The sequence below is a fragment of the Actinomadura fulvescens genome (assembly GCF_039533225.1).
Lineage (GTDB): Bacteria > Actinomycetota > Actinomycetes > Streptosporangiales > Streptosporangiaceae > Spirillospora > Spirillospora fulvescens.
Genome location: NZ_BAAATD010000001.1, coordinates 1017064 through 1130456 on the forward strand (window position 1 = coordinate 1017064; position 113393 = coordinate 1130456).

General features: G+C 72.4%; 110 protein-coding genes (1 of these 110 running past the window's edge). 78 read left to right on the forward strand and 32 right to left on the reverse strand.

Going from position 1 to position 113393, the window contains the following annotated elements; all coding sequences use genetic code 11:
• Positions 1-43 precede the first annotated feature (43 nt).
• Positions 44-1333: a cytosine deaminase gene (codA, locus tag ABD333_RS04805; RefSeq protein ID WP_344538008.1), complete on the forward strand. Its 1290-nt coding sequence runs from the start codon at positions 44-46 to the stop codon at positions 1331-1333.
• A gap of 21 nt (positions 1334-1354) precedes the next feature.
• Here codA and ABD333_RS04810 read toward each other — a convergent pair whose 3' ends face one another.
• On the reverse strand, positions 1355-1936 hold the full coding sequence (locus ABD333_RS04810; RefSeq protein ID WP_344538009.1) for a TetR/AcrR family transcriptional regulator: 582 nt from the start codon (positions 1934-1936) through the stop codon (positions 1355-1357).
• Between the two features lie 87 nt (positions 1937-2023).
• Between ABD333_RS04810 and ABD333_RS04815 the strand changes: the two genes are divergently transcribed.
• The gene (locus tag ABD333_RS04815) at positions 2024-2665 is read left to right on the forward strand and encodes an NAD(P)-dependent oxidoreductase (RefSeq protein ID WP_344538011.1); all 642 of its coding nucleotides are present in this window, start codon (positions 2024-2026) and stop codon (positions 2663-2665) included.
• Positions 2666-2668: 3 nt separating this feature from the next.
• On the opposite strand, the gene ABD333_RS04820 is transcribed toward ABD333_RS04815, so the two are convergent.
• Positions 2669-3472, reverse strand: coding sequence for a carbon-nitrogen hydrolase family protein (locus ABD333_RS04820; protein ID WP_344538013.1), 804 nt, complete (start codon positions 3470-3472; stop codon positions 2669-2671).
• A gap of 142 nt (positions 3473-3614) precedes the next feature.
• Here ABD333_RS04820 and ABD333_RS04825 point away from each other — a divergent pair, with 142 nt between their 5' ends.
• The 19 genes from ABD333_RS04825 to ABD333_RS04915 all read left to right on the forward strand — a co-directional run bounded on the left by ABD333_RS04825 (position 3615) and on the right by ABD333_RS04915 (position 23056).
• Complete coding sequence (locus ABD333_RS04825) at positions 3615-4544, forward strand: ABC transporter ATP-binding protein (RefSeq protein WP_344538014.1); 930 nt, start codon at positions 3615-3617, stop codon at positions 4542-4544.
• On the forward strand, positions 4541-5344 hold the full coding sequence (locus ABD333_RS04830; RefSeq protein WP_344538016.1) for an ABC transporter permease: 804 nt from the start codon (positions 4541-4543) through the stop codon (positions 5342-5344). Before ABD333_RS04825 ends, ABD333_RS04830 begins: the two co-directional genes overlap by 4 nt.
• 63 nt (positions 5345-5407) lie before the next feature.
• Positions 5408-6637, forward strand: coding sequence for a sensor histidine kinase (locus ABD333_RS04835; RefSeq protein ID WP_344538017.1), 1230 nt, complete (start codon positions 5408-5410; stop codon positions 6635-6637).
• Positions 6634-7239 (forward strand): response regulator, encoded by a 606-nt coding sequence (locus ABD333_RS04840; RefSeq protein ID WP_344538019.1) that lies wholly within the window; start codon positions 6634-6636, stop codon positions 7237-7239. The genes ABD333_RS04835 and ABD333_RS04840 overlap by 4 nt, the downstream gene beginning before the upstream one ends.
• Positions 7240-7284: 45 nt before the next feature.
• Positions 7285-8448, forward strand: coding sequence for a pyridoxal phosphate-dependent aminotransferase (locus ABD333_RS04845; RefSeq protein ID WP_344538021.1), 1164 nt, complete (start codon positions 7285-7287; stop codon positions 8446-8448).
• Positions 8449-8537: 89 nt separating this feature from the next.
• Positions 8538-9086 carry an RNA polymerase sigma factor gene (locus tag ABD333_RS04850; protein WP_344538022.1) on the forward strand — a complete coding sequence of 183 codons (549 nt, stop codon included), beginning with the start codon at positions 8538-8540 and terminating at the stop codon, positions 9084-9086.
• A complete protein-coding gene (locus ABD333_RS04855; protein ID WP_344538023.1) occupies positions 9083-10240 on the forward strand; it encodes a CU044_5270 family protein in 1158 nt (385 codons plus the stop codon). Before ABD333_RS04850 ends, ABD333_RS04855 begins: the two co-directional genes overlap by 4 nt.
• A 99-nt stretch (positions 10241-10339) precedes the next feature.
• Positions 10340-11308: a carbamate kinase gene (locus ABD333_RS04860; RefSeq protein WP_344538025.1), complete on the forward strand. Its 969-nt coding sequence runs from the start codon at positions 10340-10342 to the stop codon at positions 11306-11308.
• A 6-nt stretch (positions 11309-11314) separates the two neighbouring features.
• Positions 11315-12421, forward strand: coding sequence for a barbiturase (bar, locus tag ABD333_RS04865; protein ID WP_344538026.1), 1107 nt, complete (start codon positions 11315-11317; stop codon positions 12419-12421).
• 70 nt (positions 12422-12491) lie between these two features.
• Positions 12492-13199, forward strand: coding sequence for an SseB family protein (locus tag ABD333_RS04870; protein ID WP_344538028.1), 708 nt, complete (start codon positions 12492-12494; stop codon positions 13197-13199).
• An 11-nt stretch (positions 13200-13210) separates the two neighbouring features.
• Positions 13211-13798, forward strand: coding sequence for a prepilin peptidase (locus tag ABD333_RS04875; protein ID WP_344538029.1), 588 nt, complete (start codon positions 13211-13213; stop codon positions 13796-13798).
• 44 nt (positions 13799-13842) lie between these two features.
• Positions 13843-14625 carry a phytanoyl-CoA dioxygenase family protein gene (locus tag ABD333_RS04880; RefSeq protein WP_344538031.1) on the forward strand — a complete coding sequence of 261 codons (783 nt, stop codon included), beginning with the start codon at positions 13843-13845 and terminating at the stop codon, positions 14623-14625.
• Positions 14626-14695: 70 nt separating this feature from the next.
• On the forward strand, positions 14696-17698 hold the full coding sequence (locus ABD333_RS04885) for a glycine--tRNA ligase (RefSeq protein WP_344538850.1): 3003 nt from the start codon (positions 14696-14698) through the stop codon (positions 17696-17698).
• 40 nt (positions 17699-17738) lie between these two features.
• Positions 17739-18233 carry a GNAT family N-acetyltransferase gene (locus ABD333_RS04890; RefSeq protein WP_344538033.1) on the forward strand — a complete coding sequence of 165 codons (495 nt, stop codon included), beginning with the start codon at positions 17739-17741 and terminating at the stop codon, positions 18231-18233.
• A gap of 86 nt (positions 18234-18319) precedes the next feature.
• Complete coding sequence (gene aroC / locus ABD333_RS04895; protein WP_344538035.1) at positions 18320-19501, forward strand: chorismate synthase; 1182 nt, start codon at positions 18320-18322, stop codon at positions 19499-19501.
• 13 nt (positions 19502-19514) lie between these two features.
• Positions 19515-20024: a shikimate kinase gene (locus ABD333_RS04900; protein ID WP_344538036.1), complete on the forward strand. Its 510-nt coding sequence runs from the start codon at positions 19515-19517 to the stop codon at positions 20022-20024.
• On the forward strand, positions 20021-21097 hold the full coding sequence (gene aroB / locus ABD333_RS04905; protein ID WP_344538037.1) for a 3-dehydroquinate synthase: 1077 nt from the start codon (positions 20021-20023) through the stop codon (positions 21095-21097). Before ABD333_RS04900 ends, aroB begins: the two co-directional genes overlap by 4 nt.
• Positions 21098-21224: 127 nt before the next feature.
• Positions 21225-21671 (forward strand): type II 3-dehydroquinate dehydratase, encoded by a 447-nt coding sequence (aroQ, locus tag ABD333_RS04910; protein WP_344538039.1) that lies wholly within the window; start codon positions 21225-21227, stop codon positions 21669-21671.
• 122 nt (positions 21672-21793) lie between these two features.
• Entirely contained in the window at positions 21794-23056 is a 1263-nt protein-coding gene (locus tag ABD333_RS04915) for an extracellular catalytic domain type 2 short-chain-length polyhydroxyalkanoate depolymerase (RefSeq protein WP_344538041.1), read from the forward strand.
• Between the two features lie 7 nt (positions 23057-23063).
• On the opposite strand, the gene ABD333_RS04920 is transcribed toward ABD333_RS04915, so the two are convergent.
• The gene (locus ABD333_RS04920) at positions 23064-23636 is read right to left on the reverse strand and encodes a TetR/AcrR family transcriptional regulator (protein WP_344538043.1); all 573 of its coding nucleotides are present in this window, start codon (positions 23634-23636) and stop codon (positions 23064-23066) included.
• A gap of 152 nt (positions 23637-23788) precedes the next feature.
• On the opposite strand from ABD333_RS04920, the gene ABD333_RS04925 reads away from it, so the two are divergent.
• Together ABD333_RS04925 and ABD333_RS04930 are read left to right on the forward strand one after the other, a co-directional pair.
• The gene (locus ABD333_RS04925; RefSeq protein ID WP_344538045.1) at positions 23789-24454 is read left to right on the forward strand and encodes an enoyl-CoA hydratase-related protein; all 666 of its coding nucleotides are present in this window, start codon (positions 23789-23791) and stop codon (positions 24452-24454) included.
• Between the two features lie 123 nt (positions 24455-24577).
• Positions 24578-25624, forward strand: a complete 1047-nt coding sequence (locus ABD333_RS04930) for an LLM class F420-dependent oxidoreductase (protein ID WP_344538047.1) — start codon at positions 24578-24580, stop codon at positions 25622-25624.
• Between the two features lie 65 nt (positions 25625-25689).
• Here the strand turns inward: ABD333_RS04930 and ABD333_RS04935 are convergent, their stop codons facing one another.
• Positions 25690-27168, reverse strand: coding sequence for a flavin monoamine oxidase family protein (locus tag ABD333_RS04935; protein WP_344538049.1), 1479 nt, complete (start codon positions 27166-27168; stop codon positions 25690-25692).
• A gap of 149 nt (positions 27169-27317) precedes the next feature.
• On the opposite strand from ABD333_RS04935, the gene ABD333_RS04940 reads away from it, so the two are divergent.
• From ABD333_RS04940 to ABD333_RS04965, 6 genes are all read left to right on the forward strand, one after another.
• Positions 27318-28397, forward strand: coding sequence for a M24 family metallopeptidase (locus ABD333_RS04940; protein ID WP_344538051.1), 1080 nt, complete (start codon positions 27318-27320; stop codon positions 28395-28397).
• A 34-nt stretch (positions 28398-28431) separates the two neighbouring features.
• Positions 28432-28989, forward strand: coding sequence for an elongation factor P (gene efp / locus ABD333_RS04945; protein ID WP_344538053.1), 558 nt, complete (start codon positions 28432-28434; stop codon positions 28987-28989).
• Position 28990: 1 nt separating this feature from the next.
• Positions 28991-29407: a transcription antitermination factor NusB gene (gene nusB / locus ABD333_RS04950; RefSeq protein ID WP_344538055.1), complete on the forward strand. Its 417-nt coding sequence runs from the start codon at positions 28991-28993 to the stop codon at positions 29405-29407.
• Between the two features lie 132 nt (positions 29408-29539).
• Positions 29540-30316, forward strand: coding sequence for a methyltransferase domain-containing protein (locus ABD333_RS04955; protein WP_344538852.1), 777 nt, complete (start codon positions 29540-29542; stop codon positions 30314-30316).
• The gene (locus tag ABD333_RS04960) at positions 30313-31578 is read left to right on the forward strand and encodes a DNA polymerase IV (protein WP_344538057.1); all 1266 of its coding nucleotides are present in this window, start codon (positions 30313-30315) and stop codon (positions 31576-31578) included. Before ABD333_RS04955 ends, ABD333_RS04960 begins: the two co-directional genes overlap by 4 nt.
• Positions 31579-31725: 147 nt before the next feature.
• The gene (locus tag ABD333_RS04965; RefSeq protein WP_344538059.1) at positions 31726-32112 is read left to right on the forward strand and encodes a DUF3040 domain-containing protein; all 387 of its coding nucleotides are present in this window, start codon (positions 31726-31728) and stop codon (positions 32110-32112) included.
• 243 nt (positions 32113-32355) lie between these two features.
• Here the strand turns inward: ABD333_RS04965 and ABD333_RS04970 are convergent, their stop codons facing one another.
• From ABD333_RS04970 to ABD333_RS04980, 3 genes are read right to left on the reverse strand one after another with little or no spacing between them, the layout of a single operon-like run.
• Positions 32356-34755, reverse strand: a complete 2400-nt coding sequence (locus tag ABD333_RS04970) for a transglutaminaseTgpA domain-containing protein (RefSeq protein ID WP_344538060.1) — start codon at positions 34753-34755, stop codon at positions 32356-32358.
• Positions 34752-36167, reverse strand: a complete 1416-nt coding sequence (locus ABD333_RS04975) for a DUF58 domain-containing protein (protein ID WP_344538062.1) — start codon at positions 36165-36167, stop codon at positions 34752-34754. Before ABD333_RS04975 ends, ABD333_RS04970 begins: the two co-directional genes overlap by 4 nt.
• A gap of 41 nt (positions 36168-36208) precedes the next feature.
• Positions 36209-37144 (reverse strand): AAA family ATPase, encoded by a 936-nt coding sequence (locus ABD333_RS04980; protein WP_344538854.1) that lies wholly within the window; start codon positions 37142-37144, stop codon positions 36209-36211.
• 480 nt (positions 37145-37624) lie between these two features.
• On the opposite strand from ABD333_RS04980, the gene mraZ reads away from it, so the two are divergent.
• The 19 genes from mraZ (at position 37625) to ABD333_RS05075 (ending at position 59352) form a co-directional block, all read left to right on the forward strand.
• A complete protein-coding gene (mraZ, locus tag ABD333_RS04985) occupies positions 37625-38056 on the forward strand; it encodes a division/cell wall cluster transcriptional repressor MraZ (protein WP_344538064.1) in 432 nt (143 codons plus the stop codon).
• 293 nt (positions 38057-38349) lie between these two features.
• Positions 38350-39327, forward strand: a complete 978-nt coding sequence (gene rsmH, locus ABD333_RS04990) for a 16S rRNA (cytosine(1402)-N(4))-methyltransferase RsmH (protein WP_344538066.1) — start codon at positions 38350-38352, stop codon at positions 39325-39327.
• Entirely contained in the window at positions 39324-40085 is a 762-nt protein-coding gene (gene ftsL / locus ABD333_RS04995; RefSeq protein ID WP_344538067.1) for a cell division protein FtsL, read from the forward strand. The genes rsmH and ftsL overlap by 4 nt, the downstream gene beginning before the upstream one ends.
• 25 nt (positions 40086-40110) lie before the next feature.
• Positions 40111-42267: a peptidoglycan D,D-transpeptidase FtsI family protein gene (locus tag ABD333_RS05000; protein WP_344538069.1), complete on the forward strand. Its 2157-nt coding sequence runs from the start codon at positions 40111-40113 to the stop codon at positions 42265-42267.
• A gap of 90 nt (positions 42268-42357) precedes the next feature.
• Positions 42358-43908: a UDP-N-acetylmuramoyl-L-alanyl-D-glutamate--2,6-diaminopimelate ligase gene (locus ABD333_RS05005; protein ID WP_344538071.1), complete on the forward strand. Its 1551-nt coding sequence runs from the start codon at positions 42358-42360 to the stop codon at positions 43906-43908.
• Positions 43905-45305: a UDP-N-acetylmuramoyl-tripeptide--D-alanyl-D-alanine ligase gene (locus tag ABD333_RS05010; protein WP_344538072.1), complete on the forward strand. Its 1401-nt coding sequence runs from the start codon at positions 43905-43907 to the stop codon at positions 45303-45305. Before ABD333_RS05005 ends, ABD333_RS05010 begins: the two co-directional genes overlap by 4 nt.
• On the forward strand, positions 45298-46359 hold the full coding sequence (mraY, locus tag ABD333_RS05015; RefSeq protein ID WP_344538074.1) for a phospho-N-acetylmuramoyl-pentapeptide-transferase: 1062 nt from the start codon (positions 45298-45300) through the stop codon (positions 46357-46359). The genes ABD333_RS05010 and mraY overlap by 8 nt, the downstream gene beginning before the upstream one ends.
• Entirely contained in the window at positions 46341-47732 is a 1392-nt protein-coding gene (gene murD / locus ABD333_RS05020; protein WP_344538076.1) for a UDP-N-acetylmuramoyl-L-alanine--D-glutamate ligase, read from the forward strand. The genes mraY and murD overlap by 19 nt, the downstream gene beginning before the upstream one ends.
• 5 nt (positions 47733-47737) lie before the next feature.
• On the forward strand, positions 47738-48994 hold the full coding sequence (ftsW, locus tag ABD333_RS05025; protein WP_344538078.1) for a putative lipid II flippase FtsW: 1257 nt from the start codon (positions 47738-47740) through the stop codon (positions 48992-48994).
• Positions 48995-49031: 37 nt separating this feature from the next.
• A complete protein-coding gene (murG, locus tag ABD333_RS05030; RefSeq protein ID WP_344538079.1) occupies positions 49032-50129 on the forward strand; it encodes an undecaprenyldiphospho-muramoylpentapeptide beta-N-acetylglucosaminyltransferase in 1098 nt (365 codons plus the stop codon).
• Between the two features lie 80 nt (positions 50130-50209).
• Entirely contained in the window at positions 50210-51643 is a 1434-nt protein-coding gene (murC, locus tag ABD333_RS05035; protein WP_344538856.1) for a UDP-N-acetylmuramate--L-alanine ligase, read from the forward strand.
• 27 nt (positions 51644-51670) lie between these two features.
• Entirely contained in the window at positions 51671-52420 is a 750-nt protein-coding gene (locus ABD333_RS05040; RefSeq protein ID WP_344538081.1) for a cell division protein FtsQ/DivIB, read from the forward strand.
• A 588-nt stretch (positions 52421-53008) separates the two neighbouring features.
• Entirely contained in the window at positions 53009-54448 is a 1440-nt protein-coding gene (ftsZ, locus tag ABD333_RS05045; RefSeq protein ID WP_344538082.1) for a cell division protein FtsZ, read from the forward strand.
• Entirely contained in the window at positions 54445-55197 is a 753-nt protein-coding gene (gene pgeF / locus ABD333_RS05050) for a peptidoglycan editing factor PgeF (protein ID WP_344538083.1), read from the forward strand. Before ftsZ ends, pgeF begins: the two co-directional genes overlap by 4 nt.
• Entirely contained in the window at positions 55190-55939 is a 750-nt protein-coding gene (locus tag ABD333_RS05055) for a YggS family pyridoxal phosphate-dependent enzyme (RefSeq protein WP_344538085.1), read from the forward strand. Before pgeF ends, ABD333_RS05055 begins: the two co-directional genes overlap by 8 nt.
• A 123-nt stretch (positions 55940-56062) precedes the next feature.
• Positions 56063-56608, forward strand: coding sequence for a cell division protein SepF (locus ABD333_RS05060; protein WP_344538086.1), 546 nt, complete (start codon positions 56063-56065; stop codon positions 56606-56608).
• A 21-nt stretch (positions 56609-56629) separates the two neighbouring features.
• Positions 56630-56914, forward strand: a complete 285-nt coding sequence (locus ABD333_RS05065; RefSeq protein WP_344538088.1) for a YggT family protein — start codon at positions 56630-56632, stop codon at positions 56912-56914.
• A 49-nt stretch (positions 56915-56963) separates the two neighbouring features.
• The gene (locus ABD333_RS05070; RefSeq protein WP_344538090.1) at positions 56964-57878 is read left to right on the forward strand and encodes a DivIVA domain-containing protein; all 915 of its coding nucleotides are present in this window, start codon (positions 56964-56966) and stop codon (positions 57876-57878) included.
• A gap of 163 nt (positions 57879-58041) precedes the next feature.
• A complete protein-coding gene (locus ABD333_RS05075) occupies positions 58042-59352 on the forward strand; it encodes a hypothetical protein (RefSeq protein WP_344538092.1) in 1311 nt (436 codons plus the stop codon).
• Positions 59353-59371: 19 nt separating this feature from the next.
• On the opposite strand, the gene ABD333_RS05080 is transcribed toward ABD333_RS05075, so the two are convergent.
• Together ABD333_RS05080 and ileS are read right to left on the reverse strand one after the other, a co-directional pair.
• Positions 59372-60097, reverse strand: a complete 726-nt coding sequence (locus ABD333_RS05080) for a DUF1707 SHOCT-like domain-containing protein (RefSeq protein WP_344538094.1) — start codon at positions 60095-60097, stop codon at positions 59372-59374.
• Positions 60098-60200: 103 nt separating this feature from the next.
• Positions 60201-63368, reverse strand: coding sequence for an isoleucine--tRNA ligase (gene ileS / locus ABD333_RS05085; RefSeq protein ID WP_344538095.1), 3168 nt, complete (start codon positions 63366-63368; stop codon positions 60201-60203).
• A gap of 863 nt (positions 63369-64231) precedes the next feature.
• Between ileS and ABD333_RS05090 the strand changes: the two genes are divergently transcribed.
• The 3 genes from ABD333_RS05090 to ABD333_RS05100 are packed head-to-tail and all read left to right on the forward strand — an operon-like array spanning position 64232 to position 66284.
• Positions 64232-64639, forward strand: coding sequence for a TraR/DksA family transcriptional regulator (locus tag ABD333_RS05090; protein ID WP_344538857.1), 408 nt, complete (start codon positions 64232-64234; stop codon positions 64637-64639).
• Positions 64612-65355 (forward strand): signal peptidase II, encoded by a 744-nt coding sequence (lspA, locus tag ABD333_RS05095; RefSeq protein ID WP_344538097.1) that lies wholly within the window; start codon positions 64612-64614, stop codon positions 65353-65355. The genes ABD333_RS05090 and lspA overlap by 28 nt, the downstream gene beginning before the upstream one ends.
• A complete protein-coding gene (locus tag ABD333_RS05100) occupies positions 65355-66284 on the forward strand; it encodes an RluA family pseudouridine synthase (protein WP_344538099.1) in 930 nt (309 codons plus the stop codon). The genes lspA and ABD333_RS05100 overlap by 1 nt, the downstream gene beginning before the upstream one ends.
• A 16-nt stretch (positions 66285-66300) precedes the next feature.
• Here the strand turns inward: ABD333_RS05100 and ABD333_RS05105 are convergent, their stop codons facing one another.
• The 3 genes from ABD333_RS05105 to ABD333_RS05115 form a co-directional block, all read right to left on the reverse strand.
• Positions 66301-66609 carry an AzlD domain-containing protein gene (locus ABD333_RS05105; RefSeq protein WP_344538101.1) on the reverse strand — a complete coding sequence of 103 codons (309 nt, stop codon included), beginning with the start codon at positions 66607-66609 and terminating at the stop codon, positions 66301-66303.
• Complete coding sequence (locus ABD333_RS05110) at positions 66606-67313, reverse strand: AzlC family ABC transporter permease (protein ID WP_344538103.1); 708 nt, start codon at positions 67311-67313, stop codon at positions 66606-66608. The genes ABD333_RS05105 and ABD333_RS05110 overlap by 4 nt, the downstream gene beginning before the upstream one ends.
• A gap of 71 nt (positions 67314-67384) precedes the next feature.
• The gene (locus ABD333_RS05115; RefSeq protein WP_344538104.1) at positions 67385-67699 is read right to left on the reverse strand and encodes a chorismate mutase; all 315 of its coding nucleotides are present in this window, start codon (positions 67697-67699) and stop codon (positions 67385-67387) included.
• A 301-nt stretch (positions 67700-68000) separates the two neighbouring features.
• Between ABD333_RS05115 and ABD333_RS05120 the strand changes: the two genes are divergently transcribed.
• Together ABD333_RS05120 and dnaE are read left to right on the forward strand one after the other, a co-directional pair.
• Complete coding sequence (locus ABD333_RS05120; protein WP_344538106.1) at positions 68001-68822, forward strand: AraC family transcriptional regulator; 822 nt, start codon at positions 68001-68003, stop codon at positions 68820-68822.
• A 267-nt stretch (positions 68823-69089) separates the two neighbouring features.
• On the forward strand, positions 69090-72623 hold the full coding sequence (gene dnaE, locus ABD333_RS05125; protein WP_344538108.1) for a DNA polymerase III subunit alpha: 3534 nt from the start codon (positions 69090-69092) through the stop codon (positions 72621-72623).
• 52 nt (positions 72624-72675) lie between these two features.
• Here dnaE and trpS read toward each other — a convergent pair whose 3' ends face one another.
• From trpS to ABD333_RS05145, 4 genes are all read right to left on the reverse strand, one after another.
• Positions 72676-73650 (reverse strand): tryptophan--tRNA ligase, encoded by a 975-nt coding sequence (gene trpS, locus ABD333_RS05130; protein ID WP_344538110.1) that lies wholly within the window; start codon positions 73648-73650, stop codon positions 72676-72678.
• Positions 73651-73863: 213 nt separating this feature from the next.
• The gene (locus tag ABD333_RS05135; RefSeq protein WP_344538112.1) at positions 73864-75081 is read right to left on the reverse strand and encodes an SGNH/GDSL hydrolase family protein; all 1218 of its coding nucleotides are present in this window, start codon (positions 75079-75081) and stop codon (positions 73864-73866) included.
• A gap of 71 nt (positions 75082-75152) precedes the next feature.
• Positions 75153-76046 carry an LLM class flavin-dependent oxidoreductase gene (locus ABD333_RS05140; RefSeq protein WP_344538113.1) on the reverse strand — a complete coding sequence of 298 codons (894 nt, stop codon included), beginning with the start codon at positions 76044-76046 and terminating at the stop codon, positions 75153-75155.
• 52 nt (positions 76047-76098) lie between these two features.
• Positions 76099-76797, reverse strand: coding sequence for a DUF6882 domain-containing protein (locus ABD333_RS05145; RefSeq protein ID WP_344538114.1), 699 nt, complete (start codon positions 76795-76797; stop codon positions 76099-76101).
• Between the two features lie 157 nt (positions 76798-76954).
• On the opposite strand from ABD333_RS05145, the gene ABD333_RS05150 reads away from it, so the two are divergent.
• Positions 76955-77557, forward strand: coding sequence for a hypothetical protein (locus tag ABD333_RS05150; protein WP_344538115.1), 603 nt, complete (start codon positions 76955-76957; stop codon positions 77555-77557).
• Here ABD333_RS05150 and ybaK read toward each other — a convergent pair.
• Both ybaK and ABD333_RS05160 read right to left on the reverse strand, forming a co-directional pair.
• On the reverse strand, positions 77441-77956 hold the full coding sequence (gene ybaK / locus ABD333_RS05155; RefSeq protein ID WP_344538117.1) for a Cys-tRNA(Pro) deacylase: 516 nt from the start codon (positions 77954-77956) through the stop codon (positions 77441-77443). The genes ABD333_RS05150 and ybaK overlap by 117 nt on opposite strands.
• A gap of 240 nt (positions 77957-78196) precedes the next feature.
• On the reverse strand, positions 78197-78859 hold the full coding sequence (locus tag ABD333_RS05160) for an LON peptidase substrate-binding domain-containing protein (protein ID WP_344538118.1): 663 nt from the start codon (positions 78857-78859) through the stop codon (positions 78197-78199).
• A gap of 241 nt (positions 78860-79100) precedes the next feature.
• On the opposite strand from ABD333_RS05160, the gene ABD333_RS05165 reads away from it, so the two are divergent.
• The 10 genes from ABD333_RS05165 (at position 79101) to ABD333_RS05210 (ending at position 86773) form a co-directional block, all read left to right on the forward strand.
• Positions 79101-79907 carry a PhzF family phenazine biosynthesis protein gene (locus tag ABD333_RS05165; RefSeq protein ID WP_344538119.1) on the forward strand — a complete coding sequence of 269 codons (807 nt, stop codon included), beginning with the start codon at positions 79101-79103 and terminating at the stop codon, positions 79905-79907.
• Between the two features lie 72 nt (positions 79908-79979).
• A complete protein-coding gene (hisD, locus tag ABD333_RS05170) occupies positions 79980-81305 on the forward strand; it encodes a histidinol dehydrogenase (RefSeq protein WP_344538121.1) in 1326 nt (441 codons plus the stop codon).
• Positions 81302-82390: a histidinol-phosphate transaminase gene (locus tag ABD333_RS05175; RefSeq protein ID WP_344538123.1), complete on the forward strand. Its 1089-nt coding sequence runs from the start codon at positions 81302-81304 to the stop codon at positions 82388-82390. The genes hisD and ABD333_RS05175 overlap by 4 nt, the downstream gene beginning before the upstream one ends.
• Positions 82387-82980 (forward strand): imidazoleglycerol-phosphate dehydratase HisB, encoded by a 594-nt coding sequence (hisB, locus tag ABD333_RS05180; protein ID WP_344538125.1) that lies wholly within the window; start codon positions 82387-82389, stop codon positions 82978-82980. The genes ABD333_RS05175 and hisB overlap by 4 nt, the downstream gene beginning before the upstream one ends.
• On the forward strand, positions 82977-83153 hold the full coding sequence (locus tag ABD333_RS05185) for a hypothetical protein (protein ID WP_344538126.1): 177 nt from the start codon (positions 82977-82979) through the stop codon (positions 83151-83153). Before hisB ends, ABD333_RS05185 begins: the two co-directional genes overlap by 4 nt.
• Positions 83150-83791 (forward strand): imidazole glycerol phosphate synthase subunit HisH, encoded by a 642-nt coding sequence (hisH, locus tag ABD333_RS05190; RefSeq protein WP_344538128.1) that lies wholly within the window; start codon positions 83150-83152, stop codon positions 83789-83791. The genes ABD333_RS05185 and hisH overlap by 4 nt, the downstream gene beginning before the upstream one ends.
• Positions 83788-84126 carry a hypothetical protein gene (locus ABD333_RS05195; protein WP_344538130.1) on the forward strand — a complete coding sequence of 113 codons (339 nt, stop codon included), beginning with the start codon at positions 83788-83790 and terminating at the stop codon, positions 84124-84126. Before hisH ends, ABD333_RS05195 begins: the two co-directional genes overlap by 4 nt.
• A gap of 25 nt (positions 84127-84151) precedes the next feature.
• Complete coding sequence (priA, locus tag ABD333_RS05200) at positions 84152-84877, forward strand: bifunctional 1-(5-phosphoribosyl)-5-((5-phosphoribosylamino)methylideneamino)imidazole-4-carboxamide isomerase/phosphoribosylanthranilate isomerase PriA (RefSeq protein ID WP_344538132.1); 726 nt, start codon at positions 84152-84154, stop codon at positions 84875-84877.
• Between the two features lie 234 nt (positions 84878-85111).
• Positions 85112-85882 carry an imidazole glycerol phosphate synthase subunit HisF gene (gene hisF, locus ABD333_RS05205; RefSeq protein ID WP_344538134.1) on the forward strand — a complete coding sequence of 257 codons (771 nt, stop codon included), beginning with the start codon at positions 85112-85114 and terminating at the stop codon, positions 85880-85882.
• Between the two features lie 33 nt (positions 85883-85915).
• Positions 85916-86773, forward strand: coding sequence for an ATP-grasp domain-containing protein (locus tag ABD333_RS05210; protein ID WP_344538136.1), 858 nt, complete (start codon positions 85916-85918; stop codon positions 86771-86773).
• Here ABD333_RS05210 and ABD333_RS05215 read toward each other — a convergent pair.
• Genes ABD333_RS05215 through ABD333_RS05230 form a run of 4 tightly spaced genes read right to left on the reverse strand, consistent with a single transcriptional unit; the run spans position 86754 to position 91303 of the window.
• A complete protein-coding gene (locus ABD333_RS05215) occupies positions 86754-87155 on the reverse strand; it encodes a PPOX class F420-dependent oxidoreductase (RefSeq protein ID WP_344538138.1) in 402 nt (133 codons plus the stop codon). The genes ABD333_RS05210 and ABD333_RS05215 overlap by 20 nt on opposite strands.
• Before the next feature lie 34 nt (positions 87156-87189).
• Positions 87190-88785, reverse strand: a complete 1596-nt coding sequence (locus ABD333_RS05220) for an ABC-F family ATP-binding cassette domain-containing protein (RefSeq protein WP_344538140.1) — start codon at positions 88783-88785, stop codon at positions 87190-87192.
• 60 nt (positions 88786-88845) lie between these two features.
• Positions 88846-89589, reverse strand: coding sequence for an alpha/beta fold hydrolase (locus ABD333_RS05225; RefSeq protein ID WP_344538142.1), 744 nt, complete (start codon positions 89587-89589; stop codon positions 88846-88848).
• A 7-nt stretch (positions 89590-89596) separates the two neighbouring features.
• Positions 89597-91303 (reverse strand): CocE/NonD family hydrolase, encoded by a 1707-nt coding sequence (locus ABD333_RS05230; RefSeq protein WP_344538144.1) that lies wholly within the window; start codon positions 91301-91303, stop codon positions 89597-89599.
• 178 nt (positions 91304-91481) lie between these two features.
• On the opposite strand from ABD333_RS05230, the gene ABD333_RS05235 reads away from it, so the two are divergent.
• Positions 91482-92015: a SigE family RNA polymerase sigma factor gene (locus tag ABD333_RS05235; protein WP_344538146.1), complete on the forward strand. Its 534-nt coding sequence runs from the start codon at positions 91482-91484 to the stop codon at positions 92013-92015.
• Positions 92012-93193 carry a hypothetical protein gene (locus ABD333_RS05240; protein WP_344538148.1) on the forward strand — a complete coding sequence of 394 codons (1182 nt, stop codon included), beginning with the start codon at positions 92012-92014 and terminating at the stop codon, positions 93191-93193. The genes ABD333_RS05235 and ABD333_RS05240 overlap by 4 nt, the downstream gene beginning before the upstream one ends.
• Here ABD333_RS05240 and ABD333_RS05245 read toward each other — a convergent pair.
• Together ABD333_RS05245 and ABD333_RS05250 are read right to left on the reverse strand one after the other, a co-directional pair.
• The gene (locus ABD333_RS05245; protein ID WP_344538150.1) at positions 93180-94082 is read right to left on the reverse strand and encodes an acyl-CoA dehydrogenase family protein; all 903 of its coding nucleotides are present in this window, start codon (positions 94080-94082) and stop codon (positions 93180-93182) included. The two genes, ABD333_RS05240 and ABD333_RS05245, sit on opposite strands and share 14 nt — an antisense overlap.
• A complete protein-coding gene (locus ABD333_RS05250; protein WP_344538152.1) occupies positions 94082-95245 on the reverse strand; it encodes an acyl-CoA dehydrogenase family protein in 1164 nt (387 codons plus the stop codon). Before ABD333_RS05250 ends, ABD333_RS05245 begins: the two co-directional genes overlap by 1 nt.
• Positions 95246-95425: 180 nt before the next feature.
• Between ABD333_RS05250 and ABD333_RS05255 the strand changes: the two genes are divergently transcribed.
• A complete protein-coding gene (locus ABD333_RS05255; RefSeq protein WP_344538154.1) occupies positions 95426-96094 on the forward strand; it encodes a hypothetical protein in 669 nt (222 codons plus the stop codon).
• A gap of 24 nt (positions 96095-96118) precedes the next feature.
• On the opposite strand, the gene ABD333_RS05260 is transcribed toward ABD333_RS05255, so the two are convergent.
• The 8 genes from ABD333_RS05260 to ABD333_RS05295 all read right to left on the reverse strand — a co-directional run bounded on the left by ABD333_RS05260 (position 96119) and on the right by ABD333_RS05295 (position 105184).
• Complete coding sequence (locus tag ABD333_RS05260) at positions 96119-97270, reverse strand: acyl-CoA dehydrogenase family protein (RefSeq protein WP_344538156.1); 1152 nt, start codon at positions 97268-97270, stop codon at positions 96119-96121.
• 98 nt (positions 97271-97368) lie between these two features.
• Positions 97369-98547, reverse strand: coding sequence for a winged helix DNA-binding domain-containing protein (locus ABD333_RS05265; RefSeq protein ID WP_344538158.1), 1179 nt, complete (start codon positions 98545-98547; stop codon positions 97369-97371).
• A gap of 22 nt (positions 98548-98569) precedes the next feature.
• Positions 98570-98902 (reverse strand): hypothetical protein, encoded by a 333-nt coding sequence (locus ABD333_RS05270; protein ID WP_344538160.1) that lies wholly within the window; start codon positions 98900-98902, stop codon positions 98570-98572.
• Positions 98903-98999: 97 nt separating this feature from the next.
• A complete protein-coding gene (locus ABD333_RS05275) occupies positions 99000-99572 on the reverse strand; it encodes a TetR/AcrR family transcriptional regulator (protein ID WP_344538162.1) in 573 nt (190 codons plus the stop codon).
• Positions 99573-99621: 49 nt separating this feature from the next.
• Positions 99622-100029 carry a hypothetical protein gene (locus tag ABD333_RS05280; protein ID WP_344538164.1) on the reverse strand — a complete coding sequence of 136 codons (408 nt, stop codon included), beginning with the start codon at positions 100027-100029 and terminating at the stop codon, positions 99622-99624.
• A gap of 90 nt (positions 100030-100119) precedes the next feature.
• Positions 100120-101385: a hypothetical protein gene (locus tag ABD333_RS05285; RefSeq protein ID WP_344538166.1), complete on the reverse strand. Its 1266-nt coding sequence runs from the start codon at positions 101383-101385 to the stop codon at positions 100120-100122.
• Positions 101386-101489: 104 nt separating this feature from the next.
• A complete protein-coding gene (locus tag ABD333_RS05290) occupies positions 101490-103271 on the reverse strand; it encodes an ABC transporter ATP-binding protein (protein WP_344538168.1) in 1782 nt (593 codons plus the stop codon).
• Positions 103268-105184: an ABC transporter ATP-binding protein gene (locus ABD333_RS05295; protein WP_344538169.1), complete on the reverse strand. Its 1917-nt coding sequence runs from the start codon at positions 105182-105184 to the stop codon at positions 103268-103270. The genes ABD333_RS05290 and ABD333_RS05295 overlap by 4 nt, the downstream gene beginning before the upstream one ends.
• Before the next feature lie 587 nt (positions 105185-105771).
• Here ABD333_RS05295 and ABD333_RS05300 point away from each other — a divergent pair.
• The 11 genes from ABD333_RS05300 to ABD333_RS05350 all read left to right on the forward strand — a co-directional run.
• Positions 105772-105978: a cold-shock protein gene (locus tag ABD333_RS05300; protein WP_018657218.1), complete on the forward strand. Its 207-nt coding sequence runs from the start codon at positions 105772-105774 to the stop codon at positions 105976-105978.
• A 123-nt stretch (positions 105979-106101) separates the two neighbouring features.
• The gene (gene hisI / locus ABD333_RS05305) at positions 106102-106473 is read left to right on the forward strand and encodes a phosphoribosyl-AMP cyclohydrolase (protein WP_344538171.1); all 372 of its coding nucleotides are present in this window, start codon (positions 106102-106104) and stop codon (positions 106471-106473) included.
• The gene (locus ABD333_RS05310; protein ID WP_344538173.1) at positions 106470-107129 is read left to right on the forward strand and encodes a TIGR02234 family membrane protein; all 660 of its coding nucleotides are present in this window, start codon (positions 106470-106472) and stop codon (positions 107127-107129) included. The genes hisI and ABD333_RS05310 overlap by 4 nt, the downstream gene beginning before the upstream one ends.
• A complete protein-coding gene (locus tag ABD333_RS05315) occupies positions 107126-107791 on the forward strand; it encodes a response regulator transcription factor (RefSeq protein WP_344538175.1) in 666 nt (221 codons plus the stop codon). The genes ABD333_RS05310 and ABD333_RS05315 overlap by 4 nt, the downstream gene beginning before the upstream one ends.
• 20 nt (positions 107792-107811) lie before the next feature.
• Positions 107812-108309, forward strand: a complete 498-nt coding sequence (locus tag ABD333_RS05320; protein WP_344538177.1) for a DUF2752 domain-containing protein — start codon at positions 107812-107814, stop codon at positions 108307-108309.
• Between the two features lie 103 nt (positions 108310-108412).
• Positions 108413-109219 (forward strand): indole-3-glycerol phosphate synthase TrpC, encoded by an 807-nt coding sequence (trpC, locus tag ABD333_RS05325; protein ID WP_344538179.1) that lies wholly within the window; start codon positions 108413-108415, stop codon positions 109217-109219.
• A 151-nt stretch (positions 109220-109370) separates the two neighbouring features.
• Positions 109371-110606 carry a tryptophan synthase subunit beta gene (gene trpB, locus ABD333_RS05330; RefSeq protein WP_344538181.1) on the forward strand — a complete coding sequence of 412 codons (1236 nt, stop codon included), beginning with the start codon at positions 109371-109373 and terminating at the stop codon, positions 110604-110606.
• Entirely contained in the window at positions 110603-111415 is an 813-nt protein-coding gene (trpA, locus tag ABD333_RS05335) for a tryptophan synthase subunit alpha (RefSeq protein WP_344538183.1), read from the forward strand. Before trpB ends, trpA begins: the two co-directional genes overlap by 4 nt.
• A gap of 145 nt (positions 111416-111560) precedes the next feature.
• Entirely contained in the window at positions 111561-112052 is a 492-nt protein-coding gene (locus ABD333_RS05340; protein ID WP_344538184.1) for a vitamin K epoxide reductase family protein, read from the forward strand.
• 61 nt (positions 112053-112113) lie between these two features.
• Positions 112114-112893, forward strand: coding sequence for a DsbA family protein (locus tag ABD333_RS05345; RefSeq protein ID WP_344538185.1), 780 nt, complete (start codon positions 112114-112116; stop codon positions 112891-112893).
• Between the two features lie 155 nt (positions 112894-113048).
• On the forward strand, positions 113049-113393 hold the start of the coding sequence (locus ABD333_RS05350; protein ID WP_344538186.1) for a DsbA family protein. 411 nt of this gene lie beyond the right edge of the window; 345 of the gene's 756 nt are visible here — the first part of the coding sequence; its start codon is at positions 113049-113051; its stop codon lies beyond the right edge, outside the window.

Here is a 113393-nt window from a genome sequence, read left to right on the forward strand (position 1 = left end):
GCCGCCGAACCCTCCGGGAGTCTCGATGACAGGGGAGTCCTCCATGACACGACTTCTGCGCAACGCCCTGCTCGCCGGCCGGGACGGCCTCTGGGACATCGAGATCGAGGGGGAGCGGTTCGGGCGCGTCGTACCGGCGGGACGGGGGTCCGGCCGGCTGTTGCTGGACGCGGACGGAGCCCTGGTCAGCCCGCCGTTCGTCGAGCCGCACGTCCACCTCGACACGACGCTGACCGCGGGCGAGCCCCGCTGGAACGCCTCGGGTTCGCTGTGGGAGGGCATCGCGGTCTGGAGCGAGCGCAAGCGGACGCTCACCCGCAAGGACGTGATCTCCCGCGCCACCGAGGTGCTGCGGTGGTACGCGGCGAACGGCGTCCTGCACGTGCGCAGCCACGTGGACGTCACCGATCCGGGCCTCGTCGCGCTGAACGCCATGCTCGAAGTGCGCGACCGGGTCAGCGACGTGCTGAACCTGCAGCTCGTGGCGTTCCCGCAGGAGGGCGTCTGCTCGTACGACAACGGGGTGGAGCTGCTGAGGGAGGCGGCGCGGTGCGGCGTGGACGCGATCGGCGCGATCCCGCACTTCGAGGACACCCGCGAGGACGGCGTCCGGTCGCTGGAGATCGCGTTCGACCTCGCGGCGCGGTACGGGCTGCTGGTCGACGTGCACTGCGACGAGATCGACGACGAGCAGTCGAGGTTCGTGGAGGTGCTGGCCACGCTCGCCCGGCGCGGCGGGTTCCGGGACAAGGCCACGGCGTCGCACACCACCGCGATGGGCTCCTACAACGGCGCCTACTCCTACAAGCTGCGGCGGATCCTCGCGCGCTCGGGCATCAACCTCGTCTGCAACCCGCTCGCCAACCTCTGCCTGCAGGGCCGGTTCGACGACCATCCCAAGCGGCGCGGCCTCACGCAGGTCAAGGAGATGCTCGGCGCGGGGGTGAACGTCGCGTTCGGCCATGACGACGTGATGGATCCGTGGTTCCCGCTGGGCACCGCGTCGCCTTTGCAGGTGGCGCTGGTCGGTATCGCCGCCGCGCAGCTCACCGGCGCCGCCGAGATCGACGAGGCGTTCGCCATGGTCACCGAACGCGCCGCCCGCGTGCTGCACCTGGGCGAGGCGTACGGCATCGAACCGGGCCGGCCCGCAGACCTGGTCGTCCTGCCCGCCTCGTCTCCCTACGACGCCGTGCGCCGCCAGACGCGGCCGAGCCATGTCATGTCGCGCGGGCGTGTCATCGCCGAGACTCCGCCCGCTCCCACCCGCCTCACCTGGCCTGGACGCGAGCCCGAGGACATCGACTTCGTCAGGCACCGCGACCGCGGGTAGCCACGCCGGTCACGCGTTGGGTCACGCGCCGGGAAGCAGGACGGGCAGAAGGCCGTGGACGAGGGTCACGGCGAGGGACTCGGGGATGTCGCCGCCGTCGACGCCCTCCCGGACGTAGTGCAGGAAGCCCTGCTGGAAGCAGGCACCCATGAGCAGGGCGGCCATCACCTGGCTGTCGGCGCCCGGTGAGACGCGGCCGATCCGCTGCTCGCCGGCCAGGTAGCCCGCCAGCCACTCGACGGCGTGGTGCGGACCCGTCTCGTACTTCTTCATGGAGTCGCGGGTCGCGACCATGAGGTTCGGCTGCGCGGCCATCGAGGCCATCATCGGGAAGGTGCGCGTGTAGAAGCGGAGCGCGCCATGGGCGATCGCCACCAGGTTCTCCTCGACGGTGGCCTCGCCCGGCCGCCGGATCCCGGCGAACGCGGGCATGCGCTCTTTCAGCACGTGGATCAGGAGCTCCTCCTTGTCGCGGAAGTGCTTGTAGAGCAGCGCCTCCGAACAGCCCGCAGCGCGCGCGATCTCCTTGGTGGTGGTGCTGGTGACCCCGCACGTCCGCATGATCTCCGCGGCCGCGTCGAGGATTCGTGCGCGTGCGCTCATCGGCCCCCGCTTGACAGGTGAGTGAATACTTACCCAGGATAGGGGTGAGTGAACGTTTACTAACCCCCCGGGCGAAGAAGGAGCGACATGAAGATCACAGTCTTCGGGGCGACCGGCGGTACGGGCGTCGAAGTGCTGAAGCGGGCGGCCGGCCTGGGCCACGAGGTGACCGCGGTAGTGCGCGACGCCGCGCGGCTGCCCGCGGATCTGCGGGAACGCGTGGACGTCGTCGAGGCCGACGTCATGGACCCCGCGTCCATCGGCGACGCCGTCAAGGGCCGCGACGCCGTCATCACCGCGATGGGCTCCCGTGATGGCCGTGCCCCGACCACCGTCTGCGCGGACAGCTCCCGCAGCATCATCGCCGCGATGGACGCCGCCGGCGGTGGGCGGCTGGTCATGGTGAGCGCCAGCGGCCTGGCCGCCGACGCAGGCGACGGCCCGTTCACCCGGTACGTGGCCAAGCCGCTGATCGTGCAGCGGCTCCTCAGGCACGCGTTCGACGACATGCTCAAGGCCGAGGCCCAGGTGCGCGCCTCGGCCCTGGACTGGACGATCGTCCGCCCGCCGCGCCTGACCGGCAAGCCCGCCAAGGGCGCCTACCGCAGCGCCGTCGACCGGAACGTGCGCGGCGGGCTCACGATCACCAGGGCCGACCTCGCCACGGCCCTGCTGGACGTGATGGGCGACCCGGCGACGACCGGCCACGTCGTCTGTGTCGCCGGCTGAGCGTCAGAAAAGATCGGGGCGGCGGTGCTCCAGGGCGGGAAGGAACGCGCGGACCTGGGCCGTGACGCCCGGATCCAGGTCGGCGACCCGGACGGCGGGGAAGGGGCCCAGATCGGCGACGACCGTGCCCATGGGGTCGATGAGCTGGCTCCGGCCCACGCCGCCGGGGGCGCCGCGCGGCGGGCGCGAGCGGTCGGGGGCCTTGTCCACGGCGACGACCCAGGTGGTGTTCTCGATCGCGCGGGCGCGCACGAGGGTCGTCCAGTGTTCCTCCTTGAAGACGCCCTGCGCCCAGGCCGCCGGGACGACCAGTACCTCCGCTCCCTGGTCGACCAGCGCGCGGGCGAGCTCGGGGAAGCGGACGTCATAGCAGGTGATCAGGCCGACCCGGGTGCCCGCCAGGTCGAGGACCACGGGCTTGTCGCCGGGCGCGACGTCGTCGGACTCCCGGTCGCCGAACGCGTCGAAGAGATGGATCTTGCGGTACGAGCCGGCGAGGCCGCCGTCGGCGTCGATGCCGACGACGGTGTTGTGGACGCGGCCCCCGGAGGCCGGTTCGAAGACGCCCGCGACGACCGCGGTGCCGTGCTCGCGCGCGGCGTCGCGGAGCGCGGTGACGAACGGGCCGTCCAGGGGCTCGGCGGCGGCCGCGAGATCGTTGCCGAAGCGCACCACGGTGGCCTCGGGCAGCACCGCCAGGTCGGCGCCGCCCGGAGTGGCCGCGGCTTCGGCGATGGCGCCGAGCGCCGTCTGGAGGTTCTCGTGGGGGTCGTCGCCGACCGAGATCTGGCACAGAGCTACGCGCATGTCCCCAAGCGTACGTAGCCCCGGGCGTACCTCCCCAGGCGCACGCACATGACAGGTGTCATGCGGGACGGGTTACAGGCGCGTACGGAACCGGTGACAGCGGCTTCTACCGGCGTCGTGGCGGCGGCGCGAGCCTTGGCGTATGCAGACCAAGCAGGCCATCCAGGTGAGCGAACTCCGGCAGCGGTACGGGGACTTCGAGGCCGTCGGCGGCATCTCGTTCGAGGTCGCGGAGGGCGAGTTGTTCGCGCTCCTCGGCACCAACGGCGCCGGCAAGACGACGACGCTGGAGACGCTCGAAGGTTTCCGCGAGGCCGGTTCCGGCACCGTGCGGGTCCTCGGGCACGACCCGTACCGCGACCGCCGCGTCGTCCGGCCGCAGCTGGGGATCATGCTTCAGGAGGCGGGGTTCTTCGCGGACCTGACCGTCGCCGAGACCGTCGGCCAGTGGCGGCGGTTCACGCCCTCGCCCCGAGGCGGTGACGAGGTCCTCGCGATGGTCGGCCTGCGCGGGAAGGCGGAGGTTCGCACCAGGCAGCTGTCCGGCGGGCAGAAGCGCCGCCTGGACCTGGCGCTGGCGCTGCTCGGGCGGCCCCGGGTGCTGTTCCTGGACGAGCCGACGACGGGCATGGACCCCGAGGCGCGGCACGCCACCTGGAAGATCGTCCAGGAGCTGGTCGCCGGCGGCACCACGGTCCTGCTCACCACGCACTACCTGGAGGAGGCCGAGCACCTCGCCGACCGGCTGGCGATCATGCATCGGGGCCGGATCGAGGTCGCCGGGACGGTGGCGGAGGTGGTGGCCGGGCAGGGCGACCGGATCACCTTCCGCGTGCCCGAGCGGGTCCAGGTCGCCGACCTGCCCGCCCTGCGCGGCGCGGTCGCCGACATCGTGATCGACGGCGGCCGGGCCGTCGCCGGCTACCGCGTCCAGGGGTTGCAGGGGGCGCTGTACGACCTGCTGCGCTGGGCCGAGGACCACCGGCTCGAACTCGACGGGCTCCAGGCCCGCAGCGCCTCCCTCGAAGACGTCTTCCTCCGCACCGCCGCGACCCCGGAAGGGACCCGATGAACGCGATGAACCCCTCGCACGTGCTCGCCGTCGCCCGGCTCGACCTGACGCTGCTGTGGCGCAACCGCACGAGCCTCTTCACCGTGATCGGCATGCCGCTGCTGTTCGGCGGGATGCTGTTCGGCTTCCGGGGCGAGGAGAGCGACGGCCGGGACATGGCGCTGTTCGCCGGGACCGGCTATCTCGCGTTCTTCCTGATCTTCGCGGTCTTCATGAACCTGGTGTCGGTGTTCACGGCCCGCCGCGAGGACCTCACGCTCAAGCGGCTGCGCAGCGGCTCGCTCTCCGACGCGGAGGTGTTCGGCGGCAGCGTCGCGGTGTCGGGTGCCATCTACCTGCTCCAGGCGTTCCTGCTCGTGGTGGTGCTCGCGACCGTCCTGGACGGGCCGTGGCCGGCGAACCCGCCGCTGATGCTGGCCGGGATGCTCGGCGGGATCGTGGTGTTCGCGCTGCTGGCGTTCGCGGTCTCGGGCCTGACCCCGAACGCCGACCTGGCGCAGCTCACCGTGGTGCCGATCATGTTCGCGTCCATGGCGGGGTCGGGCGTGATGTTCCCCCTCGACGGCCTGCCCGAGGCCGCGCGCGAGGCGGCCGGGATGTTGCCGCTCAGCCCCCTCGTCGACATCGTCCGCACGGGCTACTTCGGCGAGGACCACACCGTGGGCGCGGCCCGTTCGGACGTCGGGTTCACCGAGGCGTGGGCCGTCAGCCTCAAGCCTTTCGCGGTCTTCGCCCTCTGGACCGCGATCGGCCACTGGTCGGCCCGCCGCTGGTTCCGCTGGGAACCCCGGCACGCCTGACCAGGGCTCCGATCACTCGTGGGGCTGGATAGGGTTTCGGCAGGAAAGGACGGAAGCGGGCACATGGGCGTGGCGACGACGGCGGACCTGGAAGAACGGGCCGCCCGGGAGTTCGAGAAGTTCCGCCGCCTGACGTTCCGCATGTTCCTGCTGTCCATGACCGCGCTCATCGTGATGCCGGGCATGGCCATGGTCCAGCGGTACGACGAGGGCGCGCTCGGCGTCCCGCTGGTGGCCGCCGCCGTCGTGGGGCTCGGCGTCTTCCTGTGGTTCTACACGCGGTTGCTGAGGGACTGGCTGCACGGCCGCGTGGACGTGCGCAACATCGTGTACTGCGGCGCCGGAGCGGGCGCCCTGAGCCTCATGATGCTCTCGCACGCGATGTGGCTGATCGTCCCGATCTTCTGGGCGGCCACGGCGGCGCCGCTGCTGCGGACCCGCCGCCGGATCGCCCTGGTCATCCTCGGCACCGCCCTGTGGTGCACGCCGTTGACCCTGGCCGTCGGCGACCGGCCGCCGCGCTGGTACGCCGAGCCCGCCCACTGGTACGCGATACCGCTCGCGTTCGGGATCCTCACCGTCAGCTGCGCCGTGGTGGTCTTCCTCAACCAGTACCAGATGCGCATGTGGGACCTGCACCAGGAGGCGCACGCGTCGCGGCAGGCCCAGGCCCGGCTCGCGGTCACCGAGGAGCGCCTGCGCTTCTCCCGCGACCTGCACGACCTGCTCGGCCACAGCCTGTCCTTGATCGCGGTGAAGAGCGAGCTGGCCATGCGGATGGCCGAGTCGGACCCGGCCCGTGCCCACGCCGAGATGGCCGACGTGCGCACCGCCGCGAGGGGCGCTCTGCGCGAGGTGCGCGCCGCCGTCCGCGGCTATCGCGCGGTCGAGCTCGACGCCGAGATCTCCGGGGTGCGCGCGGTGCTGGAGGCCGCCGGCGTGCGCTGCGAGACCGGGCCGCCGCCGGATCTGCCGCCCGAGGTCCGGTCGGTCCTGGCCTGGGTGATCCGGGAGGGCGCGACGAACGTGATCAAGCACAGCGAGGCCCGGCACTGCCGCATCTCGCTCACCCTCTACGGTGAGTCCGTGGTCCTGGAGATGAGCAACGACGGGGTCCGCGGGCCGGGCGGCGACGCGGGGTCGGGCCTGACCGGGCTGGCCGAGCGGGTGCGCATCGTCGGCGGCGAGCTGACCGCGGGGCGCGACGGCCGCGACGGCTTCCTGCTGCGCGTGGTGATCCCGCTGCCCGCCGGCGACGCCGCCGAACTCGCCGAGAGCGGGAGCCCGGCGTGATCAGCATCCTCCTGGCCGACGACGAACGCCTCATCCGCGGCGCCGTGGCCGCCCTCCTCAACCTGGAGGACGATCTGGAGGTCGTCGTCGAGCTGGGCCGCGGCGACGAGGTCGTGCCCGCCGTCGCCGAGCACGACCCGGACATCGCGGTCCTGGACATCGACATGCCGGGCGCCGACGGGCTCTCGGTGGCCGAGGACCTCCAGCGTTCGGGCGCCCGGTGCGCGGTGTGCATCCTGACGAGCCTCGGCCGCCCCGGCTACCTGCGCCGCGCCATGGCCGCGGGCGTCCGCGGCTTCGTCGCCAAGGACGCCCCCACCGAGGAGCTGGCCGCCGCCATCCGCAAGGTCCACGAGGGCGGCCGCTACCTGGACGCCGAGCTCGCCGCCGCCGCGATGGCCGCGGGCGACAACCCCCTCACCGAACGCGAACGCGAGATCCTCCGCCTCATCGGCGCCGGCACCGAGACCGCCCGCATCGCCACCCTGCTCCACCTCACCGAGGGCACGGTCCGCAACTACCTGTCGAGCGCCATGGCCAAGCTCGGCGAGTCCAACCGGCTGGCCGCCGTACGCGCCGCCCGGGAGACGGGCTGGATCTGAGCGTGATCGCCGGCAGGGGCGCCGGCGGGCTCTAAGGTGGACGGCGTGGGAGATCCGCTCGTACCGCGCATGCAGGGATTCGGCACCACGATCTTCGCGGAGATGTCCGCGCTGGCCGTGGCGACGGGGTCGATCAACCTCGGCCAGGGCTTCCCGGACACCGACGGGCCGCCGAAGATGCTGGAGACGGCCGTCGAGGCCATCCGTTCCGGCGGCAATCAGTACCCGCCCGGCCCCGGCCTGCCCGAGCTGCGGGAGGCCGTCGCGGCCCAGCGGCTGGAGCGCTACGGGCTGGAGTTCGATCCGGCGACCGAGGTCTTCGTGACCGTGGGCGCCACCGAGGGCATCGCGGCGTCGGTGCTCGCCCTGACCGGGCCGGGGGACGAGGTCATCGTCTTCGAGCCCTACTACGACTCGTACGCGGCCACGATCGCGCTGGCGGGGGCGGTCCGGCGCCCGGTCACGCTGCGGCCGGTCGAGGGACGGTTCACGTTCGACCCCGACGAGCTGCGGGCCGCGGTCGGGCCGCGGACGCGGGCCGTCCTGGTCAACTCGCCGCACAACCCCGCGGGCACCGTGTTCACGCGCGAGGAGCTGGAGGTCATCGCGGGCGTCTGCCGCGAGCACGACCTGATCGCCATCACCGACGAGGTGTACGAGTACCTGACGTTCGACGACACCGAGCACATCCCGCTGGCCACCCTCGACGGCATGCGGGAACGGACCGTGTCGATCTCCTCGACCGGCAAGACGTTCTCGGTCACGGGGTGGAAGACCGGCTGGGTGACCGCGCCCGCGCCCTACATCCGCGCCGTCCAGACGGTGAAGCAGTTCGTGACCTACGCGACCGGCGGCCCGTGGCAGCGGGCGACGGCCTACGCGCTGCGCAACGAGCTGCCGTGGGTGGCGGAGCTGCGCACGTCGCTGCAGGCCAAGCGCGACCGGCTCATCACCGGTCTGGAGGCCGCCGGGTTCACGGCCTACCGCCCGCAGGGCACCTACTTCGTGCAGGCCGACATCCGGCCGCTGGGCTACACCGACGGCATGGAGCTGGCCAAGGCCCTGCCCGACAAGGCCGGGGTCGTCGCGATCCCGACGCAGGTCTTCTATGACCACGCCGAGGCGGGCGCCCCCTTCGTGCGGTTCGCGTTCTGCAAGAAGGACGAGGTCATCGACGAGGCCGTGGAACGGCTCGCGAACCTCCGCTGATCTTTTTCGGCGATCGGGATGTAAACGAGGGCGCCCCCGAGGGACTACCTCATGTCAATGATCCCGACCCCCTGGAGCGGAGGGCCTCCGTGGATGACCCGCAATCACGGTTCACGAGGCTGTACGACCAGAACTACCGGCGTGTCCTCGCGTACGCGCTCACCCATGCCGAGCCGCACACCGCCGAGGACATCGCGAGCGAGACGTTCCTGATCGCGTGGCGCAGGCTGGGCGACCTCGGAGATCCCGCGTTGCCGTGGCTGCTCGGCGTGGCCCGCAACCTGCTGCGCAAACAGCGCGGCCACGGCCACCGGCGGCGTGTGCTCGCCGAGCGGATCGCGGAGCTGACCGGCCCGGCCGACCTGGCCGTGTGGGACGTCGCCGAGCACGTCGTCGAACGTGAGACGGCCCTCGCCGCCGTCGCGGGCCTGTCCGAACGCGACCTCGAGGTGCTCTCGCTCGTCAACTGGCACGGCCTGGAGCCACGTCAGGCGGCGAAGGTCATGGGCTGTTCGAGCACCGCGTTCTTCGTCCGCCTGCACCGGGCCCGCAAGCGCCTGGCCAAGGCGCTGGAGAACGGCCCCGCCCCCGCCCCCCGCCCCGCAAGCCCCAAGGTCGCCCGGGAGGCGGCCCGATGAACTCCGGAGCGACCATGCCCTCCAAGATCGACCCCGACGAGACCTTCCAGGCCCTGCGGCCCGCCGCCCTGGACGACGACGCGCAGCGCGCCTACCACCGGCGGCGCGACAACGACCTCGCCCGCGCCATGCTCGCCGACACGATCGCGAGCGGCGCCGCGGTCCGGCCGCGCAGGCGGCGCCCCGTCCTGCTGATCGCCGGGGTCGCCGCGGCGGCCTGCGCCGCGGCCGGCGTCATCGTCGCGACCGACCAGGGCGCCCCGGCGACGCCTCCCGGGCGCGAGCAGGCCGCGCCGTACAGCGACGCGCGCAGCGTGCTCCTCGCCGCCGCCCAGGCCGCCGAGCGCGACCCGGCCAAGCCCGCCCGCTACTGGTACGACCGGCAGCGCACCACGATGCGTGTCGCGGGCTTCGTTCCCCAGATCAAGAACGAGGGCACCCCCCGCGCGCGCAAGACCAGGCTGAAGATCCCCTTCACCGCGTACGTCTCGCACACCCAGGAGGACTGGCTCGCCCGCGACAAGGGCGACGTCACCCGGGCCGTGGTCGGCATCGACCGCACGACCACCTTCGCGTCGCCCGCCGACGAGGCGAAGTGGAAGGCGATGGGCTCGCCCGAGCTCGAATCGTGGTCGGCCAAGCGGCACGTCAACGACTATCGGGAGCCGATGCACATGACGCTCGGCCAGCGACAGGTGACCTTCGCCGAGCTGGCGAAGCTGCCCACCGAGGCGGGCGCTCTGCGGGCCGAGCTCCAGCGCAGGTACAAGGTCGATGTCAACGACCCCGAGCACCCGCTGCAGGACAGTTTCACGCTGTACGTGTGGGGCATCGCGCAGGACCTCCTGGCGGGCCCGATCAAGCCGGCGACCCGGGCGGCCATGCTCAAGGTCCTGGCGGAGCAGCCGGGGCTGCGTCTCGTCGGCGGCGTCACCGACGAGAAGGGCCGCCGCGGCGTCGCGGTGGCGATGCCGGCCGGAGCGGACAGGACGCACGTCAGCGGCGGCGACCTCACCGAGTACCGGGTGATCGTCTCGCCGGAGACCGGGCGGCTCCTGTCGTACGAGGCGCGCGGCCCGGAGGGACAGCGCCCGTTCCTGACGGTGACCTACGAGGCCATGGGCTGGGTGAACGCGCTCGGCGCCCGGCCCTGACCGGCGGCGCGTCAATCGGGCCAGACTTGCCGAACGGCCGGTGCTCCTTGGGCGGATTCCGCCCATGAGCCCCGGCCGTTTCGCCGATAACGTCGGCCCGTGAACAGCCACACCGGGCTCCCGCTCGACGGCGAGCGGGTCCTGATCGCGCTCGGCGGCAACGCGATGACCGCGCCGGACGGGAGCGCCACGCCGGCCGCGCAGGCGGCGGCCGTCGCGGCGGCGATGGAGCATGTCGCCGACCTCGTCGCCGCCGGCGCGGAGGTGGCGCTGACGCACGGGAACGGGCCCCAGGTCGGCAACCTGCTCATCAAGAACCAGCTGGCCGCGTCCGTGGTGCCGCCGGTGCCGCTGGACTGGTGCGGGGCGCAGACCCAGGCGACGATCGGCGTGCTGATCATGAACGCGCTGACCCGGGCGCTGGCGGCGCGCGGGGTGTCCCGGCCCGTCGCCGCGGTCGTCACGCGCACGCTCGTGGACGCCGCCGACCGCGGCTTCACCGATCCGGGCAAGCCCGTCGGCCGCTACTTCCCGGCGGCGGAGGCGGAGCGGTTCATGGCCATGGGCCAGTCCTGGAAGCCGTTCGGCGAACGCGGCTGGCGGCGGGTCGTGGCCTCGCCCGATCCGCTGGAGATCCTGGACGCGGCGGCGGCCGAGGCGCTGCTGGCGGCGGGCCACATCGTGGTGGCGGCCGGCGGCGGGGGAGTGCCGGTCGTCCGCGCGAACGGCACGTTCCGCGGCGTGGAGGCCGTCGTCGACAAGGACCTGGCCGCCGAGCTGCTCGCCCGGCGGCTCGGCGCGGGCACTCTGGTCATCGCCACCGACGTCGAGCACGCGCTGGTGGGCTACGGCACGCCGCGCGCACGCCCGCTGCACCGCACGACCGCCGCCGAGCTGCGCGCGCTCGCCGCCGCCGGGCACTTCGCCGGTGGCAGCATGGGGCCGAAGGTGCGGGCGCTGCTGAGCTTCGTCGAGGGCGGCGGGCGGCGCGCGGCGATCACCTCGCTCGACCGGATCACCGAGGCGGTCGAGGGCAAGGCAGGGACGATCATCGAACGCGAGGAGTGACACGACGTGCCCGATCCGATCGAAGTCCGCAAGGTCCCCATCGAGAGCGTGACGGACGCGGCCGGGCTGGCGCGCCTCATCGACGACGGCGTCATCGAGGCGGACCGGGTGCTCGCGGTGGTCGGCAAGACCGAGGGCAACGGCGGCGTGAACGACTACACCCGCATCCTGGCCGACCGGGCGTTCCGCGAGGTGCTGCTCGCGAAGGGCAGCCGGAGCGAGGCGGAGGTCCGCGGCGTCCCGCTCGTCTGGTCGGGCGGCACGGACGGCGTGCTCAGCCCGCACGCGACCGTCTTCGCCACGGTCGATCCGGCCTCGGTGCCCGCCTCGGACGAACCGCGGCTGTCGGTCGGCGTGGCGATGAGCGAGATCATCCAGCCCGAGGACATCGGGCGTCCCGCGATGGTGGACACGGTCGCCGCGGGCGTCCGCGAGGCCATGAAGATCGCCGGCATCGACGACCCGGCCGACGTGCACTACGTCCAGACCAAGACGCCGCTGCTCACCCTCGACACCATCAACGACGCCAAGCGGCGCGGCCACGGCGTCGTCACCGAGGACACGCTCAAGTCGATGGACATCTCCAACTCGACCACCGCCCTCGGCGTCGCCGTCGCGCTCGGCGAGATCGAGCCGCCCGCCGCCGAGCAGATCCACCGTGACCTGTCGCTCTACTCGTCGGTGGCGTCCTGCTCGTCCGGCGTCGAGCTCGACCGCGCGCAGATCGTGGTCGTCGGCAACGTGCGCGGCATCGGCGGCCGCTACCGCGCCGGGCACGGTGTGATGGAGGACGCGCTCGACGCCGACGGCATCTGGACGGCGATCCGGTCGGCGGGCCTTGATCTGCCCGAGCGGCCGCATCCCAGCGACCTGGGCGACCGGCTCGTCAACGTCTTCATCAAGTGCGAGGCCGACCCGGGCGGCTCGGTCCGGGGCCGCCGCAACATCATGCTCGACGACTCCGACGTGCACTGGCACCGCCAGATCAAGGCGTGCGTCGGCGGCGTCGCGGCGTCGGTCACGGGCGACCCCGCGGTGTTCGTGTCGGTCGCCGCCGTCCACCAGGGTCCGTCGGGCGGCGGAACGGTCGCCGCCATCGCCGATCTCGGCTGACGGCCCCGGATGTCGGAGAGTACCGGCGTAAGCACCCTGTGCGGTCGCGGGAGGATATAGCCTCTCTGCCGTGCCCGGTAAGACCATTCCCGAACCTCAGTTCCCCTCCGACGACGGCAGCGCCGAACCCCGGCTGGCCCAGGCGCTCGCCGGCTACGCGGCCGGACGCGTCGGCGAGCACGCGGTGCTCCAGGAGCTGCACGACGCGCGCCTGCTCGTACCCGTCGTCGCCGTGCTGACCGAGGAAGAGCGGGTCGCTCCGGGCGAGCTGCGCCGCGAGAAGTCCAGCGACATGGCGCTGCCGACGCTCGTCGGCGAGGACGGCCGGCGCGGGGTGCTCGGCTTCACCTCCGCCGACACGTTGCGGGCCTGGCGGCCGGACGCCCGCCCGGTCGCGGTGCACGCGCGGCGGGCCTGCCTGGCCGCGCTCGATGAGAGCGCCCACGCGCTCGTGGTCGACGTCGCGGGCCCGGTGCCGTTCGCCGTCGAGGGGCTGCACCTGCACCTGCTGGCCGAGGGCCGTCCGGTCCCGCCGCCGCACGAGGACCCCGAGGTGCTCGGCGTGATCGAGGCCGCGTTCGGCTCCGAGCCGGGCGTCAGCGGCGTGCAGGTCGCCAAGGGCGGCGGCGCCGAGCTGGCGGTCCGCTTCGCCGTCGTGCCCGGCCACGACGAGCGGGCGACCGTGCAGCGCGTCTCCGACCGCCTCGCCGAGCTGCTGCGCGGCCGTATCGTCGGCGGCGTCGAGCTGACCGTGATGCGCGGCGGCCCGGCCCGCTAGGGTCGCTGCCTGTGGAGGCACCCCCCGTCGTCTGGTCGCTCCGGGCCGACTGGACCGAGCCGCTGCGTGCGCGGCCCGTCCGGGTCGCCCTCACCTGCGCCGCCGTGCTCGCGCTGCTGACCTGGCGCGTCGGTGTGCGCGCCGACCTGCCCGCCTTCCTCTGGCTCGGGGCGGCCGGCACGGCCCTCGGCTTCGTGGACGTGGCGATCAAACGGCTGCCCGACCCGCTCACGCTGCCCTCGTACGGCGCTGGGGCCGCGCTGCTGGGGGCCGCGGCGCCGTTCACCGAGGACGGCGGCGGCCGCTTCCCGCACGCCCTGGCCGGGCTCGCGGCCCTCTGGGCGCTGTTCGCGGTCCAGTGGCTGCTGCTGCCCGGCGCGATCGGCCTCGGCGACGTGAAGCTCGCCGGGGTGCTCGGGCTGTACCTCGGCTGGCTCGGCCTGGACGCCTGGCTCCTCGGCGTCGCCGCCACATTCGTGATCGGCGGCGTCTGCGCGGCCGGGCTGCTGGCCGCGCGGCGCGCCGGGCGCGGGTCCGAGCTCCCGTACGGGCCGTTCCTGCTGCTCGGGACCCTCCTCGCCGTCCTCGTCCACGCCTGAAAAACGGTTGGTCTGGCCTGGCCGGCGGCGGGCATGCTGAGATCATGCTCGATGACGCGCAGGTAGAGGCCTTCATCCGCGACGGCTTCGTACGGCTGGACGAGGCGTTCCCGCGAGACCTCGCCGAGGAGGGCCGGGAGATTCTCTGGAAGGACGTCGGCGCCGATCCGAACGACCGCTCCACCTGGACCGCGCCGGTCGTCCGGCTCGGCGGGTACGCCCAGGAGCCGTTCCGGCGGGCGGCCAACACGTCCCGCCTGCACTCGGCGTTCGACCAGCTCGTCGGCGCGGGACGCTGGGAGCCGCTCGGCGGCCTCGGGACCTTCCCCGTCCGGTTTCCCAGCGACGAGGACCCCGGCGACGCCGGGTGGCACGTCGAGGCCAGCTTCCCCGGGGACGACCCGTCCGACTTCATGAGCGCGCGGACGAACGTCTTCTCCAAGGGACGGACACTGCTGCTGCTCTTCCTGTTCTCCGACGTGGGACGGCACGACGCCCCCACGCGCGTCCGCGTCGGCTCGCACTTCGACGTGGCTCCGATCCTCGAACCGGCGGGCGAGGAGGGCCTGCCGTTCATGGAGCTCGCGGGCAAGGCGGTGCCCGCCAGCGAGGACCGCCCGGTCGCGTACGCGACGGGCCGGGCCGGTGACGTGTTCCTCTGCCACCCGTTCCTCGTGCACGCGGCCCAGCCGCACCGCGGCACCGAGCCGCGGTTCATGGCGCAGCCGCCGCTCCTCCCGGCGGCCGGATGGCAGTTCGAGCTGGAGCGCGCCGCGGGGGCGTACGCGCCCGTCGAGGTGGCGGTCAGGCGAGGTCTCGGGCGGTGACCGCCCGCCGGGTGGTGACCGCCGTACGCTGAGAACCCGTCGCCGTCCAGAGGACCTCCCCGTGCTGACCATGCAGGACGCCCTGATCAGGCTGACCGACTACTGGGCGGGGCACGGCTGCCTCGTCGCCCAGCCGATGAACACCGAGGTCGGCGCCGGAACCCTCAACCCGGCGACCGCGCTGCGCGTGCTCGGCCCCGAGCCCTGGCGCGTCGCCTACGTGGAGCCGAGCGTGCGCCCCGACGACGCGCGGTACGGCGACAACCCCAACCGGCTGCAGACGCACACGCAGTTCCAGGTGATCCTCAAGCCGGAGCCGGGCGACGCCCAGGAGGTCTACCTCGGCAGCCTGCGGGCGCTCGGGATCGACCTCGCCGCCCACGACGTGCGGTTCGTCGAGGACAACTGGGCGTCGCCCGCGCTCGGCGCGTGGGGCCTCGGCTGGGAGGTCTGGCTGGACGGGCTGGAGATCACGCAGTTCACCTACTTCCAGCAGTCCGGCGGGCTGACGCTCGACCCGGTCTCGGTCGAGATCACCTACGGGATGGAACGCATCATCATGGCGCTCCAGGGCGCCTCCCACTTCAAGGACATCGTGTACGCGCCCGGCATCTCCTACGGCGAGGCGTTCGGGCAGTCCGAGTACGAGATGAGCCGCTACTACCTCGACGACGCCGACATCGAGACCGGCCGGCGGCTGTTCGAGGCGTACGCCGGCGAGGCGCGGCGGATGCTGGACGCCCGGCTGCCCGTTCCCGCGCACTCCTACGTCCTCAAGTGCTCCCACGCGTTCAACGTCCTGGACTCGCGCGGCGCCATCGGCACGACCGAGCGCGCCCGCGCGTTCGCCCGCATGCGGGGCCTCGCGCACGAGGTCGCCGGACTGTGGGTCGAACGCCGCGCCGAGCTTTCCCATCCGCTCGGCGACGCCACCCGCGCGGAGCGTGACGCCACCACCGGCGCGGGGCGTTCCGCGCCGCCACAGGCGCCGGCGACCCTTCCCGAGCTCGACCGGGCGGGCACGTTCGCGCTGGAGATCGGCGTCGAGGAGCTGCCCCCGCACGAGGTCGCGCCCACGGCCGACCAGGTCACCGGCGCCCTGGTCGGCGGGCTGCGGGAGACCGGGCTCTACGGCGACGAGTCGTCGGCCGAGACGGGCGCCACACCGCGCCGGATCGTCGCCGTCGTCACCGGCCTGCGACCGCGCGAGCCCGATCGCGAACGGGTCGTCAAGGGCCCGCGGCTCTCGGCAGCCTACGACGCCGACGGCAACCCGACCAAGGCCCTCCAGGGGTTCGCCCGCGGCCAGGGCGTCGATCCCGCCGAGGTCGGCACCGTCACCGTCGGCGGCGTCGAGTACGCCGGGCTCGTCCGCACCGTCACCGGCCGCCCGGCCGCCGAGGTGCTCGCCGAGCTCGTGCCGCGCGTGGTGCGGGGACTGCGGGCCGACACGAACATGCGGTGGAACGCCCCCGGCGTCTCGTTCAGCCGCCCGGTCCGCTGGCTCGTCGCCCTGCTGGACGAGCACGTCGTCCCGGCGAGCGTCGCCGGGCTGGCCACCGGCCGGACCACCCGCGTCCACCGCACCGCCGCCGAGCCCCTGGTCTCGGTCCCGCACGCGGACGCGCTGACGGCGACGCTGCGCGCCAACGGCATCGAGCCCGCCGTCTCCCGCCGCCGCTCCCGCGTCGTCGAGGGCGCCGCGCCGCTCGCCCGTTCGGTCGGCGGCGTGATCGACTTCCCGGCCGAGCACCCGCTCCTCGAAGAGATCGTCAACCTCGTCGAGGAGCCCGCGCCGATCCTGGGCTCGTTCGACGAGTCCTTCCTGACGCTGCCGGAGGAGATCCTCACCACGGTCATGAAGAAGCACCAGCGGTACCTGCCGGTGCGTTCGTCCACGGGCCGCCTCCTGCCGCACTTCGTCACCGTCGCCAACGGGCCCTGCGACACCGAGGCGGTCTCGGCGGGCAACGCCGCCGTCCTGCGCGCCCGCTACCAGGACGCCGCGTTCTTCTTCGAGCACGACCTGCGCCGCAAGCCCGAGGAGCTGAAGACCGGCCTGGAGAAGCTGACCTTCGCCGACCGCCTCGGCTCCATGGCCGACCGCGCCGCCCGCATCCGGGCGATCGCGGGCGAGCTCGCCAGCCACGTCGACCTCGCGAACGAGGAGCTCGATGTCGTGCGGCGGGCCGGGAAGCTGGCGAAGTTCGACCTGGCCGCGTCCATGGTGATCGAACTGTCCGGCCTCGCCGGGACGATGGCGCGCGAGTACGCGCGCCGCGCGGGCGAGGACGAGGCCGTCGCCCAGGCCCTCTACGAGATGGAGCTGCCGCGCTCGGCCGGTGACGCCCTCCCCGCGGGCGTCGCCGGGTCGCTGCTCGCCGTCGCCGACCGGCTCGACCTCCTCGCCGGGCTCTTCGCGGTCGGCTCGGCGCCCACCGGCGGGTCCGACCCGTTCGGGCTGCGCCGCGCCGCCCTCGCCCTCACCGCCATCCTGCGCGGCGACCCGCGCCTGGCGGCCGTCACGGTGGACGAGGGACTGCGGATCGCCGCGCGCAACCAGCCGGTCGAGGTCGCCCCGGAGGCCCTCGCGGAGGCGACCCGGTTCGTCGCCCGCCGCCTCGAGCAGGCGCTCATCGACGAGGGCCACCCGGTCCAGGTGGTCCGGGCGGTCATGCCGCACGCGGGCTCGCCCGCCTATGCCGAACGCGCCGCCCGCGATCTCGGCGGGCTCCTCGGCGACGAACGGTTCCGGCGGCTCACCACCGCCCTCCAGAGGGTGCTGCGCATCGTCCCGGACGGCACCCTTCCCGGCTACGACCCCGGCCTCTTCGCCGAGCCGGCCGAACGGCGCCTGTACGACGCGTTCGTCCGTGTGCGGGCCGAGCTGCCGCGCTACGCCACGCTGCCGGAGTTCACCGCCGCCGTGCTGCCGCTCGCCGAACCGATCGACGCCTACTTCGACGACGTCATGGTCATGGACAGGGACCCGGCCGTCCGCGCCAACCGCCTCGGTTTCCTGGCCGATGTCCGCGACCTGGTCACGATCCTCGACTGGCCCCAGATCGCCTGAACTGTCCGAACAGTCCGCTTTCGCTTCTATTCTCTGGATCATGGAACTGGTGGCCGCCGCCTATGACGATCCGATCGCGGCGAAGCTGATCGCCGAGGTTCAGCAGGAGTACGTGCTGCGGTACGGGAGCGAGGACGAGACGCCGACGGATCCCGCCGAGTTCGCGGCGCCGCTGGGCCACTTCGTCGTCGGGCTGCTGGACGGCGACGCGGTGGCGTGCGGCGGGTGGCGTGCCCACGACTCCGCCGAGCCCGGCTTCCGCGACGGCGACGCCGAGATCAAGCGGATGTACGTGGTGAAGCGGGCGCGCGGGCGGGGATTCGCGCGGCTCCTGCTGGCCGAGCTCGAACGGTCCGCGGCCGCGGCGGGCCGCCGTCGCGCGATCCTGGAGACCGGCACCAGGCAGCCGGAGGCGATCGCGCTGTACGTGTCCTCCGGCTACGTCAGGATCCCGGGCTTCGGCTACTACCGGGACTCGCCGGTCAGCCGCTGCTACGGCAAGGACCTGCTGGAACACGAGCCCGAACGGGCCTGACCGGGGACGGCCGGAAGCCCTCCGCCCGGTTCTCATCAGCTGGACACGTATCCGGCCACCTGCGCCGAGTCACTAGGATCGACGGCATGCTGCGCTGGTTGACCGCGGGGGAGTCCCATGGCCCGGCCCTCACCGCGATCGTGGAGGGCCTCCCGGCCGGTGTGCGCGTGACCTCAGGCGACATCGCCGAGGCGCTGCGCCGCCGCCGGCTCGGGCATGGGCGGGGCGCCCGCATGAAGTTCGAGCAGGACAAGGTCACGATCCTGGGAGGGGTCCGGCACGGGCTCACCCAGGGCGGACCGGTCGCGATCGAGGTCGGCAACACCGAGTGGCCCAAGTGGGAGACGGTGATGTCGGCCGATCCGGTCGACCCCGACGTCCTGGCGGCGCAGGCGCGGAACGCCCCGCTCTCGCAGCCGCGGCCCGGCCACGCCGACCTGGTCGGCATGCAGAAGTACGGATTCGACGACGCGCGGCCGGTCCTGGAGCGGGCGAGCGCCCGGGAGACCGCGGCGCGGGTGGCTCTGGGCGAGGTCGCCAGGGCGTTCCTGCGGCAGGCGCTCGGCGCCGAGGTGCTCAGCCACGTGGTGTCGCTCGGCGAGGTGACCGTGCCCGATGACGTCGCCCTGCCCGGGCCGGACGACCTGGCGGCGGTGGACGACGACCCGGTGCGCTGCTTCGACCCCGGCACGGCCGCCGAGATGGTCGCGCACATCGACGAGCTCAAGCGGGCGGGTGACACCCTCGGCGGCGTCGTGGAGGTGCTCGTGTACGGGCTGCCGCCCGGCCTCGGCAGCCACGTGCACTGGGACCGGCGCCTGGACTCCCGGCTGGCCGGGGTCCTCATGGGCATCCAGGCGATCAAGGGCGTGGAGGTCGGCGACGGCTTCACGACCGCGCGCCGGCCGGGATCGCGCGCCCACGACGAGATCGACATGACCGACACGGGCATCCGCCGCCGGACCAACCGCGCGGGCGGCGTCGAGGGCGGCATGACCACCGGCGACGTGCTGCGCGTCCGGGCCGCGATGAAGCCGATCTCCACGGTGCCCAAGCGCCTGGACACCATCGACGTCAGGACCGGTGAGCCCGCCAAGGCCATCAACCAGCGCAGCGACGTGACCGCGGTCCCCGCGGCCGGGGTCGTGGCCGAGTCGATGGTGGCGCTCGTGCTGGCCGACGCCGTGCTGGAGAAGTTCGGCGGCGACTCGGTCGAGGAGACCGCCCGCAACGTGCAGGGTTACCTGTCCTCCCTGGAAATCAAATGACGCTGGAAGACACATGACGCGGCCCAAGGCAGTTCTCATCGGCCCTCCCGGCTCGGGCAAGTCCACCGTCGGCGCCGCCCTGGCCGAGCGACTCGGCCTCGCCCTGCGCGACACCGACGCCGACACCGAGGCCGCGGCGGGCAAGCCCATCGGCGAGATCTTCATCGACGACGGCGAGGAGCACTTCCGGGCGCTCGAACGCGCCGCCGTCCAGGCCGCGCTGGCCGAGCACGAGGGCGTGCTCGCCCTCGGCGGCGGGGCGATCCTGGCCCCCGAGACCCAGGAGCTGCTGGCCGGGCACACCGTGGTCTACCTCCAGGTCGGGCTGTCGGAGGCGGTCAAGCGGGTCGGGCTGGCCTCGGCGCGGCCGCTGCTGGTCCTCAATCCGCGCAGCCAGTTGCGCAAGCTCCTGGAGGAACGGCTGCCGATCTACGAGCGGCTCGGCACCATCGTGGTCGCCACCGACGGCCGTGAGCCCGCCGAGATCGTCGAGGAGATCGTCAAGGAACTGGAGCGGTCGTGACGGAGTCCCGGGTGCACGTCGGCGGCGCCGACCCGTACGACGTCGTCATCGGCACCGGAGTGCTCGGCGAGCTGCCGGGCCTGCTGGGCGACCGCGTGCGCACCGTCGCGGTGGTCCACGCCGAGGGCCTGCCGGAGATCGCGCGGCCCGTGTGCGGCGCCCTCGAACAGGCCGGATACACCGTGCACGCCGTGCCGGTGCCGGACGGCGAGGCGGCCAAGGAGGTCGGCGTGCTCGCCGGTCTCTGGTCGCGGTTCGCGCAGCTCGGCATGACCCGTTCCGACGCCGTCGTCGGCGTCGGCGGCGGCGCGACCACCGATCTGGCGGGCTTCGCCGCGGCGTCCTGGCTGCGCGGGGTCAAGGCCGTGCTGGTACCGACCACGCTGCTGGGCATGGTCGACGCCGCCGTCGGCGGCAAGACCGGGATCAACATCCCCGAGGGCAAGAACCTCGTCGGCGCCTTCCACCCGCCGGCCGGGGTGCTGTGCGACCTGGCCACGCTGGTCACCATGCCGCACGACGACTACATCAGCGGCCTCGCCGAGGTGATCAAGGCGGGCTTCATCGCCGACCCGGTGATCCTCGACCTGGTCGAGGCCGACCCGGAGGGCGCCGCCTCGCCCACCGGCCCGCACACCCGCGAGCTGGTCGAACGGGCCATCCAGGTGAAGGCCGACGTGGTCTCCGCCGACCTCAGGGAGAGCGGGCTCCGGGAGATCCTCAACTACGGGCACACGCTCGCGCACGCCATCGAGAAGGCCGAGGACTACAAGTTCCGGCACGGGCACGCGGTCGCCATCGGCATGGTCTACGCCGCCGAGCTGGCCCGCCTGGCGGGACGGCTGCCCAAGGACGTCGTCGACCGGCACCGCCAGGTGATCTCCTCGGTCGGCCTGCCCGTCTCGTACGGGGCGGAGGCGTGGAAGGAGCTCCGCGCCACCATGACCATCGACAAGAAGTCGCGCGGCGCCACCCTCCGCTTCGTCGTGCTCGACGGCATCGCCGCCCCCGGGCGGCTGGAGGGGCCGGACGAGGCCCTGCTCGCCGCCGCCTACCAGGAGGTCGGCCGATGACCGCGAGCGGAGCGGAGCCGATGAACGCGAGCGGAGCGAGCCTATGAACGCGAGCGGAGCGAGCCTATGAACGCGAGCGGAGCGAGCCTATGAACGCGAGCGGAGCGAGCGCGAGCGGAGCGAGCCAATGAACAGGGTCCTTGTGCTGAACGGGCCCAACCTGCGCCGCCTGGGCACCCGAGAGCCCGACGTGTACGGGGCGGCGTCGTTCGACGACCTCGTCGCGCTGTGCCGGGACGCCGCCCGCCACCTCGACCTGCACGCCGAGGTCCGGCAGACCGACGACGAGGCGGAGATGGTCCGCTGGGTGCACCAGGCCGCCGACGAACGGCTGCCGATCATCATCAACCCCGCCGCGTTCACCCACTACTCCTACGCGCTGCGCGACGCCCTCGCCCAGCGCACCGCGCCCCTGATCGAGGTGCACATCTCCAATCCCGCCGCGCGCGAGGAGTTCCGTCACACCTCCGTCGTGGCGGGTGTCGCCACCGGCACGATCGCGGGTTTCGGCCTCATGTCGTACGTCCTGGCGCTGCAGGCCGTCGCCGAGCTGATCGCGGAGAAGAAGGTCTAGACCGGCCGGACCCGGTCCCACGCCACACACGGATCGCGGCAAGTGTGTGCGCGGGCGACGTGGTTCAGGTCACATCGTGCTCCCACACTGACGGAATCCCCGTCCGTGAGGAGGCACGATTCATGAGGACCGGACAGGTGCTCCTGATCATTCTGACCGCCCTGGGCGTGGCGGCCTCACTCTCGATCGCGAGAGCGTCGGTGCCGCCGCCGACCCGGAGCACGCTCCCCGAGTACGGCATCTCGGCCACGTACGTCAGCGGGCTCTCGTCCGGCGGCTACATGGCCAACCAGCTCCACGTCGCCTATTCCAGCGTCTTCAAGGGAGCCGGCGTGTTCTCCGCCGGCCCGTACGACTGTGCCCAGAACAGCTTGAGCACCGCCCTGAACGCGTGCATGGACACCGTCCTGCCGCGCCGGACCCCCGCCCAGCTCCAGCAGCTGACCCGCGACCGCGCGGCGGCGGGAAGCGTCGACCCGGTCCAGAACCTGTCGGGGTCACGGGTGTGGCTCTTCCACGGCACCGCCGACGCGACCATCGAGACGGCCGTCAACGACGACCTCGCCACCTACTACCGTGGCCTCGGCGCGAACGTCGCCTACGACAAGACGTCCCCGGCCGGGCACGCCTGGGTGAGCCCGATCGGCCCGAACGCCTGCGGCTCCACGGCGTCGCCCTACGTCAACAAGTGCGGAAACACCGATCCGGTGAAGGAGATGCTGGCCCACCTGTGGGGTTCCGTGGCACCGGCTAGCAATTCGCCGCTGACCGGGAAGCTCATTCAGTTCGACCAGCGGTCCTACGTCCCAGGTGGGAATCCCGCCTCGGTCAGCATGGGCAATGAGGGCTTCGCCTACGTTCCCAAGGCGTGTGAGGGCGGTCCCTGCAAGCTCATGGTGACCCTGCACGGCTGCTACCAGCACTACGGGCTGGTCGGCAACGCCCTCATGGACAAGGGCTACCTGAACGAGTACGCCGACACCAACAACATGATCGTGCTCTACCCGCAGGCCGCGACCATGACCGGGAACCCGCGTGGCTGCTGGGACTGGTGGGGCTACCAGTCGGCCGCCTACCCCCTCAAGAACGGCCCGCAGATGGCTTCGATCGCCGCCATGGTCAAGGCCCTGGGCGGAACGGGAGGCGGAACCGACCCCAGCCCCACGCCGACACCGACCAGCCCCACGCCGACGCCCACGCCCACGCCCACGCCCACGCCTGAGTGCATCACCGCGAGCAACTACAGCCACACGACAGCCGGACGCGCGTACGCCCGAATGGGCCAGACGTACGCCGTGGGTTCCAACCAGCCGCTCGGCTTGTGGAACACGTTCACCAGAAGCACCCTCAAGCAGACCTCGCCGGGCCACTGGGTCACGTGCTGACCGGGCGTCAGTCGGTGATCGCGGCGGCGGTCATGGCCTTGAGCTCGGCCACGACATCGTCCAGCGGCCGGACGTCGAGGTGCGCGCGGCACAGGATCGTGGCGCCCTCGACGGCGGCGACGATCATGCGGGCCAGCCGGCCGGACCGTTCGTCGGGCACCCCGGCGTTGCCGAGGCAGGTGGCGAGGGTGTCCTCCCAGCGGTCGAACGCGGCGGCGGCGGCCCTGGCCAGCTGCGGCGCGTCGTCGTGGGACTCGACGGTGACCGCGACGACGGGGCAGCCGGCCCGGAACTCGCTCTTGACCAGCACCTGACGCCACCAGCCCACGAAGGCGTCCACCGCCGCCGCCGGGTCGCCGCCCTCGGCGGCGGCCTGGATGCCCGCGTTGAGGAACTCGCCCGCGTAGCGCACCGCCTCTTCGGCGAGCTCGACCTTGCCGCCGGGGAAGTGGTGGTAGATCGAGCCGCGGGGGGCGCCGCTGTGCGCGATGACGTCGCGGAACGCCGTGCCGCTGTAGCCGCGCTCGCGGAAGAGGTAGGCGGCGCTCCGCACCATGCGTTCCCGGCTGTCCGTGCCCATGACGACAGATTATGACCTGCATCATAGGTTTTCGACGTGACTATGATGAGTGTCATAGGGATTCTGTGTTATGACGGTCGTCATACCTAGCCTTCCTCGCTACCGGTGAGTAGGGTCGGGGTCGGCATCGGAGAAGAAGAAGGAGTCCTGGCGTGATCGACCTCCAGCGCGACGGCGACGTGTTCGTCCTGCGGTTCGACGACGACGAGAACCGCTTCAGCCCTGGTTTCCTGGACGCCGTCGGCGACGCCCTCGACACGGTGGAGAAGAACGACGGCCCGGGCGCCCTGGTGACGGTGGGGACCGGCAAGTTCTACTCGAACGGGCTCGACCTGGCCTGGCTCAGCGACAACCAGGACCGCTTCGAGGACTACCTCAAGAGCGTCAACGCCCTGTACGCCCGGGTGCTGTCGCTGCCGCTGCCCACGGTCGCCGCGGTCAACGGCCACGCGTTCGCCGGCGGCGGCATGCTCATGCTCGCCCACGACTTCGCGGTCATGCGCACCGACCGCGGCTACTTCTGCCTGCCCGAGGTGGACCTCGGCATGAGCTTCACGCCCGGCATGAGCGCGCTGATCCAGTCCCGGCTGACCCCGGGTACAGCGCACGAGGCGATGGTGTCCGGGCGCCGCTACACCGCCGAGCAGGCCCAGGCCGCCGGGATCGTGCAGCGCACCGCCGCCGAGGCCGACGTGCTGCCCGCCGCGGTCGAGCTCGCCGCCTCCCTCGCGCCCAAGAACGGCACGACCGTCGCGAAGATCCGCACCGACATGTACCGCGGCACCCTGGAGGCGCTGCGCGGGCCGGTGTTCTTCTAGATCGGCGCGTGTCCGGGCCGCTTCGTCCGGACCGGTCTTCGCGTGAGCGGTGGGCACCGGCCTGGATCGCGGTACGTTACGTTCGACTGAATCAGATTCGGTTTTAGGGAAAGGGAGCCAGGGATGCGCATCGGTATGCCGCTCAGTTACTCAGGCGGCTTCAAGGAGGCCGCCGCCGAGCTGGCCGACTTCGAGAAGGCCGGTCTCGACATCGTCTATGTGGCCGAGGCCTACAGCTTCGACGGCGTGAGCCAGATGGGCTACATCGCGGCCAAGACCGAGCGCATGCAGATCGCCTCGGGCATCCTCAACATCTACTCCCGGACCCCGACCGTGCTGGCGATGACCGCGGCCGGCCTGGACTACGTGAGCGACGGCCGCTTCACCCTCGGCATCGGCGCGTCCGGCCCGCAGGTGATCGAGGGCTTCCACGGCGTGCCCTACCAGGCGCCGGTCGGCCGCCAGCGCGAGGTCGTCGAGATCTGCCGCAAGGTCTGGCGCCGCGAGCGGCTCCAGCACGACGGCAAGTACTACAAGCTGCCGCTGCCCGCCGAGCAGGGCACCGGCCTCGGCAAGCCGCTCAAGCTCATCAACCACCCGGTGCGCGCCGACATCCCCATCGAGATCGCCGCGATCGGGCCCAAGAACGTCGAGCTGACCGCCGAGATCGCCAACGGCTGGCAGCCGATCTTCTACCTGCCGGAGAAGGCCGCCGACGTCTGGGGCCCCTCGCTGGAGGCCGGCCGGGCCAAGCGCGACGCCGCGCTCGGCGAGCTGGACATCGTCGGCCAGGCCCCGCTCGCCATCGGCGACGACGTCCAGGGCTTCCTGGAGTTCGGCCGCCCGATGGCCGCCCTCTACATCGGCGGCATGGGCGCCAAGGGCAAGAACTTCTACAACGACCTGTGCCGCCGCTACGGCTGGGAGAAGGAAGCCGAGGAGATCCAGGACCTCTACCTGGACGGCAAGAAGGACGAGGCCGCCGCCAAGGTCCCCTACGAGCTGCTGGAGAAGATGTCCCTCATCGGCTCCGAGGGGCACGTGCGCGAACGCCTCGCCGCCATGAAGGAGTCCGGCATCACCACGCTGAACGTCACCCCGATCGCCGGTGACCACAAGGCCCGCCTCGCCCTGATCGAGAAGGTCAAGGAGATGGCCGCCGACCTGTAGGGCGTGTCCCGGATCGGCGCCGTGTGGCGGCGTGCCCCCTCGGCACGCCGCCACACGCCGTCCCCTCACAGGGCGGTGCCGACCTCCTTGGCGACGCGTTCGCCCGAACGGACCGCGCCGTCCATGTAGCCGGTCCAGTGGCCGGACGTCTCGGTGCCGGCCCAGTGCACGAGCCCGCACGGCGCGCGCAGCGCCGCACCGAAGTCGGTGAGCACTCCGGGGGCGGCGACGCCGACAGGTCCGCCGCCGCTCCACGTCTCGTTGTCCCATCGCTGCATCGCCGTCAGCGACGGGGACCTGGCCTTGTCGCCGAAGAGCCTGCCGAACGAGTCGAGCGCCGCCGCCTTCACCTCCTCGGGCGGGGCGGCGTCCAGACGCCGGATGTTGCTCTGGTTGATGAAGCCCATCAGGATGCCGCGCGAGCCGTCCGGCGGGCTGTTGTCGAACGTCACGTCGATGACGCCGCTGTCGGCGATCGCCTGGCCGGTCAGCCCCTCCGCCCGCCAGAACGGCGTCTCGTACACGCCCACGAACTTGGCGATCGACCCCATCGGATAGCGCTGCATCAGCTGCAGCCGGCTCGCGGGCAGCGCCGGCGTGAAGTCGATCTTGCTTGCGACGGCCGGGGACATCGCCACGATCACCCGCTTGGCGGTGACCGTGATCCCGTCGGCGGTGACCGCGGCCCCGGCGGACGTCGAGGCGATACGGCGCACCGGCGCGTTGTAGCGGACGCGGTCGCCGAGCCGCGCGGCGAGCCGGATCGGCACCTGCTCGGGGCCGCCGGCGAACCGGGTCTCCTGCGCGCCGTTCCTGGTGTTGATGAGCCGGTCCACGTTCCCCGGACTGGTCTCGTTCCCGGCCGAGGCGACGTAGTTCAGCACGTACAGCAGCGACACATCGCGCGACCGCACCGACAGCGTCGAGCTGATGAACGCGTCCATCAGGAAGCGCGCGCCGTTGCTCAGCGAGTGGGACCGCGACCAGGTGTGGAACGTCTGGCTGTCCCATTCCTCCGCCTTCGGCGCCTTCCACGGCTCGCCCACCGGCACCTCCTTGGCCATGTTGCCGAGGGAGAGGAGAGCGAGTTGCAGATCGACGACGCCCCAGTCGGGCGGCACCGCGCCGAGGATGCCGTCGGTGGCGTAGAGCGAGCGCCTGCCGTTGCGGTAGTAGACGTTCTTGCCCGTGTTGTACGTGGGGAAGGTCTCGACGCCCATCTCCTTGGTGAGGGCGGCGATGCGGTCCTGCGTGGGCCCGATGAACTCCGCGCCGCCCTCGCTGGTCGTGCCGTCCCCGAGCGGCAGGCCGTACACCCGCCCGCCGGGCCGTTCCCGGGCCTCCAGCACGATCACCGACCGCCCGGCGGCGACCAGGTCACGGGCCGCGGTCAGCCCGGCCAGCCCGGCCCCGACGATCACCACGTCGGCGCTGACGGCCGCGGCGGCGCGGGCGGAGGACGCGGGGAGCGCGGACATCGCGGCGCCGGCGGCGGCGGTGAGCGCGCCGGTGCCGAGCAGTCTCCGGCGGCTTACTCCGGTCACGGGGTCCTCCTCGGGGGAAGGCCGGGGGAGCGCCGGCGCGGCGGGGCCTTTTTGATCATTTGCTGACGAAGAACGTAGAGGCGCCCGTGCGTGCTGGACAAGGGAAGGCGAGGCTTCTTCATGTTCTGTGGCCAACTAGAGTCCTGGCCATGGGGGAGCTCCATGAGACAAGGCGCGAGCGGCTCACCGAACTGCTCGCCGCGCACGACGTCGACGCCCTGCTGGTCACCCGGCTGGTCAACGTCCGCTATCTGACCGGGCTGGCCAGCTCGAACGCGGCGTTGCTCGTGCGCGCGGAGGGGCCGGCGGTGCTGGCCACAGACGCGCGCTACGCGGGCACCGCCGCCGAGGTCTGCCCCGACGTGGAACTCGTCGTCGAACGGCAGACCGCTCGGGTCCTGACGACGATGGCCGCCGACGGGGGCGTGCGGCGCCTGGGGTTCGAGGCGCACGATGTCACGGTCGAGAAGCACGCCGAGCTGGCCGCGCTCGACCGGGGGATCGAGCTTCCCCCTGTGAGCAGGCCGGTCGAGGGGCTCCGGGTGGTCAAGGACGAGGCGGAGCTGGCGCTGCTGCGCGAGGCGTGCGCGATCACCGACCGGGCGTTCGAGCGCGTCCTCCCGCTGGTCCGGCCCGGCGTGACCGAACGGCGGATCGCCATCGCGCTGGAGCGCGAGATGGTCGACCTCGGCGCGGAGGCGCCCGCGTTCGACTCGATCATCGCGTCCGGTCCGAACGGCGCGGTGCCGCACCACCGTCCGGGCGACCGCGAGATCGCGGCGGGCGACCTCGTGACCATGGACTTCGGCGCCCGCCACGGCGGTTACCACGCCGACATGACCCGTACCGTCGCGGTCGGCCGCGTGGCCGGCTGGCAGCGCGAGGTGTACGAGCTGGTCAGGCGGGCGCAGCAGGCCGCCGTGGACGCCGCGCGGCCGGGCGCGGAGACCGTGGCCGTGGACGCCGCGGCGCGGGACCTGATCAAGGCGGCCGGACACGGTGACGACTTCCCCCACGGCCTCGGGCACGGCGTCGGCCTGGAGATCCACGAGGCTCCGCTCATGGGGTACGACAGGACCGGTAAGCTGAGGGATCGAGTTCCCGTCACCGCCGAACCCGGGGTCTATCTCGCGGGCCGGGGCGGGGTGCGGATCGAGGACACTCTGGTGGTCCGGGCGGACGGGCCGGAGCTCCTCACCAAGACGACCAAGGAACTGCTCGTACTGTGAACGACACGGGCGGGTCCGCTACCAGGAGACACACGTGGCGACGACGAACGACCTGAAGAACGGCATGACGCTGAGGATCGACAGCCAGCTCTGGACCGTTCTGGAGTTCCAGCACGTCAAGCCCGGCAAGGGCCCGGCCTTCGTCCGCACCAAGATCAAGAACGTGCTCTCCGGCAAGATCATCGACAAGACCTTCAACGCCGGCACCAAGGTCGAGGTCGCCAGCGTCGACAAGCGGGAGATGCAGTACCTCTACCGCGAGGGCGAGGACTTCGTCTTCATGGACACCGAGACCTACGACCAGCCGCACATCCCGGCCGCCGTCGTGGGCGACGCCGCGAGCTACCTGCTCCCCGAGGGCAACGCGGTGATCGCGTTCAACAACGAGAACCCCCTCTACGTCGAGCTGCCCGCCGCCGTGGTCCTGCAGATCACCGAGACCGAGCCCGGCCTGCAGGGCGACCGCTCCACCGGCGGCAGCAAGCCCGCCACCCTGGAGACCGGCGCGCAGATCCAGGTCCCGCTGTTCATCACCACCGGCGAGAAGGTCAAGGTCGACACCCGCTCCGGCGAGTACCTCGGCCGCGGCTGAGATGGCCGCCCGTACCAAGGCGCGCAAGCTGGCCCTCGACATCCTGTTCGCGGCCGAGCTCCGCGAGGAGCGCCCCACCGAGGTGCTCTCCCAGCGCGGCCGGCCCAACCAGGACGAGCTGGCCGAGTACGACCACGCCGTCCGGCTGATCGAGGGCGTGCAGGAGCACCAGGAGCGCATCGACGAGCTGCTCGCCACCTACGCCACCGGCTGGACGCTGGAGCGCATGCCGGTGGTCGACCGCAACATCCTGCGGATGGGCACGTTCGAGCTGCTCTGGGTGGACGACGTCCCCGACGGCGTCGCCATCAGCGAGGCGGTGGGGCTGGCGACCGAGCTGTCCACCGACGAGTCCCCGCGGTTCATCAACGGCCTCCTGTCGCGTTTGCAGCAGCTCAAGCCGTCCCTGTCGTTGTAGCGCAATAGGCTGGGTCGGATGACGGACGTGAAGGGGGCAGCCGTGGCCGCCCAGCAAAAGGGAGCCGACGAGCAGAGCGCGGGGGCTGCCGGAAAGCCGGCCGAGCGTAGTGAGTCCGCTGAAGGGCGGCGGGTGGGGGCTGTGGGATGGCGTCCGAGGGGGAGCAGCAGGGTACGGAACGCGGTCCTGTGGGACGCGCTGCGCACCGTCCTTGACCGCATCGCGCCCGAAGGTCCCAGCGACGTCGTGGACGTGGGCGGCGGCACCGGAGGGTTCGCGGTACCGCTCGCCGAGCTGGGCCACCGGGTCACCGTCGTCGACGCCAGTCCCGACGCGCTGGCCGCCCTCGAACGCCGAGCCGACGAGGCCGGCGTCACCGTCAAGGCGGTCCAGGGCGACGCGGTCGACCTCCCCGACCTGCTCGGCTCCGACGCCGCCGACCTCGTTCTCTGCCACAGCGTCCTGGAGTACGTGGACGACCCCGACGCCGCCGTGCGGGCGCTCACCGCGACGCTGCGTCCCGGCGGTTCGGCCAGTGTGCTGGTCGCCGGGCAGGTGGCCGCCGCCCTGCACCGCGCCGTCGCCGGGCACTTCGACGACGCCCGCCACGTCCTCACCGACCCCGACGGGCGCTGGGGCGACCACGACCGCATGCCCCGGCGCTTCACCCGCGAGACCCTCTCCGCCCTCGTCGCCGCGTCCGGGCTGACCGTCGGCGAGCTGCACGGCGTACGGATCTTCGCGGACCTGATCCCCGGCAACCTCGTCGACGCCGACCACACGGCCGCCGGACGCGGCCCCGGGGGCGAACGCGCCGCCGAGGCGCTCATCGCCCTGGAGTCGGCCGCCGCGGTCCACCCGATCCTTCGCGAGCTCGCGACCCAGCTGCATCTGCTCGCCCATAAATGAGCCGCAAACAGCAGCTGCACCGGCCCGGACCGCAGCCGGGGCCGCCGGCCGACGACACCGGCTGCCCGATCCTGCACGTCGACATGGACGCGTTCTTCGTCAGCGTCGAGCTCCTCGACCGGCCGGAGCTGCGCGGCCGCCCGGTGATCGTCGGTGGCGCCGGGCCCCGCGGCGTGGTGTCGGCGGCCTCCTACGAGGCCCGCCGCTTCGGCGTGCACTCGGCCATGCCGATGACGCGCGCCCGCCGCCTGTGTCCCCAGGCGGTGATCCTGCCGCCCGACCACGCCAAGTACAGCCGCGTCTCCGCGGCCGTCTTCGAGATCTTCCACAGCATCACGCCCCTCGTCGAAGGGCTCTCGCTGGACGAGGCGTTCCTCGACGTCGGCGGGGCCCTGCGGCGGCTGGGCCGCCCGGCCGTGATCGCCCAGCACGTCCGCGACGAGGTCAGCGCCCAGCAGGGCATCACGTGCTCGGTGGGCGTGGCGAGCACCAAGTTCGTCGCCAAGCTGGCCTCCACGCACTGCAAGCCCGACGGCCTGCTGGTGATCCCCGCCGCCGGTGTCCACGAGTTCCTCCACCCCCTCCCCGTGGCGGCCCTCTGGGGCGTCGGTGAGCGCACGGAGGAGAGCCTCCTGCGTCTGGGGCTGCGGACCGTCGGACAGCTCGCCCAGGTCCCGCTCGCGACGCTCCAGCGCGAACTGGGCAACGCGCTGGGCAGCCACCTGCACGAGCTCTCCTGGGGCCGCGACCCCCGCGAGGTCGTCCCGGAGAACCCCGACAAGAGCATCGGGGCCGAGGAGACCTTCGACACCGACATCGACGACCCGGAGATCATCAACCGTGAACTGCTCCGTCTCGCCGAGAAGGTCGGGTCCCGGCTCCGCGCCTCCGGAAACTCTGGCCGTACGGTGAGCGTCAAACTACGCATGGCGGACTTCAAAACGATCACCCGCTCCCGGACGCTGCGCGAGCCCACCGATCTCGCTCGTGTGATCTACATCACAGCGCGCGAGCTCTATGAGGCGGCGGGCCTCGAACGGGTACGTCTCCGACTGGTAGGCGTCCGGGTCGAAAACCTCGGCCCCGCTGACCAGGCCCCCCGCCAGCTGGCGCTGGACGAGCCCGAGACCGGCTGGCGTGAGGCCGAACGCGCGGTCGACCAGGCGGCGCACCGGTTCGGAAGCGGAACCGTCCGTCCCGCCGCACTGGTCCGTCGCGCACAGCAGGAGGACACTGGTGGCGCAGGTGACGGCAAGCGATGATTGGGGACGGTGGGATGACCGGCATATGGTCTTCGGTTGGCCGTTTGCTTTCGTACGCTTGTCCGGCCTCGTATTCTGGGCATATCACCGTTGAGGTTCTCGTCCTGCATCGGATACCCCGTCGCAGGGCTGTCGTTGGGAGGCGCCGTGCCGCTCTCTGAGCACGAGCAACGCATGCTCGAACAGATCGAGCAGGCGTTGTACGCCGAGGATCCGAAGTTCGCTCACGCGGTCCGCTCGACCAACCCCCAGGTGCACTACAAGCGCCGGATCGTGAAGGCCGCCCTCGGCTTCGTGGTGGGCGTCTGCGCGCTGATGGCGGGTTTGGTCGTGAACGCGGGCGCGGTCACCATCGCGATCAGCGTGACCGGCTTCGTCCTTATGGTGGTCTGCTGTGTCTGGGCCCTCTCCAGCTGGAAGCGGATGACCGGGGTCGGCACCGAACCGGAACGGGACACCCAGTCCCGCCCCGCCAAGTCCGGCTTCATGGACCGCATGGAAGAGCGCTGGCGCAAGCGGACCGAGGGCGAGTGAAAGGCTGACCTGGCGGCCGCACCCCAGCGGCCGCCGGCCTCGCCCAGTGACCTTCCCCACACTGAGCGCACTAGCGCACGCCCACTGACCCGCTCCGCTTCGCCCCGTCTCGCCCCGCCTCGCCTATCCCTCAAGACACGGATCCCACCGCCACCCGAACCACACCCCACCCCTCCTCCCGGTATGCATCCGGGTCACGCCTGACGAGTGCCGTCGCCGGGCCTGTTCAAGGTGGGGTGATTGTTACTTTTCGCGCGGGCGCCAGCGGAGGGCGGCGTTCAGGCGGCCTGCAGCTTCCAGTGCCCGGGTTCCTGCGTCGCGGAAGTCGGACATGGTGGACGGGGGGAGCAGGCGGGCACGCAGCCGGACGCGGCGGCCCACGGCGGCCGACATGGCGGTACGGACCGTCCGGACGTCGGCGCGTAGATCCGCGGCGGGCGGACGGGAGCGGGCGTAGCGCGCCACCTCCTCGGCGCGGGCGATGCGGCCGAGGGCCTGGACGGCCGTGGCGTCGAGCTCCAGGAGCTCGCCCAGGCGGCGGGCGGCGGCGCGGGGACTGTCGCTCGGCCGCCAGCTGAGGCCGTGGTCCAGGGCGTCGGCGTGCACCTCGCGCCAGGCCGCGTGGGCCGCGGCGCCCGAGGGCGGGCCGGTCGTGGCCGGGACGGGACCGGGGGCCACGGCGGACCAGCGGCGGCGCCGGGTCAGCAGGCGGACGGCCATCGGCGCCGCCAGCAGCATGAGGACCAGGAGGCCGCCGGCCAGCCAGCCGACGGGGATCGAGGTCCCGTCCGACTCCTTCTTGCCGATGCCCGGGTCGGCGCCGGCGTCGTCGGGACGGCGGCTGGGGCCCTCGGTGGCGTTGGGGCCCTGGGAGGCAGGGCTGGAGGCCTCCGGGGTGGGGTTGTCGGTCGGCTGTTCGGACGGGCGTTCGGAGGACTGCTGGGTGTAGGGCGGGGTGGCGGCGGTGCCCTGGCCGCCGAGACCGGCGGGGGTGGGCTCGAAGCGCACCCAGCCGGCGCCCTCGAAGTAGAGCTCGGGCCAGGCGTGGGCGTCCTTGGAGCGGACCTCCCACTCGCGCTGGCCGATCTGGGTGCCCGCGGTGTAGCCGATGGCGACGCGGGCCGGGATGCCCAGAATGCGGGCCATCACGGCCATCGAGGCGGCGAACTGCTCGCAGTAGCCGCGTTTGGTGCGCAGCAGGAAGTCCGCCAGGTCGCCGGCGGACGAGGGCGGCGGCGGGTCGAGGTCGTAGGCGAACTCACCGCTCTGGGTGAACCACCGCTGGAGGCGCACGGCCTGGTCATAGGCGGTGGTGGCGCCCTTGGTCACGGTCTCCGCCAGGGTCCGGACCTGCGGCGGGATGGACCTCGGCAGCACGGTGTAGGGGGTCAGGATGTCCGAGGGGTACTTGCGGGCGCGTGCCAGCTCGGCGGCGGCCGGCTGGACGCGCAGGCTGGAGACGGTGTACGAGCGGCCGCTCGCGGAGTCGCGCAGCGAGTAGACCATCAGCGACTGCGGATGCGCCCGCCAGTCGCCCTTGATCGAGACCCGGCGGGGCGCGTAGGGCGCGGGGAGGAAGTCGACCTTCTTCACCGCGCGCCGGATCTTGATGCGCGTGACGACCTCGCGGAACCGGGCCGTGGACAGGCCGGGCGGGGTGGGCAGATCACGGCCGGACACCCGGTCCTGGGACGAGCTCGGCAGCGCGCTGTAGGTCCACCGGTCGCCCTCGAACTTGTCGAGCGCGTACATCCGCAGGTAGTCGGGTCGTTCGGTGTCGTCGGTCTGGTACGTGAAGATCACGGCCTGGCGGTTCTTGCCGTTCAGGTCGCGCTTGAGCTGCGCGAGCGGCTCGACCGTGGTGACGGTCTGGGAACCTCCGTCGCCGTCCCCGCCCATCCCGAACATGCCGCGCGGATGGATGCCCGGGATCACCGTCGGGAGCAGGACGGCGACCGCCACGGCGGCGACGCCGATGCGGCGCCCGCTGGCCGCCATGCCGCTGGAGTCGGGACGTTCGGCCGGCGGCTCGGCCGTGTCGGCGGACCAGCGGCGGGTGAAGACCGCGCGCCCCCAGCCGCCGACCTGCTCACGCGCGTCGGCCATCAGCAGCATCAGGAAACCGAGCGCCCCGAGGCCGAACGCGAGCCAGCTGACGCTGTCCTCGCGCACCGCGGCGGGCACGCTGTACATCGCCAGGAGCGGGAGCCCGGCGGGCGCCGACCGGCGCAGCCGCACCGCGAGCAGGTCCACCACCACGGCGACGAGCCCGATGCCGGTGGCGGCCAGCAGCTCGATGCCCGGTACGAGGGGAACGGGCGCCGCGTACTGGTTGGCCGCGTTCCAGCCGTCGCCCATCAGCGTGCCGAGCCGCCGGATCGAGTCCGGCGTGGGGATGACGCCCAGCAGTGCCTGCCCGGACGCGAACCGCGCGTTCAGATAGAGGTGCAGCGCGCCGAGCCCGCCGAGCGCGCCGAGCACCGAGGGCGCGCGCAGCCGCCGCATCAGCAGGCCCGCGCCCGCGACCACGATGACCGAGCCCAGCCCGGACCAGAACCACGTGCCGCTCGCGAACAGCGGATACAGCCCCACCGAGCTGGCCAGCGTGGCCAGCGCGGCCATGACCGTCATCTTGACCCTCATCGACCGTCCTCCAGCCCCCACCCGCCACCATCCAACGGAGCTTCGCGCGTCCCTTCTTCCAGCCCCCACCCGCCACCATCCAACGGAGCTTCGCGCGTCCCTTCTTCCAGCCCCCACCCGCCACCGTTCGATGAGGCTTCGCGCGCAGGGTCCCTCAGTGTGCTCACGTCGTACCTGGCGAGATCCTCGGTGGCCTGGTCGGCCAGCGCCCAGGCGCCGGCCAGGTCGGTCGCGGACCGGACGACCACGACCCGCCAGCCGGCCGCGCGCAGCAGCCGCGTCGCCGGTTTGGCCGCGGTGTCGTCGCCGACCAGGATGGCGACGCACGTGGCGGTGCCGCGCCGGACGGCCGCGACGCTGCGGGCCTCCTCGGCGTCCAGCGCGCCGAACACCGCGACGATCAGGCCGTCGCCCTCGCGCCCGTGGCCCTGCGCGCCGCGCAGCGCGGCCAGGCCGGGCGTCAGCGAACGGCCGTCGGACGTCCGCACGACGGCCAGCGTGTCCAGGAGCGTCCCCTCGAAGGCGCCCTCGAACGTCATCGAGCTGGGCAGCGCCTCGCCGCCGTCGGTCACGAAGCGCAGGCCCATTCCCGCCCGGCCCAGATGCACGCCGAGCGACGCGGTCACCGACACCGCCTGCTCGAACGAGGCGCCGGGCCCGTCGCCGTGGTGGGCGATCCGCCGGGTGTCGAGGAAGAGCGCGCCGCTGCTCTGCCAGTGCTGCTCCTCGCGCCGCACCATGAGCTCGCCGCGCCGCGCGGTGGAACGCCAGTGCACCCGCCGCAGGTCGTCGCCGTGCCGGTACTCGCGCGGCGCCACGTCGTCCTCGCCCGCGCTGGAGACCGTGCGCGCCAGGCTGTCGCCGCCGCCGGTCCAGGCGCCGGTCAGCCGCCCGGGCGGCAGCGGCACGATGGTCGGGGTGACCGTCAGCGTGTCCGACACGCTGAACGAGCGGACCAGCTCCACCATGCCGAACGGGTCGGCGAGCCGCACGACCAGCGGCCCGACCCGGTAGCGGCCGCGCACGTCCGAACGGATCCGGTACGTCAGCTCCCGGGCGCCCTGCGGCTCGATCCGGTCGAGCACGAACCGGGCCCGCCCGCCGAGCGTGTAGGGGACCTGGTCCTCCACCAGCAGGAGTCCGCTGGGCAGGCGCGACACGTTCTCCATGCGCAGGTCGACCCGGGCCTCATGGCCGACGGGCAGCCGGGACGGGTCGAGGCGGCGCGCGCAGGCCAGCCGGTAGCGGGTGCGCGACACCGCCAGCGTGCACAGCAGCGGCAACGCCAGGACGAGCACCCCGGCACGCAGCAGGTCGCGCTCACCCAGAACGAACGCGCACACGATGGCGGTGGCCCCCGCGGCCACGAAGGACCGCCCTCGGGTGGTCAGTCCGGCCAGCGCTCTTCTCAACGTTCACTTCCAGATGGAGGGGCGAGTTCGCCAGGCGGGGGTCACTTGCGGGGCGACGGCACCGGCAGCCGGCCGACCAGTTCCGCCACCACCTGCTCGGGACGGCGGCGCTCCACCTGGGCCTCCGCGGTCGGCAGCAGCCGGTGAGCCAGGACGGGAACGGCGAGGTCCTGGATGTCGTCGGGGAGCACGTAGTCGCGGTCGTCGAGCGCCGCGTACGCCCGGGCCGCCCGCACGAGATGCAGCGTGGCCCGCGGCGAGGCGCCCAGGCGCAGCTCGGGGTGCTTGCGGGTGGCGCCGACCAGCTCGATCGCGTACTGCTTGACCGAAGGCGCGACGTGCTGGTGCCGCACCACGTTGATGATCTCGCGGACGTCCGTGGCGTGCGCGACGGGGGACAACCGGTCGAGCGGCGCGGACTGCCCGTGCACGTCCAGCATCTCCAGCTCGGCCAGCGGATCGGGGTAGCCCATCGAGATGCGTGCGGTGAAACGGTCGCGCTGCGCCTCGGGGAGGGGATAGGTGCCCTCCATCTCCACCGGGTTCTGCGTGGCGATCACCATGAACGGCCGTTCGAGCGAATAGGTGGTGCCGTCAACGGTGACCTGGCGTTCCTCCATGCACTCCAGCAACGCGGACTGCGTTTTGGGGGAGGCGCGGTTGATCTCGTCGCCGACGACGATGTGCGCGAAGACCGGACCGGGCTTGAACTCGAACTCGCGCCGCTCCTGGTTGTAGGCGCTGACCCCCGTGATGTCGCTGGGCAACAGGTCGGGCGTGAACTGAACGCGCCGCACCGAACAGTCGATGGACCGTGCGAGCGCCTTCGCGAGCATCGTCTTGCCGACGCCGGGCACGTCCTCGATCAGCAGGTGCCCCTCCGCCAGCAGAACGGTCAGCGCCAGGCGCACCACTCCCGGCTTGCCCTCGATGACCGACTCGATGGCGTCCCGGATCTTGGTGGCGACCTGAGCCAGCCCGTCGAGTCCGAGTCCGGGGCCGTCGTGCGGCTGCCGGGCGGGGGAACCCGGGGGGTCTGTCTCTATGTACGACTCGCCGTGCGTGCCTACTGCCACCAACCAACCCTCCTCAGCCGAACGGCCGTACGTCAACGACAGTACGTCGTCGGGCCGTTCGCCGCGATGTTCGGAACGTGTGCCCATTGTGCTCCACCTGGATCTCTGTCACAGCCTCATGGACCACTCCACTTCGCTCCACGGCGCCCCCGCAGGTACGGGCGAGGCGGGTGTGGGAGCGGTTTCGGTGGGCGCCGCGGCAGCCGCCACGCGAGCGCACCCCTCAGGCGCCCCACTCCGCACCACCCCCGCTGACCTGCTCCTTTGCGCGAGATCGTGACGCGCGACGCGTGTTTACTCAGTTGACGGTGGGGAAGAGTGGAGTAGAGTGGGGCGCCGTGGGGGGCAGTAGCGCCCTACGCGGCGCGGGAGGTGGGGCCGATGTTCCTCGGCACCCATTCACCGCGCCTCGACGACAAGGGACGGCTGTTCCTGCCGGCGAAGTACCGCGAGGAGCTGTCGGGGGGATTGGTGATCACGAAGGGCCAGGAACGCTGCCTGTACGTCTTCCCCATGGCGGAGTTCCAGCGCATCACCGAGGCCTTGCGCAGCGCGCCGGTCACCGAGAAGGCGGTACGCGCCTACAGCCGCGTCTTCTTCGCCAGCGCCTCCGACGAGACCCCGGACAAGCAGGGTCGCATCACCATCCCGCCGCCACTGCGCACCTACGCGGGGCTGACGCGCGACTGCACCGTCATCGGGGCCAACACCCGCCTGGAGATCTGGGACAGCCAGGCCTGGGAGACCTACCTGGAGCAGGAGGAGCAAGCCTTCTCCGAGATCTCGGGGGAGGTGTTGCCCGGGGTCCTCTGAGAATCGACTCGTCGGTCCGATGACCGGCATGGCCCACGTTCGGCCAGGTCTCCAGCCGCTCTCCAGCCAGCTGGCGCAGCTTCCCCGGTGCCAGACGGCGAACCCCCCGCGGACACGCGGTGAAACTTCCTCAGGGCAGCGGATGGGGACCTGGCCGGGCGAGGCCGCCGGTACGACGCGACATCCCGCCCAGCGAGACGCGCGAGAGGCGTCCGGAGGGGGCGGCGGGAACGGCGCGGGGCCGGCGATGCCACACAGTCCGCGAGCGAGGTGGCAGCACAAGGGGGTGAAGCATGGACGTGGGTGACCACACGGCCGACGCCGGTCACGTACCGGTCATGCTCGACCGCGTTCTGACGCTTCTGGCGCCCGCGCTGGGGGTCCATGACAGGGCGCCGGTCTACGTCGACGGCACTCTCGGCATGGGCGGCCACGCCGAGGCCATGCTGGAGGCCCACCCCGGGCTCCGCCTCATCGGCCTCGACCGCGACACCACCGCACTCGAACGCGCCGGCCGGCGCTTGGCGCGCTTCGGTGACCGGGTCACCCTTGAGCACGCCGTCTACGACGAGCTTCCGCAGGTCCTCGAACGGCTGGGCGTGCCCGTGGTGGACGCCGTCCTGTTCGACCTCGGAGTCTCGTCCCCGCAACTCGACGAGGCCGAGCGCGGCTTCGCCTATTCCTACGACGCCCCGCTCGACATGCGGATGGACCGGACGCAGAGCCTCACGGCGGCCGAGGTGGTCAACGGCTACCCTCCCGCGGAGCTCGCCCGGATCCTGCGCGAGTACGGGGAGGAGCGGTTCGCCCAGCGGATCGCCGCCGCCATCGCGCGCGAGCGTGACAAGGCCCCGCTCGACTCGACCCGGCGGCTCGCCGACCTGGTGCGCACGTCCATCCCGGCCGCGACCCGCCGCACCGGCGGCAACCCGGCCAAGCGCACCTTCCAGGCGCTGCGCATCGAGGTGAACGGGGAGCTCGACAGCTGGCGGCGGGCACTGCCCGCGGCCCTCGACGCCCTGCCGGTCGGCGGCCGGATCGTCGTGCTCAGCTACCACTCGCTTGAGGACCGCATCACCAAGCAGATCCTCGCCGCGCAGACCGCCGACACGACCCCACCGGACCTGCCGGTGCCGCTGCCCGAGCACCAGCCGCGGTTCACGCTGCTGACGCGCGGCGCCGAGCTGCCGTCCGACGAGGAGACCACGACCAACCCACGGGCCGGGTCGGTGCGCATGCGCGCCGCGGAACGGGTCCGGGAGGCGACATGACCACGACGAGCACACGCGGCCCGGGCGGCGGCACGACCAGGTCCCGGACCGGTGGGCGCACGTCCGGCGCGGCGGACGCCAGGACCGGGGCCAAGACCCGGGCCAGAGCCGCGGCCGAGGCCGCCGCCAAGACCACGGACGAGCCCGAGACCGCGACCAGGACCGCCACCAAGCCGCCCGCGAAGACCGGCACCAGGATCGGCACCGATCCCGCGACCAAGCCCGCGTCCAAGACCTCACCGAAGCCGGCGACCAAGGCCCGCCCGGCGACGGCCCGCGCCGCGGCGCCGCCGCGTACGCCGTTCGTGCTGCTCATCGTCGGGCTGATGGGCGGCGCGCTGGTCAGCCTCCTGCTGCTCAACACCGTGCTCGCGGAAGACTCCTTCCGCCTCACCGAGCTGCAGAGGAGCAACAAGCTGCTCGGCCAGCAGCGCCAGGCGCTCGAACGGGAGATCGCCCGCGAGGAGTCGCCCGAACGCCTGCGCCAGAAGGCCGAGGCGCTCGGCCTGGAGCTGCCGGAGCGGTCGAGCTACATCGACCCGCTGACCGGGCAGGTGACCGAGGTCGGCGGCGCCGTCCGGCCGCTGCCCAACGCCGCCGCGGCGGCCGCGGCCGCCGCCGGGGCGGTCGGTCTGCCCGCCGTCGTCGTGCCCGCCCAGGGCGTGCCCACCGCTCCCGGCGGCAGGTCCACGGCACCGGCCACCACGGCGCCCGGTGCCACGAGCCGGGCACCCCGCACGGGGGCCGGTACGCCGTGATCGGACGGTACGAGCGGAGCACGCCATGACACGGCCGGGACGCGGAACGGCGGGACCGCCCCCCGGCAGGCGCGGCCCCCAAGGGCGCGGCCCCAAGGGCGCCCCGGGCCGTGACGAGAAGAGCGGCCCGGGCGCGGCGCGCGCGTCCGGGCGTCAAACCGGTAACCCCCCGCGCCCGTCCACCCCGCCGCGGTCCGGCAAAGACCGCGGTTCGTCCCGGCGGACGGGCCGGGGCGGTGCCGTCCCGCCGCCGCGCAAGACGGGCACGCAGCCCGAGGGCCGGGCGGCGAGCCCCGCCAAGGCGGGGAGGACGGCTCCGCCGCGGAAGGCCGCGGAGGGCAAGGGCGGCACCAGGCCCGGCGAGGGGCGCCGCACGCGCCCCGCCGGTTCGGGTTCCGGCGGCAGGCGGCCACCGCCGCGCCGCCCGCAGCGGCCGCGCGTCCCCTTCCACCGCCGTGACCCGATCAAGCGGCTGAACGTGGGGCTGCTCGTCGTGGCGTTCGTGCTGTCGCTGTTCGCGGGACGGCTCGTCCAGCTGCAGACGATCGAGTCGGGCAAGTACACCGAGCTGGCCATGGAGCAGCGGCTCCAGGACATCGTCCTGCCCGCCGTCCGCGGCGACATCACCGACGCGCAGGGCAACCCCCTCGCGATGACGGTGGAGGCACGCGCGATCTTCGCTGACCCGTACGTCATCAAGCCGGAGAAGCGGCAGGCGATCGTCGCCGCGATCTCGCCCATCCTCGGGCTGCCGCCGGCCGAGGTGATGCGGGTCATCAGCAAGCCGGGCAGCCGGTTCGTCTACCTCGCGCACGGCGTGCCGCCCGACAAGGCGCGGCTGGTGACGGCGCTGAAGTTCCTCGGCATCGGCACCTTGCCCGAATACCGCCGCGACTACCCCAACGACACGCTGGCCGCCGACGTCGTCGGCTTCGTCAACCGCGCGGGCGACGGCGCGGCGGGCCTCGAATCGGCCATGAACGCGCAGCTCGCCGGGCGCAACGGCGCGCAGAAGATCGAGATCAGCCCGGAGGGCCAGCACATCCCGATGGGCGAGGACCAGAAGCGGCCCCCCGTGCCCGGCCGCGGGCTGCGCCTGACGCTGCTGCGCGACCTGCAGTACAAGGCGCAGCGGGCGATCGAGGCCCGGGTGAGGGCGTCGCAGGCGCGCAACGGCAGTGTGATCGTCATGGACCCGCGCACCGGCCAGATCCTCGCGATGGCGTCCGCCCCGGGCTTCGACCCCAACAACTACGCCAGGTCGCCGTCGTCGACGTGGGGCAACCCGATCGTCCAGGAGGCGTTCGAACCCGGCAGCACCGGCAAGGTCATCACGGCCGCGGCGGCGATGGAGCAGGGCGGCGTACGGCCCGACACCGAGTTCGTCGTGCCCTATTCGATCCGCCGGTCCGACCGCGTCTTCCACGACTCCAGCAGGCACCCCACCGAGCGGCTGACCTTCGCGGGCGTGCTCGCCAAGTCGAGCAACGTCGGCACCATCCTGGCCAGCGAGCGCATCACGCAGGACACGCTCTACCGCTACCTGCGCGCGTTCGGGTTCGGCGAGCCGACCCGCGTCGGCCTGCCCGCCGAGACGGCCGGCCAGCTCAGCCCGCCCTACAAGTGGTCCGGCACCGACCGCTATCCGATCGCGTTCGGGCAGACCGTCTCGGTCAACGCCCTGCAGATGGCCAGCGTCTACTCCACCCTCGCCAACGGCGGCGTACGCGTCACGCCGCAGCTGATCGCGGGCACCATCGGCGAGGACAAGTCCTTCACCGCCGCCCCGCCGCCTCAGCAGCGGAGGGTGATCAGCGCGGACACCGCCCGCGAGATCAGGGACATGCTGGAAGGCGTCACGACCGCCGACGGCACCGCGCCCAAGGCCCGCATCAACGGCTACCGGGTGGCGGGCAAGACCGGCACCGCCGAGATCGTCAATCCGGAGTGCGGCTGCTACACGGGGGGCGGCTACACCGCCTCCTTCGCCGGATTCGCGCCCGCCGACGACCCGCAGCTGGTCGTCCAGGTCGTCCTGCAGGCTCCGAAGCGGGGAAGCCACTATGGTGGCGATGTCGCGGCCCCCGTCTTCAAGGACGTGATGAGCTTCGCCCTGCAGACTCGCAAGATTCCGCCGACGGGGAGCAAAGCGCCGACCATCAAGATCTACGCCCGCGACTGACCGCAGCGAGTACGCTCTCTCGCCGTGAGTCCAGCACCGATGCCACCTCTCCCACCGCCCACCCAGATGTCCCGTAGCGAAAGAAACGCGATGCGCCCGACGACCAACCCGGCCCGTCCGCTGACGGGGCTGGCCGCGCTGCTGGGCGCCGAGACGGTCGCGGACCTGCCGGCGGCGGACCCGGCATCGGCCGCGGTGACCGGGATCACGCACGACTCACGGGCGGTGCTGCGCGGCGACCTGTACGCGGCGCTGCCCGGTGCCCGCGCCCACGGCGCGGAGTTCGCGGCCCAGGCCGCCGAGGCCGGCGCCGCCGCGATCCTCACCGATCCCGCCGGGCGCGACCGCGCGGCCCGCACCGGCCTGCCGGTGCTCGTGGTGGACGAGGTGCGGACGCGGCTCGGCGACGCCGCCGCGTGGGTGTACGGCCGGGCCGTCGACGACCTGACGCTCATCGGCGTGACCGGCACCAGCGGCAAGACCACGACCGTCTACCTCCTCGAAGCCGGGCTGCGGGCGGCCGGGATCGAGACCGGCGTGGTCGGGACCGTGGAGATGCGGATCGGTGACCGCAGGGTGCCGAGCGCGCTGACGACCCCCGAGGCGACCGACCTGCACGCGCTGTTCGCGATGATGCGCGAGCGGGACGTCGGGGCCGCGGCCATGGAGGTCTCCAGCCACGCGTTGGAGCAGGGCCGCGTCGGCGGCGCCGCCTACGAAGTGGCGATCTTTACTAACCTCTCGCAGGACCATCTGGACTACCACCCGACGATGGAGGACTACTTCGCCGCCAAGGCGAGGCTGTTCACCCCGGCCTACAGCCGCGTCGGCGTGGTCAACTTCGACGACCACTACGGCCGCCGGCTGGTCGACGAGGCCGGTGTGCCCGTCACCACGTTCTCGGCCTCCGGCGACCCGGCCGCCGACTGGCGGGCCGACGACGTCCGGCTGGGCGCCGACGGCAGCGTCTTCCGGGTCGTGGGTCCCGGCGGCATCGAGGCCGACGCGGCCGTCCAGCTCGCCGGGCCCTTCAACGTGGCCAACGCGCTCGCCGCGATCGTCGCCCTGGTGGAGGCGGGCATCCCGCTGCAGACGGCGGTGACCGGCGTCGGCTCGCTCCCGGGCGTGCCGGGCCGCCTGGAACGGGTCGACGAGGGACAGGACTTCGTCGTCCTCGTCGACTACTCCCACAAACCCGGCGCCGTCGAGGCCGTGCTGACCTCGCTGCGTCCGGTGACCGAGGGCCGTCTGGTCATCGTGCTCGGCTGCGGCGGCGACCGTGACCGCGGCAAGCGCCCGCTGATGGGCGAGGCCGCGGCCCGGCTGGCCGACATGGCCTATTTCACCGACGACAACCCCCGTTCCGAGGATCCCCTGGCCATCCTCGCCGCTATGGTCGAGGGCGGGCTCCGGGTGCCGCGGCCCCAGCGCGCGCACCTGGTCATGGAGCCCGACCGTGCGGCGGCGATCCGGCTGGCGGTCGGCCGGGCCCGGCGCGGCGACGTCGTCGTCGTCGCGGGCAAGGGCCATGAACAGGGGCAGTACGTGGCCGGTGAGGTGTTCCCGTTCGACGACCGCGAGGTCGTCCGGGAGGCCCTGCGCGGTCTGAAGAATCTGAGAGGGGACGGGACGCAGGCGTGATTCCGCTTCCGCTGTCGACGATCGCGGAGCTGACCGGGGGGGTTCTCCACACGGAGCGGCCCGAGACCGTTGTCGGTGGTCCCGTCGTCATCGACTCGCGCGCGGTGGAGCCCGGCGCGCTGTTCGCCGCGTTCAAGGGCGAGCGCGTGGACGGGCACGACTTCGCCGCCGCGGCGCTGGCCGCGGGCGCCGCCGGGGTGCTGGCGCAGCGCAGGTGGGACGGGCCGCCCGACGGGCCCGCCGTCATCGTCGACGACGTCCAGAAGGCCCTCGGCCTGCTCGCCCGGGGCGTGCTGGCCCGGCTGCCGGACACCACCGTCATCGGGGTCACCGGCTCGGCGGGCAAGACCTCCACCAAAGACCTGATCGCGCAGCTCGTCCGCCACGCCGGGGAGACCATCGCGCCGCCCGGCTCGTTCAACAACGAGATCGGGCTGCCGCTCACCGCGCTTCGCGCTGACGCCGGCACCCGGCATCTGGTGCTGGAGATGGGCGCGCGCGGCGCCGGCCACATCGCCTACCTCACCCGCATCGCCCGGCCGCGCATCGGCGTGGTGCTGAACGTGGGCTCCGCGCACCTCGGCGAGTTCGGCGGCAAGGAGATGATCGCGCGCGCCAAGGGCGAGCTCGTCGAGGCCGTGCCCAGGCGGGGCACGGCGGTGCTCAACGCCGACGACCCGCTCGTGCGGGCCATGGCCGCCCGCACCCCCGCCAAGATCGTGCTGTTCGGCCGGGCGCCGGACGCGACCGTCCGGGCCGCCGACGAGCGGCTGGACGACACGGGCCGCGCCCGCTTCTCCCTGGTCACCCCCGAGGGCACGGCGCCGGTGGCGCTGCGCCTGCACGGCGCCCACGCGGTCTCCAACGCGCTGGCCGCCGCCGCCGTGGCCCGGGAGACCGGCATGGAGCCGCACGCCGTCGCCGAGGCGCTCTCGGCCGCCGAGCCGGCCAGCCGGTGGCGGATGGAGGTCACCGAGACGCCGGGCGGCGTCACGGTCGTCAACGACGCCTACAACGCCAACCCCGACTCGGTGCGCGCCGCGCTCGACACGCTCGCCCACATGGCCCGGGGCCGCCGGGCGTTCGCGGTGCTGGGGGAGATGGGGGAGCTGGGCGCCTCCTCCATGGCGGAACATGCCAAGATCGGGCAGCATGTCGCGCGCAGCGGTCTGGCCGGCCTCATCGTCGTCGGCGAGGCGGCCGCGGCGATGGCCGAAGGGGCCGGGCAGGTGGGGTCATGGACGGGAGAGTGCGTACAGGTGGATGACGTCGGCGCGGCGCTGACCGCGCTCAGGGAGCGGCTCCGGCCGCGGGACGTCGTGCTGGTGAAGGGCTCTCGCGTCACCGGGATGGAACGGGTCGCCGCCGGCCTCCTCGGGGAGACGACACATGACTAACATCATCATCGCCGCCGGCGTGGCCCTGGTGTTCGTCATGGTCGGCACGCCGGTGTGGATCCGCATCGTCAACCGGCTGGGCTACGGGCAGATGATCCGCGAGGAGGGCCCCGAGGCCCACCTCAACAAGCGCGGCACGCCCACCATGGGCGGCACGGTGTTCATCGTCGGCTCGCTGGTCGGCTACTCCGCGGCGCACCTGGCCACCCGGTCGATCCCGACCGTCTCGGGCTTCCTGGTGCTCTTCCTGATGACCGGCCTCGGGCTGGTCGGCTTCGTCGACGACTACATCAAGGTGTTCAAGCAGCGCAGCCTGGGCCTGCGCAGCGGCGCCAAGATGGTCGGCATCGTGGTGGTCGGCGTCGTCTTCGCGATCGCCTCCCTCAACTTCCCCAACGGGTACGACATCACCCCGGCGTCCCCGCACCTGTCGTTCCTGCGCGACTTCGGCCCCTCGATCGGCCCGTACCTGTTCGTCGTGTGGGCGCTGCTGCTGATCGCGGCGATGTCCAACGGCGTCAACCTCACCGACGGGCTCGACGGCCTGGCCGCCGGCCCGGCCGGGATGGTGCTCGCCGCGTACGTCATCATCGGCAACTGGCAGCTGCGCAACAGCTGCTACGACTACGGCCTCGCCCCCGGCTGCTACAGCGTCCGCGACCCGCTCGACCTCGCGGTCGTCGCGGCGGCGGTCCTCGGCGGCGTGTTCGGCTTCCTGTGGTGGAACGCCCCGCCCGCCAAGATCTTCATGGGCGACACCGGCTCGCTCGCGCTGGGCGGCGTGCTGGTCGGCCTGGCGATCCTGACCCACACCCAGTTCCTGCTGGCCATCCTGTGCGGCCTGATCGTCATGATCACGATGTCGGTGATCATCCAGGTCGGCAGCTTCAAGATGACCGGCAAACGGGTCTTCAAGATGGCGCCGCTCCAGCACCACTTCGAGCTGTCAGGGTGGGCCGAGACCACGATCGTCGTCCGGTTCTGGCTGATGTCGGCGCTGTTCGTCGCGATCGGCCTCGGCCTGTTCTACCTGGAATGGATGCCCAAGCGGTGAGTTCTCCCTGGGAGGGCCTGCGGGTCTGCGTGGCGGGGCTCGGCGTGTCCGGCCGCGCCGCCGCCCGGGTGCTCGCCGGACGCGGCGCCCGCGTGACGGCCGTCGAGGGCCGCGACGACGAGGCGCTCCGCGGCCACGCCGCCGAGCTGGCCGGCCACGGCGTCACCGTACGGCTCGGCGACGGCGACACCCTCCCCGGCGATCTCGACCTCGTCGTCACCTCGCCGGGCTGGCGTCCGGACGTGCCGCTGCTGACCGCCGCGGCGCGGGCCGGGATCGAGGTCATCGGCGAGGTGGAGCTGGCGTGGCGGCTCGCCGGCGCGGCGCCGTGGCTGGCCCTGACGGGCACCAACGGCAAGACCACGGCGGTACGGATGCTCGCGTGCATGCTGGAGGCCGCCGGTCACCGGACGCTCGCGGTCGGCAACGTCGGCACCCCCATCGTCGAGGCCGTGCTCGACAAGCACGATGTGCTCGCGGTGGAGCTGTCGAGCTACCAGCTCCACTGGTCGAGCACCGTCGCGCCGTTCGCCGCCGCCGTGCTGAACGTGGCGCCCGACCACCTCGACTGGCACGGCTCCCTGGAGGCCTACGCCGCCGACAAGGGCAAGATCTACGCGCCCGGCACCATCGCCGTGGTCAACTCCGACGACCCCACCTCCGTGCGGCTCGGCGGAGCCGGCGCCATCGGCTTCACCCTCGGCACTCCGCGGCCCGGCCAGCTCGGCGTAGTCGAGGACCTGCTCGTCGACCGGGCGCTGGTCCCCGACCCCGCGAACGAGGCGGCCGAGCTCGCCGCGCTGTCCGACGTCCGGCCGTTCGCGCCGCACAACGTCGCCAACGCGCTCGCCGCGGCGGCCCTGGCCCGGGCCTTCGGCGTCCCCGCCGAGGCCGTACGGGAGGGGCTGCGGGCGTTCGTGCCCGACCCGCACCGCATCGCCCACGTCGCCACGGTCGAGGGCGTGGACTACGTCGACGACTCCAAGGCGACCAACCCGCACGCCGCCGCCTCCTCGCTGGCCGCCTGCCGGTCGGCCGTCTGGATCGCCGGGGGGCTGCTGAAGGGCGCCGACGTCGACGAGCTGGTGCGGTCGTGCGCCGGCCGGCTGCGCGGCGTCGTGCTCCTGGGGGCCGACCGGGGACAAATCGCCGCGTCACTCGCGCGACACGCGCCGCAGGTCCCGGTCGTCGACGTCCCGGACACCGACACTGGGGCGATGGACCGCGTCGTGAGTGAAGCCGCCGCCCTGGCACAGCCCGGGGACACCGTGCTCCTGGCCCCCGCCGGAGCCTCGTTCGACATGTTCGCCAGTTACGGAGCGCGCGGCGACGCCTTCGCCGCGGCGGTGCGGGCGCTGGCCGAGCGACGGTAGCGGGCATGACCGCCGTACCGGCCGAGAAGAAGGACTCGGGCCGCGCCGGGCCGCGCGAGCAGGTCGTCGCCGCCGTCGGGCTGCTGGACCGCCCGCTCACCTCCTACTACCTGGTGCTGGGCTGCTCCATGCTGCTCCTGGCGCTGGGGCTCACGATGGTGCTGTCGGCGTCCAGCGTCAAGCAGCTCCAGGAGACCGGCTCTGCCTACACCCTGTTCCAGAAGCAGGCGATGTGGATGGTGCTCGGGCTGCCCGGCATGTGGCTCGCCTCCCGCATGCCCGTCAAGGCGATCCGATCGCTGGCGTACCCCCTGCTGCTGCTGTCCATCGTCGGGCTGGTCCTGGTGCTCGTGCCGGGCCTCGGCCGTACGGCGGGTGGCGCCACCCGCTGGATCAGCCTCGGCCCGATGCAGATCCAGCCGTCCGAACCCGCCAAACTCGGCCTGGTGCTGTGGGGCGCCGACCTGCTCGCCCGCAAGGAACGGCTCGGCCAGCTCACCGAATGGCGTCCCCTGCTCGTGCCGCTGCTGCCCGGCGCGGGGCTGCTGGTGCTCCTGGTGATGCTGGGCAACGACCTCGGCACGACCCTGGTACTCCTCACGATCTTCCTGGCGCTGCTGTGGGTCGTCGGGGCCCCCGGGCGGCTGTTCGTCGGCATCGCCGGGCTGGTGTGCCTGCTGGTGGCGATCCTGATCGTGGTCGAGCCGTACCGCATGCAGCGGCTCACCGGCTTCCTCGACCCCGCGGGCAACCAGCTGACCAGCAACTACCAGGGGCGGCAGGGACTGTTCGCGGTGGCCTCGGGCGGCTGGTTCGGCACCGGCCTGGGGGAGGGCCGCGCCAAATGGGACTATCTGCCGCACGCCGAGACCGACTTCATCTTCGCGATCGTCGGAGAGGAGTTCGGCCTCGTCGGTACGCTCGTCGTGCTGGGCCTGTTCGGGCTGCTGGCGTACGCCGGGCTGCGGATCGCCAGGCGGGTGAAGGACCCGTTCACCCGCCTCGCCGCCGCCGGGGCGACCGCGTGGCTGGTGGTGCAGGCGATCGTCAACATCGGGGCGGTGATCGGTGTGCTTCCCATCACGGGCATCCCGCTCCCGCTGGTCTCCTACGGCGGTTCGGCGCTGATCCCGACCTTGATCGTGCTGGGCGTTCTGCTGGCGTTCGCCAAAAGGGAACCGGGCGCGCGCCAGGCACTGGCGGCACGCGGTCCCGGCCCGGTCTCGCGGGGCCTAAGCTGGCTGGGCCTGGCACGGCGTTGAGTCCCCTGATCGACACCATGAGGAGTTGTCAACGAGCATGAGGGTTGTCCTGGCCGGCGGCGGCACCGCCGGACACATCGAGCCCGCCTTGGCCCTCGCCGACGCGCTGCGCCGCAACGATCCGAACGTGGGGATCACCTGCCTGGGCACCGAGCGGGGCCTGGAGACCCGGCTCGTCCCGCAGCGCGGCTACGAGCTCGCCCTGATCCCGCCGGTGCCGCTGCCGCGCACGCTGACCCCGCAGCTGCTGTCGGTCCCCGGCCGGCTGCGCGGCGCGATCAACGCGGCCGCGAACATCCTCGACCAGGCGCAGGCCGACATCCTCGTCGGCTTCGGCGGCTACGTCGCCACCCCCGGCTACCTGGCCGCCCGCAAGCGCAAGGTGCCGATCATCGTGCACGAGGCCAACCCCAAGCCGGGCCTGGCCAACAAGCTCGGCGCCCGCTTCACCGACCACGTCGCCGTCTCGCACGCCGACTCGCCGCTGCCGAACGCCACGTTCGTCGGCATCCCGCTGCGCCGCGAGATCGCCACGCTCGACCGGCTGGCGATGGGCGACAAGGCCCGCTCCTACTTCGGGCTGCTGCCCGACCTTCCCACCCTGCTGATCTTCGGCGGCTCGCAGGGCGCCCGGTCGCTCAACCGCGCCGCGGTCGCCGCGGCCCCCGCGTTCCGGCAGGCCGGCATCCAGGTACTGCACATCGTCGGGCCCAAGAACACCGAGGAGCCCGAGCCCGGCCCGAGCGGCGGCCCCCAATACGTCACCATCCCGTACTGTGACCGGATGGACCTGGCCTACGCGGCGGCCGACATGGCCATGTGCAGGGCGGGCGCGATGACCTGTGCCGAGCTCACCGCGGTCGGCCTGCCCGCGGTCTACGTGCCGCTGCCGATCGGCAACGGCGAGCAGCGTTTGAACGCCGAGCCGATCGTGACCGCCGGGGGCGGGCTGCTCGTCGACGACGCCGAGCTCTCGCCGGAGTGGATCGCACACAGCCTGCTGCCCGTGCTGGCCGACCCGGGCCGGGTGGCCCACATGTCGGAGGCGGCTGGGCGGATGGGCCGGCGGGACGCCGACGTGGCGCTCGCCAAGATGGTGTACGACGTGGTGCGCGCGTCAGGGCGGCAGCACTAGGGGGGTCACTAGCACGCTAGTGAGGGTCACAAGCACGCTTGCGACGGGTGAAGCAGCGACGAGGGGACGAGCGGTACCGGATGAATCTGATCAGTCCCGATGAGATCGTGCCGGCCGACGAGCTGGGAGCGGTCCACTTCATCGCGATCGGCGGTGCCGGCATGTCCGGGATCGCCCGCATCATGCTCAAGCGCGGCATCGCCGTCTCGGGCAGCGACGCGCGCGACTCCGACCTGCTCGCCCAGCTCGGCGACCTCGGCGCCAAGGTGTTCGTCGGCCACGACGCCACCTACGTCGGCGACGCCGACACGGTCGTGGTCTCCACCGCGATCCGGGACACCAACCCCGAGCTCGTCGCCGCCCGCGAGCGCGGCCTGCGCGTGCTCCACCGCTCGGCCGCGCTGGCCTCGCTCATGGCCGGCCGCCGGGCGGTCGCGGTGGCGGGCACGCACGGCAAGACCACGACGACCTCGATGCTGACCGTCGCGCTGCAGCACGCGGGCGCCGATCCCTCCTACTGCATCGGCGGCCAGCTCGTCACCACCGGCCTCGGCGCGGACGAGGGCACCGGCGACGTCTTCGTGGCCGAGGCCGACGAGAGCGACGGCTCGTTCCTCAGGTACGCCCCGCAGATCGCGATCATCACCAACGTCGAGGCCGACCACCTCGACAACTACGGCGGCTTCGAGAAGGTCAAGGAGAACTTCGCCCGCTTCGTCGACCGGATCGAGCCGGGCGGCACGCTCGTCGCCGGCGCCGACGACGCCGTCGCGATGGAGCTGGCCGAGCAGGCGCGCGAGCGGGGCCTGACCGTCGTCACCTACGGGGAGGCGGCGGACGCCGACCTCCGCGTGACTGGTTTCACGCCGCGCGGGCTGGGCTCGCGCTTCGAGATCGAAGGGCTCGGAGCCGACGAGCCGCGCGAGGTGTCGCTCGCGGTCCCCGGCCGCCACAACGCGCTCAACGCCACCGCCGTCGTCGCGGTGGCGCGGGCGCTCGGCCGCGACACGGCCGACGTGCTCGCGGGGCTCGCCGCGTTCGGCGGGGCGATGCGCCGCCTGGAGCCCAAGGGCACGGCGGGCGACGTCGAGGTCTTCGACAGCTACGCCCACCACCCGACCGAGCTCACGGCCGATCTCGAGGCCACCCGCGACTACGTCGGCCAGACGGGCGCCGCCCGGATCGTCGCGGTCTTCCAGCCCCATCTCTACAGCCGCACCCGTTTCTTCGCCGCCGAGTTCGGCGCGGCGCTGGGCCTGGCCGACGTCGCCGTCGTGCTCGACGTCTACGGCGCCCGCGAGGACCCCGAGCCCGGCGTCACCGGCCGTCTCGTGGCCGACGCCGTCCCGGCCGGCACCGAGACCGTCTACGCCCCGGTCTGGGACGAGGTCGCCGCGACCGTCACCGCGCTCGCCCGTCCGGGCGACGTCGTCATCACGCTCGGCGCGGGCGACGTCACGCGCCTCGGCCCGATGATCCTCGAACGGCTCGCCCGGCGTGGGCTCCCGGCCTGACGGCCGCGGCACGGTCATGCTGGGGCCATGACCGAGACCGAGACGAGTCATCCCGCGGCGAACCGGCCCGAGGCCAGGCGGCAGAGCGCGCCCCCGCGGCCGAGCCGCTGGAAGGCGCTCGTCGTCGGCCTCCTCGTCGTCGGCCTGCTCGGCACCGCCGCCTGGGTCCTGCTCGGCTCGCGCCTGCTGGTCGTCCGCCACGTCGAGGTCACCGGCACCAAGCTCGCGCCACGCGACCGTGTGGTGGCCGCCGCGGGCATCCGCCTCGGCGGTCCCATGGTCCGCCTCGGCACCGGCTCGGTCCGCGCCCGCGTGGAGAAGCTGCGCGAGGTCGAGTCCGCGCGGGTCGAACGGCACTGGCCCGGCACGGTGCGGATCGTCGTCCGGGAACGTGTCCCGCTCGTCAGCGTCGAACGCGCCGGGCGCTTCTACCAGCTCGACCGGCAGGGTGTGGTCATCACCGACACCCCGGCCCGCCCCGGCCGCCTGCCCGGCCTGACCGCGACCGCGCCGGGCCCGACCGATCCTTCCACGCTCGCGGCGCTCCGCGTCGTGGACGCTCTGCCCGATCGTCTCGACCGGCGGCTGGCCGAGGTCGAGGCCCCCACCCCCGAGTCGGTCACCCTGCGCCTGGCGGGCGGCCTGACCGTCGTCTGGGGTTCCGCCGAACGTTCCGACGAGAAGCTGCGCCTCTTCGACGCCCTTGAACGCACCGCGGCGGGCCGGTCCGCCCGCACCATCGACGTGAGCTCACCGGAAGTGGTGACCACGCGCTGAACCTCCGCCTCGGAGGGCGGAACCGGGTGCGGTGACCGGTGTGTGGTGAAGGGCCGGTGCGTACGGGCACCGCGGGCGCGGCGATCTCGCATGAGTCCGTTCGGTGAGTCCGGTCCCGTGCGTGTGTCGCGGCGATTCCGGACGCCCGATGGGGCACGCTTGACGCAAGCGCGGCCGCACGTGCCGAAGACGGGTGTGCGACCGCCGCGCCGGCAGGAGAATGAGGTGCGACGTCGTGGGGAGGAGGAGTTGCGGAAAAGTCGAGCGCTGCCCGCCCGCTGAAAGAGCGGCCGGGCAAGGGTCCAGGCGGGGCGTGTCGCCCTTGGTTCGCCAACCAGGGCAACTGGCGCGCACTGCGACACGCCGGTGCAGTTGGCGGGAGGTTAGTTGACCCTGGCGGTAAGCCCGCCCTACTGTCCGTATCAGTCCTCAGGTTGACATAACTGTAAGCCTCAAGTTGAGGGTGAGGGTTGAGGTGGCCATCGCGCCGCCCCGATCCGTACCAGAGCAAGACCAGGTCAGGAACATGGCAGCGGCACGGAATCCGGGCCGGCCGGTTGGATAGAGCGAGCGGAAAGGCCCCTCGTCGTGGCAGCACCGCAGAATTACCTCGCGGTCATCAAAGTCGTCGGTATCGGCGGCGGCGGCGTCAATGCCGTCAACCGGATGATCGAGGAGGGACTCAAGGGCGTCGAGTTCATCGCGATCAACACTGACGCCCAGGCGCTGCTGATGAGTGACGCCGACGTGAAGCTGGACGTGGGGCGCGAGCTCACCCGCGGCCTCGGCGCCGGGGCCAACCCGGACGTGGGCCGCAAGGCCGCCGAGGACCATCGAGAGGAGATCGAAGAGGTCCTCAAGGGCGCCGACATGGTGTTCGTGACGGCCGGGGAGGGCGGCGGCACCGGCACCGGCGGCGCGCCCGTGGTCGCCAACATCGCGCGCTCGCTGGGCGCGCTGACGATCGGCGTGGTCACCCGCCCGTTCAGCTTCGAGGGCAAGCGCCGGGCCATGCAGGCCGAGGCCGGCATCGAGACCCTGCGCGACGAGGTCGACACCCTCATCGTGATCCCCAACGACCGGCTGCTGTCGATCTCCGATCGGCAGGTCAGCGTGCTGGACGCGTTCAAGGCAGCCGACCAGGTGCTCCTCTCCGGTGTGCAGGGCATCACCGACCTGATCACCACCCCGGGCCTGATCAACCTGGACTTCGCCGACGTCAAGTCGGTCATGTCCGGTGCCGGCTCGGCGCTCATGGGCATCGGCTCGGCCCGCGGTGACGACCGCAGCGTGGCCGCCGCCGAGATGGCGATCTCCAGCCCGCTGCTGGAGGCGAGCATCGACGGTGCGCACGGCGTGCTCCTGTCGATCTCCGGCGGGTCCGATCTGGGCCTGTTCGAGATCAACGAGGCGGCGCAGCTGGTGTCGAACGCCGCCGCGCCGGACGCCAACATCATCTTCGGCGCCGTCATCGACGACGCGCTCGGCGACGAGGTCCGGGTGACGGTGATCGCGGCGGGTTTTGACGAGGGGCGACCTGCCAAACCGGCGCCTGAACCTGAGGCCAAGCGGGTCCCGCCCCCGCCGCCTCGGCCGGTCCCCCCGCCTCCGCCCCCGTCGGTTCCGGCCAACCCGATCCCCAGCAAGGTGGGGCGTTCGGAGGCCGCGGGCCAGCCGGCCGGGCAGAGCGTCGCCCAGGCGGCGACCGCGCCCGCCTCGGCCCCGGCGCCGCCGGCGCCCCCCGCGCCGGCCCCGCCGCGCCCCGAGTCCGAACGTCCGCAGCAGAGCGGCGACGGGCGCCCGCGCGAGGAGTCGCCGTCGGCGCCCGGCGGTTCGGGCACGCCGGCCGACGACGCCGAGCAGACCCCCCGTCCCCCGGTCCCGCGCCCGTCGGCCGAGCCCGCCCCCCCGGCGCGGGTGCACGCGGGTGACAGCGAGAGCGGCTCGGGCGGGGCCGGCGGCCAGCGCCGGCGCCCGGTCGTGTTCGACGAGGACGACGATCTCGACGTCCCCGACTTCCTCAAGTGATCACGAACGCCGGGCTCGGCGCGGATGTCGGCGCGGCGTTCACCGCACGCGCGGGCGGCGTGAGCCAGGCCCCCTACGACTCTCTCAACCTGGGCGGCGCCGTCGGAGACGACGCCGCCTCCGTGCGTGCCAACCGGGAACGCGCCGCCGCCGCCCTCGGCATCGACCCGGCGCGCACCGTCTGGATGCGCCAGGTGCACGGCGCCGACGTCGCGATCGTCTCCGGCTCCGCCTCCCCGGACACCGGCCGCGACGAGATCCCGCCGGTGGACGCGATCGTGACGACGGAGCCGGGCCTGGCCCTGGCGGTCCTCGTCGCCGACTGCGCGCCGGTCCTGCTGGCCGACCCTGTCGCGGGCGTCGTCGGCGCCGCGCATTCGGGCCGTCCCGGGACGGCGGCCGGGGTGGTCCCGGCACTGGTCGAGCACATGTGCGGCAAGGGCGCCGATCCCGCCCGCATCCGCGCGGCGATCGGCCCGGCGGCGTGCGGCGGCTGCTACGAGGTGCCCGCCGAGATGCGCGACCGGGTGGCCGAGGCCGTGCCCGAGGCGTACGCCACCACGGCGGCCGGCACCCCCGGGCTCGACATCCGGGCGGGGATCGCCGCGCAGCTCGCCGCCGCCGGGGTGACCGACGTCCGGATCGATCCCCGGTGCACGATCGAGAACGGCGGGCTCTTCTCGTACCGGCGAGAGGGCCGGACCGGGAGGTTCGCCGGATATGTCTGGCTCAAGGACGGCGATGACTGAGTCCGACGGCAAGATCACCGAGGTCGGCGCGGACGGGACGGCGGCCGGAAGCCGCCGGGATGAGCTGGCGGCCAACCTGGCAGAGGTCCGCAAGCGCATCGAGGCCGCCTGCGCCGCCGCGGGCCGCGACGCAGGCGAGATCACGCTGGTCGCGGTGACCAAGACGTTCCCTGCGTCGGACGTGCGGCTGCTGTCCGGGCTCGGCCTCGCCGACGTCGCCGAGAACCGCGACCAGGACGCCGCCCCCAAGGCCGCGGCCTGCCAGGACCTCCCGCTGACCTGGCATTTCGTGGGTCAGCTGCAGACCAACAAGGTTCGTTCGGTGGCGTCGTACGCCGGGGTCGTGCAGTCGGTGGATCGCTCCAAGCTGGTCACCGCGCTGGACCGGGCGGCCGTCCGGGCCGGACGGCGGTTGCGCTGCCTCGTCCAGGTGTCGCTCGACGACCAGGAGGGCCGGGGCGGGGCGGCGCCCGGCGACGTGCGCACGCTGGCCGACGAGATCGCAGGCGCCGAGGCCCTGGACCTGGGCGGTGTCATGGCGGTCGCGCCGCTGGGCGGCGATCCGGCGGAGGCGTTCGCGCGACTGGCCGGGATCGCGGCGCAGGTACGGCAATCGCACCCGGAGGCAAGGGTCATCTCGGCGGGGATGAGCGGTGATCTGGAGGCCGCGATCACATGTGGCGCGACACACGTACGTGTCGGTACGGCGTTGCTCGGCGGCCGACGGGCAATCGTCAGGTAATGTCCCCCCAGTGGTACCTGCCGAAACGGCAGGCCACACTGGCCCGGGGTCGCCTCCGGGCCGGTCGGATCGGTCCGATCGCGGTGCCGGGGCGCCGGGGCCCACAGGACGACGGAGGGGCATATGGCCAGCGCGATGCGCAAGATGGCGGTCTACCTCGGCCTTGTGGAGGACGACCGTTACGACGCCAAGTACGACGACTATGACGAGTACGAGGTCTACGACGACGAGGCCGACCCGGGCGCGGGGCGGCAGAGCCGGCTGCGCGACGACGAGTCCGCCGGGCAGCTTACCCGAGCCGAGGACGGCGCGGACCGGGACCGTGATCATCACGTTCCGTCGACCCCCGGGCAGCGGTCGGTAGCGCTCTACGAGTCGGGTACCACAGACCTTGCACGTATCACTACGCTGCATCCAAGGACCTACAACGAGGCGAGGACCATCGGGGAGCATTTCCGTGAGGGAACGCCGGTGATCATGAACCTGACCGAGATGGTCGACAGCGACGCCAAGCGTCTGGTCGACTTCGCGGCAGGTCTCGTATTCGGCCTGCATGGGAGCATCGAGCGTGTTACGAACAAGGTGTTCCTCCTGTCGCCCGCCAACGTGGAGGTGACGGCCGAGGACAAGGCCCGGATGGCAGAACGAGGATTCTTCAACCAAAGCTGACAGCCACATGCGAGAGTGTCCGTGACAATCGTTGGAACCGTGCTGAGCGCACTGCTCTATTTCTTCCTCCTCTTCCTCATCGGGAGGTTGATCCTCGAAGTCCTGCAGTCGTTCGCGCGTTCATGGCGTCCCACGGGGGTGGTGCTGGTGATCGCCGAGGCGACCTACACCGTCACCGATCCGCCACTGAAGCTCCTGAGACGTTTCATCCCACCCATACGTCTGGGTAACGTGGCACTCGACCTCAGCTTCACGGTCCTCATCCTTGTGGTCTGGGTCATGATCATCTTCGTGCAGGAGCTCTGATCGGATACCGTCCTTTGGGACAGACTCCAAGCGCGCCAAGGAGACGAACATGCCGCTGACACCCGCCGATGTGCGGAACAAGCAGTTCAGTACCACCAGGCTGAGGCCGGGGTACGACGAGGAGGAGGTGGACGCTTTCCTCGACGAGGTCGAGGCCGAGCTCGACCGCCTCATCCAGGAGAACGAGGAGCTGCGCGCGAAGCTGGCCGAGTGCCTGCGCGGCAAGGTCCCCGCGATGGCCGCCCCGATCGTGGAGCCCAAGCCCGACGTCGCCAAGATCCCCGAGCCGCCCCGGCCCGAGCCGCAGCCGCAGCCCGAGCCCGAGCCCGCCCTGGGGGGCCTCGGCATGGCCGCCCCGTCCGGCGAGGACAACATGGACACCGCGGCGCGCGTGCTCGCGCTGGCGCAGCAGACCGCCGACCAGGCGATCGCCGACGCCCGCCGCGAGGCCGACGAGACGCTCGGCCGCGCCCGCCGCGAGGCCGAGGAGATCCTCGGCAAGGCCCGCCGCCAGGCCGACCAGATCGTCAGCGAGGCCCGCTCGCGCGCCGAGGCCCTCGACCGCGACGCCCAGGAGCGGCACCGCCAGGTCATGGGTTCCCTCGTGCAGCAGCGTGAGGAGCTCGAACGCGAGGTCGACAACCTGCGCGCCTTCGAACGCGAGTACCGCAGCCGCCTCAAGGTCTACCTGGAGGGTCAGCTGCGCGACCTGGAGGCCGGCAGCACCGAGGCAGGCGGCTTCCCGCCCGTTCCCGGCGGCCAGAGCGTCCAGCCGGGCACGCAGACCGGCCCGCAGAACGCCATCCCGCACGCCGAAAACCGCAATGGCACCGCCGGTGGGGCCGCGACCGGCCCGTCGCCGTTCCCGCCGCCCGCGGAGCCCGCTCAGCACGGCCAGCAGGTCCAGCACTCGGCCACCGGCGCGTTCCACGCAGGCGACAACCCGCCGCACGAGAGGCGCTGAGGCGCATCGCGCAGGCGATAGTGTCTTTCCGATCGCCGCGCCGCGGATGGCACCGTAGCCATCCCGGCGGCGTTCGGCGTTCCGGAACGTCGGTGGTCGCCTCCGGGCCTGTCAACGGAAACAGGCGGCTCGGAGCGCGCGCCTGTTAGAGGGGGAGAGACCCTTGATCATCCTGAGTGGCGTCCTCGTCGTCGTCGCCATCGCCCTGCTGGTCGCGGGCATCGTGGCCGGCAACGGAGAGAGTGCACAGGTCTTCGGGCTGGACGCGCTGGTGGTGATCTACATCTCGATCGCCGTCAGCATCGTGTCCGCGCTGTGTCTCGCCCTCGGGGTGTTTTTGCGGCGCAGGGAGCTGTTCGGCGCCGGCGCGGCGCCGTCCGCGGCCAAGAGCAAGAGCAAGAAGGTCAAGGGCACCAAGAAGCCCTCTCCACCGCGGGCCAAGTCGGCTCCCGCCAAGGACGAGCCCGCCACCGACGAGGTCACCATCCCCGCCCCTCCGGCCAAGGTCCCGGACGAGGCCGTGGTGTTCGTGGTGCGTGGCCGCAAGCGCTACCACCTCGACACCTGCCGTCAGCTCGCCGGTCGTGACAAGGAAGAGCTGACCTACGCCGAGGCCAAGGAAGAGGGCTTCAGCCCCTGCACGGCCTGCCTGCCCGACACCGCACTGGCGGCGCGCGCCGCGGTCTCGGTTCCGGCGGCCTCCGCAGAGGGCAAGTCCAAGACGGCCGAGCTGCCCCGCACCCCGCCCAAGACGGGCCCGGCCAAGCCGTCGACGGCCCCGGCGACCCCCACGAGCCCGACGAGCCCGACTGCCTCGGCCGGCCCGACGGGCCCGACCGCCCCGGCGAAGCCGCCGACGACCCCGGCAGCCCCGGCGAAGCCGCCGACGACCCCGCCGTCCACTCCGGCGGCGGCCCCGGTGCCTCCGCCCACGGCTCCGCGCCCGTCCGCGTCCGCCGCGCCTCCGGCGCCCGCCGCGTCCCCGTCGCCCGCGCCCGCCGCGCCCAGGCCCGCGGATCCGGCGCCCCCCAACGCCGAGCCGAGCGCCTTCACGTCCGCCGAAAAGCCCGCGGACCCCGCGCCCGGCCTCCCCTCCGCCTGGCCCGCTCCCGCACCGCAGGTGAGCCGGCCCAAGCCGGAGCAGCGCCCGGCGCCGTCCGAGCCGCCGGTGACCGACCGTCCCGCCGCCCCCACCACGCCCGCCGCCCCCGAGGCGCCCGAGGCGCCCAAGGACGCGGGCACGGCGGACCGGAGCACCCCGCCCGGACCGCGCCCGTCCACCGAGTCCGGCGACGGCCCGCAGGTCCGGATTCTCAGCGGCACCAAGCGTTACCACCGCACCGACTGCGCCCTGATCGAGGACATCGGCGACGAGGCCGACGACCTTGAGGCGCTCTCCCGCGCCGAGGCCAAGGCCCGCGGCTGCACCCCCTGCCTGGTCTGCCAGCCCGACAAGGAGCACGCCCGGGACTGAGCCGTCCCGGCCGCGCCGGTCAGGAGCGTTCGCGGCGGGTGGCGCGGCGGGCCTCCCGGAGCTCGCGGAGGCGTTCCCTGCGGCCGTGGTGAAGCTCGCGGTGCCGCTCGTGCATTTCGCGATGCAGCTCGCGGGCCGCCTTGCGGCCGCGCTTCTTGCCGGGCTCGCGGCGGTGGACGCTGATGCCGCCGAAGAGCGTGATACCGGTCAGCCGGATGACCGGGGCGTCATGGGCGAGATCGTCGTCCTCGGGGAGGTCCACGCCGCCGAAGACCGCCGAGTTGGAGTTGATGACGCGCACCCCGGGCGGCACCGTGATCTCGACGCCGCCGAAGACACAGGTGACGTGGACGGTCACCTCGCGCTGCGAGAGCACGGCCTGGCGGAAGTCGAGCTCCACCCCGCCGAAGACGCAGCTGACGTTGGTCTGCGGTTCGACGAGCCAGCGGCCGCGGCGGTCGGCGCCCGCGAAGACCGCCACGATGCTGGTCGACTGCGGCACCGGCGGCAGGACGGGCGGCGGCTCGGCCGGGTCCTTGGTGAGGCGGACCGGCGGGTCGGCCTCACCGGGGAGGTCCCGCACGACCGGCTCCAGGTCGGCGTAGGTCTTGGCCTGGTAGACCACGTCGATGCGCTCGGCGTGCTCCGCCGGCGTGATGCGGCCCTCGGCGAGGGCCTCGCGCAGCCGGTCGGCGACCTGGTCGCGGTCGGCGTCGGACGCGCGGAGGTTCTCGGACTCTTTCACGCGCGCCATCATCTCAAACGCGATGTGTCTCGAAAAAGACCCACGCCGGAAATGTCGCATCCAGGTCAGGTGAACGCCTGACCCGGATGCGCCGGTGAGGTACCTAGATCTTGCGGAGCCAGAAGCTCAGGCCCAGTTCGTCGTCGCGGTGGGCGGTGAGGCCGGCCTCGTCGTCCCGGTGGCCCTCCTGGACGGACTCGGCCAGGACCTCGCCGCCGATCTCGGCGGCGTGGGCGCGGAGGGCCTCGGCGAGGTCGTTCCCGGTGGCCCGCCACCAGAGCTCGATGCGGTCGGTGACCTCCAGGCCGCTCGACTTGCGGCCTTCCTGGATCAGGCGGACCGCCTCACGGGCCAGGCCCGCGCGGCGGAGCTCGGGCGTCAGCTCCAGGTCGAGGGCGACGGTCTCGCCCGCGGCGCTCTCCACGGCCCAGCCGGTACGGGGCCGCTCGGTGACGATCACGTCGTCGGCGGAGAGCGTCTGGGCCCCGATCTCGGTGTCCAGGGTGACCGTGCCGTCGGCGCGCAGCCCGCTGACCAGCCGCGTCGGATCGGCGGTGGTGACGGCCTTGGCGACCTTGGGGGTGTCCTTGGCGTAGCGCTTGCCGAGCTCGCGGAAGTTCGGCTTCACCTCGTACTCCACCAGGTCGCCGCCGATCGAGGAGAGCTCCTCGAACGCCAGCACGTTGAGCTCCTCGGAGATCTGGGTGCGCAGCTCCGCGGGCAGGTCGCGCCACCCGGGCGCGCCCACGAGGGCACGGCCGAGCGGCTGGCGGGTGCGCACGCCGCTGGCGGCGCGGGCCGAGCGGCCGAGCTCCACCAGCCGCCGGACGAGGGCCATCCGGGTCGTGAGGGCCGGGTCGAGGAGGTCCTCGTTCACGGCGGGCCAGTCGGTGAGGTGGACCGACTCGGGGGCGTCGGCGGGCCGGATCACGTCCCAGACGTGGTCGGTGACGAACGGGATCATGGGCGCCATCAGGCGGGTCAGGGTCTCCAGGCACTCGTAGAGCGTGGCGAACGCGGCGTCGTCGCCGTCCCAGAAGCGCCGGCGCGAGCGCCGCACGTACCAGTTGGACAGGTCGTCGACGAACTCGGCCAGGCGGCGTCCGGCGCGGGCGGTGTCGAACTCCTCCAGGGCTGCGTCGACCTCCTTGACCGTGCGGTGGAGCTCGGCCAGGGCCCAGCGGTCCAGCAGCGGGCGGTCGGCGGGCGCCGGGGCCTCGGCGCGGCGCTCCGGCGTCCAGGCCTGGCCCTGGGCGGCCGCGGCGTTGGCGTAGAGCACGAAGAACGACGCCGTGTTCCAGTACGTGAGCAGGACCTTGCGGACGACCTCCTCCAGCGCGTTGTGGCCGATCTTGCGGGAGGCCCACGGGAGGCCGCTGGCCAGCATGTACCAGCGCAGCGCGTCGGCCCCGTGCTGGTCCATCAGCGGGATGGGCCGCAGCACGTTGCCGAGGTGCTTGCTCATCTTGCGGCCGTCCTCGGCGAGGATCAGTCCCAGGCACAGGACGTTCTCGTACGACGAGCGGTCGAAGACGAGCGTGCCGACCGCCATCAGCGAGTAGAACCAGCCGCGGGTCTGGTCGATCGCCTCGCAGATGTACTGGGCCGGGTAGGACTCGTCGAAGATCTCCTTGTTGCGGTGCGGCGCGCCCCACTGGGCGAACGGCATCGAGCCCGAGTCGTACCAGACGTCGATCACGTCGGGCACGCGGCGCGCCTCGGCGCCGCACTCGCGGCAGGGGATGGTCACGTCGTCCACGTACGGCCGGTGGGGATCGAGCTTGTCGAGGTCCTGCCCGGCCAGCTCGCCCAGCTCCTTGAGGGAGCCGACGCACGTGATGTGGTCGTCGTCCTCACCGCACACCCACAGCGGCAGCGGCGTGCCCCAGTAGCGGCTGCGCGACAGCGACCAGTCGACGTTGTTGCGCAGCCACTCCCCGTACCGGCCTTCCTTCACCGTCTCGGGGAACCAGTTGGTCTTCTCGTTCTCGGCGAGCAGCCGGTCCTTGAGCTGCGTGGTCCGGATGTACCAGGCGGGGAGCGCGTAGTAGAGCAGCGGAGTGTGGCAGCGCCAGCAGTGCGGGTAGCTGTGGTCGAAGTGGCCGCCGCGGAAGAGCAGGCCGCGTCCCGTGAGGTCGTCGGTGAGCCGTTCGTCGGCGTCCTTGAAGAACACGCCGCCGACGAGCGGCACCTCGGGCAGGAACCTCCCGTCCGGGCCGACCGGGTTGACGACCGGCATGCCGTAGGCCTTGCAGACGGCCATGTCGTCGGCCCCGAACGCGGGCGCCTGGTGGACGAGACCGGTGCCGTCCTCGACGGTGACGTAGTCGCCGAGCACCACGTAGTGCGCGTCAGGGATGTCGACGAGGTCGAACGGGCGCGCGTACGGCGTGCGCTCCAGCTCGCGGCCCTGGAACGTGGCGAGGCGTTCGGCGTCGTCGCCCAGCACCTGCTCCAGCAGCGGCTCGGCGACGACGAGCACCTCGTCCGAGCCGGCCGGCCGCGCGGCGACGTAGGTCACGTCGGGGTGGACGGCGACGGCGGTGTTGGAGACCAGCGTCCACGGCGTCGTGGTCCAGATCAGCAGGGCCGCGCCCAGCTCGGCGAGCGGACCGGCGGTGACCGGCATCCGCACGTACACCGACGGGCTGGTGATCGTCTCGTAGCCGCCCGGCTGGCCGAGCTCGTGGTCGGACAGGCCGGTGCCGCAGCGCGGGCAGTACGGCGTGATGCGGAAGTCGCGGAACAGCAGGCCCTTGTCGAAGACGGTCTTGAGCGACCACCAGACGGCCTCGACGTACTCGGGGTCCATGGTGCGGTAGGCCTGGGACATGTCGACCCAGTAGCCCATCCGCTCGGTCATCTCCTCGAACGCGTCGACGTGCCGGAGCACCGACTCGCGGCAGCGCGCGTTGAACTCGGCGACGCCGTAGGCCTCGATGTCCTTCTTGCCGGTGAGGCCGAGCTCCTTCTCCACGGCCACCTCGACGGGCAGGCCGTGGCAGTCCCAGCCGGCCTTGCGGGGGACGTGGAAGCCCTTCATGGTCTTGAAGCGCGGGAAGACGTCCTTGAAGACGCGGGCCTCGACGTGGTGGACGCCGGGCATGCCGTTGGCGGTGGGCGGGCCCTCGTAGAACACCCAGCGCGGCCCGGACTCGGTGCGCTCGAGCGACCGCTCGAAGACCTTGCTGTCCTGCCAGCGGCGCAGCATGTCCCGCTCCAGGGCGGGCAGGTCCACCTGCGCGGGCAGGGGCCGGAACTGACGGCTCACGTGGGTTCTACCTCCGGATCGACGCATGACCATGTGCCTGCAGCAGTCCGGAGGGACGAGACGCCCTGGCGGGGCCCCGCGGTACCACCCTCCTTGGCCGTGTCGAACCCGGTCATCCGAGTCGGTACGGCCCGCTTCGTTCGAGTCTCGGGCGGCCGGGTCTACTTTGCCCCGAATTGCCGTGGACGGCGTCCGGGGCGGTTCTTCCGGCGGCTCAGGGGTGATCAGACCGCCGGGCCCGCCTCCGGGCTCACACCGTCCCCGGATCGCTCATGGCTGCTTGCGGCGGCAGTTGTCCCCATCATCGCCGTGCCGATGAGACTGCTCGCTGCGACCTTAACGCACCTGGGCGGCGAACTCTTCCCGATAAGCGCCGGCCGGGGACTCCGGTGGCCGGTGTGGCGCAGGTCACTCCAGAGATCGACCTCCCCATGGGTTCTCGTCCGGCCGTCACTGGGCATATGCCGCGTGTAGTCGGCCAAGGTCACTTGGTGCCGACCGACCGTTGTTTGCCGTGCCGCGAAAGGGGACTTATGCTGCCCGCACTGCCTGTCGAGGAGATCAGCGCGAGGGGGGCCGACATGGCCGGCGCGGGGAACGGCACGACGCCGTCCAAGGGGCCGGGTCAGGGGAAACGATCCCCGGCCAAAAAGGCCGCCGCCAAGAAGGCCCCGGCCAAGAAGACCTCGGACAAGAAGGCCCCGGCCACCAAGGCTCCGGCCACGAAGACATCCGCCGCGAAGGCTCCTGCGGCCAAGTCGGCCGCCGCCGCCAAGCGCGGAGCGGCCAAGGGCAAGGCGGACACGGCGAAGCGCGTGCCCAATCCGGATGCCGAGAGCGCCACGGCCGCGGCACCGGCCGCCGTGACGGCACCGGCCGAGGCCGCGACGCTCCCGGTCCGCGAGGGCGAGGACCGCTGGACCGAGCGGGAGCTCGCCGAGGTCCGGTCGGAGCTGGCAACGGAGATCGTCGCGCTGCGCGAGGAGATCGCCGCCGCCGCGACGCAGATCGCCGCGGGCGACGCGACCGACGGCGCGGGCGACGACCTGACCGACGCGGGCGCCAAGACCTACGAGCGCGAGCACGAGATGGCTCTCGTCAACAACGCGCGCGACCTGCTCGCCCAGAACGAGCGGGCGATCGAACGGATGGACGCCGGCACGTACGGCGTCTGCGAATCATGCGGCAGGCCGATCGGCAAGGGGCGCTTGCAGGCCTTTCCGCGTGCGACCCTATGTGTGACATGCAAACAACGCGAGGAACGTCGCTGAGCGACAACACCGAAACCAAGGGCGCGGCCGAGGGATCTGCGGGATCCCCTCGGCCGCGCCGCATCGGCGTCCTGGTCCTGGTCGCGCTGACCGCGCTGGCCCTCGACGTGATCTCCAAGGTCATCGTCGTCGCGACCCTGCAGGACCGGGAGCCGGTCGAACTGCTGGGCGGCCTGCTGACCCTGCGCGAGACGCGCAACAGCGGCGCCGCGTTCTCCATCGGGACCGGCTACACGATCATCTTCACCGTGATCGCGTGCGGGGTGGTCGTCGCCATCCTGCGCACCGCCCGCAACCTGCGCAGCCTCCCCTGGGCGATCTGCCTGGGTCTGCTGCTCGGCGGGGCGGTCGGCAACCTGATCGACCGGATGCTGCGGGCGCCCGCCCCGCTCAAGGGCCACGTCGTGGACTGGATCGAGCTGCCGCACTGGCCGGTCTTCAACCTCGCCGACTCGGCGATCGTCTGCGGCGGCGTGCTCGCCGTCCTGCTGGCCTCGCGGGGCCTCCAGCTCGACGGCACCCGGCTGGAGGACGACAAGCGCGAGAAGGACGACGGCGACGGCGACGACGGCCAGAAGGACGATTCCGAGGCCAAGGGCGACGTCGAGCCCGCGCCCGACGGCCAGGTCGGCGGCCAGGTCGATGGCCAGGTCGATGGCCAGATCGGGCGGACGGCGGCCCCGGAGGCCGAGGCGACACCGGAAGAGAAGTCCTGATGCCCGACGTTCGCAGCCTCCCGGTCCCCGACGGCCTGGAGGGGGAACGGGTGGACGCCGCGCTGGCGCGGTTGTTCGGCCTCTCCCGGGCCCGCGCCGCCGACATCATCGCCGCCGGTGACGTTCTCGTCGACGGCAGGGAAGTGGCCAAGTCCGACCGGGTCCACGGCGGGGCCTGGCTGGAGGTGACCCTGCCACCGCCGCCCGCCGCGCCCGCTCCGGTCGCCGAGCCGGTGCCGGGCATGGGGATCCTGTACGAGGACGACGACATCGTGGTGGTCAACAAGCCCATCGGCGTCGCGGCCCACCCGACCACCGGCTGGACGGGTCCCACCGTCCTCGGCGGGCTCCTCGGCGCCGGGCACACCATCGCCACCAGCGGCGCGGCCGAACGCCAGGGCATCGTGCACCGGCTCGACGCCAACACCACCGGGGCGATGGTGGTGGCCAAGAGCGAGGTCGCCTACTCACGGCTCAAGCGCGCGTTCAAGGAACGCACCGTCGACAAGCGCTACCAGGCGCTGGTGCAGGGCCATCCGGACCCGTTCCGCGGCACCGTGGACGCGCCGATCGACCGGCATCCCTCCGGGGACGGCCGGTTCGCCGTGGTCGCGGGCGGCAAGCCGTCCGTGACGCACTACGACACGGTCGAGGCCTACCGCGCAGCCACGCTCCTGGACATCAACTTGGAAACGGGTCGTACGCACCAGATCCGGGTACACATGTCGGCCATCAGGCACCCGTGCGTGGGAGACCTCGCCTACGGGGCCGACCCGACGCTGGCGGCCCGGCTGGGGCTGACCCGCCAGTGGCTGCACGCGGTACGGCTCGGGTTCGAGCATCCGACCCGGGGTGAACGGGTCGAATTCGAGAGCCCATACCCGGATGACCTGGCCCGTGCCCTGGAGATCGTCGCCGCCGAGTCCTGAGCCCAGGGAGCGCCGTTCAGAGCAGCAGGCGGGCCCCGGCGGCGACCCCGGCGGCGACCGCGAGCACCACGAGGAACGGGGCGCGCAGCAGCAGGGCCGCGACCGCCGCGCCGAGGCCCGCCATCCGGGGGCCGTCGAACTCCAGGCCCCGGCCGTCGGCCAGGGCCTGGACCGCGATCAGAGCGCTCAGCAGCGCCACGGGCACCAGCTCGGTGAACCTGCGCACCCGCGGGTCGTCGAGCACCCGCTGCGGCGTGACCAGGCCGCCGAGCTTGAGCGCGTAACACCCCAGCCCGGTCGCGATCACCGCGATCCACACGTTCACGCCGGCGCCCCTCCGTCCGGGGCTTCCCGGCGGCCGGGCAGAAGGCCGAGCAGTGCCGCCGCGGCGGCCAGCATCACCGGGACGCCCGGCGGCAGCAGGGGAGTGGCGGCGATCGCGAGCACCGCGGCGGCGGCCGCGACCTTGATCTCCGTGCGGCCCGCCGTCAGCCGGGGCCAGAGCAGGGCGAGGAAGACCGCGGGTCCGAGGGCGTCGAGCCCGAAGGTGTCCGGGTCGCCCAGCCTGGAGGCGCCCACGGCACCTGCCAGGGTGCTGAGGTTCCAGGCCAGGTAGAGGCTGATCGCGGTGACGTGGAAGCCGGTGCGAGCCGACGCGCGGTCGGGCTGGGCGGTGGCGACCGCCGTCGACTCGTCGATGACTCCGTGGGCGGTCAGGAGCCGCCGCCATCCCCGTACGCCCAGCAGCTCCGCCAGGCGCAGGCCGTACAACGCGTTGCGGCCGCCCAGCAGGACGGCGCCGAGCGTGCCGGCCACCAGCCCGCCACCGCCGCCGATCACCCCCGCCAGGGCGAACTGGGACGCGCCGCTGAACGTCAGCAGGCTGAGCACGCACGCCTGGGCCACCGACAACCCGGCGGTGACCGCGGCCGCGCCGAAGGCGACCCCGGAGACGCCGACGGCCAGACCCACCCCGAGCCCGTCGCGCACGGCGGCGGAACGGGCCGTCGCGGAGTCCGTAAAGATCATGCCGGTGACCGTATTCGGGCAGGTCGGAACCGGTCTTGAACGTTCTTGCGCCGGCGGGCCGTCAGGAGCCGTCAGGAGCCGTCCCGGGCGGCGCGGCGTTGCTCGGCGACCTCCAGGCCCGCCTCGATCACCGCGTTCATGATCTTCGCCAGCCGCTCCGGGCCGAGGGACGGCGCCTTCGCGGCCATCGCCATGACGATCTCGTGCTCGCGCTCGCGGTTGCGCCCCGCGAAGCCGCCCACCGGCTTGAGGCGCTGCACCTGCCCGGCGATCGCCGTGCGGCGCTCCAGCAGCACGGCGAGGGCGGCGTCGATCTCGTCGATGGCGGCGCGCGCCTCGGCCAGGGAGCCGATGGCGGGTTCGGTGGAGTCGATCAGCTCGTGCATGTCGGGGTTTCCCTCTCTCGCGGCGGCGTCCGCGCAGGAGCAGAGAGTGCCGTCCGTGCCCGGAGCCGCGTTCTGAAATGAGAAAAGGCAGGGCCCGACGGGTGGGCGCTGCCTTGTGCCGGCTCCGGGGTCGTCGCTCAGGCGGCGCCGACCGGCTCGACCAGAGCCGGCTGCGTAAACCTGAAATAGCGACGATGCATATCCCGATCGTAGGGCCCGTTCGCCGGGCGCGCCAATCACCGGACCACCTGTCTCAGTGACTGAGACAGGTGATCACGGGATGGCCGCTACGATGCCTGACATGAGTCAAGAACGGGCACACTACTGGCGGCATCCGGCCCTGCCGGAGGTCGATCTCCTGCGCGCCCGTTTCATCACCCACCGGTTCGGACGTCATGTCCACGAGGGCTACAACTTCAGCGTGATCGAGTACGGGGTCGAGGAGTTCGAGCATCGCGGCACCCTGCTGCGCGCCGGGCCCGGCTCGATCGTCATGGTCAATCCCGACACCGTGCACACCGGCCAGGCCGTTCACCCGGAGGGCTGGGGCTATCGCGGCATGTACCCGGCGGTGGAACTGGTCGCCGACGTCGCCGCCGAGCTCGGCCTGCCCTCGGGCACCCCGAACTTCCCCGAGACCGTCCTGCACGACCCGGCGGCGGCCCGGTTGCTGGGCGCCGCGCACCGCGCCGGCGAGCACGGCGACGCGCTCGCGGCCACCTCCCTGCTGCGGTCCGCGCTGGCCGGGATGTTGCAGCGCCACGCCCAATATGTGGGCACGGCAGAGGTCGCCTCGGCGATGCCGGCCTCCGTACGCGCTGCCCGGGACATCCTGCATGAACGGCTCGTGGACCCGCCGTCCCTGGAGGAGCTGGCCGAAGCCGTAGGAGCCCGCCCGTTCTCCCTGCTCCGGGCATTCCGTACGGCCACAGGCCTGCCGCCGCACGCCTACCTCAACCAGATCCGCGTCCGCGAGGCCCGCAGACTGCTGGACGCGGGCACGCGTCCCGCGGAGGTCGCCACGCGGACGGGCTTCGCCGACCAGGCGCATCTGACCCGCCACTTCAAGCGCACGGTCGGCGTCCCGCCGGGCGCCTACCGGCGGGCCCGCGCCGCCGCCTGAGATGACACTCCGGGCACGCGTCCGGATGCCGTGCGTAACGGTCGAGAACGGGCCCAAGGGGCATCCGGAGTGTCGGGGCGCGGGGTGTCGGTGGGGAGGGTTAGGCTCTCAGAGCCGCGTCGTTCCGGGCCCGTTCCGGGGCGGCGATCTTCCCCCGGACCGCATGCCGCCGACACGTGCCGACCGCACGTGCGCGGCAGCGTGCACGGCACGGCAGACGGCACGACACGGCCACATGGCACGGCACAACCAGGAGGCGCACGGAGCATGGCGGACTCGTTCGTACACCTTCACGTACACACCGAGTACTCCATGCTGGACGGTGCCGCCCGGCTCAAGCAGATGTTCGAGGAGGTCAGCCGCCAGGGCATGCCCGCGATCGCGATGACCGACCACGGCAACATGCACGGCGCCTACGACTTCCACAGGCAGGCCACCGCCGCCGGGGTGACGCCGATCATCGGCATCGAGGCCTACATGGCGCCCGAGTCGCGCTTCCACAAGAAGAAGGTCCAGTGGGGCGAGCCCAGCCAGAAGCGCGACGACGTCTCCGGCGGCGGTCTCATCAACCACAAGACGCTCTGGGCGCGTGACAAGACCGGCCTGCACAACCTCTTCAAGCTCTCCAGCCGCGGGTTCACCGAGGGCTTCGTGTTCAAGTACGCGCGGCTCGACGAGGAGCTGCTCGCCGAGCATTCCGAGGGCGTGATGGCCACCACGGGCTGCCCGTCCGGCAAGATCCAGACCCGGCTGCGGCTGGGCCAGTTCGACGAGGCGCTCAAGGCCGCCGCCACGTTCCAGGACATCTTCGGCAAGGACAACTACTTCCTGGAGCTGATGGACCACGGCCTGGAGATCGAGCGCCGCGTCCGCCAGGGCCTCATCGACATCGGCAAGAAGCTCGGCATCCCGCCCGTGGTGACCAACGACTCGCACTACACGCACGAGTCCGAGGCCACCGCGCACGACGCGCTCCTGTGCGTCCAGGTCGGCAAGCAGCTCGCCGACCCCGACCGGTTCCGGTTCGACGGCAGCGGCTACTACCTCAAGACCGCCGACGAGATGCGGGCGATCGACTCGTCCGACATCTGGGCCGAGGGCTGCAGGAACACGCTGCTCATCGCCGAGCGGGTCAACCCCGAGGGCATGTTCGAATACCACAACCTCATGCCCAAGTTCCCCGTCCCCGAGGGCGAGACCGAGGAGAGCTGGTTCCGCAAGGAAGTCTGGAAGGGGATGGACTGGCGCTTCCCCGACGGCTACGACGAGGAGCACAAGAAGCAGGCCGAGTACGAGATGGACATCATCTGCAAGATGGGGTTCCCCTCCTACTTCCTGGTCGTCGCCGACTTCATCATGTGGTCCAAGCAGAACGGCATCGCCGTCGGACCGGGCCGCGGCTCGGCGGCCGGCTCCCTGGTCGCCTACGCGATGGGCATCACCGACCTCGACCCGATCCCGCACGGGCTGATCTTCGAGCGGTTCCTCAATCCCGAACGTGTGTCCATGCCCGACATCGACGTCGACTTCGACGAAGCCGGGCGGGCGGAGGCCATCCGCTACACCACCGAGAAGTGGGGCGCCGACAAGGTCGCCATGATCGCCACGTTCGGCACCATCAAGGCCAAGGCCGCCGTCAAGGACGCCGGCCGCGTCCTCGGCTTCCCGTACGCGCTGGGCGACCGCATCTCCAAGGCGTTCCCGCCCGCCGTCATGGGCAAGGACATCCCGCTCTCGGGCATCTTCGACGACAAGCACCCGCGCTACGGCGAGGCCGGCGAGCTGCGCAGGCTCTACGAGGAAGAGCCCGACGTCAAGCAGATCATGGACCTGGCGCAGGGCCTGGAGGGCCTGATCCGCCAGACCGGCGTGCACGCCGCCGGCGTCATCATGTCCGCCGAGCCGCTCACCGACCACATCCCGATCATGCGCCGGGACGCGGACGGCGCGATCATCACGCAGTTCGACTATCCGACCTGCGAGACGCTCGGCCTGCTCAAGATGGACTTCCTGGGCCTGCGCAACCTGACGATCATGCAGGACGCGCTGCGCTACATCGAGGCCAACAAGGGCGAGAAGCTCGACCTGCTCAAGCTCCCGCTGGACAACCGCAAGGCCTACGAGCTGCTGGCCCGCGGTGACACGCTCGGCATCTTCCAGCTGGACGGCGGCGGCATGCGCTCGCTGCTGCGCCTGATGAAGCCCGACAACTTCGAGGACATCTCCGCGGCCCTGGCGCTCTACCGGCCGGGCCCGATGGGCGCCAACTCGCACACCAACTACGCGCTCCGCAAGAACGGCCAGCAGGAGATCACCCCGATCCACCCCGAGCTGGAAGAGCCGCTCAAGGAGATCCTCGGCACGACCCACGGCCTGATCATCTATCAGGAGCAGGTCATGGCCATCGCGCAGAAGGTCGCGGGCTACTCGCTCGGCAGCGCCGACCTGCTCCGCCGCGCCATGGGCAAGAAGAAGAAGGCCGAGCTCGACAAGCAGTTCGAGTTCTTCGAGAAGGGCATGCAGGACAACGGCTTCTCGGCCGCCGCCATCAAGGCGCTGTGGGACATCCTGCTGCCGTTCTCCGACTACGCGTTCAACAAGGCGCACACCGCGGGCTACGGCCTGGTCTCCTACTGGACCGCCTATCTCAAGGCCAATTACCCGGCCGAGTACATGGCCGCCCTGCTCACCTCGGTCGGCGACGACAAGGACAAGAGCGCGCTCTACCTCAACGAGTGCCGCCGCATGGGCATCAAGGTGCTGCCGCCGGACGTCAACACCTCCGACGCCGACTTCACGCCGATGGGCGACGCCGAGATCCGCTTCGGCCTGTCCGCCGTCCGCAACGTGGGCACCAACGTCGTCGAGGGCATCGTGGCCGCCCGCAAGGAGAAGGGCGCCTACACCGACTTCAACGACTTCCTCGACAAGGTCCCGCCGATCGTCTGCAACAAGCGCGTCGTCGAGTCGCTCATCAAGGCCGGTGCCTTCGACGAGCTCGGCCACCAGCGCAAGGCGATCCTCATGGTGCACGAGCCGGCCATCGACTCGGTCATCGACATCAAGCGCAAGGAGGCCATCGGCCAGGACTCCCTGTTCGGCGCGCTGGAGGAGGACGACGGCCCGAACGCGTTCACCGTCGCCATCCCCGAGGCCGAGGAGTGGGACAAGACCACCCTCCTGGCGTTCGAGCGCGAGATGCTCGGCCTCTACGTCTCCGACCACCCGCTGCTCGGCATCGAGCACATCCTGGAACGCGAGGCCGACCGTTCGATCGCCGCCATCAACGAGGGCGACGGACCCGACGGCCAGGTCGCCGTCGTGGCCGGGCTGCTGTCGGGCCTGCAGCGCAAGGTCACCAAGCAGGGCAACTCCTGGGCGATGTTCCAGCTGGAGGACCTGGGCGGCTCGATCGAGGTCATGTGCTTCCCGTCCAGCTACCAGCTGTGCTCGACGCTGCTGGCCGAGGACGCCGTCCTGGTGGTCAAGGGCCGCATCGACCGCCGCGAGGACGTCGCCAAGATCATCGCGATGGAGGTCACCCAGCCCGACCTCACCGTCGCCGACGCCCACGGCCCCCTCTCGGTCACCCTCCCCATCGGCCGCTGCACCCCGCCGGTCGTCGCGAGCCTCAAGGAGGTCCTGACCGCCCACCCGGGCACGTCCGAGGTCCACCTGCACCTGCAGAACGGCCCGCGCACCACCGTCGTCCGCCTCGACGACAAGCTCCGGGTGGCGCCCTCACCGGCGCTCATGGGCGACCTCAAGCACCTCCTCGGCCCGTCCTGCTTCAACCTCTGACACCGGCCGGTGTCAGCCGACACCGGCCGCGCTCGGCTGACACCGGTCGCGGTCAGCGTGGCAGCAGGCCGATCGCCTCCCTCGCCTGCCGGACCTTGGGCGCCGCCAGCTCGCGGGCGCGTTCCGCCCCCACCCGCAGGACGCGGCGGACGTGGTCCGGGTCGAGTTCGCGATAGCGCTCGCGCACGGGTGCCAGCGTGGTGATGACCGCGTCGGCCACGGCCTCCTTGAGCTCGCCATAGCCGGTGAAACGTGCTGCCAGCCGTTCGGGCCGGTCGCCTGTGCAGGCGGCCAGGATCGTGAGCAGGTTGGACACGCCGGGATGGTGCTCCGGCTCGTACACCACCTCGGTGCCGCCGTCGGTGACCGCGCGCATGATCTTGCGGCGCAGCACGCCGGGCTCGTCCAGCAGCCGCAGCGTGCCCGCGGGCGAGGCGGCCGACTTGCTCATCTTGGAGCCGGGCGAGGCCAGATCCATGAGCCTGGCCGCGACGGGCGGGTTGACGGCCCGCGGCAGCGTGAACGTCGGCCCGTACCGGGCGTTGAACCGCCGCGCCACGTCGCGCGCCAGTTCCACATGCTGGCTCTGGTCGTCGCCGACCGGCACCTCGGTGGTGTCGTAGAGCAGGATGTCGGCCGCCATCAGCACCGGGTAGGTGAGCAGCGAGAGCCGCACAGGGCCCTGGCGGCTCGACTTCTCCTTGAACTGGATCATGCGCTGGGCCTCGCCGAAGCCCGTGGCGCACTCCAGCAGGTAGTGCAGTTCGGTGTGCTCGGGAACGTGGGACTGGACCAGGAACAGGCACGCGTCAGGGTCGGCGCCCGCGGCGAGCAGGAGGCCGGCGAACTCCAGCGTCCGCCGCCGCACCTGCGCCGGGTCGTGTTCCAAGGTCAGGGCGTGCAGATCGGAGATGAACACGACCGTGTCGTCGGTCGTCTGCCCGGAGATGATCGGACCGATCGCACCGATGTGGTTGCCCAGGTGCAGGTCGCCGGAGGGGGTGAATCCCGTGAGCCGTCGTGGCATCGGCTGTCTCCCTTGGGGATCGGGGCCGGCCAGCCGACGACGGCGCACACACGAACGGCCGCCCGACTGGGCGGCCGCGGTGGTGGTAGGTACGCGGAGCAGGGTGCCGCCCGTCAGGGGCGCCACCAGCCGTTCATCCGCATGATGAAACGGTATCACCCGGCGAGAAGCGCACGTGTGACCGCGGCCACCTGCCCTCTCGCCTGGGCCGAGTCAGAGCAGACCGAGATTGACGGCCGCGGCCATGGCGGCGTAGCCGCGGTCATTGGGGTGACGGTGATCGCCGCTGTCGTACGCGGCACGCAGGCGGGCCGGTCTGGCCGGGTCGCGCAGGGCCGCGTCGAAGTCGATGACGCCGTCGAAGACGCCACCCGCGCGGATGCGGCGGTTGACCTCGGCGCGCACCCGCTCCTTCGCCGCGGTGTGGCCGCTCGCCCCCGTACGCGGGGTGATGGTGCCTCCCAGCACGCGGATGCCGCGCTTGTGGGCCGCGGCCACCATCTTCCGGTAGCCCGCCACCATCTCGGCGGCGGTACGCGGCGGGGTCCGGCCGGTGATGTCGTTGCCGCCCTGCAGCAAGATCACCGTGCGCACGCCGGGCTGCTGGTCCAGCGCATGGGAGGTGAACCGCCTGACCCCGGCGAGCCCGGCGCCCCTGGAGACCTGGTCGTCGAGCATGCGGTTGCCCGCGATGCCCGCGTTCGTCACCGCCAGGCGGCCCCGCAGCCGGGCCGCCAGCCGGTCCGGGTAACGCCGGTCGCGGTCGGTGGTGGATCCCGACCCGTCGGTGATGGAGTCGCCGAAGGCGACGACGACGCGCCGCGACCCGCTCACGTCGACGCCGGTGAGGAAGTAGCGCGAGGTCTTGGACACCGTGAACGCGCCTGCGGCCTTGGCGCCCGCGTGGTCACCGCGGGCGACACGGGTCGTCGCCTTGCCCGTCGCGTGGAACGAGACCTTGGCGGGCGACTTCCTGACATGGGTGTCCACGATCAGATCCGCCCCGGCTCCCACGCGCAGGCGCACGGCGTCGCTCGCCGCGTGCTTGCCCGCCGGGATCGTCACCTGCCGCCGCCCGTTGAACGTCACCGGCACGAACCTCCCGGCGGGCGCCCCCTGCCGGGCGGGCGCGACCATGACACGGCCGATCACCGCGTTCTGCCGCGCGTAGAAGTTGGAGAGCCGGATCCGCACGGCGGATCCGCCCGCGCTCACGCGCACCACGTCGCGCAGGGTGTAAGAACTCGCGGAGACCGGCTTGGCGGTCGCGCCGCCCATCGACGCCGACCACGTGGCCGTCCATCGCACGGCGGCACCGCTGCGCACCGCCTGGCCACGCTGCTCGCCGCTCCCGATCGCGACACCCGTGACCGCGAGCGATGCCGCCAGGCACACCCCACCGCCCAGCACCGCACGACGTCGCGCCCCCATCGCATCCTCCAGGATCGTTTCGAGCCGGTTCGCCCCGAATCTAGTGGATCAAGAACGGCGCGGCGGCGCGTTCAGCCGACCCCGAGGAGGGCGCGGGTGGCCGGAACGACCTCGGCGGCCCAGCGGCGGAGCTGGGTCTCGCCCGGGTTCTCGGGCCAGTAGACGAAGGTGTCGAAGCCGGTGCCGGTGGCGAGGTCGGCCAGGACGCGGGCCCAGCCGGCGGCGTCGGTGCGGATGGGGATCTCGCCTTCGAGCGTGACCGGGGCGGGGGAATCGGTGATGTCCCCGACCAGCTGGGCCATGCGGGTGATGGCGGCCGGATCGCGTCCGGCCTCGGTGGCGGCGGTGGAGATGATGTCCTGGGCCTCGCGCCACTTCTCGTACGGGAGGTAGTGCGGGATCGGGGCGGCCCAGCCGTCGGCGATGCGGCCGGTCAGCGCGTTGGCACGCGGCCCGACGCTGCCGAACCAGATGCCGATCGGATGGGCGGGCGCCGGGCCGGGCTTGACGCCGTCGACGGTGTAGTGGTCGCCGTGGACCTTGACGCGGCCGTCCGGGCGCCACATGGCGCGGATGATCTCGGTGGCCTCCTCCAGCGCCTTGAGGGCCTCCGGGTTGGTGCGGCTCGGGCCGCCCATCGCGGCGATGGCGGGCCAGTAGGCGCCGGCGCCGAGCGCCAGCTCGAACCGGCCGCCGCTGAGCAGGTCGAGGGTGGCGGCCTGCTTGCCGAGCATGGCGGGGCCGCGCAGCGGGAGGCTGGCGACGTCCGGGAAGACGCGCAGCGTGGTGGTCTCAGCGAGGACGGTGGCGATGACGGCGAACGTGTCGACCTGCTGAGGGGCGTACGGGTGGTCCTGGACGCCGAGGAGGTCGAGGCCCTCGCTGTCGGCCAGGCGGGCGAGGGCGCGCAGGTCGCCGAGCGCGGCGGTGTCGGGGGCCAGCTGGATGCCGAAACGAAGGTTCATGCGGCACACGCTAGCGATCACATGTACGGGGGTGAATCCGTAGGTCTACTGGTCAGAGACTCGCGGGGCTGAGCTCGGCGTCCCAGTGGACCAGGCGCCCCAGCCCGTCGAACTGGGCGTGGGCCCGGCCGCCGCCGGGCAGCAGCACCTCGGTGCGCCCGTCGGTCTCGCGGTAGGGGATCGTGTGGTGGCTCAGCAGCCGGGCGAGCGTCAGCCGGGGTTCGCGGGGAAAGAGGCTGACGGCGTTGGAGACCAGCCGGGGCACCGGAACGGGGTCCCAGCCGGCGGGCGGCGCCTGCGGGTCGTCCACGTGCAGGTAGGCGGAGCCGCCGTCGTAGCCCGCGCCGATGTAGCCGCCACCGCCGAGGACGCCGCCGGCCGCCATCGCGATCAGCTCGCCGCCGTGACCCGCGGGCCCCTCGTACCAGCTGAGGTCGACCTCGGGCGTGGTGAACTCCGGGATGCCGAGGCGTTCGCCGAGCACGCGGATGCTCAACGTGGGGGCCACCGCCGGATGATCGGCGCCGAACTGCGGGTTGGCCCACCCCCACAGCCAGGTGCGCTCCCGGGCGGCGTAGCTGCCGAGCAGCGACACCCGGACGGTGACGCCGCCGCTGGAGTAGGTGCGCGCGGTCAGGTCAGCGCTCCAGTCCTCGCGCGGCAGGAACTCCGCGAGGGTCTCCTGCTGCTGCAGGACGACCGCGGCGAGGGCGGCGCCGAGGCGTTCGAACGCTGGACTGAATCCGGACATATCGGGGACATTATCCCAGGGAATGAGTGGTGCGCGGGCGAGAATCAGTTCAGCCGCACGAAGTGCGAGGGTGGCCGGACGGGGTGCTGAGAGAAGGACGTTAGGCTTTCGCTGTCAGAGGGCGAGTGGCGACTGTGTTCACCTAGGAGCGTACGAGGTGCGGGGACCGACCGGGAAGGCCTTGCGTACCTGGACGGTCACGACCGTCGTGGTCACGCTCCTCGGACCGCTCGCCGGGCTGCTCTGGGCGAAGATCGTCCCCCGGGTCGACTACATCGTCGTTCAGGGCAAACCGCTGCTCGCCGACGCCGAGGGTCAGGGGCCGGTCGGCATGGACGGCCGGTTCGCGCTGATCGTCGTGCTGGCCGGAATCGGCTGCGGTGCCCTCGCCTACCTGGCCGGTGGCCGCGACAACGACATCGCGCTCGTGCTGGGCCTCGCCGCGGGCGGCATCGCCGCGGCCTTCCTCGCCTGGAAGACCGGCCAGCAGATCGGCCTGACCGGCTACGAGAACGCGGTGCGCGGGGCCAAGGACGGCACGGTCGTCGAGGGCGTCGCCCGGCTCCGCGCCACCGGCGTGGTGACCTTCTGGCCGATCCTGGCCGTCGGGACGTACGGCGTCCTGGAACTGCTCGTGCGGCGCCTACCCCCGGGCGATCGCCGCCAGGCCGCCGCCGGTGAGCCGGACGAGATCGGCCGGGGCGAGCTCGATCTGCAGACCGCGTCGCCCGGCGGAGACGTAGACCGTCGCGAACCCTGACACCGTCTCGTCGAGCACGGTCGGCAGCCGCTTGCGCTGCCCCAGCGGACTGATCCCGCCGACGACGTAGCCGGTGGCGCGTTCGGCGTCCTGCGCGTCGGCCAGCCGGGCCTTCTTGCCCCCGGCCGCCGCGGCGAGCGCCTTCAGATCCAGGGTGGCCGACACCGGGACCACGCCGACGGTGAGCCTGCCGTCGACCTCGGCCACGAGGGTCTTGAACAGCCGCTCCCGCGCGACCCCCAGCGCGTCCGCGGCCGCCTCCCCGTACGAGACCTCGGTGCCGGGGTCCACCTCGTACGTGTGCAGGCTGAACTCGACCTTCGCCTTGGTCGCCGCCACCGTCGCCGGCGTGCCCTTGCCGCCGCTCTTGCTCGCACCCTTGGCCTTCGCGGAGCTCATCCCCCCAGTGTGCCCAACATGATCACCCCCCGGCACCCCGCCCCAGATCACCAGCCGCGCCTGCGCCGACTCGTGGATCTATCGCGCGCCCCGGATGCCTGCGGCGATCGCCGCGCTGCGCGTGCACCTGCCGCGTACTGTGGATGCCCGCGATGATCGCCGCGCTGGCTCCTTTCGCCCGCGGCACCGATTTTTACGAGGGTGCTGCCCGCGCCCGCTAGGGCGCGGGCAGCACCCGGGTCAGTTCGGGGTGAAGGAGCCGTCTAGGAACTGGCCTGCGGGGACCGTGGGGAGGGCGTCGAGCAGGCGGTTCTCGCGGTGGAGGAGATCACGTTCCAGGTGGAGGCGGGTCGAGGCGTCCTCGGCCTGGAGGAGGCGCTGTTTCTCGTGGCCGTCCAGCACCACGGCGGCGGCGATCACGTACGAGAGGCGCACGGGGTCGGTGGGCAGGTCGAGGGGCTCGGCCACCTCGGCGCCCGCGTTGGCCAGGCGGCGCCGGTAGAGCTGGAACAGCAGGCGGACGCGGTGGGCGATCGGCCCGGGGTCGGCGCCTGCTTCTTCGGGGAGGAACTCCACGTCGCCGCGCAGGTAGGGGTGGGAGCGGTCGAGCTCCTTGATCTTGAATCTCCGGCTGCCGACCGTCACGATGTCGAAGCGGCCGTCCTCGTGCGGCGTCACCGTGTGCAGTTCGGCGGCGCAGCCGACCCCGGCCAGCCGGCGTGCGGCGTCCTCGCCCACCTCGTGGCCCAGTTCGATGCCGACGATCCCGAAGTACCGCGGCTCGGGCCGTTCGAGCAGGTCGCGCACGAGCAGGCGGTAGCGGTCCTCGAACAGGTGCAGGGGCAGCACGAGTCCGGGGAAGAGCACGGTGCCCAGAGGGAACAACGGAAGCCGTTCGGTCACGGTCTCCCCCACATCGATTTCGGGGCGGCCCTGGGGGATTCACCCACCGGGCCAGACTATTCCGGGTCCTACGGTCGTTGTATGCCGGATTTATCACAGTCTGAAGTGCCCGTCTCGGCACCGTAGGTGAATGGCCCGAACGGAGCATGGCGCCTGGTCATCCCGGGTCAGGTCGTGTATTCAGGCCAATCCGGATGGATTGGCCGTTCACCCGGCGAACGGCGCCCGTTAGCGTCGAAGTATGAGAATGCTCGTCGTCGACTCGTTCACCGACCGCCCGTTCGCCGGGAACCCCGCCGGGGTCTGCCTGCTCGACCACGCCGCGGACGCGGAATGGATGCAGCGGGTCGCGGCCGAGATGAAGCACTCCGAGACCGCGTTCGTCCGCCCGATCCAGGCCCCGGACGCCGACTTCGAACTGCGCTGGTTCACCCCGGTGGTCGAGGTCGCCCTCTGCGGCCACGCCACGCTCGCGAGTGCCCACGCGCTGTACGAGACGGGCGTGGCCGATGGGCCGATCCGTTTCCAGACGCTCCGTTCGGGCGTGCTGACGGTGACCCGGTCGCCGGACGGCGGCCTGCTGATGGACTTTCCCGCGTGCCCGCCCGCCGAGACCGAGGCGCCGGACGATCTCGGCGAGGTGCTCGGCACGACGCCCTTCTGGGTCGGCCGCAACTCGCAGAACGACCTGTTCGTGCTGGTCGCCGACGAGGAGGCGGTACGCAAGCTGTCCCCGGACGTCGCGGCGCTCGGCCGGATGGACGCCCGCGGGGTGATCGTCACGGCCACCGCCGACCCGGGCCGCGAGTACGCCTTCGTGTCCCGGTTCTTCGGGGCAGGGGTCCTGCTCGGCGACGGCGAGGACCCGGCGACGGGCTCCGCCCACTGCGCTCTGGGCCCGTACTGGGGAGAGCGGCTCGGCCGGGACAGGCTCGTCGGCTACCAGGTGTCCGAGCGCGGCGGGCGGGTCGGTGTCACCCTGCGCGGCGACCGGGTCGAGCTCAGCGGCCGCGCGGTGACGGTCCTCGACGGGGACTTCAAGGCCTGACCCGGCCACGGCCGACGTCTCGGCCAGTGAGACATTGCGCCGGGGACAGGGAGCACTCCGTAGACTGGACGGGTGATTTCCCGTATTGACCTGCGCGGGTCACTCCCCGAGGACCCGCGCTCCGTGCTGCCCCGCGCCGAGCTCGACGTCGAGGCCGCCCTGGAGAAGGTGCGGCCGATCTGCGAGGACGTGCGCCATAGGGGAGCCGAGGCGGTCCGGGAACACACCAGGGCCTTCGACGGCGTGGAGCTCGCGAGCACCCGTGTCCCGGTCGCCAAGATCGGCGAGGCTCTCGCCGCCCTCGACCCGGCCGTGCGCGACGCGCTCGAAGAGGCCATCCGCCGCACCCGGATCGTCCACCGCGATCAGCGCCGCACCGACACCACCACCCAGGTCGTCCGGGGCGGCACCGTGAGCGAGCGCTGGGTGCCGGTCGACCGGGTGGGCCTGTACGTGCCGGGCGGACGGGCCGTCTACCCGTCCAGCGTGGTCATGAACGTCGTCCCGGCGCAGGAGGCCGGGGTGCGGTCGCTCGCGGTGACGTCGCCTCCGCAGCGGGAGTTCGGGGGCCTGCCGCACCCGACGATCCTCGCGGCCTGCGCGCTTTTGGGCGTGGACGAGGTGTACGCGGCGGGTGGCGCGCAGGCGATCGCGATGTTCGCCTACGGCACCGAGGAGTGCCCGCGCGCCGACCTGGTCACCGGACCCGGCAACATCTGGGTGGCGGCGGCCAAGCGGCTGCTCAAGGGCGTGATCGGCATCGACTCCGAGGCCGGTCCGACCGAGATCGCCATCCTCGCCGACGCCACCGCCGACCCGGTGCACGTCGCCGCCGACCTGATCAGCCAGGCCGAGCACGACACGCTGGCCGCCGCCGTGCTGGTCACCGACTCCGCCGAGCTGGCCGCCGCGGTCGAGACCGAGCTGGCCGCCCAGGTGGCCCGTACCAAGCACACCGAGCGGATCACCGAGGCGCTGGCCGGCCGGCAGTCCGGGATCGTCCTGGTCGACGACCTGGACGCCGGGCTCATGATCGTCGACGCGTACGCGGCCGAGCACCTGGAGATCCAGACCGCCGGCGCCCGCGCGGTCGCCGCCCGGGTGCGCAACGCCGGTGCGGTCTTCATCGGCGCGCACGCCCCGGTGTCGCTCGGCGACTATCTGGCCGGGTCCAACCACGTGCTGCCCACCGGCGGCTGTGCCTGCCACTCGTCGGGGTTGTCGGTGCAGTCGTTCCTGCGCGGCATCCACGTCGTCGAGTACGACGAGCCCGCCCTCGCCGAGGCGACGGCCCGGGTGGTCGCGCTCGCCGAGGCCGAGGACCTGCCCGCGCACGGCGCCGCGCTCAAGGCGCGTTTCGGCTGGGAGATCCCGGGGCGGGAGGGTCCGCGCCCGTGACCTCATTGAACGATCTCCCGATCCGCGACGATCTGAGGGGCCGGGAGCCGTACGGGGCACCCCAGCTCGACGTCCCGTACGCGCTCAACACCAACGAGAACCCCTACCCGCCCTCCGAGGCCCTGGTGAAGGCCGTCGGCGAGGCCGTCATGGACGTCGCCGGTTCGCTCAACCGCTACCCCGACCGCGACGCCGTGGCGCTGCGCGACGATCTCGCCGCGTTCCTCAACCGGGACACCCCGGGCGCGGGGCTCACCGGCCGCCAGGTCTGGGCGGCCAACGGGTCCAACGAGATCATCCAGCAGATCCTGCAGGCGTTCGGCGGCCCGGGCCGCACGGCGCTGGGCTTCGAACCCTCGTACTCGATGCACCCGATCATCACGGGCGTGTCCGGCACGCGCTGGATCGACGCCCACCGGGACGAGGACTTCGGCCTGGCCCCCGAACGCGCCGTCGCGGCGGTCGCCGAGCACCGGCCCGACGTGGTGTTCCTGACCTCGCCCAACAACCCGACCGGCACGGCACTGCCGCTGGAGGCCATCGAGGCGGTGCTCGCCGCGGCGCCCGGCATGGTCGTGGTGGACGAGGCATACGCCGAGTTCCGCCGGGAAGGGACACCGTCGGCACTGACGTTGCTGCCCGGCAACCCCCGGCTGATCGTCACCCGGACCATGTCCAAGGCGTTCGCCATGGCGGGCACCCGCCTCGGCTACCTGGCCGCCGACCCGGCCGTGATCGACGCGCTGCTGCTGGTCCGGCTGCCGTACCACCTGTCGGCCGTCACGCAGGCCGTGGCGCGCACCGCCGTGGCGCACGAGGCCGAGCTGCTCGGCTCGGTCGACGTGCTGCGCCGCGAACGCGACGACCTGGTCGCGTGGCTGCGGGCGCAGGGCCTCACCGTGGCCGATTCCGATGCCAACTTCGTCCTGTTCGGCCGGTTCGCGGACCGGCGGGGGGTCTGGCGGTCGATGCTCGACCGGGGCGTGCTGATCCGCGAGGTGGGACCGCCGGAGTGGCTGCGCGTGAGCGTCGGCACGCCCGGGGAGATGGCGGCCTTCCGAACCGCTTTGAAGGAGAGTCTGTGAGCCGCAAGGGCCGTGTGCAGCGGGGGACCAAGGAGACCGAGGTCGTCGTCGAGATCGACCTGGACGGGACCGGTGAGGTCGACGTCGCCACCGGCGTCGGCTTCTACGACCACATGCTGGCCCAGCTCGGCAAGCACGGGTCGTTCGACCTGACCGTGAAGACCACCGGCGACCTCTACATCGACAGCCACCACACGATCGAGGACACCGCGATCGCGCTCGGCCAGGCGTTCCGGCAGGCGCTCGGCGACAAGGTGGGCATCCGCCGCTTCGCCAATGCCTCGGTGCCGCTGGACGAGTCGCTCGCGCAGGTGACCGTGGACATCGCGGGCCGCCCCTATCTGGTGCACTCCGAGCCCGAGAGCATGGCCCCGATGATCGGTCCGGAGTACGACACCACGATGACCCGGCACATCTTCGAGTCGTTCGTGGCCAACGCGCAGATCTGCCTGCACGTCCACGTCCCGTACGGCCGCAACGCGCACCACATCGTGGAGTGCCAGTTCAAGGCGCTGGCCCGGGCGCTGCGCGACGCCGTGGCGTTCGACCCCAAGGTGCACGGCATCCCGTCCACCAAGGGGGCCCTGTGACCGTGGAGACCGGCGGCCTGGGCTTCACGTACGTCAACGTCCTGCTCTTCGGCCTCGCGGTCTTCCTGCTGATGGGCGTCATCAGCTTCATCAAGCAGGGGCTCAAGATCGCCGCTTTGATCGTCCTGGCGCTGGCCGCGCTGGCGGCGGCCGGGGGAGTGATGTGGTTGTGAGCAAGAAGATCGTCATCCTGGACTACGGGTCGGGCAACCTGCGCTCGGCCGAGCGCGCCGTCGCCCGGCTCGGCGTGGACGTCACCGTGACGCCCGACCGGGACGCCGCCCTTGAGGCCGACGGCCTCATCGTGCCGGGCGTGGGCGCGTTCTCCGCCTGCATGACCGGGCTGCGGTCGGTGCGGGGCGAGCAGATCATCGGCCGCCGTCTCGCCGGCGGGCGCCCGGTCCTCGGCATCTGCGTCGGCATGCAGATCCTCTTCGCCAAGGGCGTCGAGCACGGCGTGACCACCGAGGGCTGCGCGGAGTGGCCCGGCACGGTGGAACGCCTCGAAGCGCCCGTCGTGCCCCACATGGGCTGGAACACGGTGGACGCGCCGGACGACACCGTGCTGTTCCGCGGCCTGGACGCCGGCACGCGCTTCTACTTCGTGCACTCCTACGGCGTCCGCCGCTGGGAACTGCAGCCCGACCCGATGGGCCACCTGAAGCCGCCGCTCGTCACCTGGGCGGAGCACGGCGACCGGTTCGTGGCGGCGGTGGAGAACGGGGCGCTCTGCGCGACCCAGTTCCACCCGGAGAAGTCCGGGGACGCGGGAGCCGAGCTCCTGAAGAACTGGCTCTCCACGGTCGGGTGAGCAAGGAACGGGCCAAGCGGAGGGCCGAACGCGAGGCCGCGGCGGCCAAGGCCGCCGCCGAGCACGCCGAACGGCAGGCCAGGCGGGCCAGGCGCCGCGACCGCCGCAAGCGGCTCATGGCCCTGCTCCCCGCCCCGGTCCGCCACCGGCGCCCGGGCGGTGTGCTCGCCCGCAAGCGCCGGATCCAGAACCGGGTCGTCCTCGGCGTCTTCGCGGCGGTCCAGGTCGTCGGCTGGCTCGTGCTGGCCACCTGGGGCGCCCGGCTCGCCCTCCTCGCTCTGTCGGTCTTCCTCGTCCCGGTCTTCGTGACCCTCGTCTTCGATCGCCGCCGATAACGCCGGTCAACTGCGTAGATAAGGTTTGCCCATGACTCTCGAACTCCTTCCCGCGGTCGACGTCGCCGACGGCCGGGCCGTCCGCCTGGTGCAGGGCGAGGCCGGCACCGAGACCTCCTACGGGGCGCCGCTCGACGCCGCGCTGGCCTGGCAGAACGCGGGAGCGGAGTGGATTCATCTGGTCGACCTGGACGCCGCGTTCGGGCGCGGCTCCAACCGCGAGCTGCTCGCCGAGGTCACCGGACGGCTGGACGTCAAGGTGGAGCTGTCGGGCGGCATCCGCGACGACGCCTCACTGGAGGCGGCGCTGGCGACCGGCTGCACCCGGGTCAACATCGGCACCGCCGCGCTGGAGAACCCGGAGTGGTGCCGCAAGATCATCTCCGAGTTCGGCGACAAGATCGCGGTCGGGCTGGACGTGCGCGGCACGACGCTGGCCGCCCGCGGCTGGACGCGCGAGGGCGGCGACCTCTGGGAGGTGCTCGCCCGGCTGGAGGAGGACGGCTGCCCGCGCTACGTCGTCACCGACGTGACCAAGGACGGCACGCTGCGCGGCCCCAACACCGAGCTGCTCCGCGAGGTGTGCGGGCGCACCGACAAGCCGGTCATCGCCTCCGGCGGCGTCTCCTCGCTCGACGACCTGCGCGAGCTCGCGACGCTGGTGCCGGCCGGGGTGGAGGGCGCCATCGTCGGCAAGGCCCTCTACGCCCAGGCCTTCACCCTCGAAGAGGCCCTAGAGGCCGTCAAATGACGTGTTCATTGCCGCGCTGGCGCGCGGCGGGTCACGGGGCTTTGTTCTCCTGGCCTTCCCTCGTCACTGCGGTCGCTGCGCTCCCTGCGTTCCTCAGTCCAGGCCAGGAGGCCCCATGACGTGTTCATTGCCGCGCTGGCGCGCGGCGGGTCATGGGGCTTTGTTCTCCTGGCCTTCCCTCGTCACTCCGGTCGCTGCGCTCCCTGCGTTCCTCAGTCCAGGCCAGGAGGCCCCATGACCGTCGCCGTACGCGTGATCCCGTGCCTGGACGTGGACGCCGGGCGGGTCGTCAAGGGCGTCAACTTCCAGAACCTGCGCGACGCCGGCGACCCGGTGGAGCTGGCGCGCCGCTATGACGCCGAGGGCGCCGACGAGCTCACGTTCCTCGACATCACCGCCTCCAGCGGCGACCGCGAGACCACCTACGACGTGGTGCGCCGCACCGCCGAGCAGGTGTTCATCCCGCTCACGGTCGGCGGCGGCATCCGCGCCGTGGACGACGTCGACAGGCTGCTGCGCGCCGGGGCCGACAAGGTGTCGGTCAACACGGCCGCGATCGCGCGCCCGGAGTTCCTGCGGGAGGCCGCGCACCGCTTCGGCTCCCAGTGCATCGTGCTGTCGGTCGACGCCCGCCGCGTGACCGAGGGCATCCATACCGAGTCGGGCTACGAGGTGACGACGCACGGCGGCCGCAAGGGCACCGGCATCGACGCCATCGAATGGGCCCGCCGCGGCCAGGAGCTCGGCGTCGGGGAGATCCTCCTCAACTCGATGGACGCCGACGGCACCAAGAACGGGTTCGACCTGGAGATGCTGCGCCGGGTCCGGGCGGCCGTCTCCGTGCCCGTGATCGCCAGCGGCGGCGCGGGCGCGCTGGAGCACTTCGCCCCCGCCGTCGACGCCGGCGCGGACGCGGTGCTGGCCGCGAGCGTCTTCCATTTCGGCGACCTGAAGATCTCCGAGGTCAAGGACACGCTGCGCGCGTCCGGACACCCCGTACGCTGAACGACTCCTTCTCTCCCCCCGAGGTCTCACCGCATGACTCCGTCCCCCAGGGTCGCCCTCGCGACCTTCTCCGGCATGCCCGGCGGCAACGACGACGACCAGGAGCTGTCAGCGGCGCTCACCGCCGAGGGCCTCGGTGCCGAGGCGGTGAGCTGGGACGACCCGGACGCCGACTGGGACTCCTACGCTCTCGTCGTCGTCCGCTCGACCTGGGACTACACCGTCCGCCTTGACGAGTTCCTGACCTGGGCCGCCCGCGTCCCGCGCCTGGCCAATCCCGCCGAGGTGCTGCGCTGGAACACCGACAAGCGCTATCTCCGGGATCTCGACGAGGCCGGCGTCCCGGTCGTGCCCACGCGCTGGGACTCCGGCGACGTCCCCGCCGACTGGCCCGAGTACGTCATCAAGCCGGCCGTGTCGGCGGGATCGCGCGACACCGCCCGCTGGCGCGCGGGCGAGGAGGGCAAGGCGCGGGCCCATCTGCGGACCCTGCGCGAGGCCGGCCGCACCGTCATGATCCAGCCCTACCTGTCGGCGATCGACACCGAGGGCGAGACCGCGCTGCTGTTCTGCGAGCGCGAGTTCAGCCATGCCGCCCGCAAGGCGCCGATCCTCAAGGCCGGCGCCGGGCTGCTGGACGCCCCGCACGGCGGCGAGATCGGCGCCGCCGAGGCGACGCCCGAGCAGCTCGCCGTCGCCGCCCGGGCGCTCGCCGCCGTTCCCGGTGACCTGCTCTACGCCCGCGTGGACCTCGTTCCCGGCGCGGACGGCACGCCGGTCGTCCTGGAGCTGGAACTGACCGAGCCCGCGCTCTTCCTCGGGCAGGCGCCCGGCTCGGCCGCCCGGTTCGCCCGCGCGATCGCGCGGCGGGTCAGCCGACCGTCCGCCTGAGCATGCCCTCGGTGCCGGGTTCGACGCCCCACGAGAACACCGTGCGCGGATGGATGCGGATGACCTCGCCGCCGGCGTAGGCGTTCGGCGGCGTGATGCCGCTGAGCGCCTCGGCCCGGCCGCGGATCTCGATGCCCCGCACGGTCCAGGGATCGGTCGAGACCAGGTCGTCCACGACCAGCGCGACCTGGTCGTTGCCCTGGACGTTGCGGAACTTGCGGCTCTTTCCCAGGTTGTAGCCGTAGATGTCGATGGTCCCCGTCTCGGCGTTGTAGCTGACACCGACGGGGTTGTTCTGCGGGTCGCCCTTGGGGCCCACGGTCGCGAGGCGTGCCAGCGGCTGGCTCTTCAGGTAGGCGCGTTCGTTCTCTGTCAGGCTCATGCGCCTCATCGTGTTTCCTCAACCGCGATCGAGGTCAAGCGCGGGGGCGGTCGACGCGAGGTTCGTGCCAGCTGGGCTCGGCGGACTCGTGCACCCGGCCGTCCCCGCGGAAGACCAGGTAGCGGTCGAAGTCGGCGGCGAACCAGCGGTCGTGCGTCACGGCCAGGACGGTCCCGGCGAAGCCGTTCAGGCCCTCCTGGAGCGCCTCGGCGCTGGCCAGGTCGAGGTTGTCGGTCGGCTCGTCCAGGAGCAGCAGCGTGCAGCCCGACAGCTCCAGCAGCAGGATCTGCAGCCGCGCCTGCTGGCCGCCGGAGAGGCTCTCGAACGGCTGGCGGCGGGTGGGGGCGAGCTCGTAGCGCGCGAGGGCGCGCATGGCCTCGTTGAGGGTCAGCGCGTTCTCGGTCATGATGATCTCGTCGGGCGTACGGCCGTGCAGGTCCGGACGGGTGTGCGTCTGGACGAAGTGGCCGGCGACGACCCGGGCGCCGAGCCGGGCGACGCCGGTGTGCGCGACGGCCTGCCCGGCGAGGAGCTTGAGGAACTGCGACTTGCCCGAGCCGTTGGAGCCCAGCACCGCGACGCGCTCGCCGTACCAGACCTCCAGGTCGAACGGCCGCATCAGCCCGGTCAGCTCCAGCCGCTCGCAGATCACGGCGCGCTTGCCGGTGCGGCCTCCGCGCAACCGCATCCGGATGTTCTGCTCCCTGGGCGGTGACTCCGGCGGCCCGGCCTCCTCGAAGCGCTTCAGCCGGGTCACCGCGGCGTTGTAGGCGGACGCGAGCGCGTCGTTGGTGCTCGCCTTCTGCCGCAGCGAGCTCACGAGCCGTTTGAGCTTCGCGTGCTCCTCGTCCCACCGGCGCCGCAGCTCGTCGAGGCGGTCGGCGCGGTCCTGCCTGGCCTGCGCGTAAGTGGCGAAGCCGCCGCCGTGCACCCAGACCGTGCGATCCTCCACCGTGATGATGCGGTCGGCGGCGTTGGCGAGCAGCCAGCGGTCGTGCGAGACGAGCAGGACGGTCTTGGACGTGGCCCTGAGCTGCTCTTCCAGCCACTCCTTGCCCGGCACGTCCAGGTAGTTGTCCGGTTCGTCCAGGAGGAGCACCTGGTCGGGCCCGCGCAGCAGCGCCTCCAGCATCAGCCGCTTCTGCTCGCCGCCCGACAGGGTGCCCGCCTTGCGGTCGCGTACGGAGTCGTACGGAAGGCCAAGCGCCGAGGTGGCGCACGCGTCCCAGACGACTTCGAGCTCGTAGCCGCCCGCGTCGGTGAAGTCGGTGATGGCCTGCGCGTACGCGAGCTGGCTCGCCTCGTCCTCGCCCAGCGCGCTCTCCGCCCGGTCCAGTGCCTCGGCGGCCGTCCGGACCCGTTCGGGCGCGACGGCGAGGAGCAGTTCCCGGATCGTCCGGTCGCCCGCGACGAACTGCCGCAGCACGCCCAGCCCGCCCGACGAGGCGACGCCGCCCCCGGCCGGCGCGAGCTCTCCGGAGATCAGGCGGAGCAGCGTGGTCTTGCCCGCGCCGTTCGGGCCGACCAGCGCCGCCTTGACGCCCTCGCCGACCCGGAACGACACCTCGTTGAGCAGCAGCCGTCCGTCCGGCAGGACGAACGTCACTCCGCTGACGTCGATGTGTGCCATGGCCTCCCCCGAGGCCGATCGTAGGCGGACGCCCTCCGGCGGGCATCTCGATTTCCGGCGCTAGGGATCAAGGAAGTCGGTGATCGCGCCGGCCAGCCCGGGGAGGCTCACATGATCACCGGGGATCATGGCCAGGCGGCCCCGCGGCAGCGCCTCCGCCAGCGCCCGGGCGTCGGTCTGCGTGTCGTCCTCGCCGATCAGCACGAGGGCCGGGACCTCGATGCGCCCGAGCGCCTCGCGCGGGGTGTCGACCAGCGTGCCGAGCACGTTGAGCAGCGCCACCCGGTCACCGCCGGCCTGGTCGAGGAACGCGTCCAGCAGCCCGTGCGGGGAGCCCGGCTCGAACGGGCCGCGGCCGGCCAGGACCGGACGGGCGATGTCGTCGATCGCGGCGCGGCGCAGGGCGAGGTCCAGGCCGATCCCGGCGACGACGGCCCGGTCCGGAGCGGCGCCGCGCACGAGCGTCCGGACGACTATGCGGCCTCCGATCGAGTAGCCGCCGAGATCGTAGCCGGTGAGCCCGAGCGTCTCGATGAGCGCGAAGCAGTCGTCGGCGAGCACGTCGGGCGGGTAGGCGGCGGGGTCGTGCGGCTTGGCGCTGTCGCCGTGGGCGCGGTGGTCGGGCATGATGACGCGGTGGCCGCGTGCCGCGATCTTGGCGGCGTGGCCCGCGCTCACCCAGTTGCCGACGGCGCTGGAGCAGAAGCCGTGCAGCAGCACCAGCGGCTTGCCCCGGCCGATCTCCCGGTAGGCGAGCCGCACGCCGTCATGGCCCTCGAACCGGCGAACCGGGAGGTCGTCCACGGGCGTCTCAGACCTCCTCGGCGGCGGGGTCGGGGATCGCGGCCTCCGCCGACCGTTCGACGACGGGCAGCAGGATCGCCGACGGACGGTCGGGATCGTGGAACACCTCCTGGTCGGCGGGCAGGAACGCGCCGATCCCGTTCAGCGGGCCGCCGGTGCCGGGATTGGCGGCCACCTTGGGGTAGGCGCCGCTGGTCACGTGCACGCGGACGCGGTGGCCGCGCCGGAACCGGTGCCCGGTCGGCCACAGGTCGACCGCGATCCGCCGCACCCCCTCGGTGCCGACCGGTTTGTCGGCCACCGGCCGGGCCGGGTCGAGCCGGATGCCGCCCTCGCACACGTTCAGCGACACGCCGTCGGGCGCGACGTCGCACAGCCGCACGACGAAGTCGGTGTGCTCGCGGCTCGACCGGACGAACAGGTCGGCGGAGACCGGGCCGATCACGTCCAGGTTCTCGGTCAGCACGGGCGAGGTGAAGACGAGGACGTCCGAACGCTTCTCCAGCGGCCGGTTGTCGATCGGCTTGGAGCTGCCCAGCAGGGTGGGGCCGCCGAGCGCGGGGGTCGGCCGCGCCGGGTCGAAACGATAGGCACTGCCCGGCCGTTCCTGCGGGCCGTCCTCACCCAGCCCGCCGCCCGAGTGCAGGTGCCAGCGCTGCTGCGCCGTGCCGGGCGGCGGCCAGTCGCGATAGTCGCGCCACTCGCGCGCCCCCGTGACGTACACGCGAACAGGATTGGCGCGCAAGCGGGAGAAGTCGCCGCGCAGGTGCGCGCGGAACCAGGCCAGCGCCTCGCGGAACGCGACGAGCCCGTGCCGCGCGTCGGTGTGCCACCAGGGGCCGATGGTGAGGTACGGCTGCTGCCCGGCCGCCCGGAGCGCCAGGTAGTCCTTGACCTCCCACGGCAGGAAGATGTCGTACCACCCGCCCATCAGCGAGACCGGCGCGGTGACCTCGCCGACCGTGCCGCTGAGGTCGCGCTTGCGCCAGAAGTCCGATCCCGGCTCGTGGCCGTGGCCCTCCAGCAGGTCGCGGTAGAAGCGCAGCGGCGAGCCGCCCGTCAGCAGGTCCAGCTCCACCGGCGCCCGGCCGCTGCGGGCCGCCCTCAGCACGCGGCGGCGCGCGGTCAGCGGCGCGGTGAGCATGCCGAGCGGCGTCTGCTGCCGCGCGGTCAGGTCGCTCCAGGTGAGCGCCGACTCCAGCGCGAACGAGCCGCCGACGTACGCCGCGTCCAGGATCGAGGAGGTCGTGATCTGCAGCGCCATCGCCTTCAGCTCGGGTCCCGCCCCGGCGGCCGACGCCCAGGCGGTGTACCCGAGATAGCTCGGCCCGTAGGTGCCGAACGAGCCGTTGAACCAGTCCTGTTCCTTCAGCCATCGCACCGTGGCGAGGCCGTCCTCCTGTTCATGGGTGAGCGGGTCGAACTCGCCCTCGGACCCGAACGTGCCGCGCACGCTCTGCACGACCAGCTGGAAGCCGAACGGCACGAGCGGGAGGCCGTTGATGACCGAGGCCGGGCCGCGCCGCCCGTACGGCGTGCGGACCAGGATCGTGGGCGGTGGCCGCCGCACGCCGGCCGGCACGAAGCGGTCGGCGAGCAGGGTCGCGCCGTCGGGCATCACGACGGGCAGGTCGCGGTGGACGGTGAAGCGGGGAAGGCGGCGCGGGCGGGGAAATCTGATCGGCGAGGCGGGCAGGCGGTCCCTCAGGGCCATGCTGTCTCCAGAGCGCCGTACGAGCCCGGCGGGGTGGAAGAACGGGTCTCCTCGGCCAGGTCGGGTGCTACTACTCGGTAACGGTAGCCGTTCCTTCCGTTGACGGCATCCCTGGGGATTGGCGAAGAATGTTCCGAATCGCAGGCGAACCTTTGGCGCCGACGTTCGTCTCTTGCCCGTGACCGAAACACCGGCGGCCGAGACCGTCGCCGCACCGCCCCCGGGCGGCGACGAAGCGTATGCGGCCTTGTTCCATGGGCATTTCTGGGGGCTGGTACGGCTGGCCCATCTCCTGGGCGCCGACGACCCCGAGGACGTGGTGCAGAACGCGTTCGTCCGCCTGCACGGCAAGCGCGGCACGCTGCGTGACCAGAACGCCGCCCTGGCGTACCTGCGTTCCACGGTGTGCAACGCCAGCCGCAGCAGGCTCCGGCATCTGCGCATGGCCAGGCGCCGGCACGCCCAGCTGGCGGTGCTCGGCGACGCCGCCTCGGCCGAGCACCAGGCCGTCCACCGCGAGGACATCCGCGCCCTGCTCGACGTCGTCGAGCAGCTCCCGAGGCGGCAGCGCGAGGTGCTCGTCCTGCGCTACTGGCTCGACCTGAGCGAACGGGAGACGGCGGACGCGCTCGGCATCGCCGTGGGCACCGTCAAGGGCCACTGCGGGCGGGCCATCGCGGCCATCAGGGACCGACTGAAGGAGGGGACATGAGAGACGACGTCGTCGAGGAACGTCTGCGAGCCGCGTTCGGCGAGGTGGCCGAGGAGCAGGTGCGGCCCCATCCCGGCGCGTACGCCGAGAACCGGCGGAGGCTGCGCCGTGCCCGTACGCGGCGGCGCGCCGCCGTTCCGATCATGGCCGCGGCGGCCGCGGCGGCGGTCGCGGTCCCGTTCCTGGTGGCGGACGCCACGCGGGACGCGGAGGACCGGGACACGGCCTCCCCTCTGGCACCGCGCGTGCTCGACGACCCGGCGAAGCTGGTGGACCCGGCGAGCCTGGTGCGCATCTCGGGTGTGCCGGGCTTCCGCGTCGACGCGCTGGGCTCGGACGGCAGCGTGCTCGGCCGTACCCCTGACGCGAAGGTGTGGCGGGCGGGGCCCACGACGAGGACCCCGGTGGCGACCGGCGTCCGCGCCCAGGGCGGCCTGTCGACCGGCTCGGGCGCGTTCACCTGGATCAAGCCGGGCGGGTTCGACCTGGAGTGCCGCGACGCGACCGGGAAGACCCGGGTCGTCAGCCCGCAGAGCGCGGAGGCCAAGCGGCCCGTCTGGGCGGACGGCGGATTCCTGGCCTGGAGCGACATCATGCGCCAGCCGTTCACAGCGGAGGGCTGCCGCCGCCCGGGGAAGGCCGTGCCCAACCACGGCAAGGCGGTGCTCGGCGACGCGGTGGCCTTCTCCGCGCCCGACCTGTGGGTCGTGGAACCCTCGAACGACAAGGTCCTGCGGCAGGTGGACGTGCGCACCGGGCGCATCGTGAAGGAGACCCCGCTGCCGGCCGGCGTGCGCGGGCAGACCATGGCCGACACGGACCAGACCTGGTACGCGGCGGCCAACAAGCACGTCTTCGCGTGGGTCGCGGGCGGCACGCTGCGCACGGCCGACCGGAGTGGCCGCGCGCAGGACGCCGTTCCGCTTCCCCGGTGGCTGCACCCCGGCGCGAAGGGCGCCCAGGCGACCATGACGGCGGGGAACAGGCACGTCGCGTACTCGGTGACGGGCGCGGACGGGCACCGGCAGGCCGTCCTGTTCGATCCGCTGGCCGACCGCGCGGTGTCGTGGCGCGGCGTGATCCACGTGGCGGGCGACTGGCTGCTGTGGAGCGACGGCCGGGACTACAGGATGGGCCGCGTGCTCCCGACCCGGCCCGTCGGCGTCACGACCCCGTGACCAGCGACCACGGGCCGGTGTCCAGCTCGCCGAGGACACCGGCCCAGTGGTGTTCGTCGCCGTACTCCTCCCGCCACGACCACAGGCGCAGCGTGGCGCGGCGCAACTCGTGCTCCTCGGTGACCCCGATCGCGCCGTGGATCTGGTGGGCGATCGCCGCGACCGTGCCCGCCGCGCGGGAGGCGTTCGCCTTGGCGGCGGCGACCGCCACCGGGTCGTCCGGGGTGCCGACCGCCGCCCGTACCGCGACGTCGGCGACGGCGACCTCCCCGGCGAGCTCCGCGAGCTGCTGCTGGACGGCCTGGAAGCGGCCGATCGGGCGCCCGAACTGCTCGCGTTCGCCCGCGTACCGCACCGTCAGGTCGAGTGCGCGGCGGGCCGCGCCGGTCAGCTGGACGGCCCGCGCCAGGGCGCCGCGCAGCCGCACGTCGGCCGCGGTGAGCGAGGTGGGCGCGGTGGCCTCGGGCCGGACGGAGGCGAGCGAGACGTCGTCACGGGGTTCGCCCGCGAGGTTCGCCCCGGGTGTGATCCCGGCCCGGGCCAGGTCGAACACCGACACCCGCCCGGCGTCGAGCACGACGAGGCGGCGGGCCGAACGGGCGTACGGGACGCGGCGCGGCTCGCCTACCACAGCGGTGAGGGGACCGGCGGGCAGCGGCAGGCCCGCGGACGCCAGCAGAGGCCCGGCCAGCCAGGCGGTCTCGGCCAGCGGCACCGGCGCGGCATGGTACGCGGCGATCCGCAGGACGGCGGCGGCCTCGGCCAGGGTGCCGCCACTGCCGCCGGCGTCCTCGGGGACGCCGATGCCGGTGAGCCCGGCCTCCTCCAGGGCCGGCCACGGACCGCCGGTGGCGAGGACGGCGTGCGCGGTCTCTTCGAGGAGTCCCATCACCGCACCCCCAGGCCGCGGGCGACGATCCCGCGCAGGATCTCGTTCGTGCCTCCGCGCAGCGTGAAGCCGGGAGCCTGGACGACGGCCTCGGCCAGTGCCCGGACGAGAGGATCGGCAGCGCCCGGATCGGGCTCCAGCTGGACGTGTTCGCGGACCACGTCGATCACCTCGCGTTCGAACCGGGTACCGAGGTCCTTCACCAGGGCGGCTTCGATCGACGGGGGCGGGGGGCCGGTGTCGGAGGGTGCGCGGACGCCGGCGGTCTCGCTCGCGGCCAGCGCGCCGGCGACGGCGAGGGAGGCCTGGCGCAGCGCCCACAGGCGGGCGGTGAGCGCGCCCACCGCGCGGCGGGCCGCCGGGCCGGAGGCGCGTTCGTGCAGGAGCCGGACGAGCAGGAACGTGCTGAGCAGGCGTTCCGGGCCGCTGCGCTCGTAGGCGAGCTCGGCGGTCACCTGCCGCCAGCCGTCACCGGGCGTGCCGAGGAGCAGATCACCCGGCACGAAGACCTCGTCGAAGACGACCTCGTTGAAATGGTGGTCGCCGGACAGCCCCCGGATCGGACGGATCGTCACGCCCTCCGCCGGGAGCGGCACGATGAACTGGCTGAGGCCCGCGTGCCGGTCGGTGCCGGACGGTTCGGAACGGGCCAGCACGAGGATCGCGTGCGCGAGATGGGCGCCGCTGGTCCAGACCTTGGTGCCGCGCAGCAGCCAGCCGCCGTCCACCCGTTCCGCCCGGGTACGGACGGAGGCGAGGTCCGAACCGGAGTCGGGCTCGCTCATGCCGATGGCGAAGAAGCACTCCCCGCGCGCGATCGCCGGGAGGAACCGCCGTTTCTGCTCCTCCGAGCCGTTCGCGAGGATGCTCGGGCCCGTCTGCCGGTCGGCGATCCAGTGCGCCGCCACCGGCGCCCCGGCGGCCAGCAGCTCCTCGATCACGACGAAGCGTTCCAGCGGCGAGCGGCCGTGGCCGCCGTACCGTTCGGGCAGCGTCATGCCCAGCCAGCCGCGTTCGCCGAGGGCACGGCTGAACGCCGGGTCGGCGCCGGTCAGCCAGCTGTCGCAGCGCGGAGTGAACGACCGCGCCGCGAGGAACGCGCGGACCTCGGCGCGCAGCCGCGGCGCCTCCGGCGGGAGGGTGCCCGGTTCGAGCGTGGCCACCTCGCCTCCTCTCTGTGCGGAGCCCGGCTCCGTCGGAGCCCGACGTTACCGAGGTGGTGGCGCACGGCTGTCAGTGGCCCCTTACCGGCGGTGCCGAACCTGGTGAGGCGTCGTATGGCGGGCGGCCGGTTTCTTTGACATCGTGGCGGCCAGAACGCCTGAAAGCGGGGGAGAACGACCATGTGGGCCGGACCGAACGCGCCGATGCTGCCGCCGCAGGGGCGGGCCTGGACGCCCGCCGCGCCCGTCCGGCCGCACGCCGCCTGGTACCTGCTGCCCGTCGTGCTGATCCTGGTCTCGGTGGTGGGCTTCACCGCCCTGCTCATCGGCCAGTGGGAGGAGACGCAGATCGCCTCCGGTCCCAAGGCGGCCGGCGATCCGGTGAACGGCCTGGTCGTCGAGCTCCACCAGGGCCATCCCTACTTCGTCTACGTACGCGGCGCCGCCGCCGGTCCGTCGGCCTGCTCGGTCGCGCCCGCCGACGGCGGCTCCCCGGGTCCGGTCGCGCTCACGAAGAAGAACTCCTGGAGCGCGACGGAGTACCCCTCCTACCGGTACGTGGCGACCTTCGACGCCCCGCTGACCGGCAGGGCGCGGCTGACGTGCCAGGGCGCCACCGGCCAGCTGCTGGTGACGCCCGACGACACCGTCGACGGCTACCTGGGGGTCGCCTTCCTCGGCGGGCTGTTCCTGGGCGGCATCGGGATCATCGCCGCGATCGTGATCCCGCTGCGGCGCCGCAACTCCAAGCGGCGCGCGTGGGCACAGCGTCCGCCCACAGGGGGACCGGCAGGACCGGTCGGCGGAGGCTATCCGCAGATGCCCCCGCCCGGCCCCTACGGCGGCTGACCGCCCCGGCCGCCCGGCGCGGGATCACGTCGCGGCGTCCTTGGCGAGGTGGCGGCCGATGACCATGCGCTGGATCTGGTTGGTGCCCTCGAAGATCTGCATCACCTTGGCCTCGCGCATGTAACGCTCGACCGGGAAGTCGCGGGTGTAGCCGTAGCCGCCGAGAACCTGGACCGCGTCGATCGTCACCTTCATCGCGGCGTCCGTGGCGACCAGCTTGGCGATGGACGCCTGGCGGCCGAACGGGAGCCCGCGGTCCTTGCGCCGGGCGGCGTCGAGATAGGTGGCGCGGGCGGACTCGACGGCGGCCGCCATGTCGGCCAGCAGGAACGCCAGCCCCTGGTTGGCGATGATCGGGCGGCCGAACTGCTCGCGCTGGGCGGCGTAGGAGACCGCGTGGTCGAGCGCGCCCTGCGCGAGCCCGACCGCGCACGCGGCGATGCCGAGCCGGCCCGAGTCGAGCGCGGCCAGCGCGATCGGGAACCCCTGGCCCTCGTCGCCGAGCCGCCACTCGGCCGGCACGCGCACGTTGTCGAAGTGCAGCTGCGCCGTCGTCGAGCCGGTGAGCCCCATCTTCCGCTCGGGCGGCCCGAACGTCAGCCCCGGCATCCGTCCCTCGGTGAGGAAGCAGCTGATGCCGCGGCCGCCCTCGTCGGACGTACGGGCGAACAGCACGTAGAAGTCGGCCTCGCCGCCGTGCGTGATCCAGGTCTTGGTGCCGCTGACCAGGTAGTGGTCGTCGACGGCGAGCGCCCGGGTGCTGAGTGCCCCGGCGTCGGAGCCCGCGTGCGCCTCCGACAGCGCGTACCCGCCGAGCAGTTCGCCGCCGAGCAGCTCGGGCAGCTGCTTGCGCTGCTCGTCGCCGCCGTAGTTGGCCAGCGGGAAGCAGGACAGGGTGTGCACGCTCACACCGACCGCGACCGAGGCCCAGACCGAGGCGATCTCCTCCAGCACCTGCAGGTAGACCTCGAACGGCTGCCCGCCGCCGCCTTGCTCCTCGGGGTAGGGCAGGCCGAGCAGGCCGCTGCGGCCGAGCAGCCGGAAGACGTCGCGGGGGAAGGTGCCGGTCTCCTCGGCCGGGGCGGCGCGCGGCGCCAGTTCCTTGCGGCAGAGCTCGCGGGTCAGCGCGATGAGGTCCTCGGCTTCGGGGGTGGGAAGCATACGTTCAGCGGGCATGCCTCATATCTTCCCGGATCAGGCGACCGGAGCGAAGCGAGGATCGTCCTGAGGCCGGTTTGCGGGGGTCTGGGGGTCGCCCCCCAGGGAAACAGAGCTCAGGCTGTGAGTTCGCGCTCCAAGGGGGTGCGGAAACGAGGCGTCGCGCGGACATCTCCGTACCAGCCGGGCAGCCGGGCCGCCTCGGCCTCGATCGCTGCCGTCGCGTCGGCGCCCACGTCCTCCAGCAGGCGCGTCACGATCTCGCCGTCCTTGCGCTGGGCCCAGCCGCCGACGATGCGGCCATCCCACCAGATGGACGGGCCGATGTTGCCGCTGCGGTCGAACAGCGCGGGCGCATGGTCGCCGAGGTACCACGCGCGGGCCTGCCAGCCCATCGGTGTCGGATCGAGCGCGGGCAGGAGGGACGCCCACGGATCGGGCGCGGCCACGGGTTCGAGGTCGTCGGCGAGCAGCAGCCCGGTCGTTCCGCCGAGGTCGACCTCGGTCACGTCGAGGAGGGTGAGGGCCTTCCTGACCTCGCCCAGCGTCCAGCCCGTCCACCACTTCAGGTCGGACACCGGCGCCGGGCCGAACGACCAGAGCCAGTCGCGCAGCAGCATGGCCCGCGCCTCGTCGGCGGGCAGCTCGGGCACGCCGCCCGGCAGCCACGCCTCGATGGGGGACCACTTGTACTGGCTGCTGATCCAGGAGCCGTTGGGGCGGCCCCGGACGATACGGCCCTCGACGCCGAGGGTGACGAGCACCCAGGTGGTGATGCTGGTCGGCCTGGAGTAGGCCTTGCCGGGCGAGGTGTCGACCTGGGTGCGCAGCCGGGGCTCGTCGGCGCTGAGCTGCGCCCCGGTCGCCTCGCCGCGGGCCAGCAGCGCCTCGTGGGTGGCGTTCTCGACGTCGCGCCACCACCCGTCGACGTCGCCGTCGACGACCCCGGCCTGCTCCAGGTACCGGGAGTACGTCCGGCGCTGCTTGACCGCCAGCGCGTTGGCACAGGACGCCTGCAGGACGGGGACGAGCTCGACCGGGACGACGAACATGGTCCGCCGCATCGCGAGCATCCGCAGCAGGGTCCGGTCGTCGTAGAGGGCCTTCTCGACGGCGTCCGGGGTCGCGGCCCGGCTGCGCGCCGCCACCGAGAGGAAGACCGTGGCCGGGTCGGTGGCGTGCAACGCCACGAGCGACCGGGCGATCTCGACGACGTCGTCGGTCCGGGCCTCCGGTGCCAGCCGGTGCCTGATCGCGAGCCGGGCCCGCCGTTCCGCCTCAGTGATCGAACGCATGGACGAATCCTAGGCCCGCGGATCAGCCGCTGTTGGAGATCTTGACGACCACGTTGTCCTTCGTCACCGACTGCACCTGGACGTCGAACCCCTCGGACTGCTCGGCCTCGCCCACCGGCACGGTGATCTGCTGGCCGCCGACCTTGAGGGTGACATTGTTGCCCTTGACGTCGACCAGCTCGGCCTTGATGCCCAGGATCGACGCGCTGGCGTCCACGCCGCGGTCGAACGTGATCGTGCAGGCGTTCAGGTTGCAGTCGGTCTTGGTGTTCTCCCCGCCGCAGGCCGCCACCGTCGCGAACGGCAGCAGGACGAGGGGGAGCACGGCGAGTTTGCGTTTCACTGGGGAGAGCATGCCTGTGAGTCTATGAGGCGGGTGCCCGGCGGCACGCCCTTCCCCGGGAGGAACCGGACGGAACGGAAGTAGTACCCGGCGGTGACACGGCGTCCGATCAGCGGGGGAGCGGCTCGGTGAGGTAGCGCTGGATGGTCGGCGCGAGGCTCGCGACCAGGGTGTCCACGTCGAACGCGACGACCGGGGGCAGGCGCAGGATGTAACGGCAGAGGGCGACGCCCAGCACCTGGGTGGCGACCAGCCCGGCCCGCGCGGGCACCTCGGCGGCGTCGGCCACGACCGCGGCGACGGCCCCGGCCACCTGGGCGCCGAAGACCGACCGCAGCCGTTCGGCGGCGGTCTCGTTGGTGATGGCCGACCGGAACAGCAGGATGAGGATCTCGTCCTCCAGCCGGCCCTCCCAGCGCTCGACGAAGTGGCGGGCGAGGGTCGCGCCCAGCTCCGCGTGCGGCACGGCGGCCAGGTCGGGCAGCCTCAGGTCGAGGTCGGTGGCCGCCGCGAACAGCTTCTCCTTGCTGCCGTAGTACCGCATCACCATCGACGGATCGATGCCCGCGTCCGCCGCGATGGCGCGGATCGTGGCCCGCTCGAAGCCGTCGGCGGCGAAACGGCGGCGTGCGGCCTCCAGGATCGCGGTCCTGGTCTGTTCGGAGCGCTCGGTGAAAACCATGCCCACAAATGTAGGCCAACAGTCGTTGGCAGAACCAGCGGGGAGGTGGTCAGCCGTGGTGGCGGCCGTTGACGATGTCGCCGCCGATCTGCCGGCGCAGGGTCTCCAGAGTGGGCACGGTGCTGACGATGACCCAGCGCTTGCCGACGAGGTAGGAGCCGCCCCAGGGCTTGGCCTCCTCAAGCCAGCTCTTCTGGCCCTGATCGGTGGTGAAGCCGACCACGGTGTAGCGCCCGGTGCCGGTCTGGCACGCGCCCTGCCGCAGTTCCTCGGCGTTCCGGCGCCCCGAGAGCGTGCAGCCGGTCTCCGAGGCGATCTGATCGATGGTGGCGGCCTTGGCCTCCGGCGCGTCGTGGCCGGCGTGCGCGCCGCCGTTCAGCTTTCCGGAGCAGCCCGCCAGCAACGCCACTGCGGGCCCGGCCACCAGCGCGGCCTTGAGAAGGTGCGGCAAACCCATGGTGCGTCCTCCCGGGGAGATGCGATTCCGGGGAGTGGTACGCGCCGTGGGGGAAGAGGGTTCAGCCGGTGGGGCGAGGGTTCGCGGGATTCACATGAGCCGGGTGGCGGCGGCGGCTCGGACCTCGGGCTCCTCGGCGGGGTCGTGGTGCAGCCGCTGGAGGCGGACCCGGGTGTCGTGCGTGAGCGGGGCGGAGTGGGCGGCGACCTCGCGGACGCCCTCTTCGCAGTCCCAGAGGCCTTCGACGGTGTAGGCCTCGGCGGTATGCGGCGCGGTGCGGGTCAGGGCGGTCAGGACGCGTGGTCTCAGGAAGGCGTAGGCGGACTCGGTCCAGGCGGTCTTCAACAAGGGCACGGCCTCGCCGGCGCGGAGCCTGCCGAGGCCTTCGATGGGGTCGGCGGCGTCGCTCCAGTCGCGCCTGTAGAGCGCGTCGCGTAGCTCGCTCATCAGCAGGGGAATGTCTTGGCGGGTGCCATGCCGGGCGAGGATGCGCAGCGCCATGTCCTCGCAGCCGTTGTGGGCGGCGGCCCACGCGCGAGCCCTGGGAAGGACCTCAGGCCCGTACTCACGCAGCGCTCTGCACACCGCGCCGCCCCATCTGCTGGGCCGTTGCGGCAGGATCTCCTCGGCCAGGTCGAGCAGCGCGGGGGCACGCCTGCGCCCGAGCTCGAAAATGGCCGCGACAGCGCCGTCGTCGCGCCGCCGGGCCAGGTCGAGGAGTTCGGATTCGGAACGTTCGGAGCGGCCGCTCCCCAGGCCGCCGCCCGGGCCGCCGGGGCGGCGGACGGCCGGGGCCGTCTCCCGGTGCGCGGTGAGCACGGCCGCGATCCGCGGCTCCCGGGCCGCCCAGTTCTCGATCACCGGATTCGGCGGCCCGGCGACCAGGTCGGCCAGCGTGCCGTCGTCGCAGCGCGCGGCCACGAGCGTGGCCAGTCCCGTCGTCAGCGCCGGGTCGCGCAGCTCGATCAGCTCGTCGAGGGCGTCGAACCAGTGCGTGCCCTCCTCGGCGTACTCGCGCAGCAGGACCGCGGCCTCGCGGCGGCTCAGCCGGACGAGGTCGCCCAGGACGCGCAGCGCCAGGACCACCCGCTGCTCGTCCTCGTCCGACTGGTCGGACGGATCGAACAGATGGTCGGCGATCGGCCCGACCGGGAGTTCGAGATCGATCAGGAGGCGGGCGTAATAGAGGCTCCTGGTCTCGCACTGGTAGTCCCAGCGTGGATCGCGCCGTATGCAGTCGAGGACGTACTCGCCCGCGCCCGGCGTGTCGGCCGCCCTGCGCGCGGCCCGGCCCAGACCCCGCTGCAGTTGCCCGTGCAGCGTGTCCGCTGATTCCAAGACGACCTCGTTGTTCACCCCGCCAGAATGCGCACCAGAGTCGATATCGGGCAAGTGTTTTACTCCGAACGGGCTGGTCAGATCCAAGATCGTCAGCTCTTGTCGGCTCTTGTCAGCTCTCCTCAGATCCGCCGCTGGGCGATCCAGCTGCCGTGCAGATCGGCGTAGACCCCGGGCACGGACACCAGCTCGGCGTGCGGGCCGCGCTGCACGATGCGGCCGGAGTCGAAGACGATGACCTCGTCGGCGGCCTCGGCCGTGGACAGCCGGTGCGCGATGGAGATCGCCGTCCGGCCCCTGGTGACACCGTCGAGGGCACGCTGGATCCGTACCTCGGTGGCCGGGTCGACCGCCGACGTGGCCTCGTCCAGGACGAGCAGGTCGGGATCGGCGATGTAGGCGCGGGCCAGGGCGACGAGCTGGCGCTCACCGGCCGACAGCGACTCGCCGCGCTGGCCGACCGGCGTCGCGAGCCCGCGCGGCAGGCCGTCCAGCCAGTCGGCCAGGCCTAGCTCGGTCAGCGCCAGGAGCAGGTCCGTGTCGGTCGCGTCCGGCCTGCCGTAACGGATGTTGTCGGCGAGCGAGGCGTCGAAGAGGAACCCGTCCTGCGGCACCATCACGATCCGCTCCCGCAGCGAGGAGAACCGCACCTCGCCCAGGGGCACGCCGTCCACCCGCACCTGGCCGGACGTCGGGTCCATGAGGCGGGTGAGCAGCTTGGCGAACGTCGTCTTGCCCGACCCGGTCTCGCCCACGATCGCGACCCGGCTGCGCGGCTGGATGGCGACGTTCACCTCGTGCAGGACGGGCGGGCCGTCCGGATAGGCGAAGCCGACGTCGTCGAACGTCACCCGGATGGGGCCGCGCGGCAGGACCGTGCCCTTCTCGCCGGGATCGGCGACGTCCGGCACCGTGTCGAGGACCCCGAGCACCCGCCGCCATCCGGCGATCGCGTTCTGCGCCTCGTTCAGGAGCTCGGTGGCGGTCTGCATCGGGCTGACGAACAGCGTCACGAGGAAGAGGAACGCGACGAGCTTGCCCGCGGTCAGGTTGCCGTCGACCCCGAGCAGCACCCCGGCGACGACGACCGCGGCCGTCGCGACCGCGGCGGTGAGCTCACTGGTGGGGAACGTGAGGGCGACCAGGCCCTGCGCGCGGGTCTGGGCGGTGCGGGTGGCGTCGACGGTCTCGTCGACCCGCCGGGCGGTGCGCTCCTCCGAGCCGTACGCGCGGATCACCGACGCGCCGACCACCGACTCGCTGACCGCCGCCAGCAGGTCGCCGGTGCGCTCGCGCACCCGCGTGTAAGCGCCGGAGATCAGCCGCTGGAACCGGCGCAGCGCGAACGTCAGCGGCACGAACGCGAGCCACACCATGAGGGCCAGCGGCCAGGAGTAGACGGCCATCAGCACGCTGGCGACCAGCAGCTGGCCCAGCGAAACGATGATCATCAGCCCGCCGAACTGCATGAACTGGCTGATCTGGTCCACGTCGCCGGTCACCCGCGACACCAGCGCGCCGCGCCGCTCCCCGCTCTGGGTGAGCATCGACAGGTCGTGCACGTGGCGGAACGCCTTGACCCGCAGGGCGGCCAGGCCGGTCTCGGAGGACTTGTAGAGGCGCAGGTTCATCGCGTACGCGCTGACCGCCGTGATCAGTACCGCGACGGCGCACAGCAGCACGGCCGTACGGATGTAGCCGACGTCCGGGCCGCCCGAGGCGCCCAGCCCCTTGTCGATCGTCTGCTGCACCGCGATCGGCACCACGATCCGTCCGGCGGTCGCGACGAGCGCGAGCAGCAGGGTCCCGGCCAGCCCTGCCCGGAATTCCGGGCTCAGCCGCAGGCCGCGCCGCAGGGTGCTGACCGCGCCTTCCCGGACCGAGACGTCACTGAGCGCGGTCACCTGAGGGCCTCCTCGCTGCCTTCGATGTCACTGCGTTTGGTGTCACCGTGTCTCACGTCGTCGCTTCCGCCCCCGCCGTCGTCGAGGGCCTCCTGCTCCTCCTCGGCACGCTCGTAGGCGTTGACGAGGTTGCGGTAGCCCTCGGACCGTTCCAGCAGTTCCGCGTGGGGCCCGCGGTCCAGGACGCGGCCGTGCTCGATGTAGACGACTTCGTCGGCCAGCGAGATCGTGGCCTTGCGGTACGCCACCACGACGACGGTCGCGCCCGGCCCGTCCTCCGCCTCCTGGGCCTCTCGCAGCCCTTGCAGGATGCGTGACTCGACCTGGGCGTCGACGCTCGACGTGGCGTCGTCGAGGACGAGCAGGCGGGGCCGCCGCACGAGCGCTCTGGCCAGGGCCAGGCGTTGCCGTTGCCCGCCCGACAGGGTCGCTCCGCGTTCCCCGACCTTGGTGTCGAGCCCGTTGCCGAGGGCCGCCACGAACCCGTCCGCCTGGGCCAGCCGCAGGGCCTCCCAGACGCGTTCGTCCGGCACGTCCAAGCCGAGCACGACGTTGCCGCGCACGGTGTCGTCGAAGAGGAACGTCTGCTGGGGAACGAGCGCGGCCGTCTCGGCCACCCCTCCCTGGCGGATGTCCCGCACGTCCATCCCGTCCAGCAGGACCGATCCGTCGCCGGGGTCGACGAGGCGGACGAGGAGGGAGGCGAGTGTCGACTTGCCGGAGCCGGTGGGCCCGACCACCGCGATCGTCCGGCCCGGCTGGGCGGCGAAGGAGACGTCATGCAGGACGTGCCGTCCGTCGCCCGCGCCGTCGCCGTCGCCCTCCTCCACCTCGGACGACTCGTAGGCGAAGCGCACCTCGCGGACCTCCAGTTCGGCCGCAGCCCCCTTGCCGTTCAGCGAGTGCGGCCCGTACGGGAGTTCGCCGGTGGCGTCGAGCACCGACCGGACCCGCGTCCAGCCGACGACGCTGCGCGGCACCTCGGCCAGCACCCAGCCGAGCGCCCGGATCGGCCATGCCAGCAGGGTGAACAGGTACGCCACGTTCACCAGGTCGCCCGCCGTCATGGCACCGGCCTCCAGCCGGGCCGAACCGATCAGCAGGACGGCGAGCACGCCCAGGTTGGGCAGCGCCTCCAGGATCGGGTCGAAGAGCCCGCGGACCCGGCCGACCGCCACGTTGGCGTCGCGCAGGGCCTCGGCGCGCTCGGCGAAGCGATCGGCCTCGGCCTGCTCCCGGCCGAGGGTCTTGACCACCAGGCCGCCCTCGAAGCTCTCGTGCGCGACCTCGCTGACCTCGGCCCGCAGCTGCTGGGCGCGGGTGGCCACCGGCGCCAGCCGCCGCTGGTAGACCACGTTCAGCAGCGCGATCGCCGGGAAGACCAGGAAGCCGACGATCGCCACCGTCGGGTCGGTCAGGACGATCGACACGGCGGCGATCACGAGCATGAAGACCACGCCGACGGCCATCGGCAGCGGCGCGAGCGGCGCCCAGGCGGCCTCCACGTCGGCGTTGGCGTTGGACAGCAGCTGCCCGGTCGGGTGGCGGTGGTGCCAGGCGAGCGGCAGCCGCAGGTACTGGCGGGTGACGGCCCGGCGGTAGCGCGCCTGCATGCGGTACTGCATCAGCCCGGCGTAGAACCGGCGCGCCGCGACCCCGAGCGCCTTGAACACGGCCACGCCCACGATCGCGGCGGAGGCGCCCGCCAGCGCGCCGACGGTGGTGTCGCCGGTCTTGAAGGCCGGCAGCACGACGTCCTCCGTCACCCGGCCGAGGACGGTGGCGGTGGCCACGGTCATCGCGGCGTACAGGGCGCTGCCGAGGACCGAGATGGCGAAGACCCTCGGCTCCGCCCGGATCGCGACCCCGAGCACCCGCATGCCGTCACGCAGTATGTGGGGGTTGACGCGCATCGAGGCATCTGGCACGGCTTATCTCCGGATCGTGGGGGTTCGGGCCTGCACATCCCTACCATCCGCATCGCCCACTTATTCCCGCGAGGGGAGGCGAGGCTTACCGTCCGTGGCCATGAGAGGCGTTCCGGGAATCGTGCGCCGAGTGCCAAAGATTGGCTGTTTTGTCCTAAAGAATTTGTTCATACAAGCGCCTATCGGCGAGTCGCCGCATGCGCGCATCGCGCGCCACCCGAGGGCCCCGCACGCCGTGCGGGGCGCGTCTCGTAGGCCCCGCGGCGCCGCCGCTGCGGGAGGCTGTCAAGACCCTGGACGAAGCAAGTTGCAGCCTTTAACGGGGCGGTAACGCGGTCGTTCGCCGTCAGGGGAATCGCGGGGCTTGCGGCTCCTCCGCTTTACGTGGAACCGGTGATACGGTGGGGCTCGTCGGTTGCAGTCGTGGTTCTCGATCGTTTGTATGGACGCCCGCGGACTGATGGCAGCGGGCGTTTTGGCTTTTCCGGGACGAGCCGGGGGCGAGAGCGTTCCGCAGCGACCGCGCTGGGCCCGCGAGGTGTGGGCCCATGTTTTGCCGCAAGGAGAAAGACATGCCCCAGCAGGGCACCGTGAAGTGGTTCAACGCCGAAAAGGGCTTCGGCTTCATCGCCGTCGACGGCGGTGGGCCGGACGTTTTCGTGCACTACTCGGCGATCCAGTCCTCCGGGTACCGCACCCTCGATGAGAACCAGCGCGTCCAGTTCGAGGTGACGCAGGGTAACCGGGGTCCGCAGGCCGACCAGGTCGTCCCCCTGTAACACCCGATAGCCGTACGGCCGGGCCCGCATCCCCTCGGGATGCGGGCCTTGTTGTGTGCCGGGTCGTGTCCCTGGTCGTGTGCCGGTGCGACCCGCGCCCGCGGACCCGGCACAATGGAGCCCATGTCGGCTCGCCCGTCCAATCTGGACCCCAAGATCGCAGACCGCCTCAAGCGCACCGAGGATGGCCTGGTGCCCGCCATCGCCCAGCAGTACGACACCGGGGAGGTGCTCATGCTGGCCTGGATGGACGACGAGGCCCTGCACCGCACCCTCACCACGGGCCGTGCCACCTACTGGTCCCGCAGCCGGGGCGAGTACTGGGTGAAGGGCGAGAGCTCCGGCCACCAGCAGTGGGTGAAGTCCGTCGCCCTGGACTGCGACAAGGACGTCATCCTCGTGAAGGTCGACCAGCTCGGCGCCGCCTGCCACACCGGCGACCGCACCTGCTTCGACAGCGACGTGCTCGACGCGGTGGTGGTGGAGCGGGGGTGACCGCGGGCCGTGAGCGCGGGCTGGCCGCGCTGCTGTGCGCGGCCGGCGCCGGGCTCGTGCTGCTCGCCGCCGGACGGTCCTGGGCGACCGTCCGCGTCAGTGACTCGATCACGCCGTTCGTCCAGGAGCTGACCGGCCGCGACCTCGGCGGCGCCGCGAGCGCCCTCGGCTGGGCCGGGCTCGCCGCGCTGGCGGCCCTCTTCGCGACCCGCGGCCGGGTGCGCGCCGGGGTCGGCGCGCTTCTGGTGATCTTCGGCGCCGGGATCGGCTACGCCTCCGTCGCGGCCGTCCGGCGCTCCCACGTCCTCACCGCCGCGGGGGACGAGCGCGCCCTGTTGCAGGGCCTGTCCGCGCATCCCGCGGTCGAGGTCGGCCCGTGGTGGATGGTCTCCGTGGCCGGGGCGGCGCTGCTCGCCGCCGCCGGTCTGCTCACGGTCGTGCGCGGCGCGCGCTGGCCGGGGATGTCGGCGCGCTACGAACGGCAGGGAGCCGCCGGCGGGGCCTCGGGCGCCGCCGGCAGGGCCGCCGGCGACCGGACGTCCACCGCCGGCGACACCTCGCCCGTCGATCAGCACGACCTCTGGAAGTCGCTGGACCGGGGCGAGGACCCCACGGCGGCTGAGGGCCCCACGGCCGCCGAGGAACGCCGGCCGTGACCGCCGAGAGCGGCGGCCGGGTGCTCGTGATCGAGCACGAGCCCGCCGTCGCCGAGCTCGAACGCCGTTACCTGGTCCGCGAGGGCTTCGACGTCGACGTGGAGACCGATCCGGCGCGCGCGGCCGCCACCGCCGCGCTGACGCGGCCGGATGTGGTCGTGCTCGATCTGTCCACCGTGAGCCGGCCCGCCGAGCTGTACCGGCGGGTCGCCGAGGCCGCCCGGCCGGCCCCGGTGATCGCGGTGACGGGCCCGCTCGACCAGGTCACCGCGCCGGGACTCGGTGACCACCGGGTGACCCGGCCGTTCGGCCCGCGGCTGCTGGTCGGCGCGGTCGCCGAGGCGCTGCGCCGGAGCGCGCCGCCCGAGGCGCCTGACGTCCTGCGCGCCGGACCGGTCATGCTGGACCCGCGCGGGCGAGCGGTGACGGTCGGCGACCGCGGCGTCGCACTCACCGTGACCGAGTTCGACCTGCTGGAGTTCCTGATGGGCAACCCCGGCCGCGTCTTCACCCGGGAACAGCTGCTCGACGCGGCGTGGGGTCCGGGTGCGGGCGCGGGCAGCCGCACGGTGGACGTCCACATCGCCCAGCTGCGTGCCAAGCTCGGCGAGGAGAGCCCCATCCGGACGGTACGGGGCGTCGGTTACGTCCTGGACGCCTGAGCGCGCCTACCCTGGGGATCGTGACCCGCGTTCCCGCTCAGCCCGTCCAGCCCGGCCCATCCGGCCCGGACGGACCCGGACCCGGGGCTGGACGCGGGCCTGGACGCGGACCCGCGCGCGGACGCCGGGCCGCGCTGGCCGCTCCGCTCGGCACCCTCGCGGCGGTCGCGGCGGGCGTGACACTGGTGTCACTCCGCGACCCGCACGAGCCCGGGCACTACCCCACCTGCCCCTTCCTGGCGCTGACCGGCTGGTACTGCCCCGGCTGCGGAGCGATGCGCATGGTCCATTCGCTCGCGCACGGGGACGTCGGCGCCGCGTTCGGCCTGAATCCGCTGCTGTTCCTGCTCTTGCCGGTGCTGGGCTACCTGTGGGTCGCCTGGACGGTGCGCACGGTCAGGGGCGAGCCGATGGACTCCGTCCTGTTCCGGCCATGGGCGGTCGGGGCGTTCCTGGTGGTGATGACGGCGTACTGGCTTGTCCGCAATCTTCCCTTTGCTCACGCTTTGGCTCCTTGAGGGGTCTTCGGTAGGGCCTGAGACCGGGGCCGGGTTCGAAGGCCGCGGCCGCCTCCGGCTACGATCGGTGCACGGATCGACCGGAAAATAGGGGGCCCAGCGCGTGAGCGTTCTCGACGAGATCATCGATGGCGTCCGGGCCGATCTCGCCGAAAGGCAGCGAGCGGTCTCGCTCGACGACCTCAAGGCGAAGGCCGAGCGGGCACCCGCCCCGCGCGACGCGCTGGCCGCGCTCCGCGGTCCCGGTGTCGGGGTGATCGCCGAGGTCAAGCGCAGCAGCCCGTCCAAGGGCGCGCTGGCCGCGATCGCCGACCCGGCGGCGCTGGCCACCGACTACGAGGCCGGCGGCGCCAAGGTGATCAGCGTGCTGACCGAGCGGCGGCGGTTCGGCGGCAGTCTGGACGACCTGGCGGCGGTCCGCGCCAACGTCGACATCGCGGTCCTGCGCAAGGACTTCATCGTCACCTCCTACCAGCTGTGGGAGGCGCGCGCGTACGGCGCGGACGTCGCCCTGCTGATCGTCGCCGGGCTGGAGCAGGACGCACTGGTGTCGCTGGTCGAGCGGGCCGAGTCGATCGGGCTCCTCCCGCTGGTCGAGGTGCACACCGAGGACGAGGTCACCCGCGCGCTCGACGCCGGGGCCAAGGTCATCGGGGTCAACGCCCGCGACCTCAAGACCCTCCGGGTGGACCGGGACGTGTTCGCGCGGCTCGCGCCGCTGATCCCCAAGGACGTCGTCAAGATCGCCGAGTCCGGGGTGCGGGGCCCACACGACCTGCTGGCCTACGCCTCCTCCGGCGCCGACGCCGTGCTGGTCGGGGAGAGCCTGGTGACCGGCAAGGACCCGCGCTCCGCGGTGGCCGACCTGGTGGCCGCGGGAGCGCACCCCGCCCTGCGCCAGGGCGGCTGAGCCGGACGGCGCCCGCCGGGGACGGCGCTGACGAGGGGACAGGGTAGGTTACGGTCATGCCGATGGAACCGCTGCGCGAACGATGGCGCGCTTATCTGACATCTCACTGAACAGATAAGCCCTTCTCCCGTACGACAGGACGAGACCTCAGATGACCATCGACGCCGCGCGCGGCGCTGTTTCGCCCGTGCCCGATGCCAACGGCCATTTCGGTGCGTTCGGCGGGCGGTTCGCCCCCGAGGCCCTCATGGCCGCCCTCGACGAGCTGGACCGCGAGTTCGAGGCCGCCAGGAAGGACCCCGGGTTCGTCGCCGAGCTGGACGACCTCCTCACCAACTACGCGGGCCGGCCGAGCCTGCTCACCGAGGCCCGGCGCTTCGGCGTGGAGGCGGGCGGCGCCCGGATCCTCCTCAAGCGCGAGGACCTCAACCACACCGGCTCACACAAGATCAACAATGTGCTGGGGCAGGCGCTGCTCACCCGGCGGATGGGCAAGAAGCGGATCATCGCCGAGACCGGCGCGGGCCAGCACGGCGTGGCCACCGCCACCGCCGCCGCCCTCCTCGGGCTCGACTGCACCGTCTACATGGGCGAGGTCGACACCGAGCGCCAGGCGCTCAACGTCGCCCGCATGCGGATGCTGGGCGCCGAGGTGATCCCGGTCAGGACCGGCAGCCGCACCCTCAAGGACGCCTGCAACGAGGCGTTCAGAGACTGGGTCGCCTCGGTCGACCACACGCACTACTGCATCGGGTCGGTCATGGGGCCGCACCCGTTCCCGATGATGGTCCGCGACTTCCAGCGCGTCATCGGCGTCGAGGCCCGGCAGCAGGTCCTCGACCTCACCGGGAGGCTGCCCGACGCCGTCATCGCCTGCGTGGGCGGCGGGTCCAACGCCATCGGCACCTTCCACGCGTTCATCCCCGACGAGGGCGTGCGGCTGTACGGCTTCGAGGCCGGCGGCGACGGCGTCAAGACCGGCAGGCACGCCGCCACCCTGGTCGGCGGCTCGCTCGGCGTCATCCACGGGATGCGGACCTACCTGCTGCAGGACGAGGACGGCCAGACCATGGAGACGCACTCGATCTCCGCCGGGCTGGACTATCCCGGGGTCGGCCCCGAGCACTCCTGGCTGCACGACAGCGGCCGCGCCGAATACCGCGAGATCACCGACGCGGAGGCGATGGAGGCGTTCGCGCTGCTGTGCCGCACGGAGGGCATCATCCCGGCCATCGAGTCGGCGCACGCGCTCGCGGGCGCGCTCAAGGTCGGCAAGGAGCTCGGCCCGGACGCCACGATCGTGGTGTGCCTGTCCGGCCGAGGCGACAAGGACATGCACACGGCGGCCAACTTCTTCGGCCTCATGCCGGAAGGAGAGGCACGATGAGCGTTCAGGTCGCCTACGACAAGGCCAAGGCCGAGGGGCGCGCCGCGCTCGTCGGTTACCTGCCGGCCGGATTCCCCTCGTACGAGGGCGCCATCGAGGCCGCGCGCACCATGGTCGACGCGGGCTGCGACGCCATCGAGATCGGCCTGCCCTACACCGACCCGATGATGGACGGCCCGACCATCCAGGACGCCGTGCACCAGGCGCTGGTCGGCGGCGTCAGGGTCGCCGACGTCTTCCGCACCGTCGAGGCGGTGGCGGCGACCGGCGTGCCGACCCTGGTCATGACCTACTGGAACCCGGTCGACCGCTACGGCGTGGAGGCGTTCGCGCGCGACCTGAAGTCCGCGGGCGGCACGGGGCTCATCACGCCCGACCTGACGCCCGAGGAGGCCGGCCCCTGGCTGGAGGCCGCGGACGCCCACGACCTCGACAAGGTCTTCCTCGTCGCGCTCAGCTCCACCGACGAGCGCATCGAAAAGATCACCAGGGCCAGCCGCGGGTTCGTCTACGCCGCCTCGCTGATGGGCGTCACCGGCGCCCGCACGGCCGTCGACACCGGGGCGCCGCGCCTGGTGGAGCGGACCCGCGCGAGCATCGAGCGGCAGGGTTCGGGCCTGCCGATCGGGCTGGGACTCGGCGTCGGCAACGGCGCCCAGGCCGCCGAGGTGGCGGGCTTCGCCGACGGCGTGATCGTCGGCTCGGCGTTCATCCGGCGCATTCTGGACGCCCCGGACGCCGCCGCGGGCCTCGCCGGCGTACGCGCCTTGACCACAGAACTTGCCGAAGGCGTGCGCAAAGTCAAGTAAGGTCTGCCGCCGCGCCCCGTTTCCTACGGCGAGCTTATGCGGCGTCCCCTAAGGTGGTCCCGAGCCCGGGAGCGACGGCGTACCGCCGTGCCCGGGCCGAGGGCTGTTCGGCTGGTGCCGGCGGGTGCCGACTGGGAGAAGGATCATGATGGCTCAGCAGGTCGAGGAGCGGGACGGGAGCGCGGCGAAGGCGCCCGCCCGCCCGATGTGGTTCATGCTCTCCGCGTGGGTGCTCACACTCGCCGGGCTCGGTATCTCGATCTATCTGACGGTCAGCCACTACGACGAGAAGGCGCTGGTCTGCTCGGCGACCGGCACGGTCGACTGCCACGCGGTCACCACCAGCAAGTACTCCGAGCTCGTCGGCATCCCGCTGCCGCTGCTCGGGCTGGGCTTCTTCGTCGCGTTCGCGGCGCTGATCACGCCGTTCGCACTCCGCTCGCAGCACCCGCTGCCGCGCTGGGGCCGGCTGGCCACCACCGGCGTCGGCATGGTGTTCGTGATCTACCTGGTCACCGTGGAGCTGGCGCTGCTGGAGAAGATCTGCCTGTGGTGCACCGGCGTCCACGTCATCACTATCCTGCTGTTCGTTCTTGTCCTGTCCGACGAGTTCCGGCGGATCGGCCAGGTCGACTAGGACCCGGCCCCGCCGAGCCCGCGCGGCCTTCGCCGCGCGGTCCCCGATGAGGAGATCCACAATGAGCAAGGCCGCACGTGAGCGGTCCGCACGGGAGCGGCTGGCCGCCGAGCGCAAGCGTCAGGCGGCGCGCGACAAGCAGCGCAGGCTGCTCACGATCGTCCTCGGCGCCGTGGTCGCCGTCGCGGCGGTCGTGGTGGTCACCGTGATCGTTCTGGACCAGCGTGGCAAGAGCGACCAGCAGGCGACCGCCTACACCGGACCGCAGGCCCCGCTCACCCGCGACGCCGACGGCTCGATCGTGATGGCCAAGGCGGGCGTGACCGCCCCCACGCTGGAGGTCTTCGAGGACTTCCAGTGCCCGGCCTGCAAGTCGTTCGAGGAGAGCACCGGCAAGACGGTCAAGGAGCTGGCCGCCGCGGGCAAGGTCAAGGTCGTCTACCGGCCGTTCCACCTGTTCGGCCAGTCGGAGAACCCCATCAAGGAGAACTCGCTGCGCTCCGCCGCGGCGGCCCTGTGCGTCCCGGCCGACAAATGGCTCTCCTACCACGACGCGCTCTTCAAGTTCCAGCCCGAGGAAGGCGACAAGGGCTTCGCCAACAAGGAGCTGGTCAACTGGGGCAGGGACGTCGGCGTGACCGACGCGGGCTTCGAGAAGTGCGTCACCGACCAGCAGAAGAAGGCGCAGGTCGACACGATGACCACGTACGCGCTCCAGACCCGCAAGGTCACCGGCACGCCGACCGTGTTCCTCAACGGCCGCAAGCTGGAGAACAACGAGCTCGGCAGCCCGTCCGGCCTGGAGAAGGCCGTCGCCGACGCCGGCAAGACCAACAAGTAACGCGCCTGGCGTTCCGCACCCGAGCCGTGGCCCTCGAAAGGGCCACGGCTCGGTGTTTTCTCTCCCTCTCCCGGCCCGGCCACCGCGCGGAACATGTCGCCGCGGTTAGCGTCGGGCCGCGGACGACGCAGGTCGAGGCGCTGATCGGGGGATAGATGAACAAGGTGGACAGGGAGCGCTCGGCGCGGCAGCGCCTGGCCGAGGAACGTGCCCGGCAGGCGGCACGCGGCAAGCAGCGGCGGCTGCTCTTCACGGTGCTGGGCACGATCGCGGCCGTGGCGATCGTCGTGGTCGTGGTCGTGCTGGTGCGCAACGCCGGGAACGACTCGAAGACGGGCTCGGACTACAAGGGCGCGCTCGCCCCCACCACCCGGCAGCAGGACGGCTCGGTCGTGATGGCCGCCGCGGGCGTCGCCAAGCCGGTCCTGGAGCTGTACGAGGACTTCCAGTGCCCCGCCTGCAAGAGCGTGGAGGACAGCCTGGGCACAACGATCAAGGAG

What these genes read in the sequence shown, in the direction of transcription:
- codA (WP_344538008.1), top strand. Translation starts at nt 44, where the DNA reads ATGACACGACTTCTGCGCAACGCCCTGCTCGCCGGCCGGGACGGCCTC.
- ABD333_RS04810 (WP_344538009.1), bottom strand. Translation starts at nt 1,936, where the DNA reads ATGAGCGCACGCGCACGAATCCTCGACGCGGCCGCGGAGATCATGCGG.
- ABD333_RS04815 (WP_344538011.1), top strand. Translation starts at nt 2,024, where the DNA reads ATGAAGATCACAGTCTTCGGGGCGACCGGCGGTACGGGCGTCGAAGTG.
- ABD333_RS04820 (WP_344538013.1), bottom strand. Translation starts at nt 3,472, where the DNA reads ATGCGCGTAGCTCTGTGCCAGATCTCGGTCGGCGACGACCCCCACGAG.
- ABD333_RS04825 (WP_344538014.1), top strand. Translation starts at nt 3,615, where the DNA reads ATGCAGACCAAGCAGGCCATCCAGGTGAGCGAACTCCGGCAGCGGTAC.
- ABD333_RS04830 (WP_344538016.1), top strand. Translation starts at nt 4,541, where the DNA reads ATGAACGCGATGAACCCCTCGCACGTGCTCGCCGTCGCCCGGCTCGAC.
- ABD333_RS04835 (WP_344538017.1), top strand. Translation starts at nt 5,408, where the DNA reads ATGGGCGTGGCGACGACGGCGGACCTGGAAGAACGGGCCGCCCGGGAG.
- ABD333_RS04855 (WP_344538023.1), top strand. Translation starts at nt 9,083, where the DNA reads ATGAACTCCGGAGCGACCATGCCCTCCAAGATCGACCCCGACGAGACC.
- ABD333_RS04880 (WP_344538031.1), top strand. Translation starts at nt 13,843, where the DNA reads ATGCTCGATGACGCGCAGGTAGAGGCCTTCATCCGCGACGGCTTCGTA.
- ABD333_RS04885 (WP_344538850.1), top strand. Translation starts at nt 14,696, where the DNA reads ATGCAGGACGCCCTGATCAGGCTGACCGACTACTGGGCGGGGCACGGC.
- ABD333_RS04890 (WP_344538033.1), top strand. Translation starts at nt 17,739, where the DNA reads ATGGAACTGGTGGCCGCCGCCTATGACGATCCGATCGCGGCGAAGCTG.
- aroC (WP_344538035.1), top strand. Translation starts at nt 18,320, where the DNA reads ATGCTGCGCTGGTTGACCGCGGGGGAGTCCCATGGCCCGGCCCTCACC.
- ABD333_RS04900 (WP_344538036.1), top strand. Translation starts at nt 19,515, where the DNA reads ATGACGCGGCCCAAGGCAGTTCTCATCGGCCCTCCCGGCTCGGGCAAG.
- aroQ (WP_344538039.1), top strand. Translation starts at nt 21,225, where the DNA reads ATGAACAGGGTCCTTGTGCTGAACGGGCCCAACCTGCGCCGCCTGGGC.
- ABD333_RS04915 (WP_344538041.1), top strand. Translation starts at nt 21,794, where the DNA reads ATGAGGACCGGACAGGTGCTCCTGATCATTCTGACCGCCCTGGGCGTG.
- ABD333_RS04920 (WP_344538043.1), bottom strand. Translation starts at nt 23,636, where the DNA reads ATGGGCACGGACAGCCGGGAACGCATGGTGCGGAGCGCCGCCTACCTC.
- ABD333_RS04930 (WP_344538047.1), top strand. Translation starts at nt 24,578, where the DNA reads ATGCGCATCGGTATGCCGCTCAGTTACTCAGGCGGCTTCAAGGAGGCC.
- ABD333_RS04940 (WP_344538051.1), top strand. Translation starts at nt 27,318, where the DNA reads ATGGGGGAGCTCCATGAGACAAGGCGCGAGCGGCTCACCGAACTGCTC.
- nusB (WP_344538055.1), top strand. Translation starts at nt 28,991, where the DNA reads ATGGCCGCCCGTACCAAGGCGCGCAAGCTGGCCCTCGACATCCTGTTC.
- ABD333_RS04960 (WP_344538057.1), top strand. Translation starts at nt 30,313, where the DNA reads ATGAGCCGCAAACAGCAGCTGCACCGGCCCGGACCGCAGCCGGGGCCG.
- ABD333_RS04970 (WP_344538060.1), bottom strand. Translation starts at nt 34,755, where the DNA reads ATGAGGGTCAAGATGACGGTCATGGCCGCGCTGGCCACGCTGGCCAGC.
- mraZ (WP_344538064.1), top strand. Translation starts at nt 37,625, where the DNA reads ATGTTCCTCGGCACCCATTCACCGCGCCTCGACGACAAGGGACGGCTG.
- rsmH (WP_344538066.1), top strand. Translation starts at nt 38,350, where the DNA reads ATGGACGTGGGTGACCACACGGCCGACGCCGGTCACGTACCGGTCATG.
- ftsL (WP_344538067.1), top strand. Translation starts at nt 39,324, where the DNA reads ATGACCACGACGAGCACACGCGGCCCGGGCGGCGGCACGACCAGGTCC.
- ABD333_RS05000 (WP_344538069.1), top strand. Translation starts at nt 40,111, where the DNA reads ATGACACGGCCGGGACGCGGAACGGCGGGACCGCCCCCCGGCAGGCGC.
- ABD333_RS05005 (WP_344538071.1), top strand. Translation starts at nt 42,358, where the DNA reads ATGCGCCCGACGACCAACCCGGCCCGTCCGCTGACGGGGCTGGCCGCG.
- mraY (WP_344538074.1), top strand. Translation starts at nt 45,298, where the DNA reads ATGACTAACATCATCATCGCCGCCGGCGTGGCCCTGGTGTTCGTCATG.
- murD (WP_344538076.1), top strand. Translation starts at nt 46,341, where the DNA reads ATGGATGCCCAAGCGGTGAGTTCTCCCTGGGAGGGCCTGCGGGTCTGC.
- ftsW (WP_344538078.1), top strand. Translation starts at nt 47,738, where the DNA reads ATGACCGCCGTACCGGCCGAGAAGAAGGACTCGGGCCGCGCCGGGCCG.
- murG (WP_344538079.1), top strand. Translation starts at nt 49,032, where the DNA reads ATGAGGGTTGTCCTGGCCGGCGGCGGCACCGCCGGACACATCGAGCCC.
- murC (WP_344538856.1), top strand. Translation starts at nt 50,210, where the DNA reads ATGAATCTGATCAGTCCCGATGAGATCGTGCCGGCCGACGAGCTGGGA.
- ABD333_RS05040 (WP_344538081.1), top strand. Translation starts at nt 51,671, where the DNA reads ATGACCGAGACCGAGACGAGTCATCCCGCGGCGAACCGGCCCGAGGCC.
- ABD333_RS05055 (WP_344538085.1), top strand. Translation starts at nt 55,190, where the DNA reads ATGACTGAGTCCGACGGCAAGATCACCGAGGTCGGCGCGGACGGGACG.
- ABD333_RS05060 (WP_344538086.1), top strand. Translation starts at nt 56,063, where the DNA reads ATGGCCAGCGCGATGCGCAAGATGGCGGTCTACCTCGGCCTTGTGGAG.
- ABD333_RS05070 (WP_344538090.1), top strand. Translation starts at nt 56,964, where the DNA reads ATGCCGCTGACACCCGCCGATGTGCGGAACAAGCAGTTCAGTACCACC.
- lspA (WP_344538097.1), top strand. Translation starts at nt 64,612, where the DNA reads ATGCAAACAACGCGAGGAACGTCGCTGAGCGACAACACCGAAACCAAG.
- ABD333_RS05100 (WP_344538099.1), top strand. Translation starts at nt 65,355, where the DNA reads ATGCCCGACGTTCGCAGCCTCCCGGTCCCCGACGGCCTGGAGGGGGAA.
- ABD333_RS05110 (WP_344538103.1), bottom strand. Translation starts at nt 67,313, where the DNA reads ATGATCTTTACGGACTCCGCGACGGCCCGTTCCGCCGCCGTGCGCGAC.
- ABD333_RS05115 (WP_344538104.1), bottom strand. Translation starts at nt 67,699, where the DNA reads ATGCACGAGCTGATCGACTCCACCGAACCCGCCATCGGCTCCCTGGCC.
- ABD333_RS05120 (WP_344538106.1), top strand. Translation starts at nt 68,001, where the DNA reads ATGAGTCAAGAACGGGCACACTACTGGCGGCATCCGGCCCTGCCGGAG.
- dnaE (WP_344538108.1), top strand. Translation starts at nt 69,090, where the DNA reads ATGGCGGACTCGTTCGTACACCTTCACGTACACACCGAGTACTCCATG.
- trpS (WP_344538110.1), bottom strand. Translation starts at nt 73,650, where the DNA reads ATGCCACGACGGCTCACGGGATTCACCCCCTCCGGCGACCTGCACCTG.
- ABD333_RS05135 (WP_344538112.1), bottom strand. Translation starts at nt 75,081, where the DNA reads ATGGGGGCGCGACGTCGTGCGGTGCTGGGCGGTGGGGTGTGCCTGGCG.
- ABD333_RS05140 (WP_344538113.1), bottom strand. Translation starts at nt 76,046, where the DNA reads ATGAACCTTCGTTTCGGCATCCAGCTGGCCCCCGACACCGCCGCGCTC.
- ABD333_RS05145 (WP_344538114.1), bottom strand. Translation starts at nt 76,797, where the DNA reads ATGTCCGGATTCAGTCCAGCGTTCGAACGCCTCGGCGCCGCCCTCGCC.
- ybaK (WP_344538117.1), bottom strand. Translation starts at nt 77,956, where the DNA reads ATGAGCTCCGCGAAGGCCAAGGGTGCGAGCAAGAGCGGCGGCAAGGGC.
- ABD333_RS05165 (WP_344538119.1), top strand. Translation starts at nt 79,101, where the DNA reads ATGAGAATGCTCGTCGTCGACTCGTTCACCGACCGCCCGTTCGCCGGG.
- hisF (WP_344538134.1), top strand. Translation starts at nt 85,112, where the DNA reads ATGACCGTCGCCGTACGCGTGATCCCGTGCCTGGACGTGGACGCCGGG.
- ABD333_RS05210 (WP_344538136.1), top strand. Translation starts at nt 85,916, where the DNA reads ATGACTCCGTCCCCCAGGGTCGCCCTCGCGACCTTCTCCGGCATGCCC.
- ABD333_RS05215 (WP_344538138.1), bottom strand. Translation starts at nt 87,155, where the DNA reads ATGAGCCTGACAGAGAACGAACGCGCCTACCTGAAGAGCCAGCCGCTG.
- ABD333_RS05220 (WP_344538140.1), bottom strand. Translation starts at nt 88,785, where the DNA reads ATGGCACACATCGACGTCAGCGGAGTGACGTTCGTCCTGCCGGACGGA.
- ABD333_RS05230 (WP_344538144.1), bottom strand. Translation starts at nt 91,303, where the DNA reads ATGGCCCTGAGGGACCGCCTGCCCGCCTCGCCGATCAGATTTCCCCGC.
- ABD333_RS05240 (WP_344538148.1), top strand. Translation starts at nt 92,012, where the DNA reads ATGAGAGACGACGTCGTCGAGGAACGTCTGCGAGCCGCGTTCGGCGAG.
- ABD333_RS05245 (WP_344538150.1), bottom strand. Translation starts at nt 94,082, where the DNA reads ATGGGACTCCTCGAAGAGACCGCGCACGCCGTCCTCGCCACCGGCGGT.
- ABD333_RS05255 (WP_344538154.1), top strand. Translation starts at nt 95,426, where the DNA reads ATGTGGGCCGGACCGAACGCGCCGATGCTGCCGCCGCAGGGGCGGGCC.
- ABD333_RS05260 (WP_344538156.1), bottom strand. Translation starts at nt 97,270, where the DNA reads ATGCCCGCTGAACGTATGCTTCCCACCCCCGAAGCCGAGGACCTCATC.
- ABD333_RS05265 (WP_344538158.1), bottom strand. Translation starts at nt 98,547, where the DNA reads ATGCGTTCGATCACTGAGGCGGAACGGCGGGCCCGGCTCGCGATCAGG.
- ABD333_RS05270 (WP_344538160.1), bottom strand. Translation starts at nt 98,902, where the DNA reads ATGCTCTCCCCAGTGAAACGCAAACTCGCCGTGCTCCCCCTCGTCCTG.
- ABD333_RS05275 (WP_344538162.1), bottom strand. Translation starts at nt 99,572, where the DNA reads ATGGTTTTCACCGAGCGCTCCGAACAGACCAGGACCGCGATCCTGGAG.
- ABD333_RS05280 (WP_344538164.1), bottom strand. Translation starts at nt 100,029, where the DNA reads ATGGGTTTGCCGCACCTTCTCAAGGCCGCGCTGGTGGCCGGGCCCGCA.
- ABD333_RS05295 (WP_344538169.1), bottom strand. Translation starts at nt 105,184, where the DNA reads ATGCGCGTCAACCCCCACATACTGCGTGACGGCATGCGGGTGCTCGGG.
- ABD333_RS05300 (WP_018657218.1), top strand. Translation starts at nt 105,772, where the DNA reads ATGCCCCAGCAGGGCACCGTGAAGTGGTTCAACGCCGAAAAGGGCTTC.
- hisI (WP_344538171.1), top strand. Translation starts at nt 106,102, where the DNA reads ATGTCGGCTCGCCCGTCCAATCTGGACCCCAAGATCGCAGACCGCCTC.
- trpB (WP_344538181.1), top strand. Translation starts at nt 109,371, where the DNA reads ATGACCATCGACGCCGCGCGCGGCGCTGTTTCGCCCGTGCCCGATGCC.
- trpA (WP_344538183.1), top strand. Translation starts at nt 110,603, where the DNA reads ATGAGCGTTCAGGTCGCCTACGACAAGGCCAAGGCCGAGGGGCGCGCC.
- ABD333_RS05340 (WP_344538184.1), top strand. Translation starts at nt 111,561, where the DNA reads ATGATGGCTCAGCAGGTCGAGGAGCGGGACGGGAGCGCGGCGAAGGCG.
- ABD333_RS05345 (WP_344538185.1), top strand. Translation starts at nt 112,114, where the DNA reads ATGAGCAAGGCCGCACGTGAGCGGTCCGCACGGGAGCGGCTGGCCGCC.